The following is a 110,777-nucleotide window of genomic DNA, read 5'->3' as shown; positions in this document are numbered from 1 at the left end:
ACCCGGCGTACGAGCCGTCCACTCCGGACTCCCCGCGCGACCCGGTCGACGGCGCGATCCGGCTGGTGGCCCGCGGTGAGCTGGACGGGGACCGGCTGCTGAGCGTGCTGCGCGACGTCGTGCTGGGGGTCGCGCTGGACGAGAACGGGGTCGCGATCGTCGCGCCTGCCCCGGACGGGGTTCCGTCGGTGCTGGTCACCAGCTCGCCCGGCTACCGCAAGCTGCTCGACGTCGCAGGCTGGCGCAACGTCACCGTGCCCGAGCTGGCCGCCGCGCTGCCCGAGCTGGGGGTGGACGTGCTGGTGAACCCCGGTGCGCCGCAGTCGATCCGGCTCCTCGGCGACGCGATCCGCGCTGCCGCGGCGCTCCCGGCCGACATCTGAGCGACCCCCCAGGTACAGCTGGCTGTACCTGATCTTTACCCCGCGCGGGATCGCTGCGTGCCCCTTCCGGCCCGTAACTTCGGAAGCCTCGTGGACCGGCGGGCAAGCCGGGCCGGCGGCTGCAAGGGGTCGATCGGATGAACAGGGTGGCGACGGAAACGCAATGCGCCGGGGCAAGTGCCGTCCGGCCGGTCAGAGTGCTGATCCAGGCACCCGACCCCATCACCTTCACCGGGATCGCGAGCTGGCTGCGGGGGAGACCCGAGTTTTCCGTGGTGCAGGATGGGGTGAAGGACGGCGAGGTGGACGTCGTGATCGCGGCGGCGGAGACGCTGTCGGTCGAGGTCACCTCGGCACTGCGCCGTCTCAAGGCCACCCTGGACGCGCCGGTGGTCCTGCTCGTCGACCAGGAGGCAGCGGGCGACGCGGTGCTGACCGCGGTGGAGTGCAATGTGGTGGCGCTGCTGCCGCGGGAACGCACGTCGAGCGAGCACCTGACCGCCGCGGTGGCGACCGCGGCCCGCGGCGGCGGAATCCTGCCCCCGGCCGCGCTCGGGTCGTTGCTCAGCCACCTGCGCCGGCCGAAGGAGAACAGCCCGGTGCACAGTTCCGGGCTGACCCAGCGCGAAATCGACGTACTGCGCCTGCTCGCCGACGGCCTCGACACGGCGGAAACCGCGGGCAAGGTCAATTTCTCCGAACGCGCGGTGAAGAAGATCATCCACGATCTTTCCCACCGGCTCGAACTGCGCAACCGGACCCACGCGGTCGCTTACGCACTCAAGCACGGGGCGATCTAGAACCAAAGTCAGGGCCAGCCTCCGAAAGCCGCGGAGACCGGTCCTCCCTACCGGGCGAGAATGGCACCAGCTCCGGAAACCCAGCGCATCGTCGACCTCGACGTGGCCCGCGGACTCACGTTGTGCGGCATCCTGGTGCTACCGGCCGCCTTCAGCGCGTGGCGGCCGATGCCGGTCCGGGCCGCCCGAAAACCGCTGGGAGGGCCCGGAAAGACCCTCCCAGCGGTACCCGTCACTTAGCGCACAGAGCGGTATCCAACGCGGCATTGACCGCGTCGACCGCCGCCAGGTCGCCCGGCAGTGCGGTGACCGCGACGGTGGCCGAGCGGCCGTCGCTCATGACGGCGTCGCGCGTTTCGTACCCGTCGATGTCGCCGCCGTGGCCCCAGGCGTCCCCGCAGCTGAGCTGGATGCGGATGAGCCCGAGCCCGTAGTGCCAGGTGGGCGGAAGGTCCGCGGAGTCCACAGTGGACTTCATCTGCTGCAGCTGTTCCGGCTTCAGCAGTTTCCCGCCGAGCAGTGCGGTGAGGAACTTGTTCAGGTCGCTCGGGCGGGCGATGAGCTGTCCGGCCGCCCAGCCCCACGACGGGTCCATCTCGGTGACGTCCGCCTTCTTGCCGTCCGCGGTGGTGTAGTAGCCGTGCGGATGGTCCTCGCGGATGGTCTGGTCACCGACTCCCGGCCAGTACGTGTGCCCGAGCCCGGCGGGCCGGATGATCCGGTTGGTGACCTCCTCGGAGATCGGCCGTCCGGTCACCGCCTGCACGAGGAGGCCGGCCAGAATGTAGTTCGTGTTGCTGTACTCCCATTTCGCCCCCGGCTTGAACGACGCCGGTTTGGCGAAGGCCATGTCCAGCAGCTGCCGCGGTTCGTAGTAGCGGTGCTGGATGTTGAGGAAGTCCTGGGTGAACTCGGTGTAGTTCGGCAGACCGCTGGTGTGCTGCAGCAGCTGGTGGACGGTGATGCCGTTGCCGTCGAAGTCCTTGCCGCGCACCAGTCCCGGCAGATAGGTCTCCACTGGTTCGTCGAGTTTCACCTTGCCCTCGCCGGCCAGCTGCAGCACGACGGTGGCGGTGAACATCTTCGACGCGCTGGCGATGCGCACCTGCCCGTCGGGCGGCACCGGCGTTCCGGTGCGGGTGTCGCCGGTCCCGGCGGTCGCGAACGCCACCGGCACCCCGCCGCGGCTGACGGTGGCCAGTGCGCCGGGAAAACCGTTGTCCCGCACCAGTTTGTCCAGACTGGCCTGGAGCGCGGGACTGGCTGACGCCTGCTGCCCGCTTGCGGACCCCGGGACCCCGGCGATCAGTCCGGCCACCGCGGCGACCGCGGTCGCGCCCGCGGCGAGCCGGTTCCGCCGGGGGGTACGGAAAAAGTGAGCCATGAACATGCTCCTTCGGGCAGGGCGAATGCAGCAGAATCTGCCGTCGCGGGACCGGGAAATCCGGTGGCCGCCAATGTAGACAAGCCCGGGAAAAGCAAGCAATGCCGGAATCGCATGGAATGACTCAAGGGGCAGTACTGGGGTCTATCAGGGCAGGAGGTATTCCCGAGGGGGATACCCGCGCCGGCCCGGGGGTCAGATGATTCCGGCACGCAGGGCGTAAGCCACCGCATGCGAGCGGTTGCGCAGGTCGAACCGCGTCAGCAAGGCGCTGATGATGTTCTTGATCGTCCGTTCCGAATAGGACATCCGATCGGCGATTTCGACCGTGCCGAGCCCCTGCGCGAGCAGTTCGAGGATTTCGACCTCGCGGGGCTGCAGGCTGTGGTGGTCGAGGAAACCGCCGGAATAGCGGACGTCGGATTCGGTGGCGTGGAAGGTTTCCAGGAGCCGGGCGGCGAGGAAATCGTCCGATTCGGTCTCGCGGCGCCGGAAGGTGAGGGCCTCGAGGATCCGCTCCCGCGTCGCCGACCCGCGGAACAGCACCGAGGTGACGCCGAGTCCGGTGAGCCTGCTCAGCTCGACCTTGTCGATCCGGTCGACGACCAGTACCACCCGGATGTCCGGGCCGATTGCCGCCCGGCGCATCCGCCACAGGTCGAGCAGCGTCTTCTCGCGGACCTCGGGGACCACTACCAGCAGGATGTCCGCACGCGGGAACTCCCCCGGCGGCAGCACGGCGTACTGCAGCGTGCTGCGCAGGTAGGCGGCGGCACCCTCGCCGCTGATCGGGTCGTTGGCGATGATCGCCACTCGTTCGGGCAATGCACTCATGTCAGCTCACCGGTCTTTGCTCCCCGCGGACGCGGCACTCGCCGCCGCGTCCGGCATTTCGTCAGGTCACGGCTCGGCACCGGCCACCACCGTCCTTCCGGATTCCCGCTTGGTCCGAGGATGTCCGGACCGCTGCGCAGGTTCGATCCCCTGCACTGCCGAGACGGTGGTAGTGCCTGCTGTACCTCCGCCGGTGGCCAAAGGGGCAATGCAGCGCCCCGTCCGATATTTACACTATTACCATAAAGTTAGAAGGTGTAACACGGCCGCTCCGACGGCCCGGGGGTGCAGGTCCCGCCGGGCCGCCGGATGGCTCAGGCCAAGGCCTGAGTGGGTGGCAGCCGGGCGGCCCGCATCGCCGGGTACGCCCCGGCGATCGCGCCGACGGCTGCCGAGACGGCCACCCCGCCGACGAGCGCGACCGGTGGCAGGACCGCGGGCCAGCCCTGGCTGAGCGCGTACCCCGCGGTCGCCGCCACCCCGATCACCACCCCGACCAGCCCGCCGAGCCCGGACAGCAGCACCGATTCGGCGAGGAACTGGCCGCGGACCTGGCCGCGCGTCGCGCCGAGGGCGCGGCGCAGCCCGATCTCGCGGCGGCGCTCCAGCACGGAGATCACCATCGTGTTCGCCACGCCGACGCCGCCGACGAGCAGCGCCACCCCGCCGAGGCCGAGGAACAGCGCCCCGTAGGTGTTCTTGGCGAGCGCCTGCGCGGCGAGCGCGTCGGACGGCCGGTCCACGGAGACCTCGTTCGGCGCGGCCGGGTTGATCGTCGCGCCGAGCACCGAACGCACCGCGCCGACCTGCGCTTCCTCGGCCCGCAGGTACACCGTGGTCGGATGCCCGTCGAAGCCGAAGACCTGCTTCGCGACGTCCCAGCCGATCAGCACCGACCGCTCGATCTCCGGCGCGAGCGGCATCGGGTCGAGGATGCCGACCACGCTGAACCACGACGAGCCGATCAGCACCTGCGGCGGATGCGCCGGGTCGAGGTGGTCGATGCCGAGCCGCGCCGCCGCCTCGGTACCCAGCACGACCGCCGGGTACCGCTGGTTCGCGCCGTCGAGGAACGTCCCGGACCGGACCTTTCCGCCGAGCAACCCCAGCAGGTCCGGCCGGGCCGCGAACACCGAGACCCCGGCGGAGTCGGCCGACGGGATCCGGTCGTTGCGATACACCTTGGCGTCGACCTTGCCGACCTCGACCGCGCCCTGCACCGGAGCGATCCGCCGGACCATGCCGACCGCGCTGTCCGGCAGCTTGGCCTTGCCCCCGGTGAGCGTCTGCCCCGCTTCCGCGCGCAGCAGGTTCGTGCCCATCGCGGCGAGCTTGTTCTGCAGGGCCTGCTCGGCCGAGGCCGGGATCGCCAGCACCGCGACCATCGCCGCGACCCCGATCGCGATGCCGAGCGCGGACAGCAGCGCCCGCATCGGCCGGGTCCGCATTCCGTGTGCGCCAAGGGAAACGACGTCCGCCGGACCGAGCCGGGTGGGCTCGGGCGGCGCGGTCGGCGCGCTCACTGGAAGGCTCCGGACATCCGGGCGGCACCGGTGTCGATGCGCAGGGCACCGTCGAGGATCTCGATCCGCCGGGGCATCCCGTCCGCGATCTCGCGGTCGTGCGTGATGATGACGATCGTGGTGCCTTCCGCGTTCAGCTCCGCGAGCAGGGCGAGGATGGCCGCGCCGTTGCCGGTGTCGAGGTTCCCGGTCGGCTCGTCCGCCAGCAGGATCGGCGGCGTGTTCACCACCGCCCGCGCGATCGCGACCCGCTGCCGCTCCCCGCCGGACATCTCGCCCGGCAGGTGCCCGGAACGGTGTCCCAGCCCGACGCGGTCGAGCGCCACCAGCGCCTGCGCCCGCCGCTTCCGCTTCGGGACCCCGCTGTACAGCAGTCCGGTGCACACGTTGTCCACCGCGGTTTCGCCGTCGTTCAGGAAGAACTGCTGGAACACGAACCCGATCCACCGCGAACGCAGTGCGGACAGCTTGCGGTCCGACAGCTGGGCGACGTCGTGCCCGCGGACCTCGATCCGGCCGCTGGTCGGACGGTCCAAAGTGCCCATCAGCTGCAGCAAAGTGGACTTCCCCGACCCGGACGGCCCCACGATGGCCACCATTTCCCCGTCCGACAGCGACAAGGAGACATTCCGCAGCGCCGGCACGTTTCCGCCGTAGGTCCGCGAAACGCCGTACGCGGCGAGCACGGGGATCATGACGTGGTCACCACCCGCTGGCCCTCGGTCAGCCCGGTGCCCTTGACCTCGACCATGCCGCCGCTGAACAGCCCGGTCTCGACGCCGATCAGCCGGCGCTTGCCCTGCTCGTCGACCTCGACCGCGTACCCACCCTCGGCAAGCGCGATCAGTGCGCCGACCGGGACCACCAGCACGCCCTGGTGGACCTGCTTGGTGAACCGCACGGTGACCGGGGCGCCGTCGAGACCACCTGCCGCGGCCGGGTCGTCGAGCCGGATCAGCACGGTGACCTTGGCCTTGCCGTCATCCTTGCCCTGTTCCTTGGGGTCGGTGACGGAGCTGCCCACCTCGGTCACGGTGCCGGTGAGGGTGCGGCCGTTCACGCTGACCGACACCTTCGCGTCCTTCACCGCGATGCTCCGCTTGGTCGCTTCGAGCTCGGCCTGCACGATCCGGGCGGTGCCGGTGTACTTGAGCACGTCGCCCGCGCCGGGTCCGCCGAGCTGGGCGGACACCCCGGACACGCGGATCTCGCCGGGGGCGAGCACGACGTCGGCCGGATCGAACGTACCGGTCTGTTCGAGGCCGAGCGACTTCTGCCAGCGCTTGATCGCCGCCGTGGTCGCCGCGGTGAACTTGTCGTCGGGTGCGCCGAACCCGCCGAATCCCAGCGCCTTCAGGTTTTCCTCGAGCACCTTGACGTCCGGGCCCTTCTCCGCGCCCGCCGACAGCGGACGGTAGAACGGCAGGTTCCCGTAGAAGAGCGGCACCGGCTTGTTGTCCACTGTGTACACTTTCGCGCCGCGGGCGATCACGTCCCCCGGCGAGGGTAGCCAGGTCAGCGTCCCGCTCTTCTTGCCGGCAAACGTGGTTTCCTTGCCGTAGCCCAGTTTTCCGTTGGCGTTCTCCTCCTCGCGCAGGTCAGATTTGGTCACCGGGGCCGTCGCCACCGGCTTCGGGGCCGTCGTCGTTTCGCCGCCGGACGCCACGTGCGTCAGCGCGACCGCCGAGGTCGTGCCGAGCACCAGTACGGTCGCCCCCGCCGCGATGAACCAGCGGGCCCGGCTTCTGGTCGGTTTCTCGGTCACTGTCCGGTTGACCCCATTCCCAATCCACACGCCTTCATGGCGTCGGTGGCCTTCGCGTCGTCCATCGGCATCGCGGGCAGCGCACCGCCGGACGGGTCCGGGTCCGGATAGTCGACCCCGTGCTCACGCATGCACTGGGCCTGCTTGCGCTGCTTGTCCAGCTCTTCCGGGCTCAGCTTCTTCGGCGCGCCACCGTTCGGCAGCAGTTTCGAACACGCGTCGAGCGCGGGCTTCTGCTTCTCGGCATCCTCGAGGGTCACGGCCATCCCGTTCTTGTCGTCGGGATCCGGGTAGTCGACCCCGTGCTCGCGCATGCATTTCGCGAATTTGCGCATCGCGTCCTTGTCCGCCACCGGATCGGATTTCCCGCCGCCTGCCTGCGCGGGGGCCGAACTCGCATTCGGGGTCGAGATGGACGGTACTTTCGAGCCGCCGTCCCCGGACGAACAGCCGGTCAGCACCGCCAGCGCCAGCCCGGCACCGGCGATCGCCAGACGCGTTTTCCGCATGCGCATTTCCCTTCACTCGGTTTCCCCCGGACGGGGGTGGCCCAGTTCTATCGATCGGGCGATACGGGCGCGTTAAGCGATCTTGTTTATCCTCTCCTTATGGGCCGATCGGACAGAATGATCCGGACCGACCGTGGATGGAGGACGCTTGCCAGTGAAGAGGGCACGCCGGATACTGCGGCTGTCCGTGCGGACCCGGCTCACCGCGTGGTACGGCGGCCTGTTCCTGCTGGCGGGCACGGTGCTGGTGGTGGTCACCTACATCGTGGTCAGCAACGAGCTCCCGGCGCCCGCGCAGTACCTGGACACCGTGGCCGGAGTCGACGGAATGGCTCCCGTCCAGCCCGCCTGGGACCGCACCGTCCCCAGCGACACGGTGTCGGTGGCGAAGGCCGTGCTCACCGACTACCGCAGCTCCACGATGTCAACATTGCTGCTGGCGTCGGTGATTGCGCTGGTGTCCACCGCGGCGCTGGCCGTGTTGTTCGGCTGGTTCGTGGCCGGGCGCGCGCTGCGCCCGCTGCACACGATCACGTCCACCGCCCGCCGGCTCGAGGCCGGGAAGCTGGACCAGCGCATCAACCTCGGCGGGCCGACCGACGAGCTGAAGGAGCTCGCCGACACGTTCGACGGCATGCTGGACCGGCTGGCCGGCTCGTTCGACAGCCAGAAACGGTTCGTGGCCAACGCTTCGCACGAGCTGCGCACGCCGCTGGCGGTGCAGCGCACGCTGATCGAGGTCGCGCTGCAGAACCCCGATGCCGGTCCGGTGCTGGAGAAACTGGGCCCGCATCTGCTGCAGACGAACGAACGCAGCGAACGGCTCATCGAGGGGCTGCTGGTGCTGGCCCGCAGCGACCGCGGCCTGACCGCACGCACGCCGGTCCGCCTCGACAAGGTCGTGCGCTCGGTGGTCAAGCTCACGTCCGCGCAAGCTGAGGAAGCCGCGGTGACGGTGGAAACGAGGCTGCGCGCGCGAACCGTCATCGGCGACGCGGTTTTGCTCGAACGGCTGGTGCTGAATCTGGTGAGCAATGCCATCAGCTACAACAATCGCGGCGGCTGGGTGTTCGTCGCAATCGGTTCCACTCCCGCCCTTTCCGTCCGCAATTCCGGTCCGATGGTCGCCGAGGAGGACGTGGCCGGTCTGTTCGAACCGTTCCGCCGCGGAAAACCCGACCGCACCGGCGCCGCCGACCATTCCGGGCTCGGGTTGTCGATCGTGCGCTCGGTCGCCCGCGCGCACGGCGGAGACGCCGGTGCACGGGCCAATCCGGGCGGCGGGCTCACGGTCGAAGTGCGGTTGCCGGTCTGACCCTTATCGCGCTTTTACCCGGGTTCCGGGCATGATGATCGAATGCGCGTACTGGTCGTGGAGGACGAGCCGCTCCTCGCGGACTCGATTGCCGAGGGACTCCGGCGGCATTCGCTTGCGGTGGACGTCTGCTACGACGGCGGGGAGGCCCTGCTGCGCGTCGACGTGAACGCCTACGACGTCGTCATCCTCGACCGGGACCTGCCCACCGTGCACGGCGACGAGGTGTGCGCGGCGATCGTCGACGCGGGCGGCGAGACCCGGGTGCTGATGCTCACGTCGTCGGCCGACGTCACCGACCGCATCGACGGGCTCAACCTCGGCGCCGACGACTACCTCACCAAGCCGTTCGTGTTCGCCGAACTGGTCGCCCGCGTGCACGCACTCGCCCGGCGCGCCCGCCCCGCGCTGCCGCCGGTGCTGGAGGCCGCCGGTCTGGTCCTCGACCTGCCTCGCCACCAGGCTTCCCGCGACGGCCGCTTCCTGCCGCTGTCCCCGAAGGAGTTCGCGGTGCTGGAAGTCCTGATGCGGGCGGGTGGCACGGTGGTGAGCCCGGAAAAGCTGCTGGAAAAGGCGTGGGACGAACATGCCGACCCGTTCACGAATACCGTCCGGGTGACCGTGATGACATTGCGCCGGAAGCTCGGCTCGCCCCCGGTGATCGAGACGGTGGCCGGGGCGGGGTACCGGCTCGCGGACGGGTCTCCGTAAGCCGTTCGGCGCTCCGGTCCGGTGAATCCGGGTGACCCGGGACCCCTCCCGCCGGTTCTGCACTAGCGTGTCCGCACCAACGGCGGAGGAGGTCTGGTGGCGGAGCAGACGGCACAGTCGAGGCGGGTGTCGCCCGGGGTGGTGCTCGCGATCGGGTTCGCGGTGCTGGTCGCCGTGCGGGAGACGGCGTTCCTGATCTGGCCTGCGGTCACCGTGCGGTCGGTATCGACGGACCGCTGGAGCGCGGCGGACGCCTTGTCGCTGATCACGATGTACCTGCCGACCGGCGACGGGTCCATGTCCTTCAGCATGGTCGTTGGCCTGATCAGCCAGGTCGGCTGCGCGGTGTGCTGTCTGGCCGGCGCGGTGCTGCTGGCCAAGCGCAACCCCCTCGGGCGAACCTTGGTCCTGATCGGTGCGGGCAGCAGGCTGGTGGTCGTCTTCGTGGCGCTGGTCTTCGCCTTCACGCCGATCGGCGGCAACCGGGTCCTCGGCGGGATCGGCGACGACGCGTCGTCGTACCTGGGGTTCTTCCTGGTGTGGGTCGACTGGCTGCTGCCGCTGCTGGCGGGCGCCTTCGCGACCGGACGGCGCATCCGGATGTGGGTGGGGGCCGCCTGACCTGTGCGCCGTGCACACCTCGCCCGGCGCCGGTTTGGTGCGCGGGCCGATGTTTCGCGCGGTACCCGCTTCTAGCGTCGCTTCCGGCAGGGCAGCCAGGTCTGGTCGGGAGGAGCCACCATGGAGCTGGGATTGTCGGGACGGCGGGCGCTGGTCACCGGGTCGAGTTCGGGACTCGGGGCCGCGATTGCCGCGAAACTCGCCGCGGAGGGGGCTGAGGTCGTCGTGCACGGGCGCGACGCGGACCGGGTCTCGGCCGTGGCAGCGACGATCCGCGCGGACGGTGGCCGCGCCGAGGTCGCGATCGGGGACCTTGCCACCGACGAGGGGGCGGAGGCCGTGGCCGCGTCCGCCGGTCCGGTCGGCATCCTGGTCAACAATGCGGGTGCGTACGAGCATTTCTCCTGGGATCAGGCGACGCCGGATGTGTGGTTGCAGACCTACTCGGTGAACGTCGTGTCTTATGTACGGATGATTCGCGCTTTCGTGCCGGAAATGCGGAAACGCGGCTGGGGCCGGGTGATCGGAATCGGTGGCGGGCTGGCGATCCAGTCGATGGCGATGTTGCCGCATTACAATGCTTCGCTCGCCGCCCGGCACAATCTCGCCGTTTCGCTGGCGCGCGAGCTCAAAGGCACCGGGGTCACGTCGAATGTCGTTTCCCCCGGCGCGATCATGGTGGATTCGCTGCGGGAATTGCTGGTCAAACTTGCGCCGGAACAGGGCTGGGGAGAACGGTGGGAGGACATCGAGTCCTCTGCGGCGGAAGCGTTTGCGGCCAACGATATCGGCCGGTTCGGCCGTCCGGACGAGATCGCCGCTGCGGTCGCCTACCTGGCCGGTGACACCGCCGCATACATCAGCGGCGCGACCCTTCGCGTCGACGGCGGCGCAGTCCGGTCCGTGCACTGAAATGCTCACCATTGACGAGATCGGTGCGGCTCGGGCCCGAATCGGGGACGTTGTTCGTCCACTGACGGTCGCGCCTTTCGCGCCTCGCGTTTCGCTGGCCTTGGAGTTCCTCCAGTTTTCCGGTTCGTTCAAAGCACGCGGCGCCGCGAATTTCGTCCTCGCCCACGCGGAACGCGGTACCTTGCCGGACAGCGGAATCGCCATTGCCAGCGGCGGTAATGCCGGTTTGGCGTTTGTCTGGGCGGCCCGGCTGGCCAATACCAAAGCTACCGTTTTCGTCCCCGCCACCACGCCGGACGCCAAGCTGGACCGCCTCACCACGCTGGGTGCCATCGTGCACCGGGTAGGCACCGAGTACGGCGAAGCGGCCGAAGCATGCGCGAATTTCGGGCGGGACAACGACGTTCTGCTCGCGCACGCGTACGCCGATCCGCTGATGGCCGCCGGGGCCGGGACTTTGGTGGACGAAATCGTCGCGCACCAGCCGGGTGTCGACACTGTGGTGGTCTCGGTCGGTGGCGGGGGATTGTTCGCGGGGGTCGCGACGGCCGCTGCCGCACACGGAATCCGGACAGTCGGTGTCGAGCCACGCACCTGCCGAGCCCTGAACGCCGCAATCGAAGCGGGACGCCCGGTGGACGTCGAGGTCGACTCGATCGCCATGGATTCTTTGGGCGCACGACGAGCGACCGACCTCGCCTTGCAAGCGGCGCAAGCGTCCGACACCCGCTCGATCCTGGTCGACGACCGGGAGATCGCCGACGCACGGGATTTGCTGTGGGACGAACACCGGATCGGGGTCGAATACGGCGCTGCCGCTGCGTTGGCGGCGATTCGGGGTCCTTATGTGCCCGGTTCCGGTGAGCGGGCGTGCGTTGTGCTGTGCGGGGCGAATATCCGGAAGTAGAGTGCCCGGATGGAGCAGGTGACCGAAGCCGCGATCGACGATCTCCTGCGCGGCGCTGTCCACTTCGGCAGTGGCAGCGGTGGCGATCCCTATCTGGGACGCCAAATGCTGACCGCAGCCATCCGGCGGTACGGCCCGGTTCCGCTCGCTGATCCGTCCACAATGGACCCGGACGCGCTGGTACTGCCGGTGGCGTATGCGGGTCCGCCCTCCGTGCTGGTGGAAAAGGCACACGGGGAGGTGGACGCGGAAACGCTGCGCGCGGCGGTCGAGGCCAGAGCCGGGCGGAGCTGCGCGGCGGTGGTGCCGGTGCAATGCGCCGGGGTGAATGCGGCGGTTCCGCTCGCGGTGGCCGCGCAGCTCGGGCTGCCGTGCCTGGACGCGGACCTGATGCGCCGGTGCTTCCCGTCGATCGACCTGACGATCCCGCGGCTGGCCGGGTACCCGATCCAGCCGGTGACGATGGTCGGTGGCGCCGGGGTGCTGGCCGAATTCTCGACCGGCGACAGCGCGGTACTGGGCGAGCTGCTGCGCGCGGTCCTGCCCGGCCTCGGGCTGACCGCCCTGATCAGCGCCTACCACCTCACCGCAGGCGATTGCGCCCGCCTGGACCTGGGTGGCTCAGTCAGCGAGTGCACCCGGATCGGCGCCGCCCGGTCCCAGCCGGAGTACCTGCTCGCCTGCCGCGGCCGCCTGCTGTGCCAGGGCACGGTGGTGGAACTGATGCAGAACTCCACGGACACCTGGCCGCGCGGCGTGGTCTCCCTGCACACCCCCGAAGGCTTCGTGCGGATCGACTTCCAGAACGAAAACCTGATCGTGAGCCGCGAAGGCGTGGTACTGGCGACGGTCCCGGACCTCATCAACCTGGCCGACCCGGCCTCGGGCACGTTGATCCAGACCATCGACCTGACCGTGGGCCAGGACGTCGACGTGGTCGCCAGCCCGGCCGACCCCCGATGGCACACCCCGGAGGGAATCGCGATGGCCGGTCCGCGGGCGTTCGGATACGCGGTGGACCCGGTCGGGCACCTCACCTGAGCAGGATCTCCGTCACCTCGTCGGGATGGGTCACGATCAAGTCGTGCCCGGCCGGAATCGAATGGTGTTCCCACCCGGAGTCCTCGCGGGCCGCCGCGAGCAGGTCGTCGGCCCAGGTCGCCGGGAACTTCTCGGCTCGGACGAACGTGCGGCGGACGTTGTCGACCCCGCCGGCCAGGTCGACGGGTTCCTCGAGGGTCGACAGCGGATGGTCGGTCAGCCGGGAGCTGAGCCACGCCGCATCGGCCGGGTCGTCGACGCCGAGGGCTTCCGCAGTGAACGCGCTCGGCGGCACCCGCCAGCCGTCGCCTGCCTCGCGGGCCAGCTGCCGCAGCAGGTCGGGTACCCCTTCGGTCTCGCCGAGGAGGTCCATCGCCGACTGGCCGCTCGCGGGTACCAGCGCGTCGAGGAAGACCAGGTGCCCGATCCGTTCCGGGACCCGGTCCGCGACGACCGCCGCGACCAGTCCGCCGTAGCTGTGCCCGCACAGCACCGCGTCGTCGATGTCCTCGAACTCCAGCAGCCCGATCACGTCTTGAACGTGCGTTTCCAGCGTCACCGACGGCTGCAGCAGGTGACCGCGGTCGGCCAGCCCGGTGAGCGTCGGAGCGTACGCGCGGTGGCCTGCCGCGCGGAGCCGGTCGGTCACTCGCCGCCAGCACCAGCCACCGTGCCAGGCGCCATGCACCAGTACCACGTCTTTCACCTGCCGACCTCCCAACCGTCCGTGCCGTCGCCTCCGAGCCTGTACCCCCGGGCGCCGCGGCGCGAGACCCGCGGATTCAGATGGCGAAAACGCCGCCGCGGCAGCCGTTTCACGGTCTGAAATCGCCTCTCTTGCCGACCCGGCGGGACGCGGGGGAGGTTGGGGGCCGACCGCGAACCTGGAGGGACGATGGAGCGCAGCACACAGCTGGAGCTGTACCGGACGATGGTGCTCATCCGCACCTACGAGGAGGCCATCCTCCGCGAGTACCACGCCGACAAGAAGCCGGTTTTCGACATCGGCGCCGGCCTGATCCCCGGCGAGATGCACCTCGCGGCGGGGCAGGAGCCGGTGGCCGCCGGGGTCTGCGCGCACCTCACCGCCGCGGACGCGGTGACCGCCACCCACCGCCCGCACCACCTCGCTCTCGCACACGGCGTCGACCTCCGCCGGATGACCGCCGAGATTTTCGGCCGCGAGGACGGGCTCGGCCGCGGCCGGGGCGGGCACATGCACCTGTTCGACCCGTCGGTGCATTTCTCGTGTTCGGGCATCATCGCCGAGGGTTACCCGCCCGCGCTCGGGCAGGCTTTCGCGTTCCGCAATGCGGGTAAGGGAAATATCGCGGTGGCGGTCACCGGCGAAGGTGCGGTGAACCAGGGCGCCTTCCACGAATCGCTCAACCTGGCCGCGTTGTGGAAATTGCCGGTGGTCTTCGTCGTCGAGGACAACGACTGGGGCGTCTCGGTTCCGCGCAGTGCGTCCACTTCGGTCAGTTCCAATGCGGTTCGCGCGGCGGCGTATGGGATTCCCGGGGTCCGGGTGGAGGACAACAACGTCGAAGCGGTCTGGGAGGCTACCCGGGAAGCCGTGGAACGGGCCCGATCCGGCGGCGGGCCGTCGTTGATCGAAGTGCACACTTTACGGCTGTGGGGCCATTTCGAGGGTGACGCGCAGGCGTACCGTTCCGATCTGGAAAACGTCCCCGGCCGCGATCCGATTCCCACTTACCGTGCGCAACTCGAGCTCGACGACCGCGCCGCCGACACCATCGCCGCCGACGCGAGTGCCCGCGTGGAGGACGCGATCGCTTATGCCAAGCGAAGTCCTGAACCGGACCCGAAATCCGCCCTGTCCTACGTCTTCGCCTGAGGAGGCTTGATGACTGCCACCGCAGCCACCGCGAAAACCCGTACTCTCACCACCGCCAAGGCCATGGTCGAAGGAATCGCGCAGGAAATGCGGCGCGATCCGGCGGTGTTCGTGCTGGGGGAGGACATCGGCACGTACGGCGGGGTGTTCAGCTCCACCACCGGCCTGCTCGACGAGTTCGGCGCGGACCGCGTACTCGACACCCCGATCTCCGAATCCGCCTTCATCGGCCTCGCCACCGGCGCCGCCACCGAGGGGATGCGCCCGATCGCGGAACTGATGTTCGCCGACTTCTTCGGCGTCTGCATGGATCAGATCTACAACCACATGGCCAAAATCCACTTCGAATCCGCGGGCAACGTGAAGGTGCCGATGGTGATCACCACGGCGGTCGGCGGGGGCTATTCCGACGGTACCCAGCATTCCCAGTGCCTGTGGGGCACTTTCGCGCACCTGCCCGGGATGAAGGTCGTCGTACCGAGCAATCCGGCCGACGCCAAAGGGTTGATGATCTCGGCGATCCGTGACGACAACCCGGTGATCTACATGTTCCACAAAGGAATCATGGGCCTGCCGTGGATGGCCAAGAACCGGCGGTCGGTCGCGCCGGTCGAGTCCGAGCCGTACGAGATCCCGATCGGGAAGGCTGCCATTCCCCGCGCCGGGTCGGACGTCACGATCGTCACCCTGTCGCTGTCCGTGCACCACGCCCTCGACGTCGCGGACGACCTTGCCGCGGAAGGGATCGACTGCGAGGTCGTCGATCTGCGCAGTGTCGTCCCACTCGATCTGGACACCATTCTCGAATCGCTCGGCCACACCGGCCATCTCGTCGTGGTCGACGAGGATTACCTTTCTTTCGGCCTGTCGGGGGAAATCGTGAGCCGGGTCGTCGAAAAGGATCCGGCGCTGTTGCGTAAACCGCCACTGCGCGTCGCGGTCCCGGACGTCCCCCTCCCGTACGCCCGCCCGCTGGAGCATGAGGTGCTTCCCGGCCCTGCCCGCATCCGTCAGGCCGTGCTGGAGGTGCTCGGCCGATGACCGACGTGCTCTTCCCGCACATCTCCGATGCCGACCCGACAGCGGAAGGAGTCCTGTCGACCTGGTTCGTCAAGGACGGCGCGGACGTCGCCGTGGACGAGCTGCTCGCCGAGGTCGCGGTGGACAAAGTCGACATGGAGATCGTGGCCCCCGCGCCGGGCCGGATCACGTTGCTGGCCGGCGAGGGGGACGTCATCCAGCAGGGCGCCGCCGTCGCGCGCATCGCCTGATGCAGCTTTTGCCGCGCATGCGGCGACCGGACAAGGGGCAGCGGATTCGTCCGAACAACGCAGCAAGGAGAACCTCGACGTGGAAGTGAACCAGCCTGGCCCGGCAACGGGCACCGTCCGGCAAGACCACGACAATGCGCCGGACCTGCGCGTGACCCGGCGCGTCGCCTGGGCCGCGGTGATCGGCACCGTCGTCGAGTACTACGACTACGGCGTCTACGCCTTCCTCACCACTGCACTGGCCACGGTCTTCTTCCCGGCCGGTGACGGAACCGCGTCGCTCTTGGCCACGCTCGCCGCGGTTGGCTCGGCGTATGCCCTTCGCCCGATCGGGGGCCTGCTCTTCGGGCACCTCGGGGATCGGATCGGCCGACGGCCGGCCTTGGTCATCGCAATTCTGGGAATGACCTTCGCGACGACCGTGGTCGGAATTCTCCCGACGCATGCGGCCTTCGGCATCGGCGCGACTGTGCTGCTGATTCTGATTCGCGTAGTCCAAGGGCTTTCCGCAGGCGGGGAGGTGGGTGGCGCGACGGCTTACGTCGCGGAATTCGCGCCGCGGGGCCGCCGGGGATTGTTCACCAGTCTGATCCAGATCGGGTCGATCGGCGGCAGCCTCGCGTCGGCGATGCTGATCCTCCTGTTCCGATCGGTGCTCACCCAGGAAATGTTGTTGAGCTGGGGCTGGCGGATTCCGTTCCTGCTGGCACTGCCCATCGGATTCGTCGGGCTGTTCATCCGGAGCAGGCTCGACGAGTCACCGGCCATGCGAGCGCTGGCGGCCGAGGAGAAGCGGAGTTCGTTCCCATTGGCGGAATTGCTGCGGGAGCACCGGGCGAAGATCGTACAAGGGTTCGGCGCGAGTGCGTTGATGGCCGGTGGCGTGTACATCACCTTCTTCTATGCGCAGGTACATCTTCAAGCCGTCACGCACCATTCGGGGGCGCTCGCCACCTTGGCGGTGACGGTTGCGATGTTGGTGGCCTGCCTGTGCATTCCGCAGTTCGGCCGCCTTTCCGACCGGATCGGCCGGAAACCGGTATTGCTCGGCGGGTCCATCGGACTGGCGGTGCTGGCGATCCCCGCTTTCGTCGCCTTCGGGTCCAGTCAACCGGCGGTGGTGATCATTGCCGACACCGTTCTGGGAATACCGGTCGCCGCCATTCTCGGAGCCAACCTCGCCATGCTCACCGAGCTTTTCCCGGCACAGGTCCGGTACACCGGGATCGCGTTGGTCGTGAACCTCACGGCCATTGCGTTCGCCGGTCCGACACCGCTGGTCTGCGCCTGGCTGGTGAGCGTGACGGGAATCAAGATCGCCCCCGCGTTCTACCTGGTGGCGTTCGCGGTGGTTTCGTTCGGCACCTTGCTGACGCTCAAGGAAACCGCAGGGCGGGAATGATGGTGCGCCCGGCCGAAGTCCTTCACCAGGACGATTCCCGGGAGTTCTGGGAGTTCGCCCGGTCTCGGAAGCTGGCCATGCAGCACTGCGGTGCCTGCGGCCGGTTCCGGTGGCCGTGCGGTCCGCTGTGCCCGTACTGTGCGTCCGATTCCTTTTCGTGGCAACAGCTTCGCGGAACCGGGCGACTGGTCGGCTGGGTGGTGTACCGGCGGGAGTACCTCCCCGGCTTCCCGCCGCCGTACGCCGTCGGCCTCGTGGAACTTGACGAGGGCCCGCGCTTCACCGCGCTCCTGGACATTCCGCCGACCAAGCTCGATGCGGATCTTCGCGTGCGCGTGAAGTTCAGCCGGGCGCAGAATTCCGACCAGCTGCTCCCGGTGTTCCGCCGGGACGATGCAGAAAAGAGTGAGTGAAGAAATGATCGAAGACATCCTGGTGGTCGACGCGGTTTCGCACGCGTACAACCAGAGTCCGGAGAACTACCAGGCCGACCCTGACCTGTGCCGCGAGTTCGCGGAAATGGGGTACCACGGTCTACACCTCGGTTTCCAGCCGCGCGGGGAGACGAAGTGGATCCTGGACGAGGAGCGGTTCTACAACGGCATGGACCCGGAGATGATCGGGCACGCGTTCTTCTCCGAAAGCCCCACCGACATCGCCGTCTACCATTCGATCCCGCTCTATGGGCTCTTCAAGGACGGCCTTTCGCCGCTGTGGGTCGGCAAGGAAATGCGGGACCGCTACGAGGGCCGGGTCTACCTGTACGCGGGGATCAGCCCGTTCGAGGACGGGGTGCTGGACAAGGTCGACCAGCTCGTCGAGGAACAAGGCGTGCTCGCCCTGAAGGTGTATCCCGGCGACATCATCGACGGCGTTTTCCACGACTGGCGGCTCGACGACCCGGAGATCGCGTTCCCGATCATCGAGCGTGCGCAGTCGCACGGATTGCGGACCATTGCGGTACACAAATCCCAGCCGCTCGGCGCGGTACCGATCGGCCCGTTCAACGTGGGTGACCTGGAACGTGCGGCCATGGCTTTCCCGGACATGAATTTCGAAATCGTGCACGGCGGGTGGGCGTTCCTCGAAGAAACCGCCAGCCTGGTCGCGCGGTTCAAGAACGTTTACGTGAACCTCGAAGCCACGAGCGCGTACCTGCACAAGGCACCGATGATCTTTTCCACCATCGTCGGGGCATTCCTCGCGGCCGGTGGCGTCGACCGGCTTCTGTGGGCCACGGGCGCGATGCTGTATCACCCGCGGCCGTATGTCGAAGCGTTCTGGGATTGGCAAATGCCGGAGTCCCTTCAGGACGGATACGGCTACCCGGCACTGTCGCGGGAGGACAAGGCAGGCATTCTCGGCGGCAACTTCGCGCGGATGCACGGGCTGTCGGTGGAGAAGCTGAAGAGCCGGATCGTCGACGGCCGGTTCCCGAAGCCCGAGGAATTCGCCGAGCCGTGGTCCGGCGGTCGCCGTGCGGTCGGAGCGTGATCGAAATGCTCGACGAAGCGACCGTGCGGCGTGCACTGAACACCGTCATCGACCCGTGCAGCATCACCGCAGGCTGCACGGCGGGCATCGAGGAACTCGGCCTCGTCCGCAGTATCACGATGGCGGAAACCGGATCCGGCACCGACGTCGACGTGCTCATCGGCGTCACCGAACCCGGTTGCATCATGGGGTACCCCTTCGTGCAGGAGGCACGTCGGCGGTTGGCGGAGCTCGACGGCGTCGGCACGGTACGGGTCAGTTTCTCGCACGACCACGACTGGACCCCGGCGGACATGTCCGAGACCTACACCGCCCGGCTGGAAGAGCACCGCAGGCAGCGGCGGGCCCGCACCGGGGACCGGATCGGCCTGCCTCTCACACCGGTCACATGACCAGCGGATTCGACGTCGTCGTCGCGGGCCTCGCGTTCCCGGAGGCCCCGCGATGGCACGACGGCGCGCTGTGGTTTTCCGACATCCACGACGGCCGCGTCTACCGGCAAAACGGCGCGCTGACCTGCGTTGCCGAGGTGCCAGGGTGGCCGTCCGGGCTCGGGTTCCTGCCCGACGGGCGGCTGTTGGTCGTCTCGATGACCGAACGCCGGGTGTTGCGGCTCGATCCGGACGGCCTCGCGTGTCACGCGGACCTCACCGGCATCGCGACGTGGCACACGAACGACCTGGTCGTCGACCGGCAGGGGCGCGCATACATCGGCAACCACGGCGACGGCAGTTCGTTCGGCGAACCGGCGAGACCCGCGGACCTCGCGCTGGTCGGCCCGTCCGGGACTACGCGGGTCGCAGCGTCCGGGCTGTCCGTGGCGAACGGGATGGTACTGCTGGACGACGAACGGACGCTGGCCGTTGCGGAGACGCGATCCGACCCACCACGGGTGACGCTGTTCGACGTCGGGCTGGACGGCACGCTCGCCAACCGCCGTCCGCTGATCACCCTTGACCAGGAGGCGCCCGACGGGCTTGCGGTCGATCCGGAGGGGAACGTCTGGGTTGCTTCGCCGTTGACCCGGGAGCTGCTCTGCGTCACGCGGTCGGGGCGCCTCGCCGGTCGGATGAAGACCGGACAGGCGCCGCTGTCGTGCGTTTTCGGCGGGGCGAGGGGAACCACGTTGTTCGTGTGTGAAAGCGACGCTTGGGGACACGAGGAATCGCGGACGCGGCGCGTCGGCCGCGTCACGGTCCGTGAGCTTTGATCGGGAGGAATGCCTGTGGGTACCAGATTCGACGGCCGGGTTGCGATCGTCACCGGAGCCGCGTCGGGGATCGGCGAGGCCACGGCGCGGGTGCTTGCCGAACAGGGCGCTCGCGTCGCGGCTTTCGACCGCAACGCGGCTTTCCCGATCGATGTCACCGATGAGCACGCCGTACGCGAAGGTGTTGCTTCGGTGGTGCGGGAATTCGGCCGCCTCGACATTCTCGTGAACTGTGCCGGGATCATCGCGCGGGAAGATCTCGCACACACCACTTCGGACGTCCTCAGTGGACTGCTCGACGTGAACGTCGGCGGATATGTCAACCTGCTCCGGGAATCCGTGCCGTTTCTCGCGGAGGCCGACGGCGCCGCGATCGTGCAGGTGGCTTCGGTTGCGGCGCACGTCGGATACGGCTATCCCGCTTACACCGCGTCGAAGGGTGCGATCCTGGCATTGACCCGGCAGCTCGCGGTTGACCTTGCTCCGCAGGGAATCCGGGTCAACTCGGTGAGTCCGGGAGCGATTGCCACCGCGATCAATGCCGATACGTTGCAGAATAACGGAATTCCGCTCGGCCGGGTCGGCAGGCCGGACGAGATTGCTTCCGCCATTGCGTTTCTCTGCAGTGCCGAAGCGTCGTACATCACCGGTTCGTCGCTGGTCGTCGACGGCGGTCTGATCAGCACGGTGGGCATCAATGCGCCGCGCGGGTGAGGCGGTCGTGCTCGGTGCCGGGGCCACCGAGATCGTCCGGGGTACCAAGGAATCGCCGCTGAGCCTCGCCGCGCGGAGCATCCGTGCGGCCGCGCAAGACGCGGGGGTCGAGCTCAAGGCAATCGACGGCATCATCGTGAACGTCGGCTCGCCGCACGGCGTCGATTACGACGTGCTGTGCGAACGACTCGGGCTCACGGTGCGGTTTGCCGACCAAAAGTGGGCGCACGGCAGGTGGGCCGGTGCCTGCGTACAGGAAGCTGCACTCGCGGTGACCGGCGGGCTTTGCGACGTGGTGGCGGTCGTTTTCGCGATGCGCAACCCTTCGCAGGTCTTCGGCGGAGTGGGTGACGTCGAGGGAACGCGGGAGGGCGGCGGACCGCACGGCGAACTTCCGCATTACGGCCTCACGGCGCCCGGTTCCGGAGCGGCGATGGCGTTGCGGAGGTACCTGAACAAGTACTCCTTGCCGGAGGACGCCTTGGGACACGTCACGACGGCGATCCGGCACAATGCGTCGCTCAATCCGCGGGCGGTGTTCCAGCAGCCGTATTCCTTGGCCGAGTATGCGAAATCGCCGTTGGTGATCGAACCGCTGCGCCGCCTCGACTTCAGCGTGACGGCAGATGGTGCGGTATGTCTGCTGATTTCCCGTGGGTCCGGCGGAATCGTCATCGCCGGAATGCAGGGGGTGCGGTCCGGACCGCAGGAATTCGTGTTCGCTCGCCCGGGACTGGGGGTGCAGCAGCAGGAGGACGTTCCGTTCACCCCATCGTCGTGGGATCTCGCGGCCCGCGGAATGGCCGGGGTGTCGGCTCAGGACGTCGATGCGTTCTACACCTATGACGCGTTCTCCCCGCTCGTGTGGTTTGCCCTGGAGCGGCACGGATTCTGCGGCGAGGGCGAGGCGCCGGAATTCTGCCGGGACCAGGCCTTGCGCGTTTCCGGCCGGTTGCCGGTCAATACCAACGGCGGCCTGTTGTCCGAAGGGCATCTGCTCGGCTACGGCCAGCTTTACGAGATGGTGCAGCAATTGCGCGGCGCTGCGGAGGACCGGCAGGTGCCGGACGCGGAAGTCGTGCAATGGGGGACGTGTTTCGGGGACAGCCTGGTGTTCACCAAGGCGTAGGTAATTCTAGTCGTGGAGAAGAGCATGTACGAAAGTCCTTACCAGGCAACGCAGGAGCGGACCATTCCGGCGATGGTCGAATCCTTCGAGCAGGTGGCCGGGCCGCAACCGATCGTCATCGCGGAGGACGGCTCCGGTGATGCCGGGGAATTCCTCCGCGCCGCCCGTTCAGTGGCGGCCCGGTTCCGGCAGCTCGGCCTCGAACCGGGCGAACGTGTCGGACTGCTGGTCGCGAATGGCTGGCGGTGGATGGCGACCGCGGTCGGCGCACATCTTGCGGGCCTTACCGTGGTGTGCCTCAACACCTGGTATCGCGAGGACGAACTCCGCACCGCGGTCGAGCGGACCGGCGTGCGGCTGCTCATCTCGCAGCGGACGTTGTGGGGAATTTCGTGGGAGGACATCCTCCGTCGAGCGGGCTTGCTCGAAGCCGATCTCGGTACCGCGTTCTGGGAGCGCGACGGTGTGCTGGAGCTGCCGCTGGACGGGCCGGGCGACGACCCCGCGTCGTCCGCGAAACCGGAGGACATCGCCTTCATGGCGTTCACCAGCGGAAGCAGCGCGGAGCCGAAAGTGGTCACGCTGACCCACCGCGATCTCATGGACAACTGCTATCAAATCGGCCGCCGTCAGGATCTGCGCACGGGCGACCGGTTGTGGATGGCGACGCCGTTGTTCTTCGGATTGGGATGTGCGAACGGAATTCCGGTCGCGCTCACCAATGGTGCGACGTTGTGCATACAGGAACGATTCGAACCGTGGGAATCAGCCGCGTTCGTCGAGAAGCACCGCTGCACTGTCTACTATGGACTCGGCCCGATGACGCGGGCCCTGCTGGATTCCGGCGCCGCCGCGGCGCACGACCTGAGTTCACTGCGCACCGGCATCACCGCGTTCTCCCCGGAGGAGAAACGCCTTGCGGTGGAAGAACTCGGCGTCACCGGAGTGTGCAGTGTGTACGGACTGACCGAAGGCTACGGGCACAGCACGATGACCCGCGCCGACGATGATCTGGCGACGAAACTGCACACCCAGGGAACGGTGCTGCCGACACAGGAGATCCGGATCGTCGACCCGGAAAGCGGAAAGCCGGCCGGACCGGATTCCGCGGCCGGGGAAATCCAGCTCCGCGGATGCGTGACGCAGGGCTACTTCAACGATCCGGAAAGCAATCTCCGGAGCTTCACCGCGGACGGCTGGTTCCGCACCGGCGACATGGGCCGGATCGACGAGCAGGGCAGGCTGATCTATTCCGGGCGGCTCAAGGAGATCGTCAAGGTCAACGGCATCACCGTTTCACCCGCCGAGGTGGAAGCCGTACTCGGGGACAGCCCGGTGGTGGAGGACGTCCACGCGTTCGGCTGGATCCTGCCCGGCCGGGACGACGAAACCCTGTGCTGCGCGGTCGTTCCCAGGCGTGGACAAGAGCCGGGTCGCCTTGAAACCGAGCTGCGGGCGTGGTTGCGCAGCCGGGTGGCGTCGTACAAGATCCCGGGCGCGTTCGTGTTCCTCGCCGCGGATCAGCTGCCGATGACCGACAGCGGGAAGGTCAACAAGCGGCTCATCGGCGAGACGTACTTCGCCGGGAGCGCACAGTGAAGGCGCTGGTCACCCTGGGTGCGGGCCAGGTCGGGTTCCGTCCGGCGGAAGTGCCCGACCCGATGACTGGGGACCGCGACCTGCTGGTCGAGGTCCGGGCGGCGAGCCTCAACCGCGGGGACCTGCAGCACGCTGCCGCGGCGGCGGGCGAGATCGTCCGCGGGTACGACTTCGCCGGGGTGGTCGTGCGTGCGTCTCCGGCCGGTGGCCCGCCGGTCGGGAGCCGGGTCGCCGGTCTCGTACCGGCCGGTGCGTGGGCCGAGCGCGTCGCGGCTCCCGTGGGTTCGGTCGCTGAGCTCCCTTCCGGTCTGTCCTTCGCCGACGCGGCCGCTGTCCCCGTGGCCGGACTGACTGCGCTGTACGCCCTCCGACAGGCAGGCCAGCTGCTCGGCCGGCGGGTGCTGGTGACCGGCGCTTCGGGCGGGGTCGGTGGCTGGGCGGTGCAGCTGGCCGCACTCGGGGGAGCGTCGGTCATCGCGGTCACCCGAGACCTGGCGAAGGCTTCCGCCTTGCGTGACCTGGGCGCGGCCGCCGTCGCAACTCCGGCCGACCTGCCCGCGGAACCGGTTGACGTGGTCGTCGACACCGCAGGCGGCGACTCCTTCACCGTCGCCATGGCCCGCCTGGGACCCGGCGGGATCGGCATCTGCGTAGGTAATCCGACCCGGCTTCCCCTGGCCCTGCCCGCCGGTTTCGGCGAACAGCGGGCCGCGTTCCGGATCACGTGGATCAGCGTGTTCGACGAGCTCACCCGGGCCGCCGGTGGCCGTGACCTGGGGTATCTGCTGGACCGGGTAGCCGCCGGTGAGCTGTCGGCGCGCGCGGGACACATCCTGAGCTGGACGGAGGTCACGCGGGGGCTGGACTACCTGAGCGACTCCGGAGGGAAGGTCGTGTTCACCTTCGGCTGAGCCGCTGGGACCGGCGGGTGCGTCTCGACGTTGTCGCCGGACCAGCCCGCGCCCCGGCTCGTGGGCGCCCAGCTCGTGCCCCGGCTTGCCGACGGCCGGGGACGAGCCGCGTACTTCGTCGGCCATGCATGGTGCTGCCCCGGCCCGCCTGCTCTCCGCCGAACCGCGATGCGTCCAGCCGAACCGACCGCCGGTACGCCGCCCCGGCCCACTTTGCTAAGGCCGGGACTCCGGCACCCCGGCCAGTGCCTGCGCAGCGAACCGGAGCTCGGCCGTCACCGAGTCGGCGATGGCGTCCTGTCTGCTGGACACGCCGATCGCCCACAGGTCGGCGGTGTCGGGGCGGGAGATCGTCGTCGCCGCGCACGTCACGTTTTCCCGGAACTCTCCGTGGTCCACCACGATCGCGCCCGGGCCCAGCAGCGCGAGCTCGTGCTGCAGTTCGCTGCGCGTGGTGTGCGTGCGGCTGGTGAACGGGCGGAGCTGCTCGGATTCGAACGGTCCCGGCTGATCCGCCCTCGGCAGCGCGGCGACCAGCGCTTTGCCGATCGCGGTCGCGTGCAGCGCGAGGTCGAGACCGGCTTGCAGGTCTTCGACGTGCGGGGACCCGGGTGCCTCGACGATGTCGGTGATCACGATCCGGCCGTCGATCATCAGCGCCAGGTGCGCGGAAAGGCCGGTCGTCTCGGCGAGCACCCGCAGAATGGACTGTGCACTCGGCGGGCGGACGAGCGAGTTCATCATGCCGTAGAAACGCCGCGCAATGGCTTCTCCCGCGACGTAGCTGCCATCCGACAAACGGTGCACATAACCCTCGTACGCGAGGGTGCGCAGAAGGTGGTACGTGGTCGAAATGTTCAATCCGGCCCGGCGCGCGATCGCTTTGACTTGCAGTCTCGGCTGCTCGGCGACAATGTCGATGATGCGCATTGCACGCGAAACGCTCTGCACGAAATCCGGCGGCGGATCCACGGGAACCGCACCGCCACCAGTGGTACCCGTGCTGTCACGAGGAGTGCTGGGCATGCGGTCTTCCACCTCTTCGGCACCGTTGCTCGGGGGTGCCGCAGAGTCTAATCCCGGACACCGGAAAGGTGTACTGCCGAAACCTCCTGAATCGTGGAAATGGGGGCAGGCGCAGATTTCACCTTCTGAAATGGTGAATGTCAGCTTTCGGTACCCGCGTGGACCGTCCGCACCGCCAGCCCCGCGATTGCCCGCAGTTCCGCTTCCCCCGCGCCCGCCCTGCTCATCACTGCCAGGGACTGGTTCACCGCGACCACGAACGACGTCAGGTCGTCCAGCGCCGGATCGGCCGGCTTGCCCAGTGCCGCGCGGACCCGGGTGCGCTGCCGGTCGACCAGGGTGCGGACCAGATCGGCGCTGTCCGGCGTCAGTGCGGCGATCTCGGCGGCCGACTGGGCGATCAGGCAGCCCTCCGGGAGGTCCGGGTCGAGGATCCGGTTGAGTGCCACCTCCAGAAACGCCTCGACCGCACCGGCCGGATCGTCCGGGTGTGCGGCCAGCGCGGCGTCGTACTGGTCGCCGTACCGCTTGCCGTAGTCCTCGAGTGCGCTGCGGAAGAGCGCGTCCTTGCCGCCGAAGGTGCCGTACAGCGAGCCGCGGCCGAGGCCGGTCGCGGTGCACAGGCTGTCCACCGACGTGTCCGCGTAGCCCGCGCGCCAGAACGCCGTGGTTGCGCTGGTCAGCGCTGCCGGTACGGCGAACTGCTTCTTCCCGGCCATACCCGCTCCTCTCCTCTGGGAATGATGGGTACCACATAATCTTGTACTAATCGTTCCAAGATGGCTACCTTCGAGGTCATGAACAGCCTCCCGCCTGGCTTCCGCAGTGAGTTCGTGACCACCGACCGGCTGCGCCACCACGTTGTCACCGGTGGCAGCGGTCCGCCCTTGCTGCTGATCAACGGCTGGCCGCAGACCTGGTACGCGTGGCGGCACGTGCTGCCCCCGCTCGCCGGGCACTTCACAGTGGTGGCTGCCGAGCCGCGCGGAATCGGCAAATCCGACAAAACGCGCGACGGGTACGACACCGGATCGCTGGCCGAGGACCTGGTCGACCTGATGACGGCGCTGGGGCACGAGGAGTTCGCGGTCCTCGGGCACGACGTCGGGATGTGGATCGGTTACGCGCTCGCCGCGGACCATCCGGAGCGCGTCACTCGGCTCGCCGTTGCAGAGGCAGCCGTGCCGGGAATCTCGCCCGAGGCACCGTTCTTCGGTTCCGCCGCCGCCAACAACCGGTTGTTCCACTTTGGATTCAACCGGCTCGACGGCATCAACGAGGAACTCGTCCGCGGTCGCGAAGCGCTCTACTTCGGACACCAGTTCGCGTCGAAAACCGCTGCTGCCAACGAACTTGAGCCGCACGCGGTCGAGGAGTACGTGTCTTCGATCGCGGCGGACGCGGATTCGCTGCGGGCGAGTTTCGAACCGTATCGCGCGCTCGAAACCACCATCGAGCAGAATCTGTCACGGCGGCAGCAGCGGCTGACCTTGCCGGTGCTCGCGATCGGCGGGGCGGAATCGACCGGGGAACTGGTCGGCCAGACAATGGAATCCGTCGCCGACGACGTCGAATCCCATGTCCTCGACGGTAGCGGGCACTATCCGGCGGAGGAACGGCCGGAGGAATTCCTCGCCCTGGTCCTGCCTTTCCTGACCAAGCAGCGGTGACCGGAATGCGATCGGCTTCCGGGATGGTGGCGGCGGCCTACGCCGTGGTCATGCTCGGCGGGACGATTCCGATCCCGCTGTGGGGAATCTGGGCGCACGAACTCGGTTTCGGGCTTTCGTGGTCGCGCTCGCCTTCGGGTTGTACGCGGCCGGTACCATGATCGCGCTGACCGCGTTCTCGTCCTGGTCGGACCACGTGGGACGGCGACCGGCGCTGATCACCGGACTGCTACTGTCCGCGCCGAACGTGCTCGTCGTGCTGGTGGCACGCGTCCTCGGCGGACTCGACGCCGGGATTGCCGTTGCTGCAGTGGCAATCCAAGTCAGCGGCGCACAGCCGTCGACGATCACGGTGCTCTAAGCGGTTTACCTCGGGTTGGTCGCGCTGGCGTTGGTCGGAGAGCGGCCTCGGGCGGGAAGGCGGCCGCTAGGGCTTCTCGAATACGCCGAGATGAAATACATCGCCACCAACTGGTAAAGGAGAAGGAATAGGCATCGGGTCCGCATCAGGTTCCGTTGCACCGCCCGCATCCGGTCACCGGCTACCGCGGACCCACGGTGCTGGGGCACGAGTTCTCCAGCGTGGTGGTCGAGGTCAGACCCGGGGTGCCGGAACGGTAGCTGGATCGGCTGGTGTCCTGGGTGGTGCAGTCCCGTGTGGACAGTGCGCGGCGTGTGCCGCCGACGAATCGGGGCATTGCCGGGAATACTGGGTCGTGGGGTTGCATCGGGACGGTGCACTGGCCGGTGCGGTCGTCGCCCCCATCCGGGTTTGCGCCGAGGTCGATTCCGCCGTGCTGACCCCGTAAGAAGCCGCCTTGGCCCAGCCGATGGCTATTGCCGTCCACGCCGCCGGCCGTGGTCGCCCCTCGCCGAGGGCGCGACCTGGTGGGGTCGGTGCCTGCCTGGTGCATGTCCTGACGCAGTGGGGAATCCCGGTCACCGCCGTCGACCACGATCCCGGTCGGTTGGCGGTTGCGCGGGAATTGGGTGCGGTTTCGTCGCTGCCCGCAGGTGCGGCGCTGGTGTACGAGGTGACCGGCGTTGTCTCGGTCCTGGAAACTGCGGTCGGCCCCGGGCGGCCGGATTGTGCTGGTGGGGATGTAGAAGAAGCCGCTGGCGGCGCCGTTGAACACGGTGACGCTCCGGGAGTTGCAGCTGATCGGAACGAACTCCCTGGTGCCGTCCGTTGATCTGCCGGAGGCGCTTCGCCTGCTGGCTGCGCGAGCCGGGCGGTGGGAGGTGCTGGCGCCGCGGGTGCTCGCGTCGGACGAAATGGTTGAGCAAGGTCCCACTCGTGGAGGGTCGTTCTCCGGTGGTGAAGGTGCTGGTCGTTCCCGGTGCGACGGAGAGCAGGCCGCTGTATGGCTGTGCAGCCCGTTGTGCCCGAAGAACCTACGCAGTAGTATGTCTTCTATGCACTTTGCGCTCACCGAGGATCAGCAGCTCCTCCAGCGGACAGCGGACGCCTTCGGTGCGCGCCATTTCACCGGTTCTCCGGTGGACGGCGTCTGGCGGCAGCTCGCTGACCTGGGGTTTGTCGGGTTGCTCGGGCCGGAATCGGGGGGTTCGGTCACCGACGCGTGTGTGGTCGCCGAAGTGCTCGGGCGGTACCTTGCGCCCGTTCCGTATGTCGGCACGGCAATTGCGGCGGCGGCAATGCTGCGGTACGCCCGGGGAGACGCCGAGGCGCTGGAGGAACTTGGCCGAGGGGAGCCGTTTTCGGTTCTCCTCGGCCGACATCTCGAGGAACCCGACGGCGAGGCCGTGGTCGCGTTCGACTGGACGCCCGGCGCGCGGGGAGTAGTGCTGGGTCCCGATGGGACAGCGATGGTGCATGAACTCATTGCACCCCAACCGGTTGACGACATCGATCCACTGCATCCCCTGTGTCAAGTTCAGGGTGTACCGGCGAGTGTCGCGAAGAGTGAGGGTGCGCGACGAGCCCGCGCAATCGCTTGGACCGGAACAGCTGCATGGCTGACCGGACTGGCCGATGGTGCCTTGCAACAAGCGACCGAATACGCACAGCAGCGAGAACAATACGGCCGCCCGATCGGATCTTTCCAAGCAATACAACACCTGTGCGCCGACATGCTGGTGGACGTCGAGACTTCCCGCTCCGTCACCTATGGCGCATCATGGGCGGTAGAACATGCACCGATCGACGAAGCGGAACGGCTTGCGTCCGCCGCGAAATCCCATGCGGGAGCGGCGGCACTCCGAACGTGCGAGGCCGGAATTCAAGTCCTCGGTGGAATCGGCGTCACCCAGGAACACAACGCACATCTGCGGTTGCGTACCGCGCATCTGCACAACGCGGCATTCGGCAGCGCGGAAGCGCCGTTGCTGTTGCTCGCCGACCGAGTTCTCCAGAAGGACACCATCGATGGATTTGCGTGACTCATCCGAAGAAGCTCGTTTCCGCGCTCGGCTGTGTGCTTGGCTCGACGAAAACGTTCCCGCGGAACCGGAACCGGCGACGCTTGCCGAACGCTGGCCGTACCTGGTCGCCTTTCAGCAACGGCTCTACCGCGGCGGCTGGGTCGCCCTTTCGTATCCGAGGGAATTTGGCGGACAGGGTCTCGGCCCGACGGAGGAGGCGATCCTCAGCGAGGAATTGGGGCGGGCCAACGCGCCGAGCCTGATCCCGCTGGGACACCTCGGTCGTCCGCTGCTCACCTTCGGCACCGAAGAACAGCGGACGCGTTACTTGCAACCGTTGCTGTCGGCCACCGAGATCTGGTGCCAGGGCTTTTCGGAACCGCAAGCCGGGTCCGACCTCGCCGCCCTGCGCACCCGCGCGACCCGTGACGGCGCGGAATGGGTCCTCAGTGGACACAAGATCTGGACCAGTTACGGCGTCTTCGCCGATTTCTGCTTGCTGCTCGCGAGAACCGGTCCGGACGATTCCCGTCACCGCGGGATCTCGGCCTTCATTGTGCCGCTGGACACGCCCGGGGTCACGGTGCGGCCGATCGTCCTTGCCAATGGTGAGGAGGAGTTCGCCGAGATCCATCTCGACGCGGTCCGCATTCCGGCGGCGAACATTCTCGGTGCGCCTGGTGACGGCTGGCAAGTCGCGATGGAAGTGGTGAACTACGAGCGTGGTGCCGTCGAAACCGGGTACCTGCCGAAATTCGAACGGTATCTCTCGGAATTGGGCAGCGTGGTACGGAATGGGGCGGTCCCGCCGGATCGCGCGACCTTGCTGGCCTTGGGGGAGGCGGCGGCGTCGGTCGAGGTGTTGCGCATGCATTGCTTGCGCACATTGAGCGACCGCGCGGCGGGAATCCCGCCCGGACCGGAAAGCTCGGTGGACAAACTGCTGATGACCGCGGTGGAACAAGGGTTGATGCGGGTGAGTCTTTCGCTGCTCACCGACACCACTGCACCTGGTCGCGCGGAATGGTTCGGCCGTTACCTGTATGGCCGCGCGGGAAGCATTTACGGTGGTTCGGCGCAGATCCAGCGCAATATCCTGGCCCAGCGCAAGCTCGGGCTGCCGCGCTGAGCGCTCAGGCGAGAATCCCGCCCACCGCGTAGTCGGCGAACACCGCGGCGATGTCGTCGCGGTGGGCGGCGGTGTCGCGGGACCCGCCCGGGTGGTACCAGACGTGCATCCAGTTCACCGAACCGAGCACGGCCTTGGTGACCAGCTTGACGTCGGTGTCACGGAAAACGCCCGCCTCGACGCCGTCTTTGATCACTTTCACGAAATAGTCCTCGAACTGGCGGCGCATTTTGAGGATCTTCGCCTTCGCCGCGTCCTGGTTACGGCCTTCTCCGGCGAGGTTCATCTCGATCTGCCCCTGCCCGGGGCCCATGTAGGTGTAGTGCTCCATCATGTGCAGCGCATGCCGGCGGACCATTTCCCGCAGCTTCTCCTGCGGCGTGAGATCGTCGCGCGCGGCGGTGGGCCCGACCGCCTCCAGCGCCCATTCGAGCCCCTGGTGGTGGATGCCGATGAACAGCTCGCCCTTGGTGCGGAAGTAGTGGTAGATCCGGCCCTTGGTGCAGCCGAGCACGTCGGCGACGTCGTCGATCGAGGTGGCCGCGTACCCGCGCTCGGAGAACGCCAGCGCCGCCGCGTCGAGGATCTCGTGGGCGCTCATCTGGCGCTTGGCGTCGAGCGCACGGCCCGATCCGATCTGCTGCCTCATGAGAACATACTACTGAGCCGGATGTACATGGGGTCAACACGCCTCCAGCCGGGCGGCCGCCTCGGCGAGGTGCCGGTCCACGCCGCCGCGGGCGTCGGCGACCTCGGCCCGCGGTGCGTCGGCCCGCAGTCTGCGCTGGTAGATGGCCTCTTTGATGATCGCGGCCCGCCAGTGCTCGAACGCGAGGAACACCGGCAGGTCGTCGACGCCGCGGCCGGAGTATGCCGCATAAGCCGCGGCCAGGTGACGGCCGTCGGGCAGCCCGGCCTCCCGCGCGATGCGCTGCGCCCGGTGCGAATGGAGGTCACCGGTGCCCTCCCAGTAGGCGAGCAGGTGCGCGAGATCGGTGAGCGGATGGCCGAACGTGGCCAGTTCCCAGTCGAGCACGGCGCGCACCGGCCGCGCCGCCTCGCGGTCGACGATCACGTTCCCGATCCGGTAGTCGCCGTGCACGAAGGTGACCTCGCTACCCTCCGGCAGCCTGCGGCGGAGCTCGGCGGCGATCCGGTCGACCTCGGGCAGGACGCGGTGCGGCCGGGCGGCCCAGCGGTCGTGCCAGCGGCGGAGGTGGCGCTGGAGGACGTCGGTGCTGCGGCCCGGCTGGTAGGTGGGGAACGTCTGGAGTGGCACGGCGTGCAGTTCGGCGAGGACCCGCACGAGGTCGTCGCAGATCCGGACGCGGTCGGCGGGGGCGGTGCCGCGGAGGTCGGCCGCGGTCTGGACCACCGTGCCGGGGACGAATTCCATCGCGTAGAACGGCGCGCCGAGCAGGGATTCGTCGTCGCAATAGCCGTACACCGCCGGTACTGGAACCGGTGTGGGCGCGAGCATGTGCAGCGTCTCGTACTCGCGTCGCATGTCGTGCGCCTGCTCCGGGATGAGGCCGACCGGACGGCGGCGCAGCACGATCCGCTGCCGGGCACAGGTGGCGAGCAGGGTCAGGTTCGAGCTGCCGCCGGTGAGCAGTTCGACGCCGTCGAGCACACCGGCCTGCGGTACCACGGTGGCGAGGTGGGCCGCGAGTCCGGCGGTGTCGACGATTTCCGTGCTGGTCATGGGTTTCTCCGTTCGCTCAGAAGAGGTCGCCACCGGCGGCGCGGGCGGTGGTACCGCTGCGCTCGTACTCGGCGAGGACGCGACGGCCGGTTTTCCAGCGGTGGACCTCGTCCGGGCCGTCGATGAAATGGTGGCCGCGGGCTTCGGCGTACCAGTGCGCGAGCGGCAGGTCGAGGGAATAGCCGAGGGAGCCGTGCAATTGCAGCGCACGATCGATCACGCTGCTCAGCATGTCGGCGATGAAGACCTTGGCAATCCCGTTCTCGGCCGAGATGTCTTCGCCTGCTTCGAGTTTGTACGCGATGTGCAGTACCAGAAGTCTGGCCAGATAAAGGTCGCGCGCACAATCGGCGAGCTGCCATTGGACGCCTTGCAGATCACCCAGCCGCCGCCCGAATGCACTGCGGTCGACGCAGCGTTTGGCCGCCAGATCGAGCGCCGCTTGCGCCTTGGCGATCGACCGCATCCCGTGCCGCAACCGCCCGTAACCGAGCCGATGCTGCGCGACGACGAATCCGTCCCCGCGCGCACCGACCAGGTTTTCGGCCGGAATTTCCAGCTGTTCGATCCGGACTTCGGCATGTCCGTGCACGGTTTCGTCGCCGAACCGGCGAACCCCGATGTCGGCGAGCACCGGAATGTCGCGGATGATCCGGTACCCGGGGTTCGGCAGGTCCACCAGAAATGCCGAATATTGCCGATGCCGGGGTGCATCCGGGTCACTTTTGGCAATGATCATTGCGACGTTCGACGTAGTCGCCCCGCTGCTGAACCACTTCTCCCCGTTGAGGATCCAGGTATCGTTCTCCAGTACGGCAGTGGTCTCCATGCCGGTCGCGTTCGCCCCGGCGACGTTCTTTTCGGTCATCGAAAAACACACCCGCCGCTGCCCGTCGACCAGCGGGCGCAGGAACCGTTCGTGCTGATCCGGCGTGCCGTGTTCGAGAATGGTCAACATCGTCGCGTCGGTAGGGGACATGCAGTTCAGCGCCCATCCACCGAGGCCGGAAAACGAACGGCCGACCTCGATCTGCACGAGCGCATTGCCGAGGTGCCCCAGTCCCATTCCGCCGTGTTCTTTCGGGATGAACGGGCACCACAACCCGGCCGCGCGGGCTTTCGGCTGCAGTTCCGCGACCAGGTCCCAGTACGGCCGTTTCCCCAGTTGCTGTTCGGCGGGCAGCACGGTGCCGTCGACGAAAGCCGCGACCTGCGCGCGTAACTCCTGCAGTTCCGGGGGAAAGGAAAAGTCGATCATGGGGCCTCCGCGGTCGCTCGGTCCGGATGACAGTACAACCTACGTAGTAGTATGTCACGGTGGAGAATGCACAGTCCCCTCCGCCGGACTGGTTCGTCAAAGCATTGGCCGAGGAGCCGGAGCTGGGCACGACCACCGTCGGCGGAGTAGCGATCAATCACCGTTCCTGGGGCCCGGCCGGTGCGCCGGACGTCGTGCTGGTGCATGGCGGAGTCGCGCATGCGCAGTGGTGGGACCACGTTGCGCCACTGCTGATCGAGGGGCGGCGGCGCGTGGTAGCCCTCGATCTTTCCGGCCACGGTTCGAGTGGCCGGCGGACCGCGTACAGCATCGACCGCTGGGCGCGCGAGGTCGTCGATGTTGCCGGAGGTGGCCGTCCCGTCGTTGTCGGACACAGCATGGGCGGCCTGGTCGCACTGCGCGCCGCCCTCCACTGGGGCGACCGCCTGGCCGGAACCATTGCCATCGACTGCCGCCCGGTCGATTTCACCCCCGAGGAGGAGGCAGCGAACGCTTCACGCGCCCGCACGCCACTCCGGGTGTACCCGACGAGGGAGGCGGCGTTGGCGCGGTTCCGGCCGGTGCCGGAGCAGTGGGCGCTGCCGTACGTCCGGGACCAGGTGGCGGAAACGTCGGTCCGCCGCTGCGCCGGAGGTTGGACGTGGAAGTTCGACCCGCGCATCTTTTCCGGGCAGGACTTCGACAACACGACGTTTGCCCGGCTGTCCGGGCGGGTGCTCGTGGTGCGGGCGGAACACGGGATTTCCGCGGTGGACACCGGTTTGCCGAGCGTGGAAATCCCGGACGCGGGGCACCACGTGATGCTGGACCGGCCCCTCGCGCTGGTTTCGGTGCTGCGTACCGTGCTGGGCCTTTGGGAGCGCTGAGTCTTGGGGGGCAACCCCGTTGACCGACGGAAACCTACTGAGTAGAATGCCAACCTACTAAGTAGAATGTCCTGGAATCGGCGACGTCGCCCCCGGTACCGGCCGGATGCGGAGGTGACGCCCGCCGGTCCCGACGCGCTCCGGCCCACTCGGCCGGTACCCGGACGGGCTCAAGGGTGACCGGCCTGAAAGCCCTGTCCGCATGTCCCGTCCAGCCATGTTCCGCATGTCCCGTCCAGCCCGGTTTCGCCGGATCTGTAAGCCCAGTTCCGCCGGATCCGCCAAGCCGAGTTCCGCATGTCCCGTCAAGCCGAGTTCCGCCGGATTCACCGACCAGCCAGACCCATCCCGGCGACCCGGAGCCAACCTGGCGATCCGGTCCCAACCCGGCCACCCGGGCCCTGACCTGGCGGCCCTGACCTGGCGGCCCGGAGCCGACCCGGGGGCTCGCTACTTCTCCCGAGCCCGCGCCGATTCCGCGACCAGCCAAGCCGAGCACTGCGCCCCAGCGCGCTCTGCCCGCGCCCTGACCCCTGCAACCCGAAACGAGAAGCGATGCGCACTATGTCCAAAATCCCGCTGGCGGCGATCGTCGTCAGTGTTGTCTCTGTTCTGGTCACCGCGTGTGGTGGGGGTGCCGCGGGGAGCACCGGCAACGTCGAGCTGTCGGCTGCGCAGAAGGCCGTCGTGGCGGACGCCGAGGCGGCTTTTGCCAAGTACAGCAAAGTGCAGCCGCTCGAAACCGTCCCGTCGTTGCCGCAAGCGCCGCCGCGCGGTAAGACGATGACGCTCATCACCTGTTCCCTCCCCGTGTGTGCCACGCTCGCCGACGGCGCCGCCAGTGCCGCCCGCGCGCTCGGCTGGCAGCTCACCACCCTCAACTCCAACAGCACCCCGCAGGGCTTCCTCTCCGCGATGGACCAGGTCGCCGCCAATCCGCCGGACGCGTTCGCCTACATTTCCGCCCTTCCCGACTCCTCGATCGCCACGCAGCTGAACAAGATCGCCAAGGCGGGTACCAAAATCGTCGCCCTGTCGCCGATCGGGAACCCGCTCAAGACGCCCGGTCCGGTGCAGGCGGTCGTCGGCGGGGAGAAGGACACCGCGATGAGCGGGCGGATGATGGCGCAGTCGGTGGTCGCCGATGCGCACGGTCCGGCGAACTCGGTGTTCGTGTGGGACCCGTCGTTCGCCGGGGTCTGGGGTCCGATCAAGGATGCCTACGAAGGGGTCCTGAAGGGCGCCGGCAGTACGCCCGGCGTGCTAGAGGTGTCGAATGCCAACATCGGCAAGACGGTGCCGTCGCAGATCGTCAGCTACCTGCAGGCGAATCCGGACACGAAGTACGTCGCGCTGGCGGTCGTCGACTACAACGCCGGGCTCGACTCCGCGCTGCGTGCGGCCGGGCTGCTGAACAAGGTCAAGATCATCAGTCGCGCCGCTAACCCGGCTGCGCTCAAGGCGATCAACGACGGTACGCAGTGGGCGTCGGTGGGGCTTGAGCTGGCATCGTCCGGCTACCGCTGCCTCGACCAGCTCGCCCGGCTGATGATGGGCGTGCCGCTCGGGGACAAGGTCGACCAGGCCGGGTGGGAGCAGATCTACGTCAAGGGCAACGTGACCCAGACCAGCGCCCAGCCCGAAGCCCCGGACTACGAGCGCGTGTACCAGACCGCTTGGCACGTCGGATGACCGCGAGGACGGTGCTGCACATCGGCTCGCTCTCGAAGACGTTCCCGGCGCAGAAAGCGCTGGACGACGTCGACCTCGAGCTGCGTGCCGGTGAGGTGCACTGCCTGCTGGGCCAGAACGGGTCCGGGAAGTCGACGCTGATCAAGATCCTCGCCGGGTACCACGCACCCGACCCGGGCGCGACCGCCGAGCTGAACGGCACCCCGATCACCCTCGGCAGCGCCGAGGCTCGCGAGCACGGCGTCGCGTTCATCCACCAGGACCTGGGTCTGGTAACGGAACTCGACGCCGTCGACAACCTCGCGCTCGGCCATCGGTACGCCGACCGCTGGTGGCTTTCCGGCCGCCGCGAGCGTCGTGCGGCACGGAAGCTCCTGGCGGAATTCGACCTGGACCTCGACCCGGCGCTGCCCGTTTCCGCCGCGACGCCGGGCGAGCAGACGATGCTGGCCATCGTCCGCGCGGTCGCGGCGACCGACGGCGCCCCGGCGCTGCTGGTGCTCGACGAGCCGACCGCCGCACTGCCGCAGCACCAGGTCGAGCAGTTGTTCGGCCTGCTGCGGCGGCTGTGCGAACGCGGGGCGGCAATCCTGTACGTCACGCATCGGCTCCCCGAGGTCTTCCGGATCGGGGACCAGGTCACCGTGCTGCGGGACGGACGGCGCGTCACCACCCGCGCGGCTGGCAGCGTCGATGCCGACGAGCTGGTCGAGCTGATCATCGGACGCGCGCCGACGGAGTTCGCACCGGTCCTCCCGGCGGCGGGGACGGAGGTGCTGCTGAGCGCGTCCGGGCTGTCCGGCGGGCAGGTGCGCGACTTCTCGCTGGACGTCTGTGCCGGGGAGATCGTCGGCGTCAGCGGGCTGATCGGGTCTGGCTACGACCAGGCGCTCGGGCTCGCGTTCGGCGCGCGGCCGCGGGAATCCGGCGAGGTACGGCTCGGCGGGCAGGAGGTTCCGGCGGACCGGCCGGACCTCGCGATTGCCGCCGGAATCGCGTACGCCCCGGCTGACCGCAAGCGGCTGTCGACGATCCAGCAGTGGACCTGCGGCGAGAACGTCACCCTCCCGCGGCTGCCCTCTCGCGGTAAAGCGCGATGGCTCGGACCACGGCTCGAACGACGCGAGGTCCACCCGTGGCTGGACCGCCTCGGTGTCGTCCCGCACGATCCGGGACGGCAGTTGTCGCTGCTCAGCGGTGGTAACCAGCAGAAGCTCGTGCTGGCCAGGTGGCTGCGCATGGACGCGCAGGTGCTGCTGCTCGACGAGCCGACCAGTGGCGTCGACGCGGGGGCGAAGGCGTCGATTTACGAAGCGCTGGCCGGAATCGCCGCCGAGGGACGGGCAGTGGTGCTGTCGTCGTCGGACGCCGAGGAGCTGTGCGCCGTCTGCGACCGCGTCGCGATTCTGCGCGACGGCACGATCCGCAGCGTGCTGGCGAAGGGCGAGCTTTCGGTCGCCCGGATCGTCAGCGAAACCATCCGTGACTCCGACGACCCCGGAAGGGGTGAATGCGCGTGACCGCCGAAACCCAGACCCTCGCCACCGGCACCAGGCGAGGCGGCAGCCGGATCCGGCTCGCCCCGTACAGCGGCGTGCTGTTCCTGCTCCTGTTCATCGTCTTCTTCTCGCTCCGGCTGCCGCGGACGTTCCCCACCACCGCGACGGTCACCAGCATCGTCGGCGACCAGTCGATCACCCTGATCCTCGCGCTGGGCCTGCTGATCACCCTCGCCGCCGGGCAGTTCGACCTGTCCGCGGCGCAGAACCTCGGCATGAGCGCGGTGGTCTGCAGTGTGCTGATGGCCAACCAGCAGATGAACCCGCTGCTCGCGGTGCTGATCACGCTGCTGCTCGGCGTGCTGATCGGGGTGGTGAACGCGGTACTGGTGGTGGTGATCGGGATCGACAGTCTCATTGCGACCCTCGGGATGAGCTCGGTCCTGCTCGCGCTCACCGGGCTGTTCTCGAACTACCAGTTCGTCGGCCCGGTACCGGCGGGGTTCCAGGAGGTCGCGAACCACGAGGTACTCGGGTTCCCGATTGTCGCCGGGTACGCGGTGGTGCTGAGCGTGCTGGTCTGGTACGTCCTGGAACACACCCCAGCCGGTCGCCGCACGTTCGCGGTGGGGGCGAACCTGGACGCGTCGCGGCTGGCGGGCGTCCGGACCGGCCGGTACGTGGCGGGGTCCCTCATCGCGACGGGCTTGCTGGCGTCGATCGCGGGGGTGCTCGTGACGGCGAAGACGGGCAGCGTCGCGCCGACCCTCGGCCCGGCTTACCTGCTGCCGAGCTTCGCGGCGTGCTTCCTCGCGACGACGCAGATCAAACCGGGCCGGTTCAACGTGTGGGGCACGGTGGTGGCGCTGGTCCTCCTGGCGACGGGGGTGAAGGGGCTGCAGTTGATGGGGACGAACCTGTGGGTGACGGACCTGTTCAACGGGCTGGCCTTGCTGGTGGCAGTGAGTGCGGCGGTGCTGAGCTCGCGACGGAGGCGGAAGGCCAAGGGCTGACGCGCGCTGGGGCGCCTTCCACGGTGGAGGGCGCCCCAGGTTACGCGGTAGTCGGCTGTGGAGCGCGGCTCCCCGCGAAAGCGCGCCCCGGCTATGCGCGAGTCCAGCATGGGGCACGCTTCTCCGCGAAAGTCCCGATTATGCGCCACTCCACTGTGGAGCCCGCTTCTCCGCAAACGCGCGCGCACCTTCCAAAGCGTCGGCAGAAGACAGCACCGGCCCCACCACTTCCTCCTGTGCCGCAAACGCTTCCGCGCTCGTGTACCCCACGGACATCCCCACCAGCCGCTTGCTGGCCACCACCGCGAGCGGGCCGTTGGCAGCCACCCGCGCCGCCAACGTGCGGGCTCCGGCCAGTGCCTCGCCCGGTTCGGTCAGGGCGTTCACCACCCCATGGCGGTGTGCGGTTTCGGCCGGGAGCGGGTCGCCGGTCAGGGCGAGTTCCATGGCCAGCTGGTACGGCAGCACCTTCGGCAGCCGCAGCAAACCACCCGCGCCCGCGACCAGGCCGCGTTTCACCTCCGGCAGGCCGAACTTCGCGTCGCGCGCGGCGACGATCAGGTCGGCCGACAGCGCGAGTTCGAACCCGCCCGCGACTGCCCAGCCTTCTACCGCGGCGATCAGCGGTTTCCGCGGCGGACGTTCGGTCAAACCGCCGAAACCGCGGTCCGGCAGGACCGGGATTTCGCCGCGGGTGAAGGCTTTCAGGTCCAGTCCGGCGCAGAACGTACCGCCCGCGCCGGTCAGGATTGCGACGGTGAGGTCAGCTCGCGCGTCGAATTCGTCAACCGCAGCAGCGATCCCTGACGCCACCTCGAGGTCGACGGCGTTGCGCTGCGACGGCCGGTTGATGGTGATCACCGCGACGCCGTCGCTGCTTTCGAACAGTACCTTCATCACGCCCCTCCTCCGGTGAGCAGCGGCCACAGCGCACCGCCCTGCACGTGTTCGTCCATCACCGAAGACCAGGCCGCCTCGTTTCCGGCCTCGTCCCGCCACGCCCACAGCCGCGTGGTGCTGTGCCGCAACCGGTGTTCCTCCGTATAGCCAAGAGCCCCGTGGATCTGGTGCGCCAGCGACGCGACGACCCCGGCCGCCTGGCTCGCGACAGTCTTGGCCGCCGCAACCGCGACCTCGTCCAGGGTACGCGCCGCAGCCTCCACCGCGACCTTGGTCAGCAGCACCTCACCGGCCATCGCGGCCAGATGATGTTGTACCGCCTGGAATTTCCCGATCGGACGGCCGAACTGTTCCCGCTCACCGGCGTACGCAATGGACAGCTCCAACGCTTCCCGCGCGGCACCGGCGATCAACGCGGCCCGGCCCAGCGCGGCCCGGGTACGGAATTCCCGCTCGGCATCGAACGGCAACCGGTGGACTTCCCCGGCCGTGCACGTCACGTCATCCCGCGGTTCCCCGGCAAGATTCACCCGTTCCTGCACCGAGAATTCTCCCGGACGCAGCACCCGGACCTCATTTCCGCGCAGCAGCACGAGATGTTCCACACTGCGCGCCCACGGCACCCGGCGGACGACACCCGGCTCGCCAATCGCAGCCGTCATCGGCCCGCGCGGGACATCGAGCCCAACCGACGCCAGCAACCACCCGGCGAGCAAGGCCGTTTCGGCAAGCGGCACCGGCGCCGACCCGAGTACTTCCAGAACCGCAACCGCCGTAGCAACATCACCGCCGCTCCCGCCATACTCCTCCGGCACCGACAAGGTGGTCACGCCGATGCCCTCCAGTTCTGTCCACAGTGGACCCGAACCGTGCCGCGCACACACCGCCCGCACAGATTCCTGCAGATCCCGGATGACGTCGTTCATCGCACCCCCAACTCCTTCGCGACCACCCCGCGCAAGATCTCGTTAGTCCCGCCTCGCAAGGTGAATCCGGGACTGTGCAACACAGCTTCGGCCAGCATTCGCGGCAACGGATCGTCCGAACCCGGGTCGGGTTCCACCACTTGCCGCACCGCGTCCAGCACCGCGCCTTCGAAACGGGTACCCAAATCCTTCACCGCCGCAGCTTCCACCGCCGGTGCCGCGCCCGCTTCGAGCCGTCCCGCCACCGCGAGTGACATCTGCCGCAACGCCCACATCCGAGCGACGACCGCGCCGAACCCCGTATACCGCGCAGCAGCCTCGGCGAGCACCGGGAACGTGGAGAGGATCCGCTCCGGACCACTGCGTTCCATCGCCAGTTCACTGGTTACCTGATGCCACCCCGAACCAGGCTCGCCGAGGACCCGCGCGTCCGGCACGAAAGCGTCGTCCAGCACGACCTCGTTGAAATGATGTTCCCCGGTCAGCAGCCGGATCGGGCGGATTGTCACCCCGGCACAAGGCAGATCGACCAGGAACTGCCCCAGCCCGGCATGCCGTGCGTCAGTCCGCGGCGCCGTACGAGCCAGCACGACCAGCGTGTGCGCGAGGTGCGCCCCGCTCGTCCACACCTTGGTCCCGCTGATCCGCCAGCCGCCGTCCACCCGGGTGGCGCGGGTGCGCACCGAGGCGAGATCGGACCCGGTGTCCGGTTCGGACAGTCCCACCGCGAAGAAATGCTCACCACGGGCGATCCCCGGCAGATAGGCGTTTTTCTGTTCCTCGGTCCCGAATCTGAGCAGCCCCGGCCCGGACTGCCGGTCGGCAATCCAATGCGCGGCGACCGGCGCCCCGGCGGCGAGCAATTCCTCCGTGACAACGAATCGCGCGAGCGCCCCGGCCGCGGAGCCGCCGTACTGCGCCGGAAACGCCATCCCGATCCAGCCGCGCTTGCCCAGCCGCCGGCTGAACGACGCGTCCCAGCCGCCGATCCACTGGTCACACCGCGGTTCCCACCGCCCGTTTTCCGAAGCCAGAAATGCCCGTACCGCACCCCGAAGCGTTTCCAGCTCCGGGGCAAGCGTGACCGGTTCCAGGTTCCACAAGTCCATCAGGAAGGTCCGTCCTCGTCGGTCAGCGCACGGCCCAGCGGCCCGTGTACTGCGGTTCCGCCACTTTGTCCAGAAATGCGCGATACGCGATCGGAGCGTCCTCAGTAGCCAGATTGACCGCCTGCGCACGGGTTTCGTTGTCCAGCGCGTCCCGCAACGACTGCGTGACACCACGGTTCAGCAACGCTTTCGACTGCGCCAACGCAACCGGCGGCAACGCGGCCAACCGCCGAGCCAGCGACGCGGTGAACGTGGCCGCATCCTCCTCGACCCACGTGACCAGCCCCAGGTCGCGCGCCTCGTCGGCACCGATCAGGTCGGCGAGCAACACCAGCCGTTTCGCCTGCTGCAGTCCGACCAGCCGCGGAAGCAGCCACGACCCCCCGAAATCGATCGACAACCCACGCCGGGCGAAGATCTGCCCGAACCGCGCCGCCGGGGTCGCGACGACGAAATCACACGCCAGCGCAAGGTTCGCGCCCGCCCCGACGGCAGCACCGTCCACCAGCGCAATGAGCGGCTTCGGGAACTCGTGCACCGTGATCGCGACCCGGCCGAGCCGCCCCATTTTCGTGAGCGGATGCTCCTCGGCAGAACTACCGGCGAGATCGGACCCGGCACAGAACGTTCCCCCGGCACCAGTGAGGACGACGACCCGGGCGGCGTCGTCCACGGCGAGTGCTTCGAGCTTTTCCCGCAGCAATGCCCAGCTTTCCGGGTCGAGTGCGTTCTTGCGGGCCGGGCGGTTCAAGGTGAGCGTGACCACGGCGTCGTCGCGGGTTTCCAGAATCATGTCAACGTCCTTCGAAGACGGGCGTCCGGTGTTCCCGGAATGCGGCCATCGCCTCGGCCGCGTCCTGCGTGCTGTGCACGACGGCCATGTGCGACGAGATCAGGTCCAGCGCCGTGTGCACATCGGTGCGCGCAGATTGGTAAGCCGCGCGTTTGATCATCCGCAGGGCAAGCGGCGGCTGACCGGCCAGCCGCTCCGCGAATTTCCGCCAAGCTGCGGGGAAATCCGCGGAAGCGTACACGTGATTCGCCAGACCGAGCCGCAAAGCCTCGGCAGCATCGACGAATTCACCCGTCCACATCAGCTCCAAGGCCTTGCCCATCCCGACAATCCGCGGCAGGTAATAACATCCGCCGTCACCGGGGACCAGGCCGATCCGGATGTACCCCTCCGACATCCGGGCCGATTCGGACAGCAGCCGCACGTCGCACATCAGCGCCATGTCCATCCCGGCGCCGACGGCAATCCCGTTCACCGCCGCGATCAACGGCTTGTCCAGATCCTCGACCGCGTGTGCCACCCGATGGATCCGGTCCGCCAGAAGGGATTTCACCGCCAGCGGACCGGTTGCTTCCGCCGCGAAGTCGTCGAGGTCGATACCGGAGCAGAACGCGTCCCCGGCGCCCGTGACGACGACGGCCCGCACCGCATCGTCGGTGCGAGCCGACTGCAGTGCCTCCGCCCAAAGCTCGATCATCTCGAAGGTGAACGCGTTCTTGCGATGCGGGCGGTTCAGCAGGATCGTCCCGATCCCGCCGTCCACTGTGTACTCGAGGGCTGCCATCAAGGATTCCTCACGGAAGGAGTTGCCGTTGCGCCGGGCGTGCCGGGAATGACATACTACCACGTAGGTTTTTTTCGCAGGCACCGAACCGGAGGACCCCATGGACTACTCGCGCCTGGCTCCCAGCCTGCTGGTGGAGGAGGACGGGCCGCTGCGCATCGTCACCCTGAACCGGCCGGACGAGCTCAACTCGGTCGACGACCATCTGCACGAAAGCCTTCGCCGCGTCTGGGATCTGCTTGCCGACGACACCGAGGCCCGCGCGGTCGTGCTCACCGGCGCCGGGCGCACCTTCAGCGCCGGGGGCTACCTGCCCAACTTCATCCGCAACCACCACGATCCGGTCGCCCGGCGCCGCGACATCCGCGAGGGGGAACGGCTGGCCCGCGCGATGATGTCGTGCGAGCTGCCGGTGGTCACGGCGGTCAACGGCCCGGCGGTGGGCCTCGGCTGCAGCCTCGCGTCGATGTCCGATTTCGTGGTGATGGCCGAGGACGCGTTCCTCAGCGACCCGCACGTCAAGGTCGGGCTTGCGGCAGGCGACGGCGGTGCGGTTTCCTGGCCGTGGCTCACGAGCCTGCTGGTGGCCAAGGAGTTCATCCTCCTGGGCGACCGGGTGCCGGCCGCCGACGCACTCCGGATGGGCCTGTGCAACCGGGTCGTGCCCACCGCGGACGTGCTGTCGGTCGCGAAGCAGTTCGCGCAGAGGTTCGCCGATCTACCCGCGCAGGCCGCGCGCGACACCAAGCGCGCGCTCAACATGCACCTGCTCGATTCCGCGAACACCGTGCTCAACTTCGCGCTCGCCGCGGAGTACGAATCGTTCGGCACCGAGGACGTCAAAATCCAGGTCGACCGGTTCCTCGCGAAGGCCGACAACGCATGAGCAGGCTGAACGTCGAGGCAACCGACTACGTGCTGGCCACCACCCGGTCGGTACGCCGCCGTCTCGACCTCGAGCGCCCGGTGGAACGCGAGGTGATCCTCGACTGTCTCCGCCTTGCCGTGCAGGCGCCGACCGCCAGCAACCGGCAGATGTGGCGCTGGCTGGTGGTGGACGATCCCGAGGTCCGGAAAGGCGTCGCCGAACTGTACGCGCGGGACACCGTGCCACGGATCGAACGCCGCCGGGAACGGGTGGACGACGCGCAGACTCAGCGGGTATTCGACAGCGCGTTGCGGCTGACGGAAATCCTCGCGCGGGTGCCGGTCCTGATCGTGCCGTGGGTGGAGGAACTCCCGGACGGGCCGCGGTCGACACCGCCGGCCGCGTTCTACGGGTCGATCTTCCCGGCGATCTGGAGCCTGCAGCTCGCGCTCCGCGCCCGTGCGATGGGCTCCACGCTCACCACGCCGTTCGGCGGCAAGCGCGAGCCGCAGTACCGCGCCCTGCTCGGCCTGCCGGACAACGGCACCCCGATCGCCCTGCTACCCGTCGCGTACACGCTCGGCGAGGACTTCAAACCGGCCCGCCGCCCGCCGATCGAAGACATCACGCGGTGGAACCGCTGGACCGACTGAAAGGCAAGTCATGCGAGAAGTCGTCATCGTCGACGCGGTCCGGTCCCCGATCGGCAAACGCAACGGCGGGCTGGCGCACGTGCACGCCAACGAACTGCTCGGCGACGTGCTGCGCGGGCTCCTGCAGCGCAACGGGCTCACCGGCAGCGAGGTCGACCACGTCGTCGGCGGCTGTGTCAGCCAGCTCGGAATGCAGGCCGCGAACGTCACCCGCAACGCGTGGCTCACCGCGGGTCTCCCGCTGGAGGTGCCCGCGGCCACGGTCAACGCCCAGTGCGGGTCGTCGCAGGAAGCGCATCTGATGGCCCACGCCCAAATCGCCGGTGGCCTGGCCGACGTTGTCATCGCGTGCGGCGTCGAGGTGATGAGCCAGGTCCCGCTCGGCAGCACCACGCCGCCGGACGGGGTACACGGCCTTCCGCGCGGCGGCCGGTACGCCGAGGTGTACGAGCCGACGATCCAGTTCGAAGGCGCCGACCGGATTGCCGAACGCTGGGGTCTGAGCCGCGTGGAGCTGGACGCCTTCGCGAAACGTTCGCAGGACCGGGCGGCGCAAGCCTGGGCGGAGGACCGCTTCGCGAGCCAGCTCGTCCCGATGCCGATCACCCGCGACGAGGGGCTGCGAGCGACCACAATGGACGGTCTCGCCGGGTTGAAACTCAACCAGCCGGACCGGGTCCCGGCGAGCTTTCACACCGCCGGGAACTCGTCGCAGATCTCCGACGGGGCCAGCGCGGTGTTGCTGATGAGCCGCGAGCGGGCCGACCAGCTGGGGTTGCGGCCGCGAGCGCGGGTCGTCGATTCCGTGCTGGTCGGGTCCGATCCGGTGCTGATGCTCACCGGCCCGATCCCGGCGACCGCGAAAACCCTGGCTCGCACCGGGCTTTCGCTGGCCGACATCGATGTCGTCGAGATCAACGAGGCCTTCGCGTCCGTGGTGCTCGCCTGGGTCAAGGAACACGGCGCGGACCTGGACCGGGTGAACGTCAACGGCGGCGCGATCGCTCTCGGGCATCCGCTCGGGGCGACCGGAACGGTCCTGATCACCAAGGCGGTCCACGAACTCGAACGATCCGGCGGCCGGTACGGGCTGGTCACCATGTGCTGCGGCGGCGGCCTCGGTACCGCGACCGTGCTGGAACGCTGCGCAACGGGGGACCGATGATCGACGCGACCCCACGGCCGTGGATGACCGGCGACGCGGCCGACCTGTTCGCCATGGCGACGTCGTTCTTCGACCGTGAAGTCCCGGCGAACCGGGAGAAATGGGAAACGCAACGCGGAGTCGACCGGGAATTCTGGCTCCGGTGCGGGGAGCTCGGCCTGCTGTGCACGGCAATCCCCGAGGAATACGGCGGCGGTGGCGGCAGTTTCCTGCACCAGGCGACCATTCAGGAAGCCTATGCGCGACACGGCGACCGGTCGTGGGGAAACGCAATGCACAGCGGGGTCGTCGCGGATTACCTCTACCACTACGGAACGGAAGAACAACGCCGTCGCTGGCTGCCGAAAATGGCCACCGGAGAACTGCTCGGCGCCTTGGCGATGACCGAACCGTCGGCGGGCTCGGACCTCAAGGCAATCCGTACCCGCGCGGTTCGCACCGACGAGGGCTGGCTGCTCAACGGGGCCAAGATCTTCATCACCAACGGTGGCAGTGCCGACCTGGTCGTGGTGGCGTGTTCGACGGACCCGGCCAAGGGTGCCAAGGGAATCTCGCTGCTGGTGGTCGAAACCGCGTCCGCGAAGGGGTTCAGCCGGGGCCGCCCGCTGGCGAAAATCGGCCAGCACGGCGCGGACACCACGGAACTGTTCTTCGACGACGTCCTCGTCCCGGCGGAAAACCTCCTCGGCGAGCCCGGCGCGGGTTTCGCGATGATGATGGGAAAGCTCCCGCAGGAACGCTTGATCATCGGAATCACCGCGGTAACCGCAATGGAACTGGCAGTAGCCGTGACGACGGATCACGTCAAGCAACGGCACGCGTTCGGGGCGCCCTTGCTCGATATGCAGCACGTCCGGTTCGAACTCGCGGAATGTGCCACGCTGGCCAAAGTCGCCCGGACGTTCCTCAACGAATGCATGACGACCCATCTCTCGACCGGCCTTGACCTGCCGACGTCGAGCATGTGCAAATGGTGGCTCACCGACGTGCAATGCCGCGTGATCGACAAATGCCTGCAACTGTTCGGTGGCTACGGGTACATGACCGAATACCCGATCGCGCGGCTGTACGCCGACGCCCGTGCGCAGACGATCTACGGTGGTACCAACGAGATCCAGAAGGAACTGATCGCGCGCAGCCTGTGACCGCGGCCATTGACCTTCGACCTACGGAGTAGTATGTTTTTCGGACACCCGCCGGGACGGCAGTGGCGCTGTCCGCTCCGGACCGGAAGTTCCTCTTGTGCGGGAAAGGTTTTCCCTTGACGACCACGCGCGCGCTGGACGGCATTCTCGTCCTCGACCTCAGCCAGGTCTACAACGGCCCGTACTGCACCACGCTGCTCGCGCAGCTCGGCGCGGAGATCATCAAGATCGAGCCGTTCGGCGGCGAGCCAGTGCGCTGGCGGGTCCTCGGCGAGAAGCAGACCGCGGCCTTCGACCTGCTCAACGGCGGCAAGAAGAGCCTGCGGCTGGACCTCAAGCAGCCCCGCGGCAAGGAGCTGTTCCTGAAGCTCGCCGCGCGCGCCGACGTCGTCGTCGAGAACTTCAGCCCCGGCGCGCTGGACCGGCTCGGGCTCTCGTACCCGGTACTCGCCGAGGCGAACGAGCGGATCATCCTGGCCTCCGGCCGCGGGTACGGCCCCTCCTCGCCGCACGCGCAGGCGCGGGCCATGGACCTCACGATCCAGGCCGTCACCGGGGTCATGGCCACCACCGGCAGCCCCGACCAGCCACCCACGAAGGCCGGTCCCGCGGTCGCCGACTTCTTCGGCGGCACCCACCTGATGGGGGCCATTACCGCCGCGCTCTACCAGCGCACGCGCACCGGCCGCGGCCAGCACGTCGAGGTCGCGATGCAGGACGCCGTCCTCCCGTCGCTCACGTCGAGCATCGCCGGGCACCTCGACAGCGGCGGCACGCTGCCCGAGCGCACTGGCAACCGGCACGGCGGCCTCGCAGTCTGCCCGTACAACGTGTACCCGGCGGCCGACGGCTGGGTCGCCATCCTGTGCATGGCCGACAAGCAGTGGCGGTCGCTGTGCCTGCTGATGGACCGGCCGGACCTGGCCGAGGACCCGGACCTCGCCACGCCGCCCGCACGGGTCGCGCAGATGGACCACATCGACGACGTGGTCGGCAAGTGGGCGTCCGGGCTCGGCCGCGACGAGCTGGTCACCCGGCTGCAGGCGGCGGAGGTGCCGTGCGCGCCGGTGCTCAGCCTGTCCGACGTGCTGGCCGGGCCGCTGGTCGGGGCCGACGGGATGCTCCGGCCGGTCACCGACGCGTCCGGCACGCCGTCGTACGTGCTCGGCAGCCCGCTGCGGCTCGCCGACTCCGCGCCCGTTGCGCCCGAGCCGTCCCACGCCCTCGGGGCCGACGCCGAGGACGTGCTCGCGCAGCAGCTCGGGCTGAGCGGTGCGGACGTCCGAAAACTGCGCGAAGACAAGGTCGTCTAGGAGAACCATGACTGTTGACGAAGCCCTGCTGGGCTCGATCCGCACCCAAGCCGGCGTCGCGGTCACGCGGAGTCTCGGCACGGTCACTGCCGTGCTGATCCGCCGTTACGCCCGCGCGATCGGCGAGTCGGACCCGCTGTACTACGACTCCGAGTACGCCCGCAGCCGCGGGTACGCCGACGTCGTCGCGCCGCCGAACCTGGTCACCGCGGTTTCGGTGTGGGACGAGGGCGACGCCACCGACGACCTGCGCGCCGACGGCACCCCCGCCGAAATCCACCTGCACGGGCTGCCTACCAGCGGTGTCCGCGTGATGGGCGGCGGCGAGGACATGGAATTCCATGCGCCGGTCACGGCCGGGACCACGCTGCAGGAGCGTTCGACGCTCGTCGACGCCGAGTTGCGCGAAGGCCGCAGCGGCCCCCTCATTGTGGTCCGCTATCGCGACGACTACCTCGACGATGACGGCCGCGTGTACGTGACCACGACCAGGAAGGTGCTCGTCCGGTGACCACTGTCCACTCGGTCCACTCGGTACAGGTAGGCGACCAGCTGCCCGAACTCCGGCGCACGCCGTCGCGGCTGCAGTTGTTCCGGTACAGCGCGGTCACCTGGAATACCCACCGCATCCATTTCGACCCGGATTACGCCGAAGCGGAGGGATATCCGGACGTGCTCGTCCAGTCCCATTTGCACGGCGCTTTCCTGGTGTCGTTGTGCACCGGCTGGATGGGGGAAGCCGGACGGCTCACGCGACTCGAAGTGTCCGTGCGCCGGTATGCGGTGCCTGGTGACGAACTCGTGTGCCGCGGTGAGGTGACCGGTATTGAACCGGACGGCCTCGTGCACGTCCGGTTGACCGAAACCCGCGAATCCGACGGCGCCGTGTGTGCCGAGGGTTCGGCGACGATTGCGATTGCCCGATGACCCCGGGAGTGCTTCGCGTCGGGAACTGCTCGGGATTCTTCGGCGACCGGTTTTCGGCGGCCCGGGAAATGGTCGAGGGCGGCGATCTCGACGTCCTCACCGGCGATTACCTCGCCGAACTCACCATGCTCATTCTCTGGAAACTGCGCCAGCGCAATCCGGAACGTGGCTACGCGTCGACGTTCCTGGCGCAGATGGAGGAAATCCTCGGCACCTGTCTCGACCGCGGGATCAAGGTCGTCACCAACGCCGGTGGCCTCAACCCCGGCGGGCTCGCGGCCGACCTCGGCAGGCTGGCCGAGCGGCTCGGGCTCGCGCCGCGGATCGCGCACGTCGAGGGCGACGATCTTCTCGACCGGCTCCCCGAACTGCAGGACGAGCTGGCCCACCTCGGCACCGGCAAGCCGCTCGCCGGGATCGAGCCGGTCACCGCGAACGCGTACCTCGGCGGCTGGGGGATCACCGAGGCGCTGCGCGGTGGCGCGGACCTCGTGGTGTGCCCGCGGGTCACCGACGCGTCGCTGGTCACCGGGCCTGCCGCGTGGGCGTTCGGCTGGCAGCCCGACGACTGGGACGCGCTGGCCGGTGCCGTGGTCGCCGGACATCTCCTCGAATGCGGCGCGCAGGTCACCGGCGGCAATTTCGCGTTCTTCGGCGAAATCCCGTACCGCGGCCGTCCGGGATTCCCGCTCGCGGAGATTTATCCGGACGGGTCGAGTGTGATTACGAAACACGCCGGTACCGGGGGTGCGGTGACCGTGGAAACCGTGACCGCGCAAACGCTGTACGAGACCACCACGCCGGAATACCTCAACCCTGATGTGATTGCCCGGTTTGACACCATCGAACTGTCTTCCGATGGTGTCGACCGAGTACGGGTCAGTGGCGTAAAGGGTTATCCCGCGCCGGAAACCGTCAAGGTGTGCATCAATTACCAAGGTGGGTATCGCAACAGTGCCACGCTGATGATTGCCGGGCTCGACGTCGAACTGAAGGCCGATTACGCAATGCGGCTGCTGTTCGACGCGCTCGGCGGCGAGGACACCTGCGACGAGACGGATGTCCGCCTGATCCGCACCGATCATGCGGACGCTCCCGGCAACCCCGAGGCGGAAGCCCGGCTGCGCATCACGGTGAAGGATCCGGACGAACGCAAGGTCGGCCGCCGGTTCTTCGATGCAGTAGCGGAAATCGGCCTCTCCGGGTACCCCGGGTTGTACGTCGAGCAGGCCGGTCGCGCGGGCAGTGCGTTCGGGATCTACTGGCCCGCGCTCGTACCCGCGGAGGTGCTGCACCCGGAGGTGGTGTTTGCCGACGGACCGCGGCTGCCGGTGCCAGAGCCGCCGCGGCAGAAGTTCGAACCTCCGGCGCCACACCGGCAAACCGTTGCCGGACTCGACGAAGATACCGTCCGCGCACCACTGGGTCGGCTGATCGGCGCCCGCTCCGGAGACAAGGGCGGCGACGCCAACATCGGCCTCTGGGCACGCACGGACGAGGCGTACGAATGGCTGGTCGCGTATCTCGACGAGGCCCGCCTGCGCGCGCTGCTCACCGAAGCCGCCGATCTTCCCGTCGAGAGGTACGAACTGCCGAACCTGCGGGCGGTCAACTTCGTGGTGCGCGGCCTGCTCGGCGACGGCGTCGCGGCCACCACCCGGCCGGACCCGCAGGCGAAAGGACTGGGTGAGTACGTGCGTTCCCGACATGTCGACATTCCGCGGAGGCTGCTCGCCGGGACGGAGGGCTCGTGATGAAGGACTGGATTCCGCTCACCGCGGAGAACGTGGCCGCGCTGCCCGGATGCGTCGGGGTGTTCGAGGTGGCCGACGAAAACGGCGTGACGATCATCGATTACGCAGGCGGGCGCACGTCGTTCGGCCTGCGTGGCGCGCTCGAAGAATGCCTCGGCCAGGGCCTGCAGTTCCGGTACGAGCGGACGAACGCGTATCTGTCGCGGTATCGCGAGCTGGCGCAGGTCTTCCGGAACGAGACCGGCCGGTCGCCGCGGAACCTGCGGGGCGCGGAAGCACCGGCCGGGCACGTCCGGGCGAACTAGAACGGGAGAGAACGACCATGGGTTTTGCCATCGACGACGTGCAGCGCACGCTGATCGAGAACGTCCGGCACTTCGTGCGCACCGAGATCGTCCCGCTGGAGCACGACCTCGACCCGGACGAGAGCGAGGTCAGCGCGGACGTGCTGGCGCGGCTCACCGCCAAGACGAAGCAGATGGGCCTGTACAACCTCGACGTGCCGGAGGAATACGGCGGCGCCGGCGTCGACCTGGTGACGCGCACCCTGCTGGCGATGGAGATGTCGCAGCATCGGGCCGGGCTGTACGCGCCGTGTTACGCGGCGTTCGGGCAGCCGGACATGGGCCAGCTCTACGAGGGCACCGAGGAACAGAAGGAGCGGTACCTGCATCCGGTGCTGCGCGCGGAAAAGCGGTCGTTCTTCGCGCTCACCGAGCCATCCGGCGGCAGTGATCCGGCTCGCGCGATCCAGACCCGTGCCAAGCGGGACGGGAAAGACTGGATCCTGAACGGCAGCAAGACGTTCATCAGCGGCGCCGACCAGGCCGACTTCGGGCTGGTGTTCGCGCGGACCGGCGACCAGGAGTCCGGCCGCGACGGGATCACCTGCTTTATCGTGGACGCCGGCACGCCGGGCTTCACCGTGCGCCGCGTGATCCACACGCTGCGGTCCGGCCATTACCCCACCGAGCTGTCGTTCGAGGACGTCCGGCTGCCCGCCGGCGCGGTGCTCGGCGAGGTCGGCAAGGGGTTTTCGCTGGCGAGCGAGCGGCTTACGAAGAACCGGATCCCGTACTCGGCGGGTTGCCTCGGCGTGGCGATGCTGGCGCACCGGATGGCCGTCGAGTACGCCCCGACGCGGTCCGTGTTCGGCGCTGCCCTCGCCGACCACCAGGGGATTCAATGGATGCTGGTGGACAACGAGATCGACCTGCGCACTGCTGCGTGCGTCACGCTGGACGCGGCCGAGCGTGCCGACAGCGGCGAGCCGTTCCGCACCGAGGCGGCGATCGCGAAGATCGTCGCGACGGAGGCGGCGGCGCGGGTGGTCGACCGGGCGATCCAGATCCACGGCGCGTACGGCGTCGCGAAGGATCTGCCGCTCGAACGGTGGTACCGCGAGCTGCGGATCCGGCGGATCGGGGAGGGTTCGACCGAGACCCAGCGGATGATCATCAGCCGCGACCTGCTGCGGGGCCGCTACAAGAGCCTGCTCGACCGATGACTCCCGACGAGCAGCGTGTCCGGGCGATGCTGGCGGCGGCCGGTCTGAGGGTGCCTGGCGACGAGCTGGCGTCGCTGGCCGGTGATTACGCGACGCTGCGGTACCAGGCCGACGAGGTGCACCACACCGCGCAGGACGGTGTCGCTCGGGATATGTCGTCGCCGAAGACGTTTGCCACGGCTGCTTCTTTCACGCCTCCCTCGGTTGCGGCCGAGACGATCCGGTCGGCCGGGGAGAAGCTGCGGGACGGGTCGGTTACCGCTCGGGACTTGACCGGTGAGGTCTTCGCGCGGATCGATCGGCTCGACGATCGGCTGGGGGCGTACGTCAGCACGTTTCGGTCGTCGGCATTGGCGGCGGCCGAACTGGCCGACCGCGAGCTGGCCGCCGGGCAAGATCGTGGTCCACTGCACGGGATTCCCTTGGCCATCAAGGACGTCATCGCGACCGCCGAAGGGCCGACGCTCGCGAACAGCCGGGTGGTACCTGCGCAGTTTGCCGGTGATGCGCCCGCGGTCGCCCGGTTGCGCTCGTCCGGCGCGATTGTCGTGGGCAAGGCGACGACCAGTGAGTATGCGTTGGGGTTGAACGATCCGGAGAAAGGATTTCCGGCTCCCCGCAACGCTTGGGCCGCCGATCGGTTCGCCGGTGGGTCCAGTTCCGGTACGGCAATTGCGGTGGCGGCGGGGCTGGCGCTCGGCGGACTGGGTACCGACACCTCGGGGTCGATCCGGCATCCGGCCGCGCTCAACGGGGTCACCGGGCTGAAGGTGACTCACGGGTGCGTTCCGCTCGACGGGGTGGTGCCGTTGGCGCCGAGCCTCGACACGGTGGGTCCGATCGCGCGTTCCGCCTGGGATTGTGCGGCGCTGCTGGAGGTGCTGGCCGATTCGTCCTATGTGGATGCGTTGGACGGTTCCGTGCGCGGAGTGCGGATCGGCGTGCCGAAGGGGTACTTCTTCGACCCGGGGAATGTTGCGGAACCGGTCGCGGATGCGGTGCTGGCCGCTCTGTCCGTGCTGCGGGAAGCGGGTGCTTCGGTGTCGGAGGTGAGCCTGCCGAATGCCGACGTCGCCCGGTTTGCGAACAACATTGTGTTGCTGTGCGAGGGATTCGCGTCCCATCGAGACGATTTGTCCGTGCGGTGGTCCGATTACGGTCGTTACGTCCGTGGGTTGCTCGCCCGCGGCGCGTTGTTCACCGGTGCCGACTATGTACAGGCCAAGAAAATCGCCGCCGCATTTCGTGGGGAAGCCGCCGACGCGTTGCGCGACTGCGACGTGCTCGCGATGCCGACCATGCCCACCGGTGCCCGGCTGCTCGACGAGACCGATCCCACGATGATGGACCGTTGGTCGAGCGCGTCCTTCACTCCACAATGGAATCTCACCGGGTTCCCCGCGTGTGCGCTGCCGGTCGGCTACGACGGCGCGGGAATGCCGGTATCCCTTCAGCTGACGGGAAAACCGTTCGACGAAGCCGCAGTGCTGCGGGTCGCCGATGCCTACCAGCGGCGCACCGAATTCCACCTGGCCGCCCCGGATCTCTAGGAGACAATGATGTCTGACAACCCAGCTTCTGGCGCCAACCGTGCGGTGGCCACGAGCCCGTACGGGCCGGACGACCAGATCGGGCGACTCAACCTGATGACCGCGGAATCACGCGCCGCGGTGCTGAGCCGGATCGATCCCACCCAGATGTTCGACCTGTCGGTGGACTATTTCATCGGTATGCCGTCGTGGCAGATGATCGGCGACCCGGCGTACCAGATCTGGATGACGCACACCCCGCACGGCACGGTGAACGAGGGCCTGCCGGGTATTTCGAAGGACATGACCGAGTACGTCAGCTATTCCGGCGATTCGATCCTGATGTACACCCACACCGGCACGCATATCGACACGCTCAACCACTACGGCTACCACGGCAAGATCTACAACAATTTCACCGAACGCGAGCACCTCGGGTCGCGGCACTGGCAGGTGTCCGGCGCGGACAAGATGCCGCCCATCGTCGCCCGCGGGGTACTGCTCGATTTCGCCGCGCTGCGCGGGGTCGACATGCTCCCGGACCGCTACGGCATCACGCCCGACGATATCGACGAATGCCTTGCCGCGCAGGGGATCGACCTGCAGGTGGGCGACGTCGTGCTCGTACGGACCGGTCGGATGCGCGAGTGGCCGGACCACGTGGCGTGGGGCGAAAACCCGCCCGGGCTCACCCGAGCCGCCGCGGTGCATCTGGTGGAGCGAGGTGCCATGATCGTCGGCTCGGACACCATTTGTGTCGAGCAGGGTCCGGCCACCGATGACGACAACTACACGCCGGTACACACCTATTTGCTCGCGGAGGCGGGCGCGCCGCTGATCGAAGCCCTCGATCTGGAGGAAGTTGCCGCGGCGCGGGTGTATGAATTCGGGTTCTTCGCCGCGTGCCTGCGGTTGCGTGGCGCGACCGGGTCGCCGCTGCGCCCGTGGGTGTTCCCGTTGCGCAAGAACTGACCAGAGGAGAACGAAGTGCGAGACGCAGTAATCGTCCAGGCAGTGCGATCCCCGCTCGGCAAACGGGCGGGCGCGTTGTCCGGCGTCCATCCGGCGGACCTGTCCGCGCAGGTGCTCCAGGCCCTCGCCGCTCGGTCCGAAGTGGACCCGGCCGCAGTGGACGACGTGGTGTGGGGCTGTGTCGGCCAGGTCGGCGAACAGACTTTCGACATTGCCCGCACGGCGGTGCTGTCGGCGGGGTGGCCGGAATCAGTTCCGGGTACCACGGTTGATCGTCAGTGCGGTTCTTCCCAGCAGGCGATTTCATTTGCGGCCGCCGGGGTGATCGCGGGGCATTACGACGTCGTCGTTGCCGGTGGCGTCGAATCGATGTCGCGCGTGCCGATGGGGAGTTCTTACGGGGAACAGACGCCGATCGGTGAGTTGTACGCGAAGCGGTACGGGCCGGGAATGCCGAATCAGGGCCTTGGTGCGGAACAGATCGCCCGCGAATGGTCGTTCTCCCGCCGCGACCTTGACGAGTATGCGGTCCGTTCGCATCAGCGTGCCGCGGTGGCCGCTTTCGACGCGGAGATCGTCGGAATCGAGACGCCGGACGGAAGGGTGACCACGGACGAGGGAATCCGGCCGGACAGCACCGTCGAGACCCTGGCCGGCCTGCGGACTCCGTTCCTGGAAGGCGGGGTCGTCAGTGCCGGTAACGCGTCGCAGATCAGCGACGGTTCGGCCGCGCTGCTGATCACGACGTCGGAAATCGCCGCGAGCCACGGCTGGCAGCCGCTCGTCCGCGTGCACACGGCGGTGGTCGCGGGCAGCGACCCGAACATCATGCTCACCGGCCCGATCCCGGCGACTGCCAAGGCGCTCGCGAAGTCCGGGCTGAACATCGGCGACATCGGCGCCTTCGAGGTGAACGAGGCGTTCGCGTCGGTGCCGCTCGCGTGGCAGGCCGAGTTCCACGCGCCGGAGGAAGCGCTGAACCCGCTCGGCGGCGCGATCGCGCTCGGGCATCCGCTCGGCGGGTCCGGCGCGCGGATCGCGACCACGCTGGTCCACCACATGGTCGACCGCGGCATCCGGTACGGCCTCCAGACGATGTGCGAGGGCGGTGGCCAGGCCAACGCCACCATTTTCGAGCTGGTGGCATGACGCGGCATTTTGCCGACATCGCCGAGTTCTGTGCTTCGGTGGGAGAAGATCTCGGTACCGGCGATTGGTTCGAAATCACGCAGGACCGGATCGATGCCTTCGCCGAGACCACCGAGGACCGGCAGTGGATTCACGTCGATCGGGAACGGGCCGAGGCGGGTCCGTACGGGACGCCGATTGCGCACGGATATCTCACGCTTTCCCTGCTGCCGATGCTCGGCCGGGGAATCTTCACCGTCGGCGGCGTTCGGATGTCGGTCAATTACGGGCTGAATCGGGTGCGATTCCCGCAAGCGGTCGCCGTCGGGTCCAGGATTCGTGCGCACGCCAAGCTGATCAGTGTCGCTCCGGGAACGCAGGCGGTGATCGGGTACACGGTCGAAATCGCCGGGCAGAAGAAACCTGCCTGCGTCGCCGAAAGCGTGCGGTTGCTGGTGCCGAATCGAGAACAGGAGTTGTCTTGATGGGTCGTTATGACGGACGGGTCGCGGTGATCACCGGCGGCGCCCGCGGAATCGGGGTCGGTATTGCCACCCGGCTGGCGGTGGAGGGCGCGTCGATTGCGCTCGTCGACCTCGACGAGGCTGCAGCACAGGAGGCCGCCGCGGAGCTGCCGTTGTCGGGATCGGCGAAAGCGGTGGCGATCGGTGCCGACATCAGCGACGCCGCCGCGGTCGAGCACGCAGTGGACCGCGTGGTCACCGAGCTGGACGGCGTGCACGTGCTGGTGAACAACGCCGGGATCACGCGGGACAATCTGCTGGGCAAGATGTCCGATGAGGACTGGGACCGGGTGCTGGGCGTGCATTTGCGCGGCGCGTTCCTGATGAGCCGGGCCGTGCAGAAATACTTCATCGAGCAGCGGTACGGCAAGATCCTCAATCTCTCCAGCACTTCCGCGCTCGGCAAACGCGGGCAGGTGAACTACGCGACCGCGAAAATGGGTCTGCAGGGCTTCACCCGTTCCCTCGGGATCGAGCTGGGCCCGCACGGCATCACGGTGAACGCCATTGCACCCGGGTTCATCGTGAGCGAGATGACGGATGCGACGGCGGTACGGCTGAAAATGAGCGTCGACGAGTTCCGCAGGCTGGGTGCGGAAAAGAACCCGGTGAAGCGCGTCGGGCAGCCGGAAGACGTCGCGGCGGCGGCCGCATTCCTGTGCAGTGACGAAGCTTCCTACATCACCGGGCAGACGTTGTACGTCGACGGCGGCGCCAAGTTGTAAAAGAATCTCGAAACGGCCGGCGGCGTAAATCGGCCCATCCGCAGCGGGGAATGGCTCTTTCCGGGCACCGGTGCGGCTTAGCGTGAACCTCCCAGATCAGAGAGGTTCGCCATGATCGCTTCCCGAATCCGGCGCACGAAACGATCGACGCGGCTCGCGGTCCTCGCGTGTTCCGTGCTGTCGCTGGTGGCCTGCTCTTCGCCCGCTCAGACCGACAGCGCCCGGCCCGCCGCCGCGGGGTCCGGGAACATCCAGCAGCTGCTCGGCCCGGCGAACAAGTTCGTGGCCCCCGGTCCCGCACTGGACCTGAGCTCACTCGCCGGGAAGAGCCTGTGGTTCGTCCCGATCTCCGCGGAGATCCCGGTACTCGCAGTGGATCTGAAGGCACTGCAGGACGCGGCCAAGGCGCTGAAGATGTCGGTGCAGGTGTGCGACGGGAAGCTGAGCCCGGCCAGCGCGGCGGCGTGCATCAACTCGGCCGTTTCCGCGGGTGCGGCGGGGATCGTCACCGACGGCGTCGACATCCGGGCGGTGAAGACCGCCGTGGACAACGCCGCCGCGCACAATCTGCCGATACTGGCCGGCGGGCAGGTCGGCACCGACACCGCCAATCTGCGGTACTTCGACCTCGGCGACATCGAGGCGCAAATCGCTGCGGCGCAATGGATCATCGCCGATTCCGGCGGCAAAGGGAATGTGCTGATCACCGAGGACACCGACGATCCCGGCGCCGCACACGCGATCGAAGCGGGCAGCAAGGCGACGTTCACCAAGGACTGTCCTCATTGTCCGGTCACTGTGGTCACTTACACCACCGGCACGGTCAACCGGCTCAGCACCCTCGTGAGTTCCGCCTTGCTGCGTAACCACGACATCGACTATGCCCTTGCGAACTTCGACTTCCTGATCCCGATGATGGTCACCGGTGCCCGTACCGCGAATCCGAGCGCGAAGATCAAGTTCGTCGGGATCGAGGCAGCGCTGAGCTCGATGCAGCTGGTGAAATCCGGCGGACAGGCCGCGGATGCGGCAGTCAACCGGAATTACGGGGGCTGGGCGGCCATGGATGCCATGCTCCGGCTGCTGCTGGGTAAACCGGCCCCCACCACGAACTTCCTGCCGGTGCGGGTGTTCGACAAGACCAACATCGACGCCATCGGCCCGCTCACCAACGAGGCCGCGCTGGAAGGCAGCTGGTTCGGCCCGGTCGAGTACCCGCAGCAGTTCCGCAAGCTGTGGGGCATCAATGGCTGACCCGGCGCCGCGGCTCGAGCTGCACGGCGTGTCGAAGACGTTCGGGCACCGCCGTGTCCTGTCCGATGTGGACCTGACGGTGCGCGCCGGGGAGATCCACGGCGTGGTCGGCCAGAACGGGTCCGGCAAGTCGACGCTGGCCAAGGTCATCTCCGGCTACCACGCCCCGGACCACGGCGCCCGGCTCGCCATCGACGGTACGCCGGTCCCGTTCCCGTTGCGGCTGCCCGACTTGCATGCCGCCGGAGTGTCCATTGTGTACCAGGATCTCGGCATCCTGCCGGACCGGACGGTGACGTCGAACGTCCGGATCGGCGCCATGCAGGGCCGGGGGATCAGCCGCCGCATCGACTGGCCGCGCGAACGCGGGTATGCCGCCCGCACACTGGACCGGCTGGGCTATGCGGGCAGCATGGACCAGCTCGCGCAGCATCTGTCCGAAGCGGACCGGGCGCGGGTCGCGATCGCCCGCGCACTGCAGAACCACCCGGCCGGACGCGGACTGATCGTCCTGGACGAGTCGACCAGAGCGTTGTCGCCGGGCGCATTGGCCGAGTTCTACGCGACACTTCGTTCTCTGGTGCGCGAAGGAACGTCCGTGCTGTTGATCGCCCACGGCCTCGACGAAGTGATCGAATACTGCGACCGGGTGTCCGTGCTCCGCGACGGCCGTTGTGTTGCGTCCGGAGTGGACACTGAGGGCCTGTCGGAAGCGACCCTGGCCGTCACGATGCTCGGTGACGCACTGGCGGATTTCCACCGCCCGGAAAGGGAAATCGGCGAACCCGGCGACATTCGGATCGACGGGCTGCTCGGTGCCGGATTGACCGAACCACTGTCGCTCGACCTGGCTCGCGGCGAGATCGTCGGCCTCACCGGCATGCCCGGGTCGGGATTCGATACGGTCACCTATTTGCTCGGCGGTGCATTGCCTGCGTCCGGGAAACTTGTCGTGGATGGAAAAGAACTGCGCCGGACCGGATCGGCACTCGCGCGTCGCGGGGTCGTGCTCGTGCCGGGTCAGCGCATGGTGGAAGGGCTCGGCGCAGAACAGTCCATTCGCGACAACGTCGTGCTTCCGTGGCTGCCGAACCGTTCCCGGAAATGGTCGGTCGGCCGGTGGCGCGACACCGCGACGAACTCGACGATCAAGAAATTCGGCGTCGTACCGGCGAATCCGGCGGCGAATGTCGGCACGTTGAGCGGAGGCAACCAGCAGAAAGTCCTGCTCGGCAAATGGCTGGCCGAGAATCCGCGGCTGCTGCTGGTTAACGAGCCCACGCAAGCGGTGGACGTCGGCGCGCGGCGCGACATTCTCGAAGCGCTGCACCGCGTTGCCGAATCCGGGACCGCCATCCTGCTCGCCTCCGCCGAAGCGAGCGACCTGTCCGCGCTGTGCGACCGAGTCCTGGTGTTCGGCCAAGGCCGCGTCGCCACTGTCCTGAATGGACCAATCTCCGCGCACGACATTCTCGACGCGACCTGGACGGAGCCCGCCAGATGACCGACGAAGCACTCGAAATCACGCGCGTTCCGCACGCAACCCCGGCCCTCCTGCGCGCCGGTGGGGCAGTGCTCGGCCGCGGTTCCCTCGTGGTCACCTGGGCAGTACTGGTCGCCGTTTTCGCGGCCACCAACGGCGCGGTATTCCTGCAAGCCGGAACCTTCCAGACGATTTTCAGCTCACCCGTGCACCTCGTATTCCTTTCGCTCGCCTTGGTCGTGACGTTCATGGTCGGCGAATTCGACCTGTCGGTGTCCGCGACCATGGGATTGGCGGGCACGCTCACCGCATTGCTGAGCGTGAACCACGGCCTCGACCCATGGCTGTCCAGCCTGATCGCCATTGCCGCGACCGCCGGAATCGGTGCGATCAATGCAATCCTGATCGTGGTGGTCGGGGTCAACGCCATTGTGGTCACCCTCGGCATGGGCACGCTGCTCGGCGGAGTCGCGTTGTGGCTGACCAATCTGAACACCGTGCAGGGTCTGCATTCGTCGTTCACCACTGCGTTCAACGGCACTCTCGGCGGACTGTCCCATTCGTTCTACTATGGACTCGCGGCGACTGTCCTCGTGGCGTACGTGCTCGCGAAAACCCCACTGGGACTGCGGATGTCGTTCGTGGGCACCAACCGCGAGGTCGCGCGTCTCGCGGGTGTCCAGGTGCACCGGATCCGGATGGGTTCGTACGTGGCGTCCGGGGTGTTCTGCGGGATCGCCGGGGTCACGCTCGCCGCCTCCCTCGGCGGGTACGACCCGGCGACCTCGCAGACGTACCTGCTCCCCGCGTTCGCCGCGGTGTTCCTCGGCACCGCGGCGATCCAGCCCGGCCGCTTCAACGCGCTCGGTGCGGTGATCGCGATCTACTTCCTGCAGACCGGCATCGTCGGGCTGCAACTGGCGGGTGTGACGGGCTGGATCCAGGACGCGTTCTACGGCGGTTCCCTCGTACTGGCGGTGACCATCTCGACGTTGATCCGGCGGCGCGTCAGTACGTAGGCACTTTGAGGTACCGGATCGCGTCCTCCAGCGCGATCTGGACCCGCGCGTACACACGGGGGTTGAGCAGCACGGTGCCGTCGAAATCCCCGCCGGAGGCGAAGATCGCGACCGGCAACGTCAGTGCCTGGAAGAAGCCGAACAGCGGCCGCAGCGCGTGCTCCAGCACGAGCGCGTGGTGGTCGCCGCCGCCGGTCGCGACCAGCAGCACCGGCTTGCCGGCCAGCGCGTACTGCTCGACGAGGTCGAAGAAATGCTTGAACATCCCGGGGTACGACCCGCGGAACACCGGTGTCGCGGCGATCAGCAGGTCGGCTTCCTCGACGCGCCGCAGCGCTTCTTCCACCTCCGGCGAAACGTCCTCGCGCTCGATCGCCCCAGCGAACCCAGGGCCGAGGCGGTACACGTCGACCCGCGACGGCACAATGGCGGTCATGCGATTGAGCGCGTCGAGAATGACGTCGACGAGCCCCATCGTCTTCGACGGCCGGCTCGGGCTCCCGTTGACGACCACCACCCGCAGCCCGCTCATACCGTTTCCTTAGTCCGCGCCGCAACCTCGCGCCGCACGACCGGAGCCACCTCGGTGCCGAGCCGCTCGATGGCTTCGAGGTGCTCCTTCTGCGGCAACCCGCCGAAGCCCATCTGGATCAGCGCGCGGTTCAGCCCGTACAACTCGTGGTACGCGAGGAGCTTGTCGATGATTTCCTGCGAGCTGCCCACCAGCAGCCCGGACCCCGGCGACGACTGCGCGTCGAACGCGGACCGCGGGAGCATCATTCCCTCGCCGCGCTGGTGGTTGTTCTCAAGCATTCCCTGGGCGAAGTAGGGGTACATGAGGTCGCGCGCGTCCTGGCTGGTGCGCCCGACATACCCGTGGACGTTGATGCTGATCGGCAGCGCATCTGCGTCGTGCCCGGCTGCTGTCGCGGCTTCCCGGTACAGCGCAACGGTTTGCTCGTGCAGCGTCATCGGCCCGAGCAGTAACGCGAGCGCCATCGGCAGCCCGCGCTGCCCGGTACTGACCGCCGACGCAGGTGACCCGCCGACCCCGACCCAGATCGGCAGCGTGTCCCCGTCGGCCCGCGGCCCGATGTCGGCGTTGACCAGCGGCGCGCGGAAGCGACCCTGCCAGGTGATCGGGTTCTGCGCGCGGATGGCGAGCAGCAGGTCGAGCTTCTCGCGGAAGAGGTCGGCGTAATCCCGCAGGTAGTATCCGAAGAGCGGGAACGATTCGGTGTACGACCCGCGGCCCGCGATGATCTCCGCGCGCCCGGCCGAGAGCAGGTCGATGGTGGCGAACTGCTCCCAGACGCGCACCGGATCGTCCGAGCTCAGGACGGTGACGGAACTGGTCAGCCGGATCCGCTCGGTCCGCTCGGCAGCCGCCGCGAGCAGAATCGCGGGCGCCGACCCGGCGAAGTCGGTCCGATGATGCTCGCCGACCCCGAACACGTCGAGCCCGACCTGGTCCGCGAGCCGCGCCTGCTCGATCGTCTCGCGAACCCGCTGCCGCGGCGAGGGCAGGTCCCCGGTGACCGGGTCCCTGGTCAGCTCGCCGAATGTCATGATGCCGATTTCGAAGGCCATTGCTCCTGCTCCCTCTCTATTGCCGTCCCGGATTAACCTGCCTGCGCAGACAACTATTTCCGCCGGTGACCCGGATCACCCGCCCGGCGGACGGCCCGGCTACCGTGTCCGGTATGGCAAGCCTGCGGGACCTGGAACAGGAGGCGTGGAGCGGTTTCCTGCGCACGCACGACCGCTTGTGGCGGCAGCTGGCGGCCGGGCTGGCGGAGCTGAACGTGAGCATGGCGGAGTACAGCGTGCTGGCCCTGCTGGACAACGCGGGCACGGCGGGCCTGCGAATGTCGGACCTGGCCGAACAACGCCTGATGTCCACCGGCGGCTTCACCCGCCTCGCCGACCGCCTGGTGAGCCGGAACCTGATCGAACGCCGCCAGTCGGAGGTCGATGCCCGCAGCTATGAGGCCGTGATCACCTCGGCGGGCCGGGCTCTGATGCGCAAAGCCCGCCGTCGGCACCACGAGGACCTGCGGTCTCTCTTTTTCGGCCACCTGGATGACGACCAGCTCCGGTTCTTGGCCCGGATCTGGCGGGATTTGGATTGAGCCCCGGGTGCCGATGGTGGGTGAGTGAAGGGGTGGAGTTCGATCGCTGCGCCGCTCCGTGCACCCGGTCCGCCGCGTGACTCGCTTTGTCCGGTCGCTGTGCCCCGCCCGGTCCTGACCGCATTTACCTGCTCGGCCAGCCTCGTCCAGCGTGCCCGCGCGGCCGACTGCCCCCCGCCCGGTCCCGTATGGCTGGGTCGCGGCCGCTCGGCTGCGCGGCGGACTGCCCGCCCGGTCCCGTCTGACCGGTCGAGCGCGTCCACCCTGCCCAACCCATCCCACCACCACCCCACCCAGCTCAGGCGAAATGTCCGGTTTTCGACCATGGGCGGTTGTCCCCCGCTGGTGAACTGCGCATGCTGGACTGCTACTCGGCAGGAGCAGGGGAAGCGGTATGCACCAGCGCAGCGTTGCGGTCCGGTGGTCGGCGGGCGAGGTGCCCGGGGTGGTGCGGTCCGGGCCGTTTCACCGGGCGCTCGCGGAGGCGGTCGACCGGCGCGGGCTGTCGCTGTCCCGGCTGCGTGCGCACCTGGCTGCGCACGGGGTTTCGGTGGCCGAGTCGACCTTGAGCTACTGGCAGCGTGGTCTGCGGAGCCCGTCGACGCCCCGGTCGCTTGACGTCGTCCGTGCGCTCGAAGCGGTGCTTGGCCTTCCCCCGGACAGCTTGGTCGTCCTCATCGGCCCGCACCGTTCCGGGGTCGAGGTGGACCGGCGTCCGTCGCTGCCGGAGCTTCAGCACAGCTGGGCGGAAACGTGTGCGCTACGGGAAGAGCTGTGTGCGACGCCGGGCGCTTCGGAAAACGCAGACCTCGACGTCGCGACCGTCGTGGACGAGCTCGCCCTCGGTGCGGAGGGCCGGACCGAGGAAATCTCGTCGACGATGGTCGTCCGTGCGCGGCGGCCGGGGCCGGACAGTTTCCTCGTGACCCACCAAGACGAGGACGGCAGTGACGTCACCGCAACGACGATCGTCGCCGTGGACGGGTGCCGGGTCGGGCGGGTGCGGCGGAGTGTCCAGTCGGCGGGGATGGTGTTCGAGCTGCTTTTCGACCGGAGCCTGGCGGCGGGCGAGACCCACACGTTCGGCTTCACCTTGCGCCCGGCGGCTTCCGTTCGCCCGGACAGTTTTCACCGCATCGTGCGGTCGAGGATGTCGGCGTACCTGTTGCGGCTCCATTTCGACCCGGCCGCGCTGCCCGCCCGCTGCCTTCGCACCATCCGGCCGAGAGAGGATCTCGCTCCGCTGGTACGAGAACCGCTGTTCTGCGCCCCGGGCACCACGGCAAGCGCGTATTTCGAGGAGCTGGGGGTGGGAATCGCCGGAGTTGACCTGATCTGGGACTGACGCAGCTCACCTCGGACCGGCCCGCTTCTTCACCCGCCGCCGCACCGTCAGCGTCGCGGCCAGCACCGCCGCGGCGCCGAGTACCACCAGCCCGGTCGTCAGCGGACCAGCAGGTCCGGCATCCGAGCGCACGACGTTCTGCTTGAACCCGATGCCGCCGTTGCGCTGGTACTCCGAGCCCGGCAGCTTGTCCGCGTAACGGTCGTGGACCTGGCGCTGATAGTCGGCCAGCGGGACGAACTGCCCCACCGGCGTCTGCGGCAGACTCGCCTGCAACAGCACGACCCCCGTCGGGCCGAGGTCGTACCACCCGTTGATCTGGGGTTCGTTCAGCAGTACCGAACCGGGGCGCAGCCGGGTGCTCAACGTCTCCTCGTCGTTGCCGGACAACACATTCCCGACCACCCATCCGCCCGGCGCGCGGTTGTCCGGCGCCGCGCGGAGGGTGTCTTTCGCGCCGGTGTCCGCGGTGGCGGTCACCGCGACGGAGCGCAGCACTCCGGCCGGGGCGCCGGGGTCGCCCGTGACGAAGCCGGGACTGAGCGTGTACACCGGAATTCCGGTGCCGGAGACCGTGATCCGGCCGGGGTCGGTGCGGCCGACCTGCCGGAAGTTCGACTTGGCGAAGCTGATCGCACGCGCCGTGCTCGCGGCGTGCACCGCGGCGGCGAGGTCCTGCGCCGAGGGCGGGGTGACCCAGGCCCCCGCCGCCGCGGTGGTTGCGGCGGGCAGCAGCGCCGCGATCGCGGTGGTGACACTCATGGCGAACTTCCGGCAGATCGTGCCCATGGCGGCCGCTCAGCCCTTCCGGATGTTGACGACGGTGTCGTTCCACCTGAACTGGGCGTTGCTTTGGTACTGGTGGTAGTCCCAGGTCTGGTAGCGCTGGAAGGACGGCCACGGGTCGCCGACCATGATCGACTGGTTCGCGCTGTCGTACCCGTAGATCACCTCGGCGTGGCCGCCGCCCGAGGTCCAGTAGATGCCGGTGAGGTTGAGGATTCCGGAGTCGACCTGGTTCTGGATCGAGGAGTAGCTGATCGGCCCGCCCGCGTCCTGCGCGGAGAACCCGGTGCCCTGGAACCCTTGCACGATCTCGTAGATCTGCGCGGCCTCGTTCGGGCAGTACCCGGACATGGCGCCTTTGCCTGCCGCGCAGAAGTCCTCCTGGGAGGCGCTGCCGCCCTGGGACTGTTCGATGCTGGCGCCGTCGGCGGCCCAGCACCACTGGTCGTTCTGCTGGACCTGCTGGCTGTATTCGAGCTGGTTCGCTGCTTGCACCGCCCGGGATGCCCGAGCCGCACCCAGCGGCTGGACCTCTCGAACCTGCGTGTGGGTAGCGGTTTTCTCGAGCCCGTGCGGCCGGCTGACGTCACCGTTGGACGTCGCCGACGCAACACCGGGTACCAGCGCGACGGCGAGCGCCGCCGCGCCGGTCGCGAACGTGATCCGGACGGTCCGCCGGGTAGGTCGGTAGTCCATCGAATCTCCTTGTGCCAGAGGGGAAGGGGAGCTGGATCACTGTGTGCGCACCCGTTCCGGCCGGGCAATGCCCCGGCTGCCCGGTGTGAGCGTTCACAGCCCCGTTCGCCGTGTCCACGACCGGCACCTTGGTGACGTCTTCGCAATATTCACAGCTCGTTCACCGCACATGAACCACGCGGACGGCGGTCCGCGGCCCGGATGCCGTCGTCGGCTACATTCGAAGGCATGCCGGACACGCAGTACGAAGACCTGCTTCAGCACGTGCTCGACACGGGCGCCCGGAAGGAGGACCGCACCGGTACCGGGACGCGGTCGGTCTTCGGGCACCAGCTGCGCTACCGCCTGTCCGACGGCTTTCCGCTGGTCACGACCAAAAAAGTGCACTTCCGCTCGATCGCCTACGAGCTGCTGTGGTTCCTGCGCGGCGACGCGAACGTCACGTGGCTGAAGGAGCACGGCGTCACGATCTGGGACGAGTGGGCCGCGCCGGACGGCGACCTCGGCCCGGTCTACGGGGTGCAGTGGCGCTCGTGGCCGACCCCGGACGGTGGACACATCGACCAGATCAGCGAGGTACTGCGCACGCTGCGTGACAACCCCGACTCGCGGCGGATCATCGTGTCCGCCTGGAACGTCGCGGACATCCCGCGGATGGCGCTTCCGCCGTGCCACGCGTTCTTCCAGTTCTACGTGGCCGACGGCAAGCTGTCCTGCCAGCTGTACCAGCGCAGTGCCGACCTCTTCCTCGGCGTGCCGTTCAACATCGCGAGCTACGCGCTGCTCACGCACCTGATCGCGGCCCAGGTCGGCCTCGGCGTCGGCGACTTCGTGTGGACCGGCGGCGACTGCCACATCTACGACAACCATGTCGAGCAGGTCCGCACCCAGCTCGCCCGCGAGGCGCGGCCGTTCCCGTCGCTGAGCCTCCAGCCCGCGGACAGCCTGTTCGACTACACCTACGAGCACTTCGCGGTCGAGGGCTACGACCCGCACCCCGGCATCAAGGCTCCGGTGGCAGTGTGAGCAGTGTGAGCAGTGTGAGCAGTGTGATCGGGCTGATCTGGGCGCAGTCGGCGAACGGCGTCATCGGCCGCGACGGCGCGTTGCCGTGGCATCTGCCGGAGGACATGAAGCGCTTCCGCAGCCTGACCGCAGGGTCGACCGTGCTGATGGGGCGCCGCACGTGGGAGTCGCTGCCGCCGCGGTTCCGTCCGCTGCCGGGCCGGCGCAACCTCGTGCTGTCCCGCACGCCGCAGGACGGGGTCGAGACGTTCCCCGACCTGGCCAAGGCGCTCGCCGCGGCGACCGGCGACGTGTGGGTGATGGGCGGCGCGGCGGTGTACCGGGAGGCGCTGCCGTTCGCGGACCGGATCGAGGTGACGGAACTCCGCGAGCACTTCGAAGGCGACGTCCAAGCCCCGGAAATCGGCCGCGAGCCGGACTCGGCCGGGGAATGGCAGGAGTCGGCGTCCGGGCTGCATTACCGATTCCTCACCTGGCACTGATCTCGGACCGCCGGAAGTAGCGGACACTCCCTGGCCGCTATTGCTGCGAGGCTTCAGTCGGGTTACCGGAACTGAGGAGAGATCATGGCTGTGAATGCCGTCGTCCATTTGAATTTTCACGGCGAGGCGCGAGAGGCGCTGGAATTCTATCGGTCGGTATTCGGGGGTGAAGTCCGTGTCGCGACGTACGGTGATCTGGGCATGCCTGCGGACGCGCCCGGTGCGGGTAACGTCGTCTTCGGGCAGGTCGTCGGGGAGAACGGGTTTCGCGTGATGGCCTACGACGTTCCTGGCGAAGCTGTCGCATCCCCGGCGGGCCGGACCACCCGGAAAAACGGAATGACCGTCACCACGGAGAAGTTCTTCCTTTCGGTGCAAGGGGAATCCGTCGAGGAGGTCGGCGAATTCTGGAAGAAACTGTCGGATGGCGGGACGGTCATCGAGGAATACGGTCCCGCGCAGTGGGCTCCGGCATTCGGAATGCTGACGGACCGATTCGGGGTCACCTGGGTGCTCGACGTCGCGGCTTGACCGGCCCGGTCGCCTGTCCGGGATGATGGCGGCCGTGGAGACCGAACGATTGCGGTTGCGCCGGTTCACCGAGGCGGACGTCGAGCGCTTGGCCGAGCTTGACAGCGACCCCCGGGTGATGCGCTTCCTCACCGGCCGCCCGACCTCGCGCGCCGAGATCGAGCGCGAGGTCTTGCCCACGATACTGCGCGACTACGAGCGGGGACCGGCCGGTCGCTGGGCAGCCGAGGAACGCTCGAGCGGAGCGTTCCTCGGCTGGTTCGCCCTCCAGCCCCCGGAGGACGGTGGCACGAGTGAGCTGGAACTCGGTTACCGGCTCCGTGCCGCCGTCTGGGGTCGCGGGTACGCGACGGAGGGTGCCCGCGCGTTGGTCCACAAAGGATTCTCGGACCTGGGCGCGGGGCGCGTGTGGGCCCAGACGATGGCGGTGAACACCGCTTCCCGGCGGGTGATGGAAAAGGCCGGGCTGAGCTATGTCCGCACTTTCCATCTGCATTTCGACGATCCGCTTCCGGGCACGGAACACGGGGAGGTCGAATACGCCCTCACCCGGGAAGCGTGGGCGGCCGCATGAACGGGAGGAAAGCATGAACCGTGACGTAGTGATCGTCGGGGGTGGGCACAACGGTCTCGCGGCTGCGGCGTACCTCGCCCGTGCCGGGCTGCGCGCCTTGCTCCTCGAGCGGCTGCCCCGGCTCGGCGGCGCGGCGATCAGCTCGGCACCCTTTCCCGGCGTGCCCGCGCGGCTTTCGCGTTACTCGTACCTCGTGTCCATGCTCCCGGATTCCGTTGCCCGCGAACTGGATCTCGACGTGCAGCTGCGGTCGCGCGCCACTGCGTCATACACCCCGGCTGTCCGCGACGGACGCCACCTCGGGCTGTACGTCGAGCGCGAGGAAGGAGCGGCGACCCGTGCGTCGTTCCGCGCGCTGACCGGAGGTGACGACGAGTACGACGCGTGGCGTCGGTTCTACGCCCAGATGGCGGACGTGGCGAAGGTGGTCGCGCCGACGTTCACCGAGCCGCTCCCAGCCGAATCCACGCTACGGGCCCAGATCGACGACGACCTCTGGCGCGCGCTGGTCGAGCGCCCGCTCGGGGAGGTCATCGAGCAGCGGTTCGCCGACGACCTCGTGCGGGGCGTGGTCGCGACCGACGGGTTGATCGGCATTTTCCGTGACCTGCACGACCCGTCGCTCGCGCAGAACCGGTGCTTCCTCTACCACCTCGCCGGAAACGGGACCGGGGAGTGGCGGGTCCCGGTCGGTGGCATGGGCAAGGTCAGCGAGGCGCTGGCGCGGGCGGCCGCCGAGGCCGGGGCGGAGCTGCGCACCGACGCCCGGGTCGACCACATCGACCCCGGTGGCGAGGTGGTGTGGCACGACGGCTCCGGGCTGCGTAGCGTGCACGCTCGTTACGTGCTGGCCAATGTCGCGCCGTGGACGTTGCAGCGGTTGCTCGGGCAGCCGGAACCGGAGACCAAGCCGGAGGGCTCGCAGGTAAAGATCAACTTCTTGGTGTCGCGGCTGCCGAAGCTACGCAGTGGAGACGATCCGCGCACGGCGTTCGCGGGTACGTTCCACGTTGCCGAGGGCTACTCCCAGCTGCAGATCGCGCACGCCGAAGCCGCGCAAGGCCGGATCCCGTCGACGCCGCCCGGCGAGCTGTACTGCCACTCGCTGACCGACGATTCGCTGCTCGGCGACTTGTCTGCCGCGGGCGTCCACACCTTGACCTACTTCGGCCTGCACCTGCCTGCGGCGCTCTTCGCCGGTGACCATGCGAAACGCAAAGAGGAGGCGACCAGCCGGGCCATTGCGGCCATCGACGCGTACCTGGCCGAGCCGCTGATGGACTGCGTGCTGCGTGCCCCGGACGGCCGCCCGTGCGTCGAAGTCAAGACGCCCCAGGACGTCGAAGCAGACCTGGCCATGCCTGGCGGGCACATCTTCCACGGTGACCTGAGCTGGCCGTGGGCCACCGAGCCGCTGGACACCCCGGCCCGGCGATGGGGAGTGGAAACGCCGCATCCGACCGTACTGCGGTGCGGGTCCGGCGCCCGCCGAGGCGGCGCGGTCAGCTGCCTCGGCGGGCACAATGCGGCCAGGGCAGTCCTCGAACTCGCCGGTTCATGAAAGCAGTACAGGTACCGCCAGCCAACCGGTCCTAGACGGCTTCGAGGACGAAGAACAGAAAGCTCAAGAACGCACCGGAGGGAAACTTCCCCAGCTCCTCCGGGAAAAGCTCGCGGGCTTCCGGAGCCGGGGGTGGTTCGCTGATCACCGCGGTGCGGAACCCGGCTGTGGTGAAGGCGTCCGTCATTGCGTGCAGGGGGCGGTGCCAGTAGGTGAGCACCGCTTCCTGGCCGTTGAACGTGTACTCCTCGGACCATTTGGTGGTACCGAAGTAGCTGGCCTCGGGGTGGACCATCTTCAGGAGGATCGGATGGTTGACCGCCACGATCAGGCGTCCGCCGGGCTTCAGGACGCGTCGTAGCTCGGCCAGTGGGGCGGTCCAATCCTCCAGGTAGTGCAGCACCAGGGCCGCGACGACATCGTCGAAGGCACCATCGGGGTAGGGGAGCGGCTGGGCGATGTCGGCGACCCGGAGGTCGGTCTCGGTGCCGAGGCGCTGCCGCGCAAGCTCGATCATCTTCGCGCTGCGGTCGAAACCGGACACGACGGCACCCCGCTCGCGGAGCGCCGCGGTCACGGCACCGGGGCCGCATCCGGCGTCGAGAATCCGCCGGTCGGCGACGTTGCCGGCCAGGTTCACGATGGCGGGCCGGGCGTAGTAGGCGTTGATGAGACTGGTCTCGTTCTCGACGGTGTAAGCCTCGGCGAAGGTGTCGTAGTCGTTTGCGACAGAGTTCTCGGCCATGGTTGCCATGGTGCCCACGGATCTCCCGGCTCGCCACGAGGTCCCGCAGGAGCGCCTCAGCGAGACGAGTCGAGGACGCTCGCCACGAAGTCCGCCTTGCCTTCCGTGTACGCCTCACGGTCGTGCCCGCTTTGCTGCGCCAGACGACGTTTGAGGTCCGCATACCGCTGCGCGAGGCGAGCGTCGCTGCGGAGTGCGTCGCGGAAGGTGAGCTGGTCGGTCCACCGCTGGTGTCCGGTCTGGATCAGGTGCAGATGCGCCTCGCGTCGCTGCCCCGACGCGTCCGGTTTGACGAAGAAACGCCGCCACGGTCGCAGGTCCAGCTCCGGCGGCACATAGCACCAGCCCGCCGCAGCGAGTCGATCCGCTGCTTCCTCGACCGCCGTGTCCAGATCAGCCACGGTGACCATCAGGTCCACGATCGGCTTCGCCGCCAGGCCGGGGACAGCCGTCGACCCGATGTGCTCGACCCGATCCACCAGCCACGGTGCGAGCAGATCGCTCAACTGCTCGCGCTCCACCGACGCTCGAACCGCCCATTCCGGATCGTACGGCCGGACTTCCGCCCGCTCGTATGCCCATTGCGGAGCAAGCACCTCGGGATACCCGAACGCCCCAACCAAAGCCGGATCCTGGAACTTCATCACCCGCGACACACCCTCGGCCGTCGCGTCCAGGACCACCGCTCCGTCGGCGCGAAGGACCCCATCCCCATCCCGGTGATACACCACCGCCGCGGGTTGGCCGTTCGCCGTGGTGGCGACCATCCGCCAATCGCCCGCCGTGCCCAAAACGTAGGTGTCCAGCACGTGGATGCACATCGACCGGCCGGACTGCCAGTCTCGGAACGGGGTTGCCTCCAAGGTGGCGTCCGCGCGCAGCACCTGCTCCAGCAGAGCAGCGTCGGAGCGCTCGAAAGCGGCGATGTACCCCTCCAGCAGCGCGCGGGCTCGTTCGTCGGTCGGTTCGAGCAGGGGTTCCGGTTCCCGGTCGGCCAGCCGGGCGCGGGCGCGTTGCAGACCGCTCTTGACCGCCGCGGTGGTGGTGTCGAGGATTTCCGCGGTTTCGGCTGCCGAGAACGCCAGTACGTCGCGCAGGATGAGGATTGCGCGTTGCCGCGCGGGCAGGTGCTGCAGGCTCGCGATGAGTGCCAGCCGCACTGACTCGCGCGCGATGGTCACCGCGGCCGGATCGTCGGCGGGCGGGGCGATCCACGCGTCCGGCAGCGGTTCCAGCCAAGCGACCTCACCCGGCGCGACCACGCTCGGCACACGGCCGGGTTCGCTGCTCGGCCCCGTCAGCCCGGAGGGCAGGAGACGGATCCGGCGTGGCTCCACCGCGCGCAAGCACACGTTGGTGGCGATTTTGTACAGCCACGACCGGATCGACGCACGGCCCTCGAACCCGGCATAGGACCGCCACGCCCGCAGATACGTCTCCTGCACCAGATCCTCGGCGTCGTGCGCCGACCCGACCATGCGGTAGCAATGCGCCAGCAGTTCCCGCCGGAACTGCTCGGTCTCGGCCGCGAACCGGCGTTGGTCCGGAGCGCGCAGAGGGGAGGTCACGCACGCGAGCCTAACGGCACGGAACCAGCGCGAGTTTACCGATCGTGGCGCGGGTTTCGAGTTCCGCCAGCGCTTTCGGGCCGTCTGCCAGGTCGTACGCGGTGGGCTCGCCGGGGGCCAGCACACCGGCGGCGATGAGGGTGAACAGCTCACCCATGACCTCGCCGAAGACCTGCGGTGCGGCCTGGATCAGCATGCCGATGTTGAGCCCGACGACGTGGACCTGGTGCCGGTAAACCAGGTCCCAGTTGGACAGCGAAGCCTCGCCACCCGCCAGGCCGTAGACGACGACCCGCCCGGTCACCCGCTTGGCCGCCGCCAGGCTGGCCTCGAAGGTCGCGCCACCTGCCGATTCCAGTACCAGGTCGGCGCCGCCGGTCAGCCGCAAGACCTGGGCGGCGAGGTCGTTGCTGAGGGAGTCCAGGATGTGGTCGGCACCCAGCGCCCGCACGATCTCGTGTTTGCCGGGCGACGCGGTGGCGATCACGGTCGCGCCGTAGTGCTTGGCCATCCTCACCGCGGCCTGACCGGTGGCGCCCGCGGCGGCGTGGATCAGCACGGTCTGACCTGCGGCCACCGCACCCAGCGGCTTGAGCGCGGCCAGTGCCGTCGGCCAGTTCACGACGAGTCCCAGCGCCTGCTGGTCCGTCCAGCCGGGCGGGACCGGCATCGCCGCGGCCGCGGGCAGCACCAGGTACTCGGCGAAAGCCCCGTCTCCGACACCGACGACGTGCGCCCCGAGCTGCGGACCGGTGACCCCCTCACCCATCGCGACGACCTCACCCGCGGCTTCGAAACCGGCCACGTACGGCGGCTGCGGGCCGTTCCGGAACGTGCCGTGGGCCTTCGAGAGGTCGGCGAAGTTGACGCCCGCCGCGGTGACGCGGACCAGGACCTCGCCGGGGCCGGGGCTCGGCACCGCCGCGTCGGTGATCAGGCGCAGGTCCTGCGGTCCGTCGAGGGACGTCTGCTGCAACGCGTGCATGGTGGCGGGAATGCTCATCGGGCGGGTCCTTCCTCGGGGTGGATGCTCTCCCCAGGTAGATCCGGGCCACCGCCGAAAGGAATCGCGTATAGGCCGAATGTGCGCGGGATCGGGCACGGTGCTGCCCGTGTGGATCGAATTCGACACCGACGACGTCCCTGCGCGCGACCGGTTCGACTGCTGGGCCGAGTTCGGCATCACCAGGTCGAGGGTGCCGGTGTGGCTGCGCTGCCTCGACGACGCCGGTTTCCGCGGTTCGACCAGGGCTCTCGACCTGGGTGACGTGCAGATCTTCGCCCTGAGCCATTCGCCGCTGCACGTTCGCCGGACATCGGCGTTGATCCGCCGATCGGACCCCGAGGCGTACCAGTTCGTCTTCGTCGCCGAGGGCGAATGCGTGCTCGGCCAGGCCGAGCGTGAGGCGCGGATCGGGGCAGGGGAGTTCGCGATGTACGACACGTCGAGGCCGTTCACCGGTCTCCGGCGGGGTACCCCGGACGTCCCGTCGGTCGTGGTCGCGGTCCCGCGGGCGCTGGTGCCGCTGCCCGGGAACCTGGTCGCCCAGCTCACCGCCGTTCCGTTCGACGCCCGGTGCGGGATGGGTGCGGTACTGCGCCGATGGTCGGTCGACGTCCTGTCGCGCACCGACGCCCTCGCCCCGCCCGACGCCCGTACCCTCGCCTCGGCCACCGTCGACCTGGTCGCGGCCGCCCTCGCCGCACCGCTGCACGCCGAGAAGGCCTTGAGCCCGGAAGCCCGCCGCCGGTCTCTGCGGCTGCGGATCGACGCGTTCATCGACAGCCATCTCGGCGAGCCCGCGCTGACCCCCACCACGGTGGCCGCCGCCCACCACATCTCCCTGCGGCTCCTGCAGCGGCTCTTCGCCGAGGACGACACGAGCCCCGCCGCTTCGATCCGCCGGCGGCGCCTGGAGCGATGCCGCCTCGACCTGGCCGACCCGGACCAGCACCGGCGTCCGATCCACGTCATCGCCGCGCGCTGGGGCTTCGCCGACCACGCCCACTTCAGCCGCCTCTTCCGCACCGTGTACGGCCTGCCCCCGAAGGACTACCGGGCGCGGATCGACACCGGGCCGGCGCGGATGATCAACGACGCACACCCGCTCCTGCCGAGATCCTGAAGCCACCCGGGCGACCGTCCGGGAGATCCGACATTCACCCGAAGGAGCAACAGCAGTGCGTCTCCGCCACATCGCCGCCGCGACCGCCGCAATCGGCACCGCGTTGGCCGTCCTCACCCCCGTTTCCCCGGCACTGGCCGCCTCGTGCGGAGGCGCCGGGATCGACCCCGTCGGCGGCTCGTACACCGAGGTACGGTCGAACTGCTCAGTCGCAGGAAGCCCCGGACGGCACGTCACCTACGAGGTCTTCGGGGACCGGAACTTCAAGCGGCAGCGCGCCGTGGTCCAGGTACTCGGGTTCGAGAGCGGCAGGGCGACCTGGTACTCGCTCGGCACCATCGCCCCGGGCCCGTCGGTGTACAAGACGGTGCCGTGGGGCAACAACGTGGCGTACCCGAAGATCCGCATCACCGCATCGGACGCCGCGAGCGCCTTGGTCGCGAAGATCACCTTCAACCACTGAACCGCATCAACCGGGGAACCGAGCCACTCGCCGATCTCCACCGCGGCGACCATCGCCTTCGCGTCGGCCGGTAAACAGGCTGCGTCGCCGGTTGCGACAGCGTGACCCCGGAATCCCCGACGGTGGAAGGGATTTTGGCGAAACGTGCGGCTGGAACTGGAGATGGCGCAACGGCTGGCGAGTGGTGACGGGTTGCCGTCACCGGGCTTGCGCTGGTCCGGTGGTCCGTCCCACCACGAGCTCACCGCGGAGCAAAATCCCCCCGGTTTCCACGTGGTTGTCGTGGATCAGGTCGTCGATCAGCCGGACGGCGGCGTCGGCCATGCCGTTCACCGGGACCCGGTTCGTGGTCAGCCCCACGGCCTCGTGGTCGAACGGCGGGATTCCGTCGTACCCGGCAATCGACAGCTCCCCGGGGATCGAGATGCCCAGGTGCGCCGCGGCGGCGAGCGCGTCGAGCGCGGTCCAGTCGTTGTTGCACAGGATTGCCGTGGTGCCGGTTCGGTAGAGCTGCTCGACGACAGGGGCGAGATTGTCATCCGGGTTGATCATGACAAGGTCGCTCAGGAGACCGGCGCGGTCGAGCTCGTCGCGCATCCATGCGATGCGGGCCCACTGGGTCGGGGATTGCTCGGGCGAATAAGCGAGCAGGGCGATGGAGCGGTGGCCATAGCCGGTCACGTGGTCGATGAGCGCCTGCGCTTCGCGCGGGTCTGGGGCGACGAAGGGTACGCCGGGGTTGGCCGGCTGGCCCATCTGGCCGACCAGTACCAGCGGGACCCGCGAGGCGACCTGGCGGATGGTGCGCGGGTCGACGGTCGGGGCGGCCACGACGATTCCGGCGGTCCGCATGTCGGCCAGCAGCATCAGGGACCGGTAGTTGGCCTCGTCCGGCTGGTCGCCCGAGGCGAGGGACATGACCTCGTACCCGCGGTCACCGGCGGTTTCCTCGAACGCGCCGGCGAGGCTCGCGTAGAAGGGCGAGCGGGTCTGCCGGAGGAACAGGCCGAGGATGGCCGACGAGCGCGCGGTGAGGTTGCGCGCGATCTGGTTCGGCACGAAGTCGAGCTGCTCGATCGCGCGCCGCACCTTCTCGAGGTTCTCCGGGCTGACCCCGCCGTGGCCGAGCACCGCCCGGGAGGCCGTCGACTTCGATACCCCGGCGAGGGCGGCGACGTCGCGGATGGTGCTCGGCCGCCGGCCGGGCGGCATCGCGGTCATGCTGTCGGTTCTCCAGTTCTGCCTGCGGTGACGCGGCCTTCACGCCCGGGTCGCGAACGACGGGAACCGGGCGGTGAACTCGTCGTCGGACTCCAGGAGCCGCCGGGCGTAGGCCGGCGAGTTCGAAGCAGTGGCGTCCACATCGACCTGCACGATACGGCGTACGTCGCCGGGTCCTTCGATCAGCGACGCCGCGACGCGCCGTCCGCGGTCGTGCAGCTCGGCCACGAGCTCCGTGCTGAGCTGCGGAACCGGGACGAAGACGGTCGAAACGTCGAGCCGGTCTGCGTGGTCGCGCCAGTTGCCGGTGACGTCGGGGATGTGCAAGGCGATCCCGCGGGCGCCACCGGTCCACTCGGCGCGGAAGTCCGCGAGCGACAACGGGTCGAAGCTCGTGACGAGGCACCGGTCGCGGCCGGGGTGGTCGCGGAGGAACCGGGCGAGCGGACGGGCTGCTGCCGGGGCTTTGATCTCGACCTGCAACAGCACGCTCGTCGTGTCGAGGGCTTCGGTGAAGGTGGGGATGAGCTGGCCGTCGCCGAGGTCGATGGTGCGGGCTTGGTCGAAGGTCAGTCGTTCGATCGGGACGTCGAGGTGCGGGGTGGGTGCCGCGGCGGTTCGCTGGACGGTGTGGTCATGGAGGAGGACGAGTTCGCCGTCGAGCGTGGTGCGGATGTCCAGTTCGATTTCGTCGACCCCGGCGCGTTCGGCGCTGGCGAAGGAGACGAGGGTGTTCTCCGGTGAGTCGGCCATGTTTCCGCGGTGTCCGCAGAGGACGAACCTGCGGTGGTCAGCCATGTTGTGTTCCTCCGGTGAGCAGGGGTTCGAGGGCGTCGGCGAGGGGCGCTTCGGCAGCGAGTAGCAGTTCGAGGCTGGGTGGCCCGCCTCGGGGACCACGGACGACGGCGCCCGCTTGGGTGGCGATGAGTGCGGCGGCTGCGTAGTCCCAGATCGGCAGCCGACGGCCGGCGTGTGCGTCGGTGCGGCCCTCCGCGACGCCGCAGATGTCGAGCGCGGCCGAGCCGACGAGCCGCAGGTCGCGGATCCGGGGGGCGAGCGCGGCGAAGTCGGCGAGGACCTTGGCGCGGATTTCCAGGTCGTAAGGGATGCCGGTGGAGACGAGGGCTTTGGCCAGCGGCACTTCGGTGTTGGCGCGCAGCTCCTGCCCGTTGCGCCGAGCGGGATGCCCGGCCGCCGCCGTGTACTCCAAGCCGAGCGCGGGCGCGTGCACACAACCCGCGAGAGTGCGGCGTCCATCGGTCGCGGCGATCGACACGGCATAGCTCGGCGAGCCGTACAGGTAGTTCACCGTGCCGTCGATCGGGTCGACGATCCAGGTGATCCCACTGGTACCCGGTGCTTCTCCGGTCTCCTCGCCGAGGATGCCGTCGGCAGGCCGGAGCGCCGCGAGCCGTTTGCGGATCAACGCTTCGACGGCGGTGTCGGCCTGGGTCACGATGTCGAGGTCACTGGATTTCGTTGCCTGGACCCGGATATCGCCGCCGCTGCGCAGGTCGGCGGCAAGGGCGGCCGCGTCCGCAGCGACTTCCCTTGCGATGTCCAGCAGTTCGAGCACATTGGTCATTTGAGTCCGCTCCTGGCGAGGCTGGCCACGAAATGTCGTTGCAGCAGTAGGAAGATCACGATCATCGGCAGGGTGGCCATCGCTCCTGCGGACATCAGCACGTTCCAGTCGGTGACGGCCGTACCGCGCAGCAGGGCGAGGCCGGGCCCGAGGGTGAGCTGGTCGACATCGCGGTTGACGACGATCGGCCACAGCAGCTCCTTCCACTCGTTGAGTACAGTCAGGATCGCCAGCGCGATGAGCCCGCCGCGGCTGACCGGCAGGACGATCGTGAACAGGATCCGCAGATGCGATGCGCCGTCGATCCTGGCCGCCTCGATCAGCTCGCGGGGCACGCCGCGGAAGAACTGGTACAGCAGGAAAACCCCGAACACGTCGAACACATTCGGCAGGGCGAGCGCGACGAGTGTGTTCGTCAGGTGCAGTTTCGCCATGATCGAGAAATTCGGGAGGATGAAGATGTCACCGGGGACCATCAGGAGCATCAGCACCAGCAGCAGGATGATCCGGACGCCCGGCACCTTGATGATCGCGAGCGCGTACGCCGCGAGCGAGGCGATCAGCAGCGTCACCAGCGCACGTCCGAGGGACACGAGGACGGTGTTCGCGAGCAGGCGCAGGAACGGCAGCTTGGCGAAAACGTCCTGCACGCCTTGCAAGGTGGGCGGCGACGGGAGCACCGACGGGTCGGCCTGCAGTGTTTGCGTGGTGGTCATGAGCGCGGTGGCGACCATCCACGCGAACGGCGCGAGGATCACCAGGCCGACCACGACCACCATGGCGCGGGTGGACCAGCGGATGCGCGGCATCAGCCGTCCTCCCCGTAGTGCACGAACCGGCGCTGCAGACGGAACAAAGCCAGCGAGACAGCGAGAATCAGCACGAACAGGACGAGCGACACCGCAGCCGCGTAGCCGCGTTGCCCGACCCCGACGAACGCGAGCTGGTAGTAGTAATACAGGACCGTCATCCCGAAGTTCACCGATGTCGACTGCTCCGGGGGCAGCAGCAGGTACACGACGTCGAACAGCTTCAGCACGCTGATCGTCGTCGTGAGGACCACGAAGAACAGCGACGGGCTCAGCAGCGGAAGCGTGATCCGGAAGAACCGCCGCACCGGCCCGGCGCCGTCGAGGGTCGCAGCTTCGTAGACTTCCGCGGGGATGTCCTGCATACCGGCGTACAGGATGATCGTCGGCACGCTGAACGACAGGTACAGCACGATCACCGTCACGACCACGGTGACGCCGGTCGGGCTGCCGAGCCAGCTCACCGGCGATGCCCCGATCGACCGGATCATGGTGTTGACGAGTCCGTACTGGGTCTGGAAAAGCCAGCCGAACACGAAGATGATGGCCGTCGGCAGGCACACCGCAGGCAGGAACACGATCGCGCGGAACACCGACTCGCCGCGGAACCGGTGCTGCATCAAGGTCGCGCACAGCAGCGACACGACGACCACGGCCGGTACCGCGATCACGGCAAACTTGAAGGTGTTCACCAGCGCGACGCCGAGCTGGCTGTCGGAGAAGAGCTCGCGGAAGTTGTCGAATCCGATGAACCGCGCCGGCCCGAAGGCGCCCGCTTTCGTGAAGGACAGCCACACGTTGTAGCCGAACCCGTAGAACCGGAAGACGAGCAGTCCGGCCAGAAATGGGGCCAGGAAAAGGAAACCGATGAGGGCGCCCCGTCGCGTGCTCATCGGAGTGCCTTGTCGAGGATCTCGTCGATCCCCTTCGCCGCGTCGGCCGCGGACCGGGTACCGGCGTAGAACGGGCCCATCGCGGTGCTTTCGATCTGGGGGAGCGGGGCGCGCGTGGCCGGGTACTGCGTGGACGTGCGCAGGTAAGTCTGCTGCCGCGCCGTCGCAACGGCTTCGCTCAGCCCGGCCAGCTTCGAGTTCGCCGACACGTACGCCTGCAGCGTGGCCTCGTCGTTGTTCACGGGGATCGCGGCGCCGCCCTCGGCGTGCAGCTCGGCGCCCTTCGTCGAGGTCAGGTACTCGATCAGTTTCCAAGCCGCGTTCTTGTGCGCGGAGTTGACATTCATGACGTAGGAGAGGCCATTGGTGTCGGTGAGCCACTTCCCGTCGACCGACGGCAGCCGCACGACGTGGAACGTCCCGGCCGGAGCGGCCGCCTTCGAGAGGAGACTGAGGTTCCAGGACGGGATTTCCGCCATCGCAACGGTTCCGGAGATGAGCGACGACGCCGGGTTGAAGTCGGCCGAATCGGCGACCCGCGGGATCAGGCCCTCGTCCTGAAGGCCTTTCATCATGGTGAGGGCCCGGATTCCTGCCGGTTCCGACACCACGCCGGTTTTGTTGTCGACGACCTTGCCACCGAGCTGGTGGACCAAGCTGGCGACACCGTTGTTGAACGTGCGGTCGTAGTACATCGGAACGTCAGCCGGTGACGTCTGTTTCGCCTTGACTGCCTTGGCGATCCGCACCATGTCGTCCCACGTCCAGTCATTGGCCGGGACGTCGGTCACGCCGAGCTTGGCGAACACCGCGGAGTTGTAGACGAAAACCCAGGTGTCCTCGTCCTTCGGGATGCCGTACTGCTTCCCGCCGGACTTGTACAGGTCGACGAACTTGGCCGGATAGTCCGACAGCTTGAGCCCGGTCTGCCGGATGTACTCGTCGAGCGGCTCGAGCGCCCCACCGTCGATGTACTGCGATACCAAGGAACTCTGCCACATCACGTCGGGGCCTTGACCGGCACTGAGCGACGCGTCGAGCTTCGTGTAGTACTGGTCCTGCGGGACCTGCTGCAGGTCGACCTTGAGGTTCGGATACTTCGCCTGGAACCCGTCGACAGCCTTCTGGACCCCGGCTTTCTGCGCGGGGTCCCAGATCATCAGGCTGAGGGTGGCGGCCTCGTCGCCACCGGAGGAGCCGGCCGGGGAACAACCGGCAATCGCCACCGCGAACGACATCGCGACAGCAGCCCGGCAGGCGAAGCGCCGGAGGCGAGCGGGAGAACGCATGGGTGTGGCCTTTCGGGAGCACGGTGGCCGGGACCGGTCCCAGTGGTGGATCGGGTGGATTCCGGGAGAGATAACTGGGACCGGTCCCACCATAGCTGGTGTGGGGTGGAATGCAAGGTGAAATCACGTTGAAGCTCCGGTATCGGCCTGCTGACGGGGACCGGTCCCAGTCGTTCGTCGGAGCGGTCGGTGGTCAGCCCGGCAAGGAGTACCGGCCGGTGGTGTGGATCGGGAACCGGTGTCCTTGTCCGGGCGGAGCAGCCGGACCTGGCCCCGATCCGCCGCCACCCCGGTCGACCGGGCTGCCTCGCGCGCCGCCTGTACCAGGTAATCCTCGAGGGATTCGGCGAATGGCAGCTGTCCGGGCAAGCACGGGATCTCGAACGTCGGGTAATGCGGACCGGGTGGTCGAACTCCTCCCCACCGTCCCACGCGCGGAGCATCCGGTCGACGTTCATGGCGTACGTCCCCGCCAGGGTGTGTACCCGGTCCGTCGCCGCAGTGCCGCCGGACAGGCACGTCGCCAGTTCGTCGTCTCGCCGGGCCCGCAATTCCTCGATCGCCGAGAGGTCGCGGTCGCACGGGACAACCGCTCGATACGACCCCGCCGGACCTTCGGCGGCGGGGCGGTGTGCGCCAGCGCAGTCAGGACGCTGGTGGCGAACCGTTGTGCGTAGCGCTCCAAGGCCACATAGGACTCGGCCTCGGGCCCGTGCGCGTAGTTCGGGTTGATGTCACCGAGCGCTCCATGCCGGAACACGGTGTCCGGCCGGTTTGGACTCCCGCACGAACTCGAGCACCTCGACGTGGGTGTCCCCGTGGCGCGGTCCGTCGCCTGACCAGCCGAACTCCAGGCCTGCTGCGAGATTTCCGGGGTCAAGCCGAGTAGATCGCAGCCGACGAGCAATCAGTGCGATTCACACATTATCAATAATCTACAACCTGGGTAGTCTCCGGAGTTCGCGATCGGGAGCCTTGCCCGGCGCTCAGGCTTGCCGTCCCCAGGTTTCGAAGCCCGTTCCCGTTGCATTGCCCACACTCAGGGCGTAATCGATGTCGATCGTCGTCGGCTCGGTGGGGCGGCCTACGCACGTGAGTACCACGTTGTCGGCCAGATCGCTCGGCGTGAGGCAGTTCGGCGTTCCCAGCGCCACCTTCCCGCCGCGCAGCCGGACCGCGCATTCCCCGCATTCCCCGACTGTGCAGGAGTATTTCATCGGCAGCCCGGCCGCCAGTGCTGCGTCGAGGATGGTCTCGTCTTCTCCGACCGTGACGACGCCGAGGTTCTCTTCGCCGCGTTTCACGGTTACCGGCAAGGGAATTTGCGGGCCGGAGGTGGCGGCTCGGGCGAAGCGTTCCTCGTGGATGCTCGACTTCGGGACGCCCAGGTCGAGCAGGGTGGTGCGGGCGCTGTCCATCAGCCCGTCCGGGCCGCAGATCCAGAATGACGCGTCCGGGCCGATGCCTGCCGACGCCAGTATCGACGGCAGCGTGTCCGGGCCGATCCGGCCGGACTCGCCGGTCCAGCCGGGAGGTGGCTGGGTCAGCAGGTACCGCACGGTCAACCGGCCGGGGTGCTTGCGGGCGAGCCGGTCGAGGGAACGGCGGAACACGAGGTCTTTTTCGGTGCGGCTGCCGTAGATCAGGACGATCCGCGGGCCGCTGCGACTGCGCAGCGCCGAGCTGAGCGTGCTGTACAGCGGCGTGATTCCGCTGCCGCCGCCGATCAGGACCAGATCGCCTTTCGCGGCGGGCTTCAGCGGGGTGAAATCGCCGCTCGGACCGGTGAGTTCCACGACGTCACCCCGCCGGGCCTGCTCGTGGAAATGGGTCGAGACAGTCCCTTTCCGTTTGATCGACAGTCGCAGCACTTTACCCGATTCCTGTGAAGCCGAGTATGCGCGCCGGACGGTGCGATCACCCACTTTGACCGCGACAGTGAAGAATTGCCCCGGCTCGAAGTCGAAGCCTTTCCGGTCCGGTGCTTTCAGATACACGCTGACGACGTCGTCGCTCTCGGGCCGGATCGCCGCAATACGGGCTTGCCGCTTGGTCGCTTTCTCCGGTCCGTGAGTGCCGTACCCTTCTTTGGTGAGCGCCTGGTTCAACCCGAATTTGGTGAGGAAACTCATCAGCCCGGGGATTGCGTTCAGCACGTTCAGCAGCACACTGATCGCGGATTTTCCCTTGGCATTGCGGGCGATCTGCCGCGAAGCGAGGGCATTCATGTCCGGCACCTGGTCGGCCGCCGCGCGGCTCTTGGGGTTCCACAATTCAGCGTCGTCGATCGGGTGCGGTGATACCACGCGTGCGTTCTGCACCTCCACCAGCAACGCTGCCTGTGGTGCGGCACCGTTGATCGCCATGGTTTCCAGCAGTTCGGCATCGGTGGTCATGGCGCCGGTGCCGGAAACGATCGCGACTTCCGAAGTGCCCGGAACCAGTGCGGCGAACGAAATCCGGGGGTCGTGCGCGAGATTGTGGAAAGTGTCCGCGCGCTGGTTTCCTTTACGGTCGGGAATGGCCAGCGTTCGGCCGTCGAGGCGGTGCACGAAACCGGACGCGTCGCCGCGCGGGCTGGTGTCGGCCGAGCCGGACGGGCCGAACGACGAAAGGACGAGAAAGGGCGAGTTCGCCATGACCCTGGCCAGCTGCGGATCGTCGAGCGGTCCGGGCGCGGGGGATTCCGCGGAATGGTCGATGGCCCGTACCCCCGAGGCCGGCAATTCCCACAGCCCGGCGCGGGAAATCGCCCGGGAACAGTGGATGTAGACCTCCTCGATGGCAATGTCGATCTTCCCGGATTCTGCCGAAGTCACCCGGCCGTTGAGCCGGAGTACTTCGCCGACGCCGGGAAACAGGAACACCAAACCGATCCCGGTGGCATCCTTGGGCGGGGCAGCTTCGGCAGGCATCGGGATCGAAATGCCCTCGTCGTCGACGATCGTCGCGAATCCTTCGGTGCCGCCGACGAACGTGGAAACCGGTTCGTCATTCCGGTCGAGATAGCCGATTCCGGCGATGGGTGCCCGGCTGAGCAAGTCCTTGCTGCCGTCGTCGAGACGGGTGAGCTGTTTGAGCTTGATCAGCGAGGACGGCGTCCCGATGACGGCTTCGACCTGCTCGCTCGTCATCGGCGCGGGCAAGAGCTGCTGGTTTTCGCGCATGGTCCTGGTGCTTTCGGGGTAGTCAGGCCACCTGGTGGCGGAGGCCGTCGAGAAAAATGTGGAGTCCGTAGTCGAAAAGGCTTTCCGGGTCGCCGAAAGTCGCCGCGGTGACGGTTTCCGCGAATGCCCCTTCGGGCGGTTTCGCTTCCGCGGCCCCTTGCTCTTCGATCACGTGGCCGAGCACGAAGCTCGACAAGGTGAAACTCGCCCGGGCAGCGTCCTCGACGCCCAGCCCGGCCCGGGTTAGCGTGTCGATCCACAATTGGCCCAAGGCAACGGTGTGCTGCTGAGTGACATACGTACCGGCCACCACCCGCGCACCGTCGCGGCGCGAGAGCAGCGCCGCGCGAAACCGCCGGGCCAAATCCGCCAGCTGCTCGTCCCACCCACCGTCCGGGACCGCCGTACCCACCTGGGCGACGATCTGGTCCGCCATGGCGTCGAGCAACGCCTGTTTGCCGGGGAAGTGCCAGTACAGGCTGCCCGCTTGGATACCGAGGTGCGTGCCGAGCTTGCGCATGGTGAGCGAATCGAGCCCATCGGCGTCGAGCAGCTCCAATGCACCGGCCAGCACATCGTCACGGCGTAGCTGTACCACCTGCGGCTCCCTGCCTCGATCAACCCTAACGATGTTCGAGTCTAACACTGTTAGGGTTGATCGTCGACTGGACGTGATGTCGAGGGATCTTGATCATGACCACTCCCATCGGGCAGGCCTGTGCCGCGTCCGTGACGTTCGCGGGGGCGGGCACCGTCGGATCTGCCCCATCGAGTCGCCGTGCGCGAGAACGTCTGGATCCCGCTGCGGGACGGCGTCCGGCCGGCCGCGAAACTGTGGTTGCCCGAGGGTGCGGGCCCGGACGACGACGTCCACTACTGGGGCGGCACCATGTTCGCCCGATTCGGGCTGACCTGGGCGGCACACCTTCTCGCCTGCGACGCGCGGCCACCGGACGTCTCAGGCCCGGACTGGCGCCGGAAATGGCTGGAGCGGCTGCAGAAGCCGAACCGTTCATCGGGCCGTGGCTCGGCCACCAGCGGTACGACGACTACTGGAAGCAGGGATCAGTCCGGCAGGACTATTCCGCGGTCAAGTGTCCGGTCTACGCCGTCGGCGGCTGGAACGACGCGTACCCCGAACCGGTCCTGCGCCTCGGCGAAAATCTCCGGTCGCCGGTCAAGGGACCCATCAGGCCGTGGGGGCACAGGTACCCGCAAGACGGCGTGCCGGTCCGGGCCATCGGGTTCCTCACCGAAGCCGTGCGTTGGTGGGATCATTGGCTCAAGGGTGTCGACGACGCCTCATGGACGAGCCGCCTCTACCGCCAAGACGCCGTCCCGTCCGCTACGTCCTGCGACGTCCGGCCCGGCCAGGGGATCGCCGAGCCCGAACGTCCGGACGCAGCAGTTCCGCCTCGGACCGCATTCGCGGCAAGCAGCCCCCTGACCCCGGCCGCCGACGGCGGAAACTGGGCAGGATGGGGCTATCAGGGCGATGTCGCCGCCAGCGCCTCGAAGACGGCAGTCGCTGACCTTCGACTCCGCTGTCCGCGACCAGCCACTGGAGATCCTCGGCCGCCCTGCCGTGACCCACCGAAACAGCCGAGAACAACCGACGTCGCTCGACCCGGGCCGCCCCTACGACGTAACCATCCACCTCAAGGCGATCAGCTACCACGTTCCGCCCGGACACGTTCTGCGCCTTGCCCTTTCGACCAGCTACTGGCCATGGTCCTCGCCCGAGCTCCCGCACCGCGACGACCTGACGTACACCGAAACGGCCGCGATGTATTCACGGGACCATCTTGCGCTGGAGGATCGGGATGGCAGCGCTCGCTTGAACCCTCAGCGGACGGAATTCCGCCGCGGTCGGCGGGCCTTGACGACGTCTTCAGTCAACGGCGGGTCCTCCTCGACATCACTACCCCCGGCAAGCTCGCTCAACAGCACACGCAGGCTTTGCTGCTTCTCCGGAGAAAGCGGTGCCAGCAGGGAAGTCTCGACGTCACGAAGGCGTTCGACCGCGGCTGCCAGCGCGGCACTCCCCGCCTCGGTCACCTCGATGCGCCGGGCCCGCCGGTCGGCTGGGTCGGGGCGGCGTTCGACGAGGCCGGCGGTTTCCAGGTCGTCGAGCAGGTAGGTCATCACGGTGCGGTCGAGGCTCAGGTACTGGGCCAGCGCGGCCTGGGTCCGCGGGCCGCCGTGCTGGGACGCAAGAAGAACCTGGTAGCCGCGTGGTCCGCCGGGCAGGTCGGTAAGCAGGTCGTCGGTGAGGTGCCGGTAGCGGCGCACGATCGCGAACAGGGCCCAGCCGAGATCCACCTCGATGTTCATCCGGGCAGTCTAGCGTTGCCGCCGATATAATCTGTTGACAAGATGGTCTGTAACACAGATCATCTGAGGTGACGATCACCTGATGGGAGAGCAGGCAGGATGAGCACCTTGTACCGCGTGGACAGCAGCATCCAGGGCGGCCGGTCGGTGACCCGGGAGATCACCGACGAACTCGAGCGGGCCTGGTCGGCCGCGGCGCCCGGCGGGTTCGTGAGCCGGCGGGACCTGGTCACCACCCCGCTCGGCCCCTCGGTGTGGGCTGCCGCGCTCGCGGCCCGCGAAGCCGAAACGCCCACTCCCGGGCAGCAGCCCGCGGTCGATCTCGCCACCACGCTGGCCAGCGAAATGCTGTCCGCGGACCTGATCGTGATCGGCGCGCCGCTCTACAACTGGGGTCCGTCCGGGCACGTGAAGTGCTGGATCGACCTCCTGTGGACCGACCCGCGGTTCGCGCCCCGGACGTACCCGCTGACCGGAAAGCCCGTCGTGCTCGTGGTTTCCCGCGGCGGCGGCGCCTCGGCGGGCGCGCCGAAGGACGGCTGGGACCACTCCGTGCCCTACCTGGAGCAGACGTTCGGCCACGAGGTCTTCGGCGGTGACGTCACGGTCATCGAGACCGAGCTGACCCTCGCCGACCGCAGCCCGGCGATGGTGCATCTGCGGGAACTGGCCGCGGAACTGCGTGCGCAGAGTCGAGAGCTGGCCAAGGAAACCGGCGCGGCGCTGGCCAAATACGTCGCTTGAGCGGTCCGCGCACAAACGATCCGCTGCTATGTTGACGCGAGTGCCCACCTTCGAGGAGATCACCCGCCACCACGACCCCGAGCCGGCCGAGAACCCCTGGGTGAACGGCCCGCCGGCACCGGAGACGATCACGATCGTCGGCTACCGGCCCGAGTGGCCGCGCCGCTACCTGGCGGTGGCGGCGGAGATCCGCGCGGCGCTCGGCCCGGCGGTGGTGGACCTCGAACATGTCGGGTCGACGTCCGTCGAAGGGCTGGCCGCCAAGGACGTCATCGACATCGACCTGACGGTGGCCGATCCCCGCGCGGAGGAGCAGTACGTCCCCCTTCTCGCGGGGATCGGCTACCTCCTCACGATTCGCGAGCCGTCCTGGCACCAGCACCGGTGCCTGCGGCTGGCCGAGCCCCGCGTGAACTTGCACGTGTTCGGACCGGACTGCCCGGAGGTCATCCGGCACCGCATGTTCCGCGACTGGCTGCGCACCCACCCCGAGGACCGCACGCGGTACGAGGACGCCAAACGAGCGGCGGTCCCCGGGGGCGGGCACGTCATGGATTACAACGCACGCAAGGAAGAGACCATCCGCGCGATCTATGACCGGCTCTTCCGCGCGGCAGGAATGCGGTAGGTACGGCGTACCAGCGAATGCTGCTCGTGGTTTGACTTGGAGCGCGCTCCAGCTTCTAGCCTGCTGGCGCAAGCAGATCACCGGCAGAACGGAACACAAGATGACCGACACAGCCGAACGGCAGCAGCGGTTCGCACACGGCAAGGCGGTGCTCGACGCGGTCGACGGCGAGGCCGGTGCGAACGTCATCGACGCGCTCGGCGACGTCTCCCCGGAACTTGCGCACCAAGTGGTCGCCTGGGGTTTCGGCGAGATCTACTCGCGTCCCGGCTTGGCGCCTCGCGACCGGCAGCTCGTCACGCTCGGGATGCTCACCGCGCTCGGCGGATGTGAGCCGCAGCTGGCCGTGCACGTCAATGCGGCGCTGAATGTCGGGCTCACCCCACAGCAGATCATCGAAGCGATGCTGCATTCCGCTGTCTACTGCGGGATTCCGCGTGCGGTGAACGCGACGTTCACGGCAAAGAAGGTCTTCGCCGAGCGCGGACTGCTGCCGGTCGCATAGCCGTACTCAGTCCGCAGTCAGCAGCGAAGGCGGTTGTTCGGCGCCGACGCTGCGCAGCGTCATCGACGCATACTGCCGGGCGATCTCGCGTGGTTTCGGGTACCTGCCCGGCCGGTACCACTGGTACACCCAGACCCACATGCCGAGCAGGCCCAAAGCACCGACCTCGGGGTCGAGGCCGGCGTCGAACTCGCCGGTTTCGACCCCGCGCCGGACGGTGTCCTGGAACAAGACGGTCGAGCGGCGGCGCTTCTCCATGATGGCGTCCCGGACCTCGCCGGTGAGCAAGTGCTGCTCGCGGAAGAAGATCTGCACGTGCTGCTGGTACTCGATGCAGACCATCGTCGTGTCGAAAGCCATGTGGTACAGCTGTTCGGTCGGGGTTTCGAACCGCGTCAGTGCATCGTCCTGCGCTCCTAGCGCGCGGTCGATGAACTGGTCGTGGATGATGTGCAGGACCCGCTCTTTCGTGGCGAAGTGGTGGTAGAACGCCCCCTTCGTCACGCCCGCCCGATCGGCCACGTCCTTCGTCGAGGTCTGGCTGAAGCCGCGCTCGGCGAACAGGCCGAGCGCGGCCTCCATCAGCAGCCGCTTGGTCTCTTCCGGTGCGTAGCTGCGTTCTGGCGGTTTCCTCGGCACAGGTCCTCCGCGGGTCAGTACATTCCGGTCGGATGGTATCTCGCTCGTGCGTATTGCCTCCCATGGCGCCTTGTATTACATTCCTACCAGAAGGAATGTTCCGACAGTGTTTGTCCAAGCCGTCTGAGGAGCACAAATGATCGCGACTGACGCGCCAGGGGCGCCGGGCACCGGGATCGCGGCGGGATGGCTCGCCGAGATCCCCTTCGCCGAGCGGACACTCGGTGGCCTGCTGGAGCGGGCCGCGGCCGCGACCCCGGACCGGGTGCTCTTCACCTGGGAGCGCGAGGAGCGCACCCTCGCCGAGGTGAACCGGCAGGTGGACATCCTGGCCGCGCGGCTGCGGGCACGCGGAGTGGGGCGCGGCACCCGGGTCGCGCTGTTCATGCAGACCAGTCCCGAGTATCTGTACGGCTGGTTCGCGCTCGCCAAGCTCGGCGCGGTCGAGGTGCCGATCAATACCGCCTACCGCGGTGAGCTGCTGCATTTCCAGCTGGAGAAGGCGAAGGTCTCACTCGCCGTGGCCGATGCCGGAGTGCTGAACGAGGCCATCGAGGCGGTCGGCGACCAGCTTCCACTCTTGACGGAAGTCCTGGGCAACCCGGGAACGTACAGTGAGCTGTTGAGCGGCGAAGTCCCCCAGCCGATCGAGCCGCCCGCGCCGGGCGATATCGCTTGTGTCCTCTACACGTCCGGGACGACGGGACCGTCCAAGGGCGTCTTGCTCACGCATCACCACGTGGCCAGCTTCGGGCACCTTTTCGCCGAGATCACCGGTTTGCGTGCCGACGACGTGCTGCTGAACTACTCGCCGTTCTTCCACATCTCCGGCAAGTTCGCGACGCTCGGCTGCCTGCTCACCGGAGCCAGGATGGTGCTGCGGTCCCGCTTGTCGATCAGCCGGTTCTGGGACGACGCAAGGGAATCCGGCATCACCGCCTTCGTCGCGATCGGCGGCGTGTGTCACATGCTCAACGGGAAACCGCCGCGTCCCGATGACGCCGACAACCCGGTGCGGGTGGTCTACGCGGTGCCTGCGCCCGCCGAGATCTACCACGAGTTCGAGAAGCGGTTCGGCCTCAAGATCGTCGAAGCCTACGGTTCGACCGAGTCCAACCTGCTCGTGAACTCGTCGTTGCACGAGTCCGTTCCCGGTGCATGCGGACGGCCCAACCCGATCTTCGAGGTACAGGTCGTCGACCCGGACGACGTTCCCGTACCCGACGGCGAGCCCGGCGAGGTCGTCGTGCGCTGTGCGGACCCGCTGTTGCTGTCGGCCGGGTACGACGGCTTGCCCGACGCCACGGAATTGGCGTGGCGCAACGGCTGGTTCCACACCGGTGACCGCGCAATGCGTGACGAGAGCGGCGCACTGTGGTTCAAGGACCGGCTCAAGGACTCGATTCGCCGTCGTGGCGAGAACATTTCGTCGTACGAGGTCGAGCGGCTCGCCAACGGCCACCCCGAGGTGGCGGAGTCGGCCGCCGTCGGTGCGCCGTCGGAACTGGGGGAGGACGAGGTCCGCGTCGTCGTCGTACTGCGTGAGGGCGCGACCACCGGGCCGGAGGAATTGTTCCGCCACTATGCGCGGACGATGCCGTACCACATGGTGCCGAGGTACATCGACATCGTCGACGTCCTTCCCCGCACCCCGACCGACAAGGTCGAGAAATACAAGCTGCGCGCGGAATGGCCGGGCGCGCACACCTGGGACGCGGCCGCGGCCGGCTGGCGGATGACCCGTACCGGCCCGGTCCGCACCTGATCGTCCGAAGACATCACCCGAGGAGTTTCGTGTCCGTCATGAAAACCCCGCAGCGATCGCTCGACGAGAATCGGCTGCGCACCGCCGTCACGGCGGCCAACCTGCCCACCCTGACCATGGTGCTGTTCCAGCTCACCGGTGACCGCCGGTGGCTCGAGGATCCGTACCGCCCCGCGCGTGGCGCAGGCCTTGGCCCGAACGACTCCGGCGGCCTGGACGACGCGCTGGCAACCGAAATCAGGTCCGCGGCGGTCAAGGCGATCACCGCGTGGTCGCGCGGCGCGGAACCCGTGGTGTCGAACCCGGATCCGGAGCTGCTGCAGACGATGCTGTCCACGACCGTCGGCGAGGAGGTCCCCGCCGAGTACGAGCGGCTGATGCGCGAGGAGATGGGTTTCGCTCCGGAACCCCGGCCGCACCGAGTGCCGGGCGAACGTATTGCCGAACGGGATTTCCGCGTCGTGATCATCGGCGCGGGCGTCTCCGGGCTGATCGCCGGTGTACGGCTGAAGCAGGCCGGGGTGCCGTTCGTGATCCTCGAGCGCAACCACGACGTCGGCGGAGTGTGGCTCACCAACACCTATCCCGGCGCCGGGGTGGACACTCCCAGCTATCTCTACTCGTTCTCGTTCTTCCCCTGGAACTGGTCCACGCATTTCGGCAAGCGCAACGAAGTCGCCGCCTACACCGCCGCCATGGCCGACCATTTCGGCCTGCGCGAGCACATCGAGTTCGGCGTGGACGTGGACTCGGCCACTTGGGACGAGACCGGGCAGCGCTGGTTCGTCTGCGGCGGCGGGCGAACCTGGAGCGGGAGCGCGGTGATCAGCGCCGTGGGGCTGTTCAACACCCCGAAGGTGCCGGACCTGCCCGGCCTCGGCCAGTTCCGCGGACCCGCCTTCCATACCGCGCAATGGCCGTCGGACGTCGACGTTACGGGCAAGCGGGTGGCGGTCGTCGGCACCGGAGCCAGCGCCATGCAGGTGGTGCCCGCGATCGCCGACCGCACCGCGCATCTCACGGTGTTCCAGCGCTCACCGCAGTGGGTCGCGCCGAATGCCGAGTACTTCGCGCCGGTCGGCGAGGACGTGCATTGGCTCATGGAGAACGTGCCATTTTACCATGTATGGTACCGGTTCCGGCTCGCCTGGGTGTTCAACGACCGCGTGCATCCGTCGCTGCAGATCGACGAGAACTGGGCGCACCCGGAGCATTCCCTCAACGCCACCAATGACGGGCACCGCCGGTTCTTCACCCGCTACCTGCACGAGCAGCTCGACGGGCGGCCGGATCTGATCGAGAAGTCCTTGCCTGCCTACCCGCCGTTCGGCAAGCGGATGCTGCTGGACAACGGCTGGTTTGCCGCGCTGCGCAGGGACGACGTCGAGCTGGTCACCGACGGCGTCGCGCGGATCACGCCCACCGGGGTGGTGACCGATCGCGGACAGGAGTACGAGGCCGACGTTCTCGTGCTCTCCACCGGGTTCGACGCCCGGCACTACCTGCCCGGCATCGAAGTCCGCGGCCGTGGCGGCGCGGAACTGCACGAGGCCTGGAACGAGGACGACGCGGTCGCGCACCTCGGCATCATGGTCCCCGGCTTCCCGAACTTCTTCCTGATGTACGGCCCCAACACCAACGCGGGGGCCGGTGGCAGCTTCATCTTCGTCGCCGAGGCGCAGGGCCGGTACATCGCGGACCTGCTTTCGCTCATGGGCCGGACCGGGATCGGCGAGCTCGACGTCCGGCCGGAAGCCTTGGCGCGCTGGGTGTCCGAAGTGGACGAAGCGCACTCCCGCATGGTCTGGAGCCATCCGGGAATGACCACGTACTACCGGAACTCGCGCGGCCGGGTGGTGACGAACTCGCCCTATCGTGTCGTGGACTACTGGGCGATGACCCGGGAACCCGACCTGGCCGACTTCCGCCGCACCCCCGTCCGCGCACACGCCGCCTGAGTCCACTGGAGAAACCATGTCCCTGCGCAGAGTCCTGTTCGTCGCCGGAGCGAGTTCGGCGATCGACTGGTACGACTTCTTCATCTACGGCACCGCAGCCGCGCTGGTCTTCAACAAGCTCTTCTTCCCCGCGGGCAACCCGGTGGCCGGCACCCTGCTGGCGTTCGCGACGTTCGCCGTCGGGTTTGCCGCGCGGCCGATCGGCGGCATGCTCTTCGGGCACTTCGGCGACCGGGCCGGGCGCAAACCGGCGCTGGTCACCTCGCTGTTCCTGATGGGTATTTCCACGACGCTCGTCGGGGTCCTGCCGAGCTACCACAGCATCGGGGTCGCGGCGCCGATCATCCTGGTGGTGCTGCGGGTGTTGCAGGGCATTGCCGTCGGCGGCCAGTGGGCGGGCGGCGCACTGATCGCGACCGAAAGCGCACCGGCGCACAAACGCGGGTTCTACGGCAGCTTCGCCCAGATCGGGGTGTCGGTGGGCCTGTTCTCCTCCACCGGGGTGTTCATCCTGGTCACCTCATTGCTGCCGGACGACGCATTCCAGGCGTGGGGCTGGCGGCTGCCGTTCCTGCTGAGCGTGGTGCTGGTGGCGATCGCGTTCTTCGCCCAGTTCAAGCTGGAGGAGACCGCGCCGATGAAGGAGGTGAAGCGCGAGGCAAGGCCGTCGCGCTCGCCGGTGCTGGAGGTACTGCTCACCAACTGGCGGACGGTGCTCCTCGCGGGTGGCGCCATCGTCGTGATCGGCACCAACTTCTACCTCTTCGGCACCTACCTGCTGTCCTACGGCACTTCCGTGCTCAAGCTGCCGCGCGGTCTGCTGCTGGCCGGGGTGCTGATCGGGGCCGTCCTGCAGGCGGTGGCGATTCCGTTGTGCGGCGCGCTCTCCGACCGGATCGGCCGCCGCAGGGTGTACCTGACCGGCGCGGTCGCGCTGGCGGTGTGGATCGTCCCGGCGTTTCTCTTGCTGGGCACCAAAAATCCGGTGCTGGTCGTACTCGCGATCGCCGTGGGGGAGGCGCTGGTGGCGCTCGTCTACGGGCCGCAGGCTGCGCTGTTCGCCGAGCTGTTCCCCGCCCGGATGCGGTATTCGGGAGCATCGCTCGGGTACCAGCTCGGGTCGCTTGTCGGCGGCGCACTGACCCCGTTGATCGCGACGGCCCTGTACGCGCGGTTCGGCAGCTACCTCCCGGTGGCCGGACTGGTCGTGGTGACCGCGATCGTGTCCTTCATCTCCGTTGTCCTGATGGCGGAAACCGCGCGGACGCGCCTTGACGACACTCCGCCGGTGTCCACTGTGGAGCACGCGTGAACGCCCCGCTGACCGGGTTGAAAGTCCTGGAGCTGGGCGGAATCGGCCCGGTGCCGCACGCCGCCATGATGCTCGGCGACCTGGGTGCCGACGTCGCCCGGGTACAGCGGCCCGGCGGGTTCACCCTCGCCGCCCCATCGCGGGACCACCTGCTGCGGAGCCGCCGGGTGCACGTGGTCGACGTGAAGTCCGCTGGTGGCCTCGAACAACTCCGCGCGCTGGCGGCGGTCGCGGATGTCCTGCTGGAAGGCTTCCGGCCGGGCGTGGCCGAGCGCCTCGGTCTCGGACCGGACGAGCTGACCGGGCGCAACCCGCGGTTGGTCTACGCGCGGATGACCGGTTGGGGCCAGCGCGGTCCACTGGCCGCCAGCCCCGGGCACGACATCAACTACCTCTCGCTCAACGGCACCTTGCATGCAATGGGACCGGCGGACGGTCCCCCCGCACCCCCGCTGAACCTGGCGGGAGACTTCGGCGGCGGTTCGATGCTTCTGGTCACCGGCGTGCTGGCCGCATTGTGGGAACGCGACCGCTCCGGCACCGGCCAGGTGATCGACGCGGCCATGATCGACGGCAGCGCACTGCTGATGCAGTCGATCTGGGCCTGGCGCGGGATCGGCTATTGGTCCGACACCCGGGGCGCCAACCTGCTGGACGGCGCGGCACCGTTCTACCGGTGCTACCCCTGCGCGGACGGCCGGTACGTCGCGGTCGGCGCCATCGAACCGCAGTTCTACGCAAACCTGCTCAAGGGACTCGGCCTGTTCGGCGAAGACCTGCCCGACCAGCACGACCGGACATTTTGGCCAGTGCTCACCGCCCGATTCGCCGGCATCTTCGCCACCCGAGCCCGCGACGATTGGGCGCGGGTTTTCGAGAACCTCGATGCGTGCGTCACCCCGGTCCTGTCGTTCGAGGAAGCCGCCGTCCACCCGCATGCCCGTGACCGCGCGTCGTTCGTCGAACTGGACGGTGTCGTACAACCTGCGCCTGCCCCGCGGTTCTCCCGTAGCGGCACGGAAAAACCCCGGCCGCCACGAGCGCCGGTGCCGATCGCCGAGACCCTTGCCCGGTGGGCACCACGGTAGGTGCGCGAAGGCCCCGGCGGCGCGCGGCGGACCGCCGCTCTCGGGTGCGTTGACTACGGTACCCCCCTAGGGTATAAATGGGTCATGAGCGAGTCACCCACGCCTGCCGGGCCGCACGGCTACAGTGCGGCCAAAGAGGACTACCTCAAGCGGCTGCGCCGGATCGAGGGGCAGATCCGGGGGTTGCAGAGGATGGTCGAGGAAGACAAGTACTGCATCGACATCCTCACCCAGGTGTCCGCGGCCACCAAGGCGTTGCAGGCGGTGTCCCTCGGCTTGATGGACGAGCATCTGCACCACTGTGTCGCCGATGCGATCGCCGAGGGCGGGGCGGCCGCCGAGGACAAGATCCGCGAGGCGAGTGACGCCATCGCCCGTCTCGTCCGTTCCTGAAACCGTTCCTGAACCCATTCCGGAAAACCGTTGTCGCAGAAGGAGAGAACTGTGCGCGAGCAGACCTACACCGTGACCGGCATGACCTGTGAGCACTGCGTGCGTTCGGTCACCGAGGAGATCGGCGAAATCGACGGCGTCGACGGCGTCGTGGTGGACCTGCCGACCGGGAAGGTCACCGTGCGGGCGGCCGGGGAGATCACCGTCGCGGACGTGCGCGGTGCGGTCGAGGAAGCCGGGTACCAGCTGACCGCCTGAGCGGCGAGCGGGCCTGGCCCGCGGTGAGGACTGAGGACATGAACACTGCAGCGAAGCTCTCCGCCTACGGTGTGGCGCTTGCTCTGGTCGCCGGTGGCGGCTGGGGCATCGGCACCGCTGTCGGTCCCTTCTCCGGTTCTGCCGGGGTGCACGGCGGCGAGGACGCCGGGCACGGGGACGCTCACAGCGGCACTGTCGCGGAGGCCGCGAATCTCGACCTGCCGGGCGGGCTGGCGTCGTCACGGGGCGGTTACACCCTCACGCCCACCAGCACGACGCTCACCCCCGGCACGGCCAGCCCCTTTGCCTTCCGGATCATCGGCCCGGGCGGGGCGGCGGTGACCGCGTTCGACGTCGAGCACGAGAAACGCATGCACCTCATCGTGGTGCGCCGCGACACGGCGGGCTACCAGCACGTGCATCCGCAGCTCGGCCCTGATGGCACCTGGACGGTGCCGCTGTCGGTCAAGGACGCCGGGAGCTACCGCGCGTTCGCCGACTTCACCCCGTCCGGCGGAGAGGGCACGACCCTCGGCGTCGACCTGGTGGCGCCCGGTGACTTCCGGCCGGTACCGCATCCGCCATCGCGAGTGGCCACTGTGGACGGTTACCAGGTCAGCCTCGACGGCGACCTCGTTCCGGGCCGTTCGTCGAAGGTGACCGTGCGGGTCACGCGCAACGGCGCGGATGTCACCGACCTCCAGCCCTATCTCGGCGCGTACGGTCACCTCGTGGCATTGCGTGAAGGCGATCTGGCATACCTGCACGTACACCCCGACGGCGCTCCCGGCGACGGGAAGACCCCGGCCGGGCCTGCAGTGACGTTCTTTGCGGAGGTACCCTCGGCAGGTACCTATCGGCTGTTCTTGGACTTCCAGCACGCGGGCCGGGTACGCACTGCCGAATTCACCGCACCGGCAGGAGTGAGCGGGTCATGACCACCGAAACGGACCACGGCCGCACCGGTGAGGTCGAGCTGGCCATCACGGGCATGACGTGCGCGTCGTGCGCAATGCGGATCGAGCGGAAGCTGAACAAGCTCGACGGCGTCACCGCCACAGTGAACTACGCGACGGAGAAGGCGAAAGTCGTCTACACCGGCGAGGTAGCCCCGGAGCAGCTCGTCGAGCAGGTCGAAGCGGCCGGTTACGGCGCGACATTGCCCACGGCACCGAGCGAGGAAACCGCCGAGGAGGAGGACCCGACCCGCTCGCTGCGGCACCGGCTGATCGTGTCGGCGGTGCTGTCGGTGCCGGTGATCCTGCTGGCGATGGTGCCCGCGCTCCAGTTCACCTACTGGCAGTGGATCTCGCTGGTACTGGCTGCGCCGGTGATCGTGTGGGGCGCGCTGCCGTTCCACCGTGCGGCGTGGGCGAATCTGCGCCACGGCGCGGCCACCATGGACACTCTGATCTCGATGGGGACCATCGCGGCGTTCCTGTGGTCGCTGTACGCGCTGCTGTTCGGCACGGCGGGCGTGCCGGGGATGACGCACGCGTTCGAGCTCACGGTGCAGCGGATGTCCGGTGACGGCAACATCTACCTCGAAGTCGCCGCCGGGGTGACGACGTTCATCCTGGCCGGCCGGTACTTCGAGGCGAAGTCGAAGCGGCGGGCGGGTGCGGCGCTGCGGGCTCTGCTGGAGCTGGGGGCGAAGGACGTCGCGGTGCTCCGCGACGGCCGGGAAGAGCGGATTCCGGTCGACCGGCTGCAGGTCGGCGACCGGTTCGTCGTGCGGCCGGGCGAGAAGGTCGCCACCGACGGCGTGATCGAGGACGGCAGCTCGGCGGTCGACGCCAGCATGCTCACCGGCGAGAGTGTCCCGGTGGAGGTCGGACCCGGCGACGCGGTGGCCGGTGCCACGGTGAATGCCGGTGGACGGCTGGTCGTGCGGGCCACGCGCGTCGGCTCGGACACTCAGCTCGCGCAGATGGCGAAGCTCGTCGAGGACGCGCAGACCGGCAAGGCCGAGGTACAGCGGCTGGCGGACCGCGTGTCGGCGGTGTTCGTGCCGATCGTGATCGCGCTGGCGATCGGGACGCTCGCGTTCTGGCTCGGTGCGGGCGATCCGGTTTCGGCGGCGTTCACCGCGGCGGTGGCGGTGTTGATCATCGCCTGCCCGTGTGCGCTGGGGCTGGCGACGCCGACCGCGCTGCTGGTGGGTACCGGTCGCGGGGCGCAGCTGGGCATCCTGATCAAGGGCCCGGAAGTGCTGGAGTCGACGCGGCGTGTGGACACCGTCGTGCTGGACAAGACCGGCACGGTCACCAGCGGGCAGATGTCGCTGGTCGAGGTGCACACCGCGGACGGCGTCGAGGCGGACGACGTGCTGCGGCTGGCCGGTGCGCTGGAGGACGCGTCGGAACACCCGATCGCGAAGGCGATCGCCCGGGGCGCCCGGGATAAGGTCGGTGACCTTCCCGCGGTCGAGGACTTCGTGAACGTGGAAGGCCTTGGCGTGCAAGGGGTTGTCGACGGCGCGGCGGTGCTGGTGGGCCGCGGCGCGCTGCTGGAGCAGTGGAGCCAGCACCTGCCGGCGGAACTGGTTTCGGCCAAGGCCGAGGCCGAGCAACACGGCCGGACTGCGGTCGCGGTGGGCTGGGACGGCAAGGCGCGCGGGGTGCTGGTGGTCGCGGACACGGTGAAGCCCACCTCCGCCGAGGCGATCGACGGGTTGCGGGCGCTGGGACTGACGCCGGTGCTGCTGACCGGTGACAACGAGGCGGTCGCCCGCTCGGTGGCCGCGGAGGTCGGCATCGAGGAAGTGATCGCCGAGGTGCTGCCGAAGGACAAGGTCGACGTCGTGCGCCGGCTGCAGGACGACGGCAAGGTCGTGGCGATGGTCGGCGACGGGGTCAACGACGCCGCGGCGCTGGCGCAGGCCGATCTCGGGCTGGCGATGGGCACCGGCACGGACGCGGCGATCGAGGCCGCCGACCTGACCCTGGTCCGCGGCGACCTGCGAGCCGCGGTGGACGCGATCCGGTTGTCGCGGCGCACATTGCGGACGATCAAGGGCAACCTGTTCTGGGCGTTCGCATACAACGTGGCCGCACTCCCGCTGGCGGCGGCCGGCTTGCTGAACCCGATGATCGCGGGCGCGGCGATGGCGTTCAGTTCGGTGTTCGTGGTCAGCAACAGCCTCCGCCTGCGCGGTTTCCGCCCGGTCGGCTGAGCGCTGCCCTTGCCGAGGATGGTCCCGCCGATCCGGCGGGGCCATCCTCGCGTTCACCACGGCCGGGGGTGGCCGCTCAGGGTGCGGAAGCTTCTCGATCGCGGTTTCGTTGCCGTCGCCGCGCAGACCACTGGCGATGATCTTGAAGCCGGGGCCACGGTGGCCGTGCCCCCGGCTCCTTCACGGGTCAGCCCTGTGAGAGCAAGCCCTGCATCTCGGTGATTTCCGCCTGCTGCCCGTCGATGATCTTCTGCGCGAGCGCCTTGGCGTCGGCGTTGCTGCCCTTGGCCAGCTCGGTCTTGGCCATCTCGACCGCACCCTGGTGGTGCTTGATCATCAGGTCGAGCCACGCCTTGTCGAACTCGGCACCCTTCAGCCGGTCGAGCTTGGCCATGTCCGCATCGGACATCATGCCGGGCATCGAAGGGTCCATGCCCGGCAGGTGGTGGTCGCCCATGCCTGTAGTGGCGCCCCACCTGCTCAGCCAGCCCTGCATCTGCTGGATCTCCGGGTCCTGCGCCTGGTCGATCCGGGTCGCGAGGCCGGCGACCTTCGGGTCGGTGCTGCGCGAGGACACCATCTTCGCCATGTCGAGCGCCTGCTTGTGGTGCGGGATCATCTGCTGGGCGAAGGCGATGTCGTCGTTGTTGTGTCCGGCCGACTGCTGGGCCGACGGTGCGCCCATCTGCATCCCGGACGACGAGTCGCCGCCGGTGCACGCGCCGAGCGCGAGCGCCGAAACCACCGCGATCCCGCTGATGATCAGTGTTTTGCGCATGACAAATCCTTCTCTCGAAAAGTGAATGCCGAAAACGACCGGGGGACCAATCAGGTCCGGCCGGTCAGGTCCGCAGCACGCAGAGAGAAGTGAGGATCAGACGCCCACGTCTGTCCGGGGGCCGCCCAGGCGCAGGTAACCCGCGGGGACCGGCCGGGGTCGGATGCACACCGGCGGAGCGGCGGCGGAAACCCAGCAGTGCCAGCAACAATGCGCCGACCGCGTAAAGCACGGCCAGGCAGAGGTGCAGCATGGTGTGCCCGCCGTCCGGCATCCCGGGGTGCTCCCCGCCCGGGTCAGCCGCGGCCGTGGGTGCGGTGTGCGTGAGGTCTCCGATTGCGGCGATGGGAGCCATCGCATGCGAGGAGGCGCCGGGGAGACTGACGTGATGCATGACGGCAATGCACAGCGCCAGCGCACCCAGCAGAATGACCTGCCGGATGCCGCCGAGCCGGTTCGCCGTCATGCCCCAACCGTACTCAATGCCCGGCCGCCGAACCGCTTTGCGGGTGGCACCCAGCGGCTGGACCCTGCCGGAAGTCCCTTCACTCCGAGCTTGCGACGGCCGTGAAAGCTGCCTCGATCGTCAGCTCCTGGCCGGGGGTGTCTGCACTTCGGCGACACGGCCGTCCCTGAACTCGACCTGGGTGTCGCGGCCCTTCGGCACTCCCCGATAAAGCCAGTATTCGTGGTTGCCGATGTGGCCCGACAGGAGGATCGAACTCTCTTGCTGGCCAAGGTAATCCGCCAGAGAGATACTCGAATGTGGGGAACCGAGGAGCTGCCGAACCTCCTGCCGGGTCATCCCCACGCTGACGCCGCCCGGGGTGTCGTCACGCTCCTGGTCCAGGCTTGCCGATTCTTGACTTTCCAGCCTCTCAAGGAGTTCTTCCGCTGACCGCTCGTACGTCCGGAGTGAGATGCCCGTGCAATCCTCGTGGCCGACCCAACGCCGCTGGTTCCCCTCCGGATCGACCACCGACCGTTCCATTGGCGGTGGGTGGCCGAGCAGTTTCCTTGCTTCATCCTCGTTCATCGTGCTCGTCCACCCCGAGCCTTCAAGTGCCGGTTCTCCACATACAACGCACGGGGGCAATGACATGGTCAAAAGCTAACGCTCGTGCGCCGGGACCGGTCCCGATGTTTGCGGGGCAATGGGGTAAAGCCGCATTCGATTCGGTTGGTCGGCTGACCCACTTGAACACGGCAGACACTGGGTGCTGGGATGGTGGCTGCAGTGCATCGAGGCGCAGCTGGAGGTGGTCCTGATGCCGGTGCAGCCGGAACAGGAACGGGCCTCGGGGGCTGGGTGCTGGTGTTGCGGCACCGAATACCCGGAGGCCGAGCTGGTCCGGTTGGGCCGGCATCCGGAGGTCGGGGTGTGCCTGCAGTGCGCGCGGTGGTTGCAGCGTCGCGCAGTTCGGCGCTACGACGGGCAGCATCCCTCTCCGGCCGGGCGGCTGCGGGGCGGGATCCACGCGGTCCGTTCGGCGGTGATCCGGAAAGGGTGGCACCAGCGGGGCATGCTGGGCTCCGTGCTTCGCCTGATCGACCGGCATCTTCCCTGACCGGGCGCCGCGGATGAAGGGCAGCCGATCGAGACAACCGGAGGCCGTTACCCCGGTGGCGGCTCGGCGGTATGGCATGCGGTCGGGTCTCAGACCGTGGTGCGTCTCGCAGAACGCTCTGCCAAAGGCCGCACCCGACATCGACCCAACCGCCATCACCCGCAGAACCTCCTCGACACCCCGAGGTTCCCGCAAGGAACTGTCCCAGTCCAAGTCGCTGATCAATGCGACTCGCGGCCGACCTCCGAACCGCTCGAGCCGACGAGGAAGTCCAGATCCGCGCCGGTGTCGGCCTGCATGACGTGATCGATGTAGAGCCGCTCCCAGCCGCGTTTCGGTTGGGCGAACCCGGCGGTCGTGGTGGCGCTGGGGCGACGTTCGGCGAGCTGCTCGTCGCTGAGTTCGACGTCGATGCGGCGGGCCGTGACGTCGAGGTTGATGACGTCGCCCGTGCGCACGAGTGCGAGGGGGCCGCCGGCTGCTGCCTCGGGGGAGACGTGCAGGACGACGGTTCCGTAGGCGGTGCCGCTCATCCGGCCGTCGCAGATTCGCACCATGTCGCGTACGCCTTGTTCCAGCAGTTTCTTCGGAATGGGGATGTTCGCGACCTCGGGCATCCCGGGATAGCCCTGCGGTCCGCACCCGCGCAGCACCAGCACCGAGTCGGGGTCGACGTCCAGCTCCGGGTCGTCCAAGCGGGCGCGGAGGTCTTCGATCGAGTCGAAGACGACTGCTCGTCCTCGGTGCCGGAGCAGGTCCGGCGATGCTGCGGCCGGTTTGATGAGTGCGCCGTCCGGTGCCAGGTTGCCGCGCAGCACGGCGATGCCGCCGTGTGCCAGTAGCGGGGTGCGCCGGAGGCGGATCACCTCCGGGTCCCAGATGGGCGCATCGTCGAGGTGGTCGACGAGGGGCGTCCCGGTCACGGTCAGCGCGTCGGGGTCGAGCAGATCGCGGACCTCGCCGAGGACCGCACGCAGGCCGCCCGCTCGGTGGAAGTCCTCCATGAGGAACCGTCCGGCGGGCAGCAGGTCGACCAGGACGGGTACCTCGGAGCCGAGGCGATCGAAGTCGTCCAGCGTGAGTTCGATGCCGAGCCGGCCGGCGATCGCCAGCAGGTGCACCACGGCGTTGGTCGAGCCGCCGATCGCGGCCAGTGCGACGATCGCGTTCGCGAACGATCCCTTGGTGAGGAAGGTCGACGGCCGACGGTCGGCGGCGACCATCTCGACGGCGAGGCGGCCACTCGCGTGGGCTGCCTGTAGCAAACGGCTGTCCGGTGCCGGGGTTCCCGCCACGCCCGGAATGACGACCCCGAGAGCTTCGGCGACGAGCGCCATCGTCGAGGCGGTGCCCATCGTGTTGCAATGGCCCCGCGAGCGGATCATCGCCGACTCCGAGGCGACGAAGTCGTCCTGGGACATCGTGCCCGCACGGACTTCCTCGGACAGTCGCCACACGTGGGTCCCGCAACCGAGGGGCTCGCCGCGGAACGTTCCGTTGAGCATCGGGCCGCCCGGGACGACGACCGCAGGCAGGTCGACCGAGCCCGCTGCCATCAACAGGGACGGGATGGTCTTGTCGCATCCGCCCAGAAGGACGACGCCGTCGATCGGGTTGGCCCGCAGCATCTCCTCCGTGGCCATCGCGGCCATGTTCCGCCACAGCATCGCAGTCGGGCGAAGCAGGGGCTCGCCGAGCGATACGACCGGGAGCTCGAGGGGGATCCCGCCGGCTTCGTAGATGCCGTTCTTCACGGATGCCGCCACCTCGGACAGGTGCGAGTTGCACGGCGTCAGGTCCGACGCCGTGTTCGCGATCGCGATCTGTGGCCGATCGAAGGCATCTCCCGGCGTCCCGCGGCGCATCCAGGCTCGGTGGAGGTAGGAGTTGCGCTCGTTCCCTCGGTACCACTGCGCGCTGCGGAGGGGCCGGGTCGATTCGGTTGCCATGGAGCTCCTTTGTACGAGAACTGAAGTCGGCGGGGCGCTCACGGAATGATCTGCAGCGTGGTGCTGACCAAGGACGAGCCGGTCACCTCGGCATTCGCGAGGATCTCGACACCGCTCTCGGTGACCACGACCGTGTCTTCGATGTGATACCGCGCGTCCCCGGGCTCGAAGTGGCTGGGCTCGACGTTGATGAGCATCCCGGGCTCGAGGACATCGGTGGATTCGGCGCTGAGAGTGATGCCTTCGTGGATTTCCAGCCCGATGCCGTGCCCCACGAGCGCCCATGGGTGGACCAGGCCGGCCGAGCGGCGGAACGCCGCCTCGTTGAGAGCCCAGACCTCGGCCGCCGGCATGCCTGGCTGCAGCGAGTCGAGGAGGTGGTGCTGGATGTCGGCCAGGCGCGCGTAGATCGATGCCTGCGCGGGGGTCGGCTTGACGACGGAGGCGTTGCGGGCGAAGTCGGTGCGGTAGCCGCAGAAAATCCCGCCGTAGTCGACATGGACCACCTCGCCCTCCCGAAGGGGGTTCTCCAGCGAGGCGGCCATCCCAACGGTCGAGTGGGGCCCCGACTGCATCTGGCAGTGGGAGGTCCAGTCGGCGCCTAGTTCGAGACCGGCGGCCTGGATTCGGGCGGCGACCGTCTTTTCGGTGTCGCCGGCCCGGGATTCGGCCCATCCGCGACGTACGGCCGCCTGGGTGCAGCGCATGGCGGCCCGGTAGAGCTCGATCTCGCCCGGGGTCTTGACTCGCCGGACGCGGTCGAAGACCGGACGCGCGTCTCCCCAGGAGGCGCGAGGGGCGCGGGCACGCAGTGGCTCCACCGTCTCGGGACGCAACGGCCCCTCGATCCCGATCCGTGAACCGGCCAGCCCGAGATCGTCGATCGCTTCCGCGAGCAGTCCGAGGAAGGTCCCGTCGATGTCGTCGTTGTGGCGGAATGGCCGCACGTCCTCGATCCAGGTGGTCTCCTTGAAGCACATCGCGTAGTCCTCGGCCGAGATGAGGATTTGCGCGCCGTCGGCGCGGGTGAGCACCGCGTCGGGGGTCTCCTCGCCCTTGGTGAACACGCCCCCGGTGTAGCTGACGTTCATCCCGCTGAGTGCCACCACGGCATCGAAGCCGTCGTCGGCCATCGCCCCCTGGAAGCGCTCTCGATCGAAGAGATGCGAACGGTCGCGGCGGGCCCGGTCGAAGATCTGGCGGCTCTGGACGCTGTCGTCGGCGGTCATGAGCCACACTGTAGTTTCTTTCGTTCGACCGATACAATAGGGTGTGCGGAAACAGGCTACAGAGGAGGCATCGGTGCAGACGTTGTCGGCGCCACGATTCCTGGTGACCCGGGCAGTCCCCGGTCCCGGTATCGCACTGCTGGAGGCCGCCGGACCGACCACGGTACTGGAAACTCCGCCGTCGTATTCCGAGCTCAGTGATCTCTGCGCGTCCGGCGGCTTCGAGGTCGTCCTCACTCAGGCGGCCGACCGGATCGACGAGGAGCTGCTGGCGCGGGCGGCACTGCGGGGCGTGTCCAACTACGCCGTCGGCTGCGACAACATCGACGTCGCGGCAGCCGCCCGGCGCGGTATCCGGGTCGGAAACACGCCTGGCGTGCTGACCGACCCCACGGCGGACATCGCGCTCCTTCTCATGCTGGCCACGGCGCGGCGCTGTCTGGAGGGCGACCAATTGGTGCGCAGCGGCGGCTTCGCCGGGGTGAAACCGGACCTGCTGCTCGGGTCTGACGTGTCGGGCCGCACGCTCGGCCTGGTCGGCTGGGGGAGGATCGCGCGGGCGGTCGCGCGGCGCGCTTTCGGGTTCGGGATGCGGGTGTGCTTCACGACGGTGCACGACGGCAACCGTTCACGCAGCCCCGAGGAGCGCACGGTCGCCGGCGGCGAGGCAATCCAGGTCGGCCTCGACACGCTGCTCGCCGACAGCCACTTCGTGTCGTTGCACGTGCCACTGTCGCCCCAGACGCGCCACCTGATCGACCGCAACGCCCTGGCCGCGATGCGCCCGGATGCGATCGTGATCAACACCGCGCGCGGTCCGATCGTCGACGAGGTGGCACTCGTCGACGGGCTGCGCACCGGCGCCATCGCGGGCGCCGGGCTGGACGTCTACGAGCTGGAGCCCGCGCTCGCGCCCGGCCTGGCCGACCTGGCCAACGTCGTGTTGCTGCCGCATCTCGGCAGCGCGACCCGATCGGTGCGCGGTGAGATGTCCCGGCTCGCGGCGCTCAATGCGCTCGCGATGGCCGCGGGCAAGCCACCGCCGCACGAGGTGCTGCCGCCGGTCGTGGTGCGATGACGATGGTCGTTGCACCAGGCAGTGCTCGCCGCCGGGCCGGCCCGCACTGGGGTATCTTTCAAGCGAACGAACTCACAGTAGGGGGTTGAGCGTGTCGTCAGCATCGCAGGGGCGCGCTCCTGCCGAGCCCCGCCGCCCCGGTCGTCCGCGCAAACGTCCCATGCCGGCAGGGGCCTCGGCGAGGGAGCAGATCCTCGACGCAGCGGCTGCGCTGTTCGCGAGGCAGGGCTTCAGTGCGACGACCACGCGTCAGATCGCCGAGGCGGCGGGTCTGGAGCAGGGGTCGATGTTCCACTACTTCCCCCGGAAGCTGGACATCCTCGGCACGCTGCTCGACATGAGCCTGCCCGCGGTGGAACATGTCGCCTGGCTCGACGGCGTGGATCTCCCGGCGAGCGAGAAGCTCTACCTGCTTTGCTACCGGGACACGGCCGCGATGTGCGCAGAGGAGCACAATCTGTCGGCTCTGCTGAACCTCCCCGAGGCCAAGCCGCCGAACTTCGAGGCTTTCTGGGCCGAGGAGAAGAAGCTGCGCGCGGCCTACTCCCGCTACATCGCCGAGGGGCTGGCCGATGGGTCCTTCGGGGGAATGACACTCGCGCTCGCGACCGAGATGGTCATCGCGATGGTCGAGAGCCCCATGCAGTGGTTCCGCAGCGGGCGCGACGATGCCGCGGAGACTGCGACCGCCGTGGCCTCCGCCGCGTTGCGGCTCCTCCTCGCCGATCGCGGCGATCTCGACGACACCGTCGCTCGTGCCCTCGATCACCTGGCGCTCGCGCCGAGCCCCGCCGCGACCGGCGACTGAGCCTCCTGGCCTCTCCTCCTTCTTGCGGCCCACGCGGTGGCGCGCGATGCCCGGAGCTCGGCGCGATCATGCGCCGCGGCGGATCCGGCGCACCAGCGCGTGGGCCGTCGTCGCCACCCACACCACCTCGAGCAGCATGAAGCCCCATTGCCGGGCGCTGGCCGCGGCCGTGCACAGCGCGATTGCGCCGCAGGTGTTGAGCAGCAGGTACGCGTAGGAGTTCGGACCGATCCGGCCGCGCTGCACGAGCGTGAAGCCGGTCAGGATCGCGATCGAGCCGAGCACCTGCACTACTTGCACCGCCAGCTCCATCGCCTTCTCCTGCCTGCGGAAGCCATGACTCGATCAAAAATATCGATCGATTGAAAGAATACATGCTACGGTCGGTCCGCCGGATGTTTCGGCGGCCCGCCGGGCCGCTCCTCCCGGCCCCATGCATCAGCGGACGACGGAGGACCCACCGTGAGCGCACCATCCATGTCCGGGCCGATCGGATTCGGCGTCGTCGCTGTCGGCGGGATGGGCGCGGTGCATGCGCGCAACCTCGCCCATCGCGTGCCCGGGGCGCATCTCGTTGCGGTCACCGACATCGACGCCGGCCGGGCCAAGCGCGTTGCTGACGAGCTCGGAGCGGTCGCGTGTGCGTCGTACGCCGATGTCCTTGCCCGGCCCGACGTCGACGCCGTCGTCGTCGCGACCCCGACGGCGCTGCACGGCGAGCAAACGATCGCCGCCGTGCACGCCGGCAAGCACGTGCTGTGCGAGAAGCCGATGACGGCCGATCTCGCCGAGGCAGACCGGGTGGTGGCCGCGGTCGAGGAGAGCGGCGTCGTGGTCCGGGTGGGCTTCCAGCGGCGTCACGACGCGGACTGGTGCCATGGGGCGGCGCTGGTACGCGACGGACGCGTGGGCGCGCCTCGCCTGTACTTCGCCTCGTTTCGCGAGCGCGAGCTCTTCGACGGCGACGCACTGCGCGACCTGCTGATTCACGGGAACATCCACGATCTCGACGCCGCGCGCTGGCTGCTCGGGGAGATCGACGAGATCTCCGTCGTCGGGCAGGCCATCAACGGTGGTTCGGTCGCCGAGGGCGCGCCGGCGGAGAACCTGATCACCTCCTTGCGCTTCGCAAGCGGGGCCCTGGGCGTGATCGACAACGGCACCAATGCCCGCTTCGGCTTCGAGTGCCGCGCGGAGGTGATCGGTTCCGAGGCGACGCTCCGGATCGGCGACAGCCAAGGACCCGCCGTGACCGAACTGCGGGCGGGCGCGATGACGCAGAAGCTTCCGGCTGACGCGGCCGAGCGGTTCGATACGGCCTACGTCGCCCTCCTCGCCGACCTGTGTGCCGCCATCCGCGGCGAACCCGAGGCCGGCTCGATGGGCGCGACCGCGGCCGAGGGGCGGGCCGCGCTGGTGCTTGCCCTGGCAGCCGAACGGTCGCTTATCGAGGGCCGGCCGGTGCGCCTCGAACACGGCGGCGAGCCTGCCGCCGTCGCCTACCAGATGGCCAACTGATCCAACCGCTAGTTCAAACCAACAGAGGAGAAAAGCCATGTCTGCACCACTTCCCTTGCGCCGCTCCGTCGCCGCGGGCAACCTCGTCGCCCTCTCCGGGCAGATCGGCGCCGTCGACGGCACCCTGGTCGAGGGGGGCGTCGCCGCACAGACTCGCCAGGCACTAGCGAACCTCGTGGCCCAGCTCGCCGAGCACGGACTCACCGCCGCGGATGTCATCAAGACCAACGTCTTCCTGGTGTCGATGGACGACTTCGCGGCAATGAATGCGGAGTACGCACTCGTCTTCACCCAGGACTTCCCGGCGCGCAGCGCGGTCGCCGTTCGCGAGCTCCCCTTCGGCGCCTCCGTCGAGATCGAGGGATGGGCCTACCGCGGGGAGTGAGGTCGAGTCTCGACTTTCTATCGACCGAAAGATATTATCGAGCGATGAGGGACGAACCGATGAGCACGAGTGACCCGCGGTCCTTCGCGGTCCGCTGTGGTGCGCTGTTCGACGGCACCGGGGCCGACGTCGGCTACGACCAGGTCGTGATCGTGCGCGACGGGCTGTTTGCGAGCGGACCCGTGGATCCCGATCTCCCGGTCGTCGATCTCTCCGGCTGCTTCGTGCTGCCCGGCCTGGTCGATGCCCATTCCCACCTGAGCACCTATCCGATCCTGCGTGACGAGTGGCCTCGCGAACCCGGGCTGGTCGAACGGGCGCTCTCGGTGCCCGGCAACCTCCGCACGGCATTGCGGTCCGGCACGACGACCATGCGGGTGATGGGCGAGCCCGGCGGGGTGGATGTCCACGCACGCACGGCTTTGTCGAAGGGGGAGCTCGATGGACCGAGGCTGGTCGTCGCGGGGCAGGCGATCACCGCGGAGGGATGCCGGTCAGCTGACGCGCCAGACGAGGTGGCCGGCGTACGGCGGATCGCGAGCGACAACTTCGAACGGCAGGTGGATTTCCTCAAGATCCATCTGACCGAGGGCGCCGAGGGTGGTCGCGATCAGCTGTTCTCGGCCGAGGCCGTTGCCGCGGCTGTAGACGAAGCGCGCCGTCACGGGTCTTATGTCGCTGCACACGGTCACGGCGGCCCGGCCATCCGCACGGCCATCGACGCCGGGGTGCGCAGCATCGAGCACGGCTTCGAGCTGTCCGACGCCGATATCGCGGCGATGTCGGCGGCCGGGACCTGGCTGGTCTCGACGTTGGCGTTCGATTTCGAGCCGTCCGGGCTGGAGAGCGTCATCGACCGGCTCGGGCCGGACCACGGGATCGGCGAACTCCGCGAGGCGCGGCACGGGATCGCCCGGCGGATGAGCGCCGCGATCGATGCCGGGGTGCGCATCGCACTGGGTACCAACCACCTGCCCGGAGCGATGGCGGCCGAGATCCGGCTCGCCGTCGACTGCGGTATGTCCGTCGCTGCGGCTCTCGTTGCGGCAACTTCCGGCGGTGCCGAGCTGCTCGGGATGACCGGCAGCGTGGGCTCGATCCAGCCGGGCTGCCGGGCCGACCTGGTCGCCCTGCGCGGCGACCCCTTCGCCGACCTGACGGCCCTCGACGACGTCGTGATGGTCATGAAGGACGGCGTGGAGTGCGTGCGAAAGCACGGTGCGCAATGAGTGCAACCAGAAATGCGCGGCCGATGCGGGTGCGCGCGATGACGTGGGAGGCCGAGGGGGTGCTGTCGGTCGAGCTGGTGCCGATCGACGGCGGCTCCTTGGCCCGCCCCGAGCCGGGCGCGCACGTCGACCTGGTGCTCCGGGACGACCTCATCCGGCAGTACTCGCTGTGCGGCGACGTCTCCGACCCGACACGCTGGCGGGTCGCCGTCCTGCTGGAGCGAGACGGTCGCGGAGGATCCGCCTACGTCCACGAGCAGCTCCGGGTCGGCGCCGTGATCGACGTCGTCGGGCCCCGCAACAACTTCGCCCTCCTGCCTGCCGAGGAGTACCTGTTCGTCGCCGGCGGCATCGGCATCACGCCGCTGCTGCCGATGATCCGGGCCGCCGCGGCGCAGGATGCCCGCTGGAGACTGCTGTACGGCGGTCGCCGCCGCGCGTCGATGGCCTTCCTCGACGAGCTTGCGGCGTACGCCGGCCACGTCACCATCGCCCCCCAGGACGAGGTGGGCCTGCTCGACCTCGCCACCGCGCTGCGGGCAGCGGGCGACGATGCGCGGATCTACTGCTGTGGGCCGGAGCCCCTGCTCGCCGCGGTGGAGAAGGAGTGCGCCGAACTCGGCCGGCCCGCGCCGTACGTCGAACGGTTCGCCGCTCGCGGGGATGCCTCGGGCGCGGCGCACCACGACGGCGACAGCGCCTTCGAGGTGGAGCTCGTCGACAGTGCCCGTCGCCTGGTCGTTCCGGCCGATCAGACCATCGTCTCAGTGCTGGAAGACGCGGGGATCTACATCCCGACCTCGTGTGCGGAGGGCTACTGCGGCACCTGCGAGACCGAGGTGGTGGCCGGCCTCCCGGACCACCGCGACGACTACCTGAGCGACGAAGAGCGGGCGGCGAACGACCGGATGATGGTCTGCGTCGGCCGCAGCAAATGCCCTGTTCTTTCGCTCCGGCTCTGAGCCGGGGCGCCCGCCGACCCGAAGGATCACCATGCGCGCCATCGACGCGATCAAGCTCGACGATCCGTCCTTCCTGCTGCCCAGCCCCCATGCCGAGATGGCTGCCCTGCGCCGCGAGGCCCCGGTGGCTTACGACGCCCGCACGGACGCGTGGGTCGTTTCCAGCTATGAAAGCGTTTCGTTCGCGCTGCGGCACCCGGAGATCTTCGTTTCCGGCCGGGGCGTCTCGGTGCAGGAGCGCAAGCTCGGCACCGACGGCCCGGTCCACGGCGGCGACTTCATGCTGGCGACTGACGCTCCCCGCCACACCGAGCTGCGCGCAGCGGCCCAGCCCGGCTACGTCCAGCCCCGCATCCGCGCGTGGGAAGACCGCTTGCGGGCCCGGATCGTCGCCGCGATCGACGCGCTCCCGGCCGGCGAGGTGCTCGACGCGCACACTC

General features: G+C 68.4%; 114 protein-coding genes and 3 pseudogenes (2 of these 117 only partly in view). 76 read left to right on the top strand and 41 right to left on the bottom strand.

The window, feature by feature from the left end; all coding sequences use genetic code 11:
• Window positions 1–383, top strand: partial view of a type VII secretion system-associated protein gene (locus tag OO71_RS06095; protein ID WP_245633578.1) — the 3' portion only. The gene continues 322 nt to the left of window position 1, outside the view; the window shows 383 of its 705 coding nt (coding positions 323–705); its start codon lies beyond the left edge, outside the window; its stop codon occupies window positions 381–383.
• 137 nt (window positions 384–520) lie between these two features.
• Window positions 521–1,183: a response regulator transcription factor gene (locus tag OO71_RS06090; protein ID WP_063740008.1), complete on the top strand. Its 663-nt coding sequence runs from the start codon at window positions 521–523 to the stop codon at window positions 1,181–1,183.
• A gap of 232 nt (window positions 1,184–1,415) precedes the next feature.
• On the opposite strand, the gene OO71_RS06080 is transcribed toward OO71_RS06090, so the two are convergent.
• The 6 genes from OO71_RS06080 to OO71_RS06055 all read right to left on the bottom strand — a co-directional run bounded on the left by OO71_RS06080 (window position 1,416) and on the right by OO71_RS06055 (window position 7,198).
• Window positions 1,416–2,567: a serine hydrolase domain-containing protein gene (locus OO71_RS06080; RefSeq protein ID WP_051791080.1), complete on the bottom strand. Its 1,152-nt coding sequence runs from the start codon at window positions 2,565–2,567 to the stop codon at window positions 1,416–1,418.
• A gap of 195 nt (window positions 2,568–2,762) precedes the next feature.
• Window positions 2,763–3,401, bottom strand: coding sequence for a helix-turn-helix transcriptional regulator (locus OO71_RS06075; protein WP_084144737.1), 639 nt, complete (start codon window positions 3,399–3,401; stop codon window positions 2,763–2,765).
• Between the two features lie 314 nt (window positions 3,402–3,715).
• Window positions 3,716–4,924 (bottom strand): ABC transporter permease, encoded by a 1,209-nt coding sequence (locus OO71_RS06070; protein WP_033288604.1) that lies wholly within the window; start codon window positions 4,922–4,924, stop codon window positions 3,716–3,718.
• Entirely contained in the window at window positions 4,921–5,619 is a 699-nt protein-coding gene (locus OO71_RS06065; protein WP_033288603.1) for an ABC transporter ATP-binding protein, read from the bottom strand. The genes OO71_RS06070 and OO71_RS06065 overlap by 4 nt, the downstream gene beginning before the upstream one ends.
• Window positions 5,616–6,689 (bottom strand): peptidoglycan-binding protein, encoded by a 1,074-nt coding sequence (locus OO71_RS06060; RefSeq protein ID WP_033288602.1) that lies wholly within the window; start codon window positions 6,687–6,689, stop codon window positions 5,616–5,618. The genes OO71_RS06065 and OO71_RS06060 overlap by 4 nt, the downstream gene beginning before the upstream one ends.
• Window positions 6,686–7,198 (bottom strand): hypothetical protein, encoded by a 513-nt coding sequence (locus OO71_RS06055; RefSeq protein WP_033288601.1) that lies wholly within the window; start codon window positions 7,196–7,198, stop codon window positions 6,686–6,688. The genes OO71_RS06060 and OO71_RS06055 overlap by 4 nt, the downstream gene beginning before the upstream one ends.
• Before the next feature lie 154 nt (window positions 7,199–7,352).
• Between OO71_RS06055 and OO71_RS06050 the strand changes: the two genes are divergently transcribed.
• The 6 genes from OO71_RS06050 (at window position 7,353) to OO71_RS06025 (ending at window position 12,705) form a co-directional block, all read left to right on the top strand.
• Window positions 7,353–8,513, top strand: coding sequence for a sensor histidine kinase (locus tag OO71_RS06050; RefSeq protein WP_051791076.1), 1,161 nt, complete (start codon window positions 7,353–7,355; stop codon window positions 8,511–8,513).
• A gap of 42 nt (window positions 8,514–8,555) precedes the next feature.
• Window positions 8,556–9,224, top strand: a complete 669-nt coding sequence (locus tag OO71_RS06045; protein ID WP_033288600.1) for a response regulator transcription factor — start codon at window positions 8,556–8,558, stop codon at window positions 9,222–9,224.
• A gap of 96 nt (window positions 9,225–9,320) precedes the next feature.
• A complete protein-coding gene (locus OO71_RS06040) occupies window positions 9,321–9,845 on the top strand; it encodes a hypothetical protein (protein WP_033288599.1) in 525 nt (174 codons plus the stop codon).
• A gap of 120 nt (window positions 9,846–9,965) precedes the next feature.
• The gene (locus OO71_RS06035; RefSeq protein ID WP_033288598.1) at window positions 9,966–10,757 is read left to right on the top strand and encodes an SDR family NAD(P)-dependent oxidoreductase; all 792 of its coding nucleotides are present in this window, start codon (window positions 9,966–9,968) and stop codon (window positions 10,755–10,757) included.
• Between the two features lies 1 nt (window position 10,758).
• Complete coding sequence (locus OO71_RS06030) at window positions 10,759–11,664, top strand: pyridoxal-phosphate dependent enzyme (protein WP_033288597.1); 906 nt, start codon at window positions 10,759–10,761, stop codon at window positions 11,662–11,664.
• Between the two features lie 9 nt (window positions 11,665–11,673).
• Entirely contained in the window at window positions 11,674–12,705 is a 1,032-nt protein-coding gene (locus OO71_RS06025; protein WP_033288596.1) for an S-methyl thiohydantoin desulfurase family protein, read from the top strand.
• Here OO71_RS06025 and OO71_RS06020 read toward each other — a convergent pair.
• Complete coding sequence (locus OO71_RS06020; protein ID WP_033288595.1) at window positions 12,698–13,411, bottom strand: alpha/beta fold hydrolase; 714 nt, start codon at window positions 13,409–13,411, stop codon at window positions 12,698–12,700. The genes OO71_RS06025 and OO71_RS06020 overlap by 8 nt on opposite strands.
• Window positions 13,412–13,600: 189 nt before the next feature.
• Between OO71_RS06020 and OO71_RS06015 the strand changes: the two genes are divergently transcribed.
• The 12 genes from OO71_RS06015 to OO71_RS05960 all read left to right on the top strand — a co-directional run bounded on the left by OO71_RS06015 (window position 13,601) and on the right by OO71_RS05960 (window position 24,293).
• On the top strand, window positions 13,601–14,563 hold the full coding sequence (locus OO71_RS06015; RefSeq protein ID WP_033288594.1) for a thiamine pyrophosphate-dependent dehydrogenase E1 component subunit alpha: 963 nt from the start codon (window positions 13,601–13,603) through the stop codon (window positions 14,561–14,563).
• A gap of 9 nt (window positions 14,564–14,572) precedes the next feature.
• The gene (locus OO71_RS06010; protein WP_033288593.1) at window positions 14,573–15,604 is read left to right on the top strand and encodes an alpha-ketoacid dehydrogenase subunit beta; all 1,032 of its coding nucleotides are present in this window, start codon (window positions 14,573–14,575) and stop codon (window positions 15,602–15,604) included.
• Window positions 15,601–15,834, top strand: a complete 234-nt coding sequence (locus OO71_RS06005) for a biotin/lipoyl-containing protein (RefSeq protein WP_033288592.1) — start codon at window positions 15,601–15,603, stop codon at window positions 15,832–15,834. Before OO71_RS06010 ends, OO71_RS06005 begins: the two co-directional genes overlap by 4 nt.
• 79 nt (window positions 15,835–15,913) lie before the next feature.
• Window positions 15,914–17,236: an MFS transporter gene (locus OO71_RS06000; protein WP_051791074.1), complete on the top strand. Its 1,323-nt coding sequence runs from the start codon at window positions 15,914–15,916 to the stop codon at window positions 17,234–17,236.
• On the top strand, window positions 17,233–17,649 hold the full coding sequence (locus tag OO71_RS05995; protein ID WP_084144735.1) for a Zn-ribbon domain-containing OB-fold protein: 417 nt from the start codon (window positions 17,233–17,235) through the stop codon (window positions 17,647–17,649). Before OO71_RS06000 ends, OO71_RS05995 begins: the two co-directional genes overlap by 4 nt.
• Window positions 17,642–18,730, top strand: a complete 1,089-nt coding sequence (locus tag OO71_RS05990) for an amidohydrolase family protein (protein ID WP_162186036.1) — start codon at window positions 17,642–17,644, stop codon at window positions 18,728–18,730. The genes OO71_RS05995 and OO71_RS05990 overlap by 8 nt, the downstream gene beginning before the upstream one ends.
• Window positions 18,731–18,735: 5 nt before the next feature.
• On the top strand, window positions 18,736–19,122 hold the full coding sequence (locus OO71_RS05985) for a metal-sulfur cluster assembly factor (protein WP_033288745.1): 387 nt from the start codon (window positions 18,736–18,738) through the stop codon (window positions 19,120–19,122).
• Complete coding sequence (locus tag OO71_RS05980) at window positions 19,119–19,940, top strand: SMP-30/gluconolactonase/LRE family protein (RefSeq protein ID WP_033288590.1); 822 nt, start codon at window positions 19,119–19,121, stop codon at window positions 19,938–19,940. The genes OO71_RS05985 and OO71_RS05980 overlap by 4 nt, the downstream gene beginning before the upstream one ends.
• 15 nt (window positions 19,941–19,955) lie before the next feature.
• Window positions 19,956–20,654, top strand: coding sequence for an SDR family NAD(P)-dependent oxidoreductase (locus tag OO71_RS05975; protein WP_051791067.1), 699 nt, complete (start codon window positions 19,956–19,958; stop codon window positions 20,652–20,654).
• Window positions 20,638–21,783 (top strand): thiolase family protein, encoded by a 1,146-nt coding sequence (locus tag OO71_RS05970; protein WP_033288588.1) that lies wholly within the window; start codon window positions 20,638–20,640, stop codon window positions 21,781–21,783. Before OO71_RS05975 ends, OO71_RS05970 begins: the two co-directional genes overlap by 17 nt.
• Window positions 21,784–21,807: 24 nt before the next feature.
• Window positions 21,808–23,382, top strand: a complete 1,575-nt coding sequence (locus tag OO71_RS05965; protein ID WP_033288587.1) for a class I adenylate-forming enzyme family protein — start codon at window positions 21,808–21,810, stop codon at window positions 23,380–23,382.
• Window positions 23,379–24,293, top strand: a complete 915-nt coding sequence (locus OO71_RS05960; protein ID WP_051791066.1) for a zinc-binding dehydrogenase — start codon at window positions 23,379–23,381, stop codon at window positions 24,291–24,293. Before OO71_RS05965 ends, OO71_RS05960 begins: the two co-directional genes overlap by 4 nt.
• Before the next feature lie 216 nt (window positions 24,294–24,509).
• Here the strand turns inward: OO71_RS05960 and OO71_RS05955 are convergent, their stop codons facing one another.
• Together OO71_RS05955 and OO71_RS05950 are read right to left on the bottom strand one after the other, a co-directional pair.
• Window positions 24,510–25,319, bottom strand: coding sequence for an IclR family transcriptional regulator (locus OO71_RS05955; RefSeq protein ID WP_156096190.1), 810 nt, complete (start codon window positions 25,317–25,319; stop codon window positions 24,510–24,512).
• Between the two features lie 140 nt (window positions 25,320–25,459).
• On the bottom strand, window positions 25,460–26,038 hold the full coding sequence (locus OO71_RS05950; RefSeq protein WP_033288586.1) for a TetR/AcrR family transcriptional regulator: 579 nt from the start codon (window positions 26,036–26,038) through the stop codon (window positions 25,460–25,462).
• 78 nt (window positions 26,039–26,116) lie between these two features.
• Here OO71_RS05950 and OO71_RS05945 point away from each other — a divergent pair, with 78 nt between their 5' ends.
• The 4 genes from OO71_RS05945 to OO71_RS05925 all read left to right on the top strand — a co-directional run bounded on the left by OO71_RS05945 (window position 26,117) and on the right by OO71_RS05925 (window position 30,503).
• On the top strand, window positions 26,117–26,989 hold the full coding sequence (locus OO71_RS05945; protein ID WP_245633577.1) for an alpha/beta fold hydrolase: 873 nt from the start codon (window positions 26,117–26,119) through the stop codon (window positions 26,987–26,989).
• Window positions 26,990–27,068: 79 nt separating this feature from the next.
• Window positions 27,069–27,350, top strand: coding sequence for a hypothetical protein (locus tag OO71_RS05940; RefSeq protein ID WP_156096189.1), 282 nt, complete (start codon window positions 27,069–27,071; stop codon window positions 27,348–27,350).
• 1,055 nt (window positions 27,351–28,405) lie between these two features.
• Window positions 28,406–29,392 (top strand): acyl-CoA dehydrogenase family protein, encoded by a 987-nt coding sequence (locus OO71_RS47045; protein ID WP_051791060.1) that lies wholly within the window; start codon window positions 28,406–28,408, stop codon window positions 29,390–29,392.
• Window positions 29,379–30,503: an acyl-CoA dehydrogenase family protein gene (locus OO71_RS05925; protein ID WP_033288582.1), complete on the top strand. Its 1,125-nt coding sequence runs from the start codon at window positions 29,379–29,381 to the stop codon at window positions 30,501–30,503. Before OO71_RS47045 ends, OO71_RS05925 begins: the two co-directional genes overlap by 14 nt.
• Before the next feature lie 4 nt (window positions 30,504–30,507).
• On the opposite strand, the gene OO71_RS05920 is transcribed toward OO71_RS05925, so the two are convergent.
• The 3 genes from OO71_RS05920 to OO71_RS05910 are packed head-to-tail and all read right to left on the bottom strand — an operon-like array spanning window position 30,508 to window position 33,466.
• On the bottom strand, window positions 30,508–31,152 hold the full coding sequence (locus tag OO71_RS05920) for a TetR/AcrR family transcriptional regulator (protein WP_051791057.1): 645 nt from the start codon (window positions 31,150–31,152) through the stop codon (window positions 30,508–30,510).
• A 33-nt stretch (window positions 31,153–31,185) separates the two neighbouring features.
• Window positions 31,186–32,208, bottom strand: a complete 1,023-nt coding sequence (locus OO71_RS46170; RefSeq protein ID WP_051791055.1) for a phosphotransferase family protein — start codon at window positions 32,206–32,208, stop codon at window positions 31,186–31,188.
• Window positions 32,209–32,224: 16 nt separating this feature from the next.
• On the bottom strand, window positions 32,225–33,466 hold the full coding sequence (locus OO71_RS05910) for an acyl-CoA dehydrogenase family protein (RefSeq protein WP_033288581.1): 1,242 nt from the start codon (window positions 33,464–33,466) through the stop codon (window positions 32,225–32,227).
• A 59-nt stretch (window positions 33,467–33,525) separates the two neighbouring features.
• On the opposite strand from OO71_RS05910, the gene OO71_RS05905 reads away from it, so the two are divergent.
• The 4 genes from OO71_RS05905 (at window position 33,526) to OO71_RS05890 (ending at window position 38,557) form a co-directional block, all read left to right on the top strand.
• Window positions 33,526–34,353, top strand: a complete 828-nt coding sequence (locus OO71_RS05905; protein WP_033288580.1) for an alpha/beta fold hydrolase — start codon at window positions 33,526–33,528, stop codon at window positions 34,351–34,353.
• 555 nt (window positions 34,354–34,908) lie between these two features.
• A complete protein-coding gene (locus tag OO71_RS05900; protein WP_084144730.1) occupies window positions 34,909–36,045 on the top strand; it encodes a sugar ABC transporter substrate-binding protein in 1,137 nt (378 codons plus the stop codon).
• Window positions 36,042–37,565, top strand: a complete 1,524-nt coding sequence (locus OO71_RS05895; RefSeq protein WP_063740007.1) for a sugar ABC transporter ATP-binding protein — start codon at window positions 36,042–36,044, stop codon at window positions 37,563–37,565. The genes OO71_RS05900 and OO71_RS05895 overlap by 4 nt, the downstream gene beginning before the upstream one ends.
• Window positions 37,562–38,557 (top strand): ABC transporter permease, encoded by a 996-nt coding sequence (locus tag OO71_RS05890; protein ID WP_162186035.1) that lies wholly within the window; start codon window positions 37,562–37,564, stop codon window positions 38,555–38,557. Before OO71_RS05895 ends, OO71_RS05890 begins: the two co-directional genes overlap by 4 nt.
• A 138-nt stretch (window positions 38,558–38,695) precedes the next feature.
• On the opposite strand, the gene OO71_RS05885 is transcribed toward OO71_RS05890, so the two are convergent.
• The 5 genes from OO71_RS05885 to OO71_RS05865 are packed head-to-tail and all read right to left on the bottom strand — an operon-like array spanning window position 38,696 to window position 43,069.
• The gene (locus tag OO71_RS05885; protein WP_033288578.1) at window positions 38,696–39,454 is read right to left on the bottom strand and encodes a crotonase/enoyl-CoA hydratase family protein; all 759 of its coding nucleotides are present in this window, start codon (window positions 39,452–39,454) and stop codon (window positions 38,696–38,698) included.
• Window positions 39,454–40,383: an acyl-CoA dehydrogenase family protein gene (locus tag OO71_RS05880; protein ID WP_033288577.1), complete on the bottom strand. Its 930-nt coding sequence runs from the start codon at window positions 40,381–40,383 to the stop codon at window positions 39,454–39,456. Before OO71_RS05880 ends, OO71_RS05885 begins: the two co-directional genes overlap by 1 nt.
• Entirely contained in the window at window positions 40,380–41,492 is a 1,113-nt protein-coding gene (locus OO71_RS05875) for an acyl-CoA dehydrogenase family protein (RefSeq protein ID WP_033288576.1), read from the bottom strand. Before OO71_RS05875 ends, OO71_RS05880 begins: the two co-directional genes overlap by 4 nt.
• A 22-nt stretch (window positions 41,493–41,514) precedes the next feature.
• Entirely contained in the window at window positions 41,515–42,285 is a 771-nt protein-coding gene (locus OO71_RS05870) for an enoyl-CoA hydratase/isomerase family protein (RefSeq protein WP_033288575.1), read from the bottom strand.
• Between the two features lies 1 nt (window position 42,286).
• Complete coding sequence (locus OO71_RS05865) at window positions 42,287–43,069, bottom strand: enoyl-CoA hydratase/isomerase family protein (RefSeq protein WP_033288574.1); 783 nt, start codon at window positions 43,067–43,069, stop codon at window positions 42,287–42,289.
• A gap of 100 nt (window positions 43,070–43,169) precedes the next feature.
• Here OO71_RS05865 and OO71_RS05860 point away from each other — a divergent pair, with 100 nt between their 5' ends.
• From OO71_RS05860 to OO71_RS05775, 18 genes are all read left to right on the top strand, one after another.
• Entirely contained in the window at window positions 43,170–43,955 is a 786-nt protein-coding gene (locus tag OO71_RS05860; RefSeq protein WP_033288573.1) for an enoyl-CoA hydratase/isomerase family protein, read from the top strand.
• A complete protein-coding gene (locus tag OO71_RS05855) occupies window positions 43,952–44,590 on the top strand; it encodes a nitroreductase family protein (protein ID WP_084144729.1) in 639 nt (212 codons plus the stop codon). Before OO71_RS05860 ends, OO71_RS05855 begins: the two co-directional genes overlap by 4 nt.
• Window positions 44,591–44,600: 10 nt before the next feature.
• Window positions 44,601–45,755 carry an acetyl-CoA C-acyltransferase gene (locus OO71_RS05850; RefSeq protein WP_033288572.1) on the top strand — a complete coding sequence of 385 codons (1,155 nt, stop codon included), beginning with the start codon at window positions 44,601–44,603 and terminating at the stop codon, window positions 45,753–45,755.
• Complete coding sequence (locus OO71_RS05845) at window positions 45,752–46,900, top strand: acyl-CoA dehydrogenase family protein (protein ID WP_051791133.1); 1,149 nt, start codon at window positions 45,752–45,754, stop codon at window positions 46,898–46,900. The genes OO71_RS05850 and OO71_RS05845 overlap by 4 nt, the downstream gene beginning before the upstream one ends.
• 116 nt (window positions 46,901–47,016) lie before the next feature.
• Window positions 47,017–48,213 (top strand): CaiB/BaiF CoA transferase family protein, encoded by a 1,197-nt coding sequence (locus OO71_RS05840; protein WP_033288736.1) that lies wholly within the window; start codon window positions 47,017–47,019, stop codon window positions 48,211–48,213.
• Between the two features lie 7 nt (window positions 48,214–48,220).
• On the top strand, window positions 48,221–48,724 hold the full coding sequence (locus OO71_RS05835) for an FAS1-like dehydratase domain-containing protein (protein ID WP_033288571.1): 504 nt from the start codon (window positions 48,221–48,223) through the stop codon (window positions 48,722–48,724).
• The gene (locus OO71_RS05830; RefSeq protein WP_033288570.1) at window positions 48,721–49,140 is read left to right on the top strand and encodes a MaoC/PaaZ C-terminal domain-containing protein; all 420 of its coding nucleotides are present in this window, start codon (window positions 48,721–48,723) and stop codon (window positions 49,138–49,140) included. The genes OO71_RS05835 and OO71_RS05830 overlap by 4 nt, the downstream gene beginning before the upstream one ends.
• Window positions 49,137–50,894, top strand: coding sequence for an acyclic terpene utilization AtuA family protein (locus OO71_RS05825; protein WP_033288569.1), 1,758 nt, complete (start codon window positions 49,137–49,139; stop codon window positions 50,892–50,894). Before OO71_RS05830 ends, OO71_RS05825 begins: the two co-directional genes overlap by 4 nt.
• Window positions 50,894–51,199 carry a DUF7508 domain-containing protein gene (locus tag OO71_RS05820; protein ID WP_033288568.1) on the top strand — a complete coding sequence of 102 codons (306 nt, stop codon included), beginning with the start codon at window positions 50,894–50,896 and terminating at the stop codon, window positions 51,197–51,199. The genes OO71_RS05825 and OO71_RS05820 overlap by 1 nt, the downstream gene beginning before the upstream one ends.
• 17 nt (window positions 51,200–51,216) lie before the next feature.
• Complete coding sequence (locus OO71_RS05815) at window positions 51,217–52,401, top strand: acyl-CoA dehydrogenase family protein (protein ID WP_033288567.1); 1,185 nt, start codon at window positions 51,217–51,219, stop codon at window positions 52,399–52,401.
• Window positions 52,398–53,951, top strand: a complete 1,554-nt coding sequence (locus tag OO71_RS05810; protein WP_211260442.1) for an amidase — start codon at window positions 52,398–52,400, stop codon at window positions 53,949–53,951. Before OO71_RS05815 ends, OO71_RS05810 begins: the two co-directional genes overlap by 4 nt.
• Window positions 53,952–53,960: 9 nt before the next feature.
• Window positions 53,961–54,902 carry a cyclase family protein gene (locus OO71_RS05805; RefSeq protein WP_033288734.1) on the top strand — a complete coding sequence of 314 codons (942 nt, stop codon included), beginning with the start codon at window positions 53,961–53,963 and terminating at the stop codon, window positions 54,900–54,902.
• Window positions 54,903–54,917: 15 nt separating this feature from the next.
• Window positions 54,918–56,051, top strand: a complete 1,134-nt coding sequence (locus OO71_RS05800; RefSeq protein WP_033288566.1) for a thiolase family protein — start codon at window positions 54,918–54,920, stop codon at window positions 56,049–56,051.
• Window positions 56,048–56,515 carry a MaoC family dehydratase gene (locus tag OO71_RS05795; protein WP_033288565.1) on the top strand — a complete coding sequence of 156 codons (468 nt, stop codon included), beginning with the start codon at window positions 56,048–56,050 and terminating at the stop codon, window positions 56,513–56,515. Before OO71_RS05800 ends, OO71_RS05795 begins: the two co-directional genes overlap by 4 nt.
• Window positions 56,515–57,279, top strand: a complete 765-nt coding sequence (locus OO71_RS05790; RefSeq protein WP_033288564.1) for an SDR family NAD(P)-dependent oxidoreductase — start codon at window positions 56,515–56,517, stop codon at window positions 57,277–57,279. The genes OO71_RS05795 and OO71_RS05790 overlap by 1 nt, the downstream gene beginning before the upstream one ends.
• Before the next feature lie 111 nt (window positions 57,280–57,390).
• Entirely contained in the window at window positions 57,391–58,533 is a 1,143-nt protein-coding gene (locus OO71_RS05785) for a sugar ABC transporter substrate-binding protein (RefSeq protein ID WP_033288563.1), read from the top strand.
• Window positions 58,526–60,037, top strand: coding sequence for a sugar ABC transporter ATP-binding protein (locus tag OO71_RS05780; protein WP_033288562.1), 1,512 nt, complete (start codon window positions 58,526–58,528; stop codon window positions 60,035–60,037). Before OO71_RS05785 ends, OO71_RS05780 begins: the two co-directional genes overlap by 8 nt.
• The gene (locus tag OO71_RS05775; protein WP_051791047.1) at window positions 60,034–61,035 is read left to right on the top strand and encodes an ABC transporter permease; all 1,002 of its coding nucleotides are present in this window, start codon (window positions 60,034–60,036) and stop codon (window positions 61,033–61,035) included. Before OO71_RS05780 ends, OO71_RS05775 begins: the two co-directional genes overlap by 4 nt.
• Here OO71_RS05775 and OO71_RS05770 read toward each other — a convergent pair.
• Window positions 61,025–61,567: an NAD(P)H-dependent oxidoreductase gene (locus OO71_RS05770; RefSeq protein ID WP_033288561.1), complete on the bottom strand. Its 543-nt coding sequence runs from the start codon at window positions 61,565–61,567 to the stop codon at window positions 61,025–61,027. The genes OO71_RS05775 and OO71_RS05770 overlap by 11 nt on opposite strands.
• Complete coding sequence (locus OO71_RS05765) at window positions 61,564–62,625, bottom strand: LLM class flavin-dependent oxidoreductase (protein WP_033288560.1); 1,062 nt, start codon at window positions 62,623–62,625, stop codon at window positions 61,564–61,566. Before OO71_RS05765 ends, OO71_RS05770 begins: the two co-directional genes overlap by 4 nt.
• A 113-nt stretch (window positions 62,626–62,738) precedes the next feature.
• Here OO71_RS05765 and OO71_RS05760 point away from each other — a divergent pair, with 113 nt between their 5' ends.
• Entirely contained in the window at window positions 62,739–63,167 is a 429-nt protein-coding gene (locus OO71_RS05760) for a MarR family winged helix-turn-helix transcriptional regulator (RefSeq protein ID WP_156096187.1), read from the top strand.
• A gap of 394 nt (window positions 63,168–63,561) precedes the next feature.
• Entirely contained in the window at window positions 63,562–64,512 is a 951-nt protein-coding gene (locus OO71_RS05755) for a helix-turn-helix domain-containing protein (protein ID WP_051791044.1), read from the top strand.
• A gap of 6 nt (window positions 64,513–64,518) precedes the next feature.
• Here OO71_RS05755 and OO71_RS05750 read toward each other — a convergent pair whose 3' ends face one another.
• Window positions 64,519–65,274 carry a hypothetical protein gene (locus tag OO71_RS05750; RefSeq protein WP_245633576.1) on the bottom strand — a complete coding sequence of 252 codons (756 nt, stop codon included), beginning with the start codon at window positions 65,272–65,274 and terminating at the stop codon, window positions 64,519–64,521.
• Window positions 65,275–65,310: 36 nt separating this feature from the next.
• Window positions 65,311–65,994: a papain-like cysteine protease family protein gene (locus OO71_RS05745; RefSeq protein ID WP_051791042.1), complete on the bottom strand. Its 684-nt coding sequence runs from the start codon at window positions 65,992–65,994 to the stop codon at window positions 65,311–65,313.
• 228 nt (window positions 65,995–66,222) lie between these two features.
• On the opposite strand from OO71_RS05745, the gene OO71_RS05740 reads away from it, so the two are divergent.
• The 5 genes from OO71_RS05740 (at window position 66,223) to OO71_RS05720 (ending at window position 70,168) form a co-directional block, all read left to right on the top strand.
• Window positions 66,223–67,020, top strand: coding sequence for a thymidylate synthase (locus OO71_RS05740; RefSeq protein ID WP_033288558.1), 798 nt, complete (start codon window positions 66,223–66,225; stop codon window positions 67,018–67,020).
• Window positions 67,021–67,034: 14 nt separating this feature from the next.
• Complete coding sequence (locus OO71_RS05735) at window positions 67,035–67,502, top strand: dihydrofolate reductase (RefSeq protein WP_245633575.1); 468 nt, start codon at window positions 67,035–67,037, stop codon at window positions 67,500–67,502.
• An 84-nt stretch (window positions 67,503–67,586) separates the two neighbouring features.
• Window positions 67,587–68,033 carry a VOC family protein gene (locus OO71_RS05730; protein ID WP_033288557.1) on the top strand — a complete coding sequence of 149 codons (447 nt, stop codon included), beginning with the start codon at window positions 67,587–67,589 and terminating at the stop codon, window positions 68,031–68,033.
• A gap of 25 nt (window positions 68,034–68,058) precedes the next feature.
• Window positions 68,059–68,607, top strand: coding sequence for a GNAT family N-acetyltransferase (locus OO71_RS05725; RefSeq protein ID WP_245633586.1), 549 nt, complete (start codon window positions 68,059–68,061; stop codon window positions 68,605–68,607).
• A gap of 13 nt (window positions 68,608–68,620) precedes the next feature.
• Window positions 68,621–70,168 carry a phytoene desaturase family protein gene (locus OO71_RS05720; RefSeq protein WP_033288555.1) on the top strand — a complete coding sequence of 516 codons (1,548 nt, stop codon included), beginning with the start codon at window positions 68,621–68,623 and terminating at the stop codon, window positions 70,166–70,168.
• A gap of 31 nt (window positions 70,169–70,199) precedes the next feature.
• Here the strand turns inward: OO71_RS05720 and OO71_RS05715 are convergent, their stop codons facing one another.
• From OO71_RS05715 to OO71_RS05705, 4 genes and pseudogenes are all read right to left on the bottom strand, one after another.
• Window positions 70,200–70,913: a class I SAM-dependent methyltransferase gene (locus OO71_RS05715; RefSeq protein WP_425388653.1), complete on the bottom strand. Its 714-nt coding sequence runs from the start codon at window positions 70,911–70,913 to the stop codon at window positions 70,200–70,202.
• Between the two features lie 56 nt (window positions 70,914–70,969).
• Window positions 70,970–71,509 carry a GrpB family protein gene (locus tag OO71_RS53270; protein WP_425388655.1) on the bottom strand — a complete coding sequence of 180 codons (540 nt, stop codon included), beginning with the start codon at window positions 71,507–71,509 and terminating at the stop codon, window positions 70,970–70,972.
• Window positions 71,510–72,481: pseudogene (locus OO71_RS53265) on the bottom strand (RNA polymerase subunit sigma-70); the annotation flags it as partial. It abuts the gene before it with no gap.
• A gap of 10 nt (window positions 72,482–72,491) precedes the next feature.
• A complete protein-coding gene (locus OO71_RS05705) occupies window positions 72,492–73,484 on the bottom strand; it encodes a zinc-binding dehydrogenase (RefSeq protein WP_033288554.1) in 993 nt (330 codons plus the stop codon).
• 109 nt (window positions 73,485–73,593) lie between these two features.
• Between OO71_RS05705 and OO71_RS05700 the strand changes: the two genes are divergently transcribed.
• Both OO71_RS05700 and OO71_RS05695 read left to right on the top strand, forming a co-directional pair.
• Window positions 73,594–74,607 (top strand): AraC-like ligand-binding domain-containing protein, encoded by a 1,014-nt coding sequence (locus OO71_RS05700; RefSeq protein WP_162186032.1) that lies wholly within the window; start codon window positions 73,594–73,596, stop codon window positions 74,605–74,607.
• Window positions 74,608–74,662: 55 nt separating this feature from the next.
• Complete coding sequence (locus tag OO71_RS05695) at window positions 74,663–75,070, top strand: hypothetical protein (protein ID WP_033288553.1); 408 nt, start codon at window positions 74,663–74,665, stop codon at window positions 75,068–75,070.
• 198 nt (window positions 75,071–75,268) lie between these two features.
• On the opposite strand, the gene OO71_RS05690 is transcribed toward OO71_RS05695, so the two are convergent.
• From OO71_RS05690 to OO71_RS05655, 8 genes are all read right to left on the bottom strand, one after another.
• The gene (locus tag OO71_RS05690) at window positions 75,269–76,291 is read right to left on the bottom strand and encodes a LacI family DNA-binding transcriptional regulator (RefSeq protein ID WP_033288552.1); all 1,023 of its coding nucleotides are present in this window, start codon (window positions 76,289–76,291) and stop codon (window positions 75,269–75,271) included.
• A gap of 39 nt (window positions 76,292–76,330) precedes the next feature.
• Entirely contained in the window at window positions 76,331–77,089 is a 759-nt protein-coding gene (locus OO71_RS47040; RefSeq protein WP_051791040.1) for a glycerophosphodiester phosphodiesterase, read from the bottom strand.
• On the bottom strand, window positions 77,082–77,876 hold the full coding sequence (locus tag OO71_RS05680; protein ID WP_033288551.1) for an inositol monophosphatase family protein: 795 nt from the start codon (window positions 77,874–77,876) through the stop codon (window positions 77,082–77,084). Before OO71_RS05680 ends, OO71_RS47040 begins: the two co-directional genes overlap by 8 nt.
• Window positions 77,873–78,685: a carbohydrate ABC transporter permease gene (locus tag OO71_RS05675; protein WP_033288550.1), complete on the bottom strand. Its 813-nt coding sequence runs from the start codon at window positions 78,683–78,685 to the stop codon at window positions 77,873–77,875. Before OO71_RS05675 ends, OO71_RS05680 begins: the two co-directional genes overlap by 4 nt.
• Complete coding sequence (locus tag OO71_RS05670; RefSeq protein ID WP_033288549.1) at window positions 78,685–79,578, bottom strand: carbohydrate ABC transporter permease; 894 nt, start codon at window positions 79,576–79,578, stop codon at window positions 78,685–78,687. Before OO71_RS05670 ends, OO71_RS05675 begins: the two co-directional genes overlap by 1 nt.
• Window positions 79,575–80,867 (bottom strand): ABC transporter substrate-binding protein, encoded by a 1,293-nt coding sequence (locus OO71_RS05665; RefSeq protein WP_162186031.1) that lies wholly within the window; start codon window positions 80,865–80,867, stop codon window positions 79,575–79,577. Before OO71_RS05665 ends, OO71_RS05670 begins: the two co-directional genes overlap by 4 nt.
• A gap of 986 nt (window positions 80,868–81,853) precedes the next feature.
• Window positions 81,854–84,034, bottom strand: a complete 2,181-nt coding sequence (locus tag OO71_RS05660; protein ID WP_051791039.1) for a 2Fe-2S iron-sulfur cluster-binding protein — start codon at window positions 84,032–84,034, stop codon at window positions 81,854–81,856.
• Between the two features lie 22 nt (window positions 84,035–84,056).
• Window positions 84,057–84,632 (bottom strand): TetR/AcrR family transcriptional regulator C-terminal domain-containing protein, encoded by a 576-nt coding sequence (locus OO71_RS05655; RefSeq protein ID WP_033288547.1) that lies wholly within the window; start codon window positions 84,630–84,632, stop codon window positions 84,057–84,059.
• Between the two features lie 95 nt (window positions 84,633–84,727).
• Between OO71_RS05655 and OO71_RS53260 the strand changes: the two are divergent.
• Window positions 84,728–85,231 (top strand): annotated as a pseudogene (locus OO71_RS53260) (CocE/NonD family hydrolase); the annotation flags it as partial.
• A gap of 298 nt (window positions 85,232–85,529) precedes the next feature.
• A pseudogene (locus OO71_RS53255) lies at window positions 85,530–85,781 on the top strand (CocE/NonD family hydrolase C-terminal non-catalytic domain-containing protein); the annotation flags it as partial.
• A gap of 98 nt (window positions 85,782–85,879) precedes the next feature.
• Here OO71_RS53255 and OO71_RS51990 read toward each other — a convergent pair.
• On the bottom strand, window positions 85,880–86,368 hold the full coding sequence (locus OO71_RS51990) for a MarR family winged helix-turn-helix transcriptional regulator (RefSeq protein WP_033288546.1): 489 nt from the start codon (window positions 86,366–86,368) through the stop codon (window positions 85,880–85,882).
• A 99-nt stretch (window positions 86,369–86,467) separates the two neighbouring features.
• Here OO71_RS51990 and OO71_RS05645 point away from each other — a divergent pair, with 99 nt between their 5' ends.
• From OO71_RS05645 to OO71_RS05635, 3 genes are all read left to right on the top strand, one after another.
• Entirely contained in the window at window positions 86,468–87,112 is a 645-nt protein-coding gene (locus OO71_RS05645; RefSeq protein ID WP_033288545.1) for an FMN-dependent NADH-azoreductase, read from the top strand.
• Between the two features lie 40 nt (window positions 87,113–87,152).
• The gene (locus OO71_RS05640; protein WP_033288723.1) at window positions 87,153–87,740 is read left to right on the top strand and encodes a GrpB family protein; all 588 of its coding nucleotides are present in this window, start codon (window positions 87,153–87,155) and stop codon (window positions 87,738–87,740) included.
• A gap of 100 nt (window positions 87,741–87,840) precedes the next feature.
• Window positions 87,841–88,245: a carboxymuconolactone decarboxylase family protein gene (locus OO71_RS05635; RefSeq protein ID WP_033288544.1), complete on the top strand. Its 405-nt coding sequence runs from the start codon at window positions 87,841–87,843 to the stop codon at window positions 88,243–88,245.
• A gap of 6 nt (window positions 88,246–88,251) precedes the next feature.
• On the opposite strand, the gene OO71_RS05630 is transcribed toward OO71_RS05635, so the two are convergent.
• On the bottom strand, window positions 88,252–88,884 hold the full coding sequence (locus OO71_RS05630) for a TetR/AcrR family transcriptional regulator (RefSeq protein WP_033288543.1): 633 nt from the start codon (window positions 88,882–88,884) through the stop codon (window positions 88,252–88,254).
• 136 nt (window positions 88,885–89,020) lie between these two features.
• Here OO71_RS05630 and OO71_RS05625 point away from each other — a divergent pair, with 136 nt between their 5' ends.
• The 8 genes from OO71_RS05625 (at window position 89,021) to OO71_RS05590 (ending at window position 98,833) form a co-directional block, all read left to right on the top strand.
• Window positions 89,021–90,649, top strand: a complete 1,629-nt coding sequence (locus OO71_RS05625) for an AMP-binding protein (RefSeq protein WP_051791038.1) — start codon at window positions 89,021–89,023, stop codon at window positions 90,647–90,649.
• A 38-nt stretch (window positions 90,650–90,687) separates the two neighbouring features.
• The gene (locus tag OO71_RS05620) at window positions 90,688–92,607 is read left to right on the top strand and encodes a flavin-containing monooxygenase (RefSeq protein ID WP_033288721.1); all 1,920 of its coding nucleotides are present in this window, start codon (window positions 90,688–90,690) and stop codon (window positions 92,605–92,607) included.
• 16 nt (window positions 92,608–92,623) lie between these two features.
• The gene (locus OO71_RS05615; protein ID WP_033288542.1) at window positions 92,624–93,919 is read left to right on the top strand and encodes an MFS transporter; all 1,296 of its coding nucleotides are present in this window, start codon (window positions 92,624–92,626) and stop codon (window positions 93,917–93,919) included.
• Window positions 93,916–95,007 carry a CaiB/BaiF CoA transferase family protein gene (locus OO71_RS05610; protein WP_033288541.1) on the top strand — a complete coding sequence of 364 codons (1,092 nt, stop codon included), beginning with the start codon at window positions 93,916–93,918 and terminating at the stop codon, window positions 95,005–95,007. The genes OO71_RS05615 and OO71_RS05610 overlap by 4 nt, the downstream gene beginning before the upstream one ends.
• A gap of 84 nt (window positions 95,008–95,091) precedes the next feature.
• Window positions 95,092–95,400 carry a metal-sensitive transcriptional regulator gene (locus tag OO71_RS05605; protein WP_033288540.1) on the top strand — a complete coding sequence of 103 codons (309 nt, stop codon included), beginning with the start codon at window positions 95,092–95,094 and terminating at the stop codon, window positions 95,398–95,400.
• Window positions 95,401–95,451: 51 nt separating this feature from the next.
• Window positions 95,452–95,658 carry a heavy-metal-associated domain-containing protein gene (locus tag OO71_RS05600; protein WP_033288539.1) on the top strand — a complete coding sequence of 69 codons (207 nt, stop codon included), beginning with the start codon at window positions 95,452–95,454 and terminating at the stop codon, window positions 95,656–95,658.
• A gap of 38 nt (window positions 95,659–95,696) precedes the next feature.
• A complete protein-coding gene (locus tag OO71_RS05595; RefSeq protein WP_033288538.1) occupies window positions 95,697–96,596 on the top strand; it encodes a hypothetical protein in 900 nt (299 codons plus the stop codon).
• Window positions 96,593–98,833 carry a heavy metal translocating P-type ATPase gene (locus tag OO71_RS05590; protein ID WP_033288537.1) on the top strand — a complete coding sequence of 747 codons (2,241 nt, stop codon included), beginning with the start codon at window positions 96,593–96,595 and terminating at the stop codon, window positions 98,831–98,833. Before OO71_RS05595 ends, OO71_RS05590 begins: the two co-directional genes overlap by 4 nt.
• Before the next feature lie 187 nt (window positions 98,834–99,020).
• On the opposite strand, the gene OO71_RS05585 is transcribed toward OO71_RS05590, so the two are convergent.
• The 3 genes from OO71_RS05585 to OO71_RS05575 form a co-directional block, all read right to left on the bottom strand.
• Complete coding sequence (locus OO71_RS05585; RefSeq protein ID WP_033288536.1) at window positions 99,021–99,611, bottom strand: DUF305 domain-containing protein; 591 nt, start codon at window positions 99,609–99,611, stop codon at window positions 99,021–99,023.
• Between the two features lie 64 nt (window positions 99,612–99,675).
• Entirely contained in the window at window positions 99,676–100,077 is a 402-nt protein-coding gene (locus OO71_RS05580; protein WP_033288535.1) for a hypothetical protein, read from the bottom strand.
• Between the two features lie 120 nt (window positions 100,078–100,197).
• Window positions 100,198–100,647 (bottom strand): outer membrane protein assembly factor BamE, encoded by a 450-nt coding sequence (locus tag OO71_RS05575; protein ID WP_156096185.1) that lies wholly within the window; start codon window positions 100,645–100,647, stop codon window positions 100,198–100,200.
• Between the two features lie 181 nt (window positions 100,648–100,828).
• Between OO71_RS05575 and OO71_RS05570 the strand changes: the two genes are divergently transcribed.
• Entirely contained in the window at window positions 100,829–101,179 is a 351-nt protein-coding gene (locus OO71_RS05570; RefSeq protein ID WP_245633574.1) for a hypothetical protein, read from the top strand.
• Between the two features lie 221 nt (window positions 101,180–101,400).
• Here the strand turns inward: OO71_RS05570 and OO71_RS05565 are convergent, their stop codons facing one another.
• Together OO71_RS05565 and OO71_RS05560 are read right to left on the bottom strand one after the other, a co-directional pair.
• Window positions 101,401–103,128, bottom strand: coding sequence for an IlvD/Edd family dehydratase (locus OO71_RS05565; RefSeq protein WP_033288533.1), 1,728 nt, complete (start codon window positions 103,126–103,128; stop codon window positions 101,401–101,403).
• Window positions 103,129–103,166: 38 nt separating this feature from the next.
• A complete protein-coding gene (locus OO71_RS05560; RefSeq protein WP_033288532.1) occupies window positions 103,167–104,357 on the bottom strand; it encodes a M24 family metallopeptidase in 1,191 nt (396 codons plus the stop codon).
• A 73-nt stretch (window positions 104,358–104,430) separates the two neighbouring features.
• Here OO71_RS05560 and OO71_RS05555 point away from each other — a divergent pair, with 73 nt between their 5' ends.
• Together OO71_RS05555 and OO71_RS05550 are read left to right on the top strand one after the other, a co-directional pair.
• Entirely contained in the window at window positions 104,431–105,435 is a 1,005-nt protein-coding gene (locus tag OO71_RS05555; protein WP_245633573.1) for a 2-hydroxyacid dehydrogenase, read from the top strand.
• A gap of 160 nt (window positions 105,436–105,595) precedes the next feature.
• On the top strand, window positions 105,596–106,243 hold the full coding sequence (locus OO71_RS05550; RefSeq protein WP_051791037.1) for a TetR/AcrR family transcriptional regulator: 648 nt from the start codon (window positions 105,596–105,598) through the stop codon (window positions 106,241–106,243).
• 66 nt (window positions 106,244–106,309) lie between these two features.
• On the opposite strand, the gene OO71_RS05545 is transcribed toward OO71_RS05550, so the two are convergent.
• The gene (locus OO71_RS05545; RefSeq protein WP_051791036.1) at window positions 106,310–106,555 is read right to left on the bottom strand and encodes a CBU_0592 family membrane protein; all 246 of its coding nucleotides are present in this window, start codon (window positions 106,553–106,555) and stop codon (window positions 106,310–106,312) included.
• Between the two features lie 165 nt (window positions 106,556–106,720).
• On the opposite strand from OO71_RS05545, the gene OO71_RS05540 reads away from it, so the two are divergent.
• The 5 genes in view from OO71_RS05540 to OO71_RS05520 are tightly spaced (at most 44 nt apart) and all read left to right on the top strand, a layout consistent with a single transcriptional unit that may run on beyond the window.
• The gene (locus tag OO71_RS05540; protein ID WP_033288531.1) at window positions 106,721–107,761 is read left to right on the top strand and encodes a Gfo/Idh/MocA family oxidoreductase; all 1,041 of its coding nucleotides are present in this window, start codon (window positions 106,721–106,723) and stop codon (window positions 107,759–107,761) included.
• Window positions 107,762–107,798: 37 nt separating this feature from the next.
• Window positions 107,799–108,146: a RidA family protein gene (locus OO71_RS05535; RefSeq protein WP_033288530.1), complete on the top strand. Its 348-nt coding sequence runs from the start codon at window positions 107,799–107,801 to the stop codon at window positions 108,144–108,146.
• 44 nt (window positions 108,147–108,190) lie between these two features.
• Window positions 108,191–109,375 carry an amidohydrolase family protein gene (locus tag OO71_RS05530; RefSeq protein WP_162186030.1) on the top strand — a complete coding sequence of 395 codons (1,185 nt, stop codon included), beginning with the start codon at window positions 108,191–108,193 and terminating at the stop codon, window positions 109,373–109,375.
• Window positions 109,372–110,337, top strand: coding sequence for a PDR/VanB family oxidoreductase (locus tag OO71_RS05525; protein ID WP_033288528.1), 966 nt, complete (start codon window positions 109,372–109,374; stop codon window positions 110,335–110,337). The genes OO71_RS05530 and OO71_RS05525 overlap by 4 nt, the downstream gene beginning before the upstream one ends.
• A 31-nt stretch (window positions 110,338–110,368) precedes the next feature.
• Window positions 110,369–110,777: the start of a cytochrome P450 gene (locus OO71_RS05520; RefSeq protein WP_033288527.1), read on the top strand. Its footprint extends 806 nt past the window's final position; 409 of the gene's 1,215 nt are visible here — the first part of the coding sequence; the start codon lies at window positions 110,369–110,371; its stop codon lies off the right edge, out of view.

Source organism: Amycolatopsis jejuensis (genome assembly GCF_000717335.1).
In the GTDB taxonomy this organism is placed as follows: Bacteria; Actinomycetota; Actinomycetes; order Mycobacteriales; family Pseudonocardiaceae; genus Amycolatopsis; species Amycolatopsis jejuensis.
This window is presented reverse-complemented; position numbering and strand designations above follow the sequence as displayed.

Bases quoted from the DNA above. Each gene is read 5' to 3' on its own strand.
- OO71_RS06090 (WP_063740008.1), top strand. From the start codon at position 521: ATGAACAGGGTGGCGACGGAAACGCAATGCGCCGGGGCAAGTGCCGTC.
- OO71_RS06080 (WP_051791080.1), bottom strand. From the start codon at position 2,567: ATGGCTCACTTTTTCCGTACCCCCCGGCGGAACCGGCTCGCCGCGGGC.
- OO71_RS06075 (WP_084144737.1), bottom strand. From the start codon at position 3,401: ATGAGTGCATTGCCCGAACGAGTGGCGATCATCGCCAACGACCCGATC.
- OO71_RS06065 (WP_033288603.1), bottom strand. From the start codon at position 5,619: ATGATCCCCGTGCTCGCCGCGTACGGCGTTTCGCGGACCTACGGCGGA.
- OO71_RS06055 (WP_033288601.1), bottom strand. From the start codon at position 7,198: ATGCGGAAAACGCGTCTGGCGATCGCCGGTGCCGGGCTGGCGCTGGCG.
- OO71_RS06045 (WP_033288600.1), top strand. From the start codon at position 8,556: ATGCGCGTACTGGTCGTGGAGGACGAGCCGCTCCTCGCGGACTCGATT.
- OO71_RS06035 (WP_033288598.1), top strand. From the start codon at position 9,966: ATGGAGCTGGGATTGTCGGGACGGCGGGCGCTGGTCACCGGGTCGAGT.
- OO71_RS06030 (WP_033288597.1), top strand. From the start codon at position 10,759: ATGCTCACCATTGACGAGATCGGTGCGGCTCGGGCCCGAATCGGGGAC.
- OO71_RS06025 (WP_033288596.1), top strand. From the start codon at position 11,674: ATGGAGCAGGTGACCGAAGCCGCGATCGACGATCTCCTGCGCGGCGCT.
- OO71_RS06015 (WP_033288594.1), top strand. From the start codon at position 13,601: ATGGAGCGCAGCACACAGCTGGAGCTGTACCGGACGATGGTGCTCATC.
- OO71_RS06010 (WP_033288593.1), top strand. From the start codon at position 14,573: ATGACTGCCACCGCAGCCACCGCGAAAACCCGTACTCTCACCACCGCC.
- OO71_RS06005 (WP_033288592.1), top strand. From the start codon at position 15,601: ATGACCGACGTGCTCTTCCCGCACATCTCCGATGCCGACCCGACAGCG.
- OO71_RS05995 (WP_084144735.1), top strand. From the start codon at position 17,233: ATGATGGTGCGCCCGGCCGAAGTCCTTCACCAGGACGATTCCCGGGAG.
- OO71_RS05985 (WP_033288745.1), top strand. From the start codon at position 18,736: ATGCTCGACGAAGCGACCGTGCGGCGTGCACTGAACACCGTCATCGAC.
- OO71_RS05980 (WP_033288590.1), top strand. From the start codon at position 19,119: ATGACCAGCGGATTCGACGTCGTCGTCGCGGGCCTCGCGTTCCCGGAG.
- OO71_RS05970 (WP_033288588.1), top strand. From the start codon at position 20,638: ATGCGCCGCGCGGGTGAGGCGGTCGTGCTCGGTGCCGGGGCCACCGAG.
- OO71_RS05965 (WP_033288587.1), top strand. From the start codon at position 21,808: ATGTACGAAAGTCCTTACCAGGCAACGCAGGAGCGGACCATTCCGGCG.
- OO71_RS05955 (WP_156096190.1), bottom strand. From the start codon at position 25,319: ATGCCCAGCACTCCTCGTGACAGCACGGGTACCACTGGTGGCGGTGCG.
- OO71_RS05950 (WP_033288586.1), bottom strand. From the start codon at position 26,038: ATGGCCGGGAAGAAGCAGTTCGCCGTACCGGCAGCGCTGACCAGCGCA.
- OO71_RS05945 (WP_245633577.1), top strand. From the start codon at position 26,117: ATGAACAGCCTCCCGCCTGGCTTCCGCAGTGAGTTCGTGACCACCGAC.
- OO71_RS47045 (WP_051791060.1), top strand. From the start codon at position 28,406: ATGCACTTTGCGCTCACCGAGGATCAGCAGCTCCTCCAGCGGACAGCG.
- OO71_RS05925 (WP_033288582.1), top strand. From the start codon at position 29,379: ATGGATTTGCGTGACTCATCCGAAGAAGCTCGTTTCCGCGCTCGGCTG.
- OO71_RS05920 (WP_051791057.1), bottom strand. From the start codon at position 31,152: ATGAGGCAGCAGATCGGATCGGGCCGTGCGCTCGACGCCAAGCGCCAG.
- OO71_RS46170 (WP_051791055.1), bottom strand. From the start codon at position 32,208: ATGACCAGCACGGAAATCGTCGACACCGCCGGACTCGCGGCCCACCTC.
- OO71_RS05910 (WP_033288581.1), bottom strand. From the start codon at position 33,466: ATGATCGACTTTTCCTTTCCCCCGGAACTGCAGGAGTTACGCGCGCAG.
- OO71_RS05900 (WP_084144730.1), top strand. From the start codon at position 34,909: ATGCGCACTATGTCCAAAATCCCGCTGGCGGCGATCGTCGTCAGTGTT.
- OO71_RS05895 (WP_063740007.1), top strand. From the start codon at position 36,042: ATGACCGCGAGGACGGTGCTGCACATCGGCTCGCTCTCGAAGACGTTC.
- OO71_RS05885 (WP_033288578.1), bottom strand. From the start codon at position 39,454: ATGAAGGTACTGTTCGAAAGCAGCGACGGCGTCGCGGTGATCACCATC.
- OO71_RS05880 (WP_033288577.1), bottom strand. From the start codon at position 40,383: ATGAACGACGTCATCCGGGATCTGCAGGAATCTGTGCGGGCGGTGTGT.
- OO71_RS05875 (WP_033288576.1), bottom strand. From the start codon at position 41,492: ATGGACTTGTGGAACCTGGAACCGGTCACGCTTGCCCCGGAGCTGGAA.
- OO71_RS05870 (WP_033288575.1), bottom strand. From the start codon at position 42,285: ATGATTCTGGAAACCCGCGACGACGCCGTGGTCACGCTCACCTTGAAC.
- OO71_RS05865 (WP_033288574.1), bottom strand. From the start codon at position 43,069: ATGGCAGCCCTCGAGTACACAGTGGACGGCGGGATCGGGACGATCCTG.
- OO71_RS05860 (WP_033288573.1), top strand. From the start codon at position 43,170: ATGGACTACTCGCGCCTGGCTCCCAGCCTGCTGGTGGAGGAGGACGGG.
- OO71_RS05855 (WP_084144729.1), top strand. From the start codon at position 43,952: ATGAGCAGGCTGAACGTCGAGGCAACCGACTACGTGCTGGCCACCACC.
- OO71_RS05850 (WP_033288572.1), top strand. From the start codon at position 44,601: ATGCGAGAAGTCGTCATCGTCGACGCGGTCCGGTCCCCGATCGGCAAA.
- OO71_RS05845 (WP_051791133.1), top strand. From the start codon at position 45,752: ATGATCGACGCGACCCCACGGCCGTGGATGACCGGCGACGCGGCCGAC.
- OO71_RS05835 (WP_033288571.1), top strand. From the start codon at position 48,221: ATGACTGTTGACGAAGCCCTGCTGGGCTCGATCCGCACCCAAGCCGGC.
- OO71_RS05825 (WP_033288569.1), top strand. From the start codon at position 49,137: ATGACCCCGGGAGTGCTTCGCGTCGGGAACTGCTCGGGATTCTTCGGC.
- OO71_RS05820 (WP_033288568.1), top strand. From the start codon at position 50,894: ATGAAGGACTGGATTCCGCTCACCGCGGAGAACGTGGCCGCGCTGCCC.
- OO71_RS05815 (WP_033288567.1), top strand. From the start codon at position 51,217: ATGGGTTTTGCCATCGACGACGTGCAGCGCACGCTGATCGAGAACGTC.
- OO71_RS05810 (WP_211260442.1), top strand. From the start codon at position 52,398: ATGACTCCCGACGAGCAGCGTGTCCGGGCGATGCTGGCGGCGGCCGGT.
- OO71_RS05805 (WP_033288734.1), top strand. From the start codon at position 53,961: ATGTCTGACAACCCAGCTTCTGGCGCCAACCGTGCGGTGGCCACGAGC.
- OO71_RS05795 (WP_033288565.1), top strand. From the start codon at position 56,048: ATGACGCGGCATTTTGCCGACATCGCCGAGTTCTGTGCTTCGGTGGGA.
- OO71_RS05790 (WP_033288564.1), top strand. From the start codon at position 56,515: ATGGGTCGTTATGACGGACGGGTCGCGGTGATCACCGGCGGCGCCCGC.
- OO71_RS05785 (WP_033288563.1), top strand. From the start codon at position 57,391: ATGATCGCTTCCCGAATCCGGCGCACGAAACGATCGACGCGGCTCGCG.
- OO71_RS05780 (WP_033288562.1), top strand. From the start codon at position 58,526: ATGGCTGACCCGGCGCCGCGGCTCGAGCTGCACGGCGTGTCGAAGACG.
- OO71_RS05775 (WP_051791047.1), top strand. From the start codon at position 60,034: ATGACCGACGAAGCACTCGAAATCACGCGCGTTCCGCACGCAACCCCG.
- OO71_RS05770 (WP_033288561.1), bottom strand. From the start codon at position 61,567: ATGAGCGGGCTGCGGGTGGTGGTCGTCAACGGGAGCCCGAGCCGGCCG.
- OO71_RS05765 (WP_033288560.1), bottom strand. From the start codon at position 62,625: ATGGCCTTCGAAATCGGCATCATGACATTCGGCGAGCTGACCAGGGAC.
- OO71_RS05760 (WP_156096187.1), top strand. From the start codon at position 62,739: ATGGCAAGCCTGCGGGACCTGGAACAGGAGGCGTGGAGCGGTTTCCTG.
- OO71_RS05755 (WP_051791044.1), top strand. From the start codon at position 63,562: ATGCACCAGCGCAGCGTTGCGGTCCGGTGGTCGGCGGGCGAGGTGCCC.
- OO71_RS05750 (WP_245633576.1), bottom strand. From the start codon at position 65,274: ATGAGTGTCACCACCGCGATCGCGGCGCTGCTGCCCGCCGCAACCACC.
- OO71_RS05745 (WP_051791042.1), bottom strand. From the start codon at position 65,994: ATGGACTACCGACCTACCCGGCGGACCGTCCGGATCACGTTCGCGACC.
- OO71_RS05740 (WP_033288558.1), top strand. From the start codon at position 66,223: ATGCCGGACACGCAGTACGAAGACCTGCTTCAGCACGTGCTCGACACG.
- OO71_RS05730 (WP_033288557.1), top strand. From the start codon at position 67,587: ATGGCTGTGAATGCCGTCGTCCATTTGAATTTTCACGGCGAGGCGCGA.
- OO71_RS05725 (WP_245633586.1), top strand. From the start codon at position 68,059: ATGGCGGCCGTGGAGACCGAACGATTGCGGTTGCGCCGGTTCACCGAG.
- OO71_RS05720 (WP_033288555.1), top strand. From the start codon at position 68,621: ATGAACCGTGACGTAGTGATCGTCGGGGGTGGGCACAACGGTCTCGCG.
- OO71_RS05715 (WP_425388653.1), bottom strand. From the start codon at position 70,913: ATGGCCGAGAACTCTGTCGCAAACGACTACGACACCTTCGCCGAGGCT.
- OO71_RS05705 (WP_033288554.1), bottom strand. From the start codon at position 73,484: ATGAGCATTCCCGCCACCATGCACGCGTTGCAGCAGACGTCCCTCGAC.
- OO71_RS05690 (WP_033288552.1), bottom strand. From the start codon at position 76,291: ATGACCGCGATGCCGCCCGGCCGGCGGCCGAGCACCATCCGCGACGTC.
- OO71_RS47040 (WP_051791040.1), bottom strand. From the start codon at position 77,089: ATGGCTGACCACCGCAGGTTCGTCCTCTGCGGACACCGCGGAAACATG.
- OO71_RS05680 (WP_033288551.1), bottom strand. From the start codon at position 77,876: ATGACCAATGTGCTCGAACTGCTGGACATCGCAAGGGAAGTCGCTGCG.
- OO71_RS05675 (WP_033288550.1), bottom strand. From the start codon at position 78,685: ATGCCGCGCATCCGCTGGTCCACCCGCGCCATGGTGGTCGTGGTCGGC.
- OO71_RS05670 (WP_033288549.1), bottom strand. From the start codon at position 79,578: ATGAGCACGCGACGGGGCGCCCTCATCGGTTTCCTTTTCCTGGCCCCA.
- OO71_RS05665 (WP_162186031.1), bottom strand. From the start codon at position 80,867: ATGCGTTCTCCCGCTCGCCTCCGGCGCTTCGCCTGCCGGGCTGCTGTC.
- OO71_RS05660 (WP_051791039.1), bottom strand. From the start codon at position 84,034: ATGCGCGAAAACCAGCAGCTCTTGCCCGCGCCGATGACGAGCGAGCAG.
- OO71_RS51990 (WP_033288546.1), bottom strand. From the start codon at position 86,368: ATGAACATCGAGGTGGATCTCGGCTGGGCCCTGTTCGCGATCGTGCGC.
- OO71_RS05645 (WP_033288545.1), top strand. From the start codon at position 86,468: ATGAGCACCTTGTACCGCGTGGACAGCAGCATCCAGGGCGGCCGGTCG.
- OO71_RS05635 (WP_033288544.1), top strand. From the start codon at position 87,841: ATGACCGACACAGCCGAACGGCAGCAGCGGTTCGCACACGGCAAGGCG.
- OO71_RS05625 (WP_051791038.1), top strand. From the start codon at position 89,021: ATGATCGCGACTGACGCGCCAGGGGCGCCGGGCACCGGGATCGCGGCG.
- OO71_RS05620 (WP_033288721.1), top strand. From the start codon at position 90,688: ATGAAAACCCCGCAGCGATCGCTCGACGAGAATCGGCTGCGCACCGCC.
- OO71_RS05615 (WP_033288542.1), top strand. From the start codon at position 92,624: ATGTCCCTGCGCAGAGTCCTGTTCGTCGCCGGAGCGAGTTCGGCGATC.
- OO71_RS05605 (WP_033288540.1), top strand. From the start codon at position 95,092: ATGAGCGAGTCACCCACGCCTGCCGGGCCGCACGGCTACAGTGCGGCC.
- OO71_RS05595 (WP_033288538.1), top strand. From the start codon at position 95,697: ATGAACACTGCAGCGAAGCTCTCCGCCTACGGTGTGGCGCTTGCTCTG.
- OO71_RS05590 (WP_033288537.1), top strand. From the start codon at position 96,593: ATGACCACCGAAACGGACCACGGCCGCACCGGTGAGGTCGAGCTGGCC.
- OO71_RS05585 (WP_033288536.1), bottom strand. From the start codon at position 99,611: ATGCGCAAAACACTGATCATCAGCGGGATCGCGGTGGTTTCGGCGCTC.
- OO71_RS05580 (WP_033288535.1), bottom strand. From the start codon at position 100,077: ATGACGGCGAACCGGCTCGGCGGCATCCGGCAGGTCATTCTGCTGGGT.
- OO71_RS05575 (WP_156096185.1), bottom strand. From the start codon at position 100,647: ATGAACGAGGATGAAGCAAGGAAACTGCTCGGCCACCCACCGCCAATG.
- OO71_RS05565 (WP_033288533.1), bottom strand. From the start codon at position 103,128: ATGGCAACCGAATCGACCCGGCCCCTCCGCAGCGCGCAGTGGTACCGA.
- OO71_RS05560 (WP_033288532.1), bottom strand. From the start codon at position 104,357: ATGACCGCCGACGACAGCGTCCAGAGCCGCCAGATCTTCGACCGGGCC.
- OO71_RS05550 (WP_051791037.1), top strand. From the start codon at position 105,596: ATGCCGGCAGGGGCCTCGGCGAGGGAGCAGATCCTCGACGCAGCGGCT.
- OO71_RS05545 (WP_051791036.1), bottom strand. From the start codon at position 106,555: ATGGAGCTGGCGGTGCAAGTAGTGCAGGTGCTCGGCTCGATCGCGATC.
- OO71_RS05540 (WP_033288531.1), top strand. From the start codon at position 106,721: ATGTCCGGGCCGATCGGATTCGGCGTCGTCGCTGTCGGCGGGATGGGC.
- OO71_RS05535 (WP_033288530.1), top strand. From the start codon at position 107,799: ATGTCTGCACCACTTCCCTTGCGCCGCTCCGTCGCCGCGGGCAACCTC.
- OO71_RS05530 (WP_162186030.1), top strand. From the start codon at position 108,191: ATGAGGGACGAACCGATGAGCACGAGTGACCCGCGGTCCTTCGCGGTC.
- OO71_RS05525 (WP_033288528.1), top strand. From the start codon at position 109,372: ATGAGTGCAACCAGAAATGCGCGGCCGATGCGGGTGCGCGCGATGACG.